This is a genomic window from Mesorhizobium sp. P160187, assembly GCF_057766425.1.
On the sequence record NZ_JBYMDX010000004.1, the window covers coordinates 1,235,760 to 1,350,253 of the forward strand.

At 63.5% G+C, this 114,494-nt stretch carries 103 protein-coding genes (2 of these 103 cut by a window edge); 44 read left to right on the plus strand and 59 right to left on the minus strand.

The window, feature by feature from the left end:
* The 3 genes in view from AC3CCE_RS23030 to AC3CCE_RS23040 are tightly spaced (at most 31 nt apart) and all read left to right on the plus strand, a layout consistent with a single transcriptional unit that may run on beyond the window.
* Positions 1-886: the 3' end of a hydantoinase B/oxoprolinase family protein gene (locus AC3CCE_RS23030; RefSeq protein ID WP_352626755.1), read on the plus strand. 3,071 nt of this gene lie to the left of the window's left edge; the window shows 886 of its 3,957 coding nt (coding positions 3,072-3,957); the start codon falls outside the window, past its left edge; it ends in the stop codon at positions 884-886.
* 31 nt (positions 887-917) lie between these two features.
* Positions 918-2,216 (plus strand): BtaA family protein, encoded by a 1,299-nt coding sequence (locus AC3CCE_RS23035; protein ID WP_352626757.1) that lies wholly within the window; start codon positions 918-920, stop codon positions 2,214-2,216.
* Positions 2,213-2,977, plus strand: coding sequence for a class I SAM-dependent methyltransferase (locus tag AC3CCE_RS23040; RefSeq protein WP_352626759.1), 765 nt, complete (start codon positions 2,213-2,215; stop codon positions 2,975-2,977). Before AC3CCE_RS23035 ends, AC3CCE_RS23040 begins: the two co-directional genes overlap by 4 nt.
* A gap of 6 nt (positions 2,978-2,983) precedes the next feature.
* On the opposite strand, the gene AC3CCE_RS23045 is transcribed toward AC3CCE_RS23040, so the two are convergent.
* Entirely contained in the window at positions 2,984-3,121 is a 138-nt protein-coding gene (locus AC3CCE_RS23045) for a hypothetical protein (protein ID WP_488377200.1), read from the minus strand.
* Complete coding sequence (locus AC3CCE_RS23050) at positions 3,108-4,364, minus strand: serine hydrolase domain-containing protein (protein WP_488377201.1); 1,257 nt, start codon at positions 4,362-4,364, stop codon at positions 3,108-3,110. Before AC3CCE_RS23050 ends, AC3CCE_RS23045 begins: the two co-directional genes overlap by 14 nt.
* Before the next feature lie 284 nt (positions 4,365-4,648).
* Between AC3CCE_RS23050 and AC3CCE_RS23055 the strand changes: the two genes are divergently transcribed.
* Together AC3CCE_RS23055 and AC3CCE_RS23060 are read left to right on the plus strand one after the other, a co-directional pair.
* Positions 4,649-5,446 (plus strand): glycoside hydrolase family 25 protein, encoded by a 798-nt coding sequence (locus tag AC3CCE_RS23055; RefSeq protein ID WP_023668254.1) that lies wholly within the window; start codon positions 4,649-4,651, stop codon positions 5,444-5,446.
* 32 nt (positions 5,447-5,478) lie between these two features.
* A complete protein-coding gene (locus tag AC3CCE_RS23060; protein WP_488377202.1) occupies positions 5,479-6,708 on the plus strand; it encodes a lytic murein transglycosylase in 1,230 nt (409 codons plus the stop codon).
* 25 nt (positions 6,709-6,733) lie between these two features.
* On the opposite strand, the gene AC3CCE_RS23065 is transcribed toward AC3CCE_RS23060, so the two are convergent.
* On the minus strand, positions 6,734-7,633 hold the full coding sequence (locus AC3CCE_RS23065) for a LysR family transcriptional regulator (protein WP_352626763.1): 900 nt from the start codon (positions 7,631-7,633) through the stop codon (positions 6,734-6,736).
* Between the two features lie 131 nt (positions 7,634-7,764).
* On the opposite strand from AC3CCE_RS23065, the gene AC3CCE_RS23070 reads away from it, so the two are divergent.
* Positions 7,765-8,496 (plus strand): SDR family oxidoreductase, encoded by a 732-nt coding sequence (locus tag AC3CCE_RS23070; RefSeq protein WP_352595297.1) that lies wholly within the window; start codon positions 7,765-7,767, stop codon positions 8,494-8,496.
* Here AC3CCE_RS23070 and AC3CCE_RS23075 read toward each other — a convergent pair.
* Positions 8,493-9,713 carry an alanine racemase gene (locus AC3CCE_RS23075; protein ID WP_023668250.1) on the minus strand — a complete coding sequence of 407 codons (1,221 nt, stop codon included), beginning with the start codon at positions 9,711-9,713 and terminating at the stop codon, positions 8,493-8,495. The genes AC3CCE_RS23070 and AC3CCE_RS23075 overlap by 4 nt on opposite strands.
* 211 nt (positions 9,714-9,924) lie before the next feature.
* Between AC3CCE_RS23075 and AC3CCE_RS23080 the strand changes: the two genes are divergently transcribed.
* On the plus strand, positions 9,925-10,842 hold the full coding sequence (locus AC3CCE_RS23080) for a DMT family transporter (RefSeq protein WP_352626765.1): 918 nt from the start codon (positions 9,925-9,927) through the stop codon (positions 10,840-10,842).
* 449 nt (positions 10,843-11,291) lie between these two features.
* Here AC3CCE_RS23080 and metF read toward each other — a convergent pair whose 3' ends face one another.
* Positions 11,292-12,209, minus strand: coding sequence for a methylenetetrahydrofolate reductase [NAD(P)H] (gene metF, locus AC3CCE_RS23085; protein WP_352626767.1), 918 nt, complete (start codon positions 12,207-12,209; stop codon positions 11,292-11,294).
* On the minus strand, positions 12,209-13,231 hold the full coding sequence (locus tag AC3CCE_RS23090; protein WP_352463550.1) for an ArsR/SmtB family transcription factor: 1,023 nt from the start codon (positions 13,229-13,231) through the stop codon (positions 12,209-12,211). The genes metF and AC3CCE_RS23090 overlap by 1 nt, the downstream gene beginning before the upstream one ends.
* A 167-nt stretch (positions 13,232-13,398) precedes the next feature.
* On the opposite strand from AC3CCE_RS23090, the gene tsaA reads away from it, so the two are divergent.
* Both tsaA and AC3CCE_RS23100 read left to right on the plus strand, forming a co-directional pair.
* On the plus strand, positions 13,399-13,905 hold the full coding sequence (tsaA, locus tag AC3CCE_RS23095) for a tRNA (N6-threonylcarbamoyladenosine(37)-N6)-methyltransferase TrmO (RefSeq protein WP_352626770.1): 507 nt from the start codon (positions 13,399-13,401) through the stop codon (positions 13,903-13,905).
* The gene (locus tag AC3CCE_RS23100; RefSeq protein ID WP_023668245.1) at positions 13,902-14,216 is read left to right on the plus strand and encodes a DUF2293 domain-containing protein; all 315 of its coding nucleotides are present in this window, start codon (positions 13,902-13,904) and stop codon (positions 14,214-14,216) included. The genes tsaA and AC3CCE_RS23100 overlap by 4 nt, the downstream gene beginning before the upstream one ends.
* Before the next feature lie 6 nt (positions 14,217-14,222).
* On the opposite strand, the gene AC3CCE_RS23105 is transcribed toward AC3CCE_RS23100, so the two are convergent.
* Positions 14,223-14,558, minus strand: a complete 336-nt coding sequence (locus AC3CCE_RS23105) for a hypothetical protein (protein ID WP_352626772.1) — start codon at positions 14,556-14,558, stop codon at positions 14,223-14,225.
* A gap of 322 nt (positions 14,559-14,880) precedes the next feature.
* Between AC3CCE_RS23105 and AC3CCE_RS23110 the strand changes: the two genes are divergently transcribed.
* Together AC3CCE_RS23110 and AC3CCE_RS23115 are read left to right on the plus strand one after the other, a co-directional pair.
* The gene (locus AC3CCE_RS23110) at positions 14,881-15,843 is read left to right on the plus strand and encodes a D-amino acid aminotransferase (protein ID WP_352626774.1); all 963 of its coding nucleotides are present in this window, start codon (positions 14,881-14,883) and stop codon (positions 15,841-15,843) included.
* A 145-nt stretch (positions 15,844-15,988) separates the two neighbouring features.
* Positions 15,989-16,831, plus strand: a complete 843-nt coding sequence (locus AC3CCE_RS23115) for an SDR family oxidoreductase (RefSeq protein ID WP_023690853.1) — start codon at positions 15,989-15,991, stop codon at positions 16,829-16,831.
* 59 nt (positions 16,832-16,890) lie between these two features.
* On the opposite strand, the gene AC3CCE_RS23120 is transcribed toward AC3CCE_RS23115, so the two are convergent.
* A complete protein-coding gene (locus AC3CCE_RS23120; RefSeq protein WP_352626776.1) occupies positions 16,891-17,502 on the minus strand; it encodes an MOSC domain-containing protein in 612 nt (203 codons plus the stop codon).
* Positions 17,503-17,698: 196 nt separating this feature from the next.
* Here AC3CCE_RS23120 and AC3CCE_RS23125 point away from each other — a divergent pair, with 196 nt between their 5' ends.
* On the plus strand, positions 17,699-18,265 hold the full coding sequence (locus AC3CCE_RS23125) for a methyltransferase family protein (RefSeq protein ID WP_023668240.1): 567 nt from the start codon (positions 17,699-17,701) through the stop codon (positions 18,263-18,265).
* Here AC3CCE_RS23125 and AC3CCE_RS23130 read toward each other — a convergent pair whose 3' ends face one another.
* The 3 genes from AC3CCE_RS23130 to ettA all read right to left on the minus strand — a co-directional run bounded on the left by AC3CCE_RS23130 (position 18,266) and on the right by ettA (position 21,987).
* On the minus strand, positions 18,266-19,387 hold the full coding sequence (locus AC3CCE_RS23130) for a beta-ketoacyl-ACP synthase III (RefSeq protein WP_023668239.1): 1,122 nt from the start codon (positions 19,385-19,387) through the stop codon (positions 18,266-18,268). It lies immediately after the preceding gene.
* Positions 19,388-19,517: 130 nt separating this feature from the next.
* Entirely contained in the window at positions 19,518-20,288 is a 771-nt protein-coding gene (tam, locus tag AC3CCE_RS23135) for a trans-aconitate 2-methyltransferase (RefSeq protein WP_352626778.1), read from the minus strand.
* A 49-nt stretch (positions 20,289-20,337) separates the two neighbouring features.
* Positions 20,338-21,987 (minus strand): energy-dependent translational throttle protein EttA, encoded by a 1,650-nt coding sequence (gene ettA / locus AC3CCE_RS23140; RefSeq protein WP_023688009.1) that lies wholly within the window; start codon positions 21,985-21,987, stop codon positions 20,338-20,340.
* 235 nt (positions 21,988-22,222) lie between these two features.
* On the opposite strand from ettA, the gene AC3CCE_RS23145 reads away from it, so the two are divergent.
* Positions 22,223-23,509: a GGDEF domain-containing protein gene (locus AC3CCE_RS23145; RefSeq protein WP_023821786.1), complete on the plus strand. Its 1,287-nt coding sequence runs from the start codon at positions 22,223-22,225 to the stop codon at positions 23,507-23,509.
* Between the two features lie 5 nt (positions 23,510-23,514).
* Here AC3CCE_RS23145 and AC3CCE_RS23150 read toward each other — a convergent pair whose 3' ends face one another.
* From AC3CCE_RS23150 to AC3CCE_RS23165, 4 genes are all read right to left on the minus strand, one after another.
* Complete coding sequence (locus tag AC3CCE_RS23150) at positions 23,515-24,129, minus strand: hypothetical protein (protein WP_156933926.1); 615 nt, start codon at positions 24,127-24,129, stop codon at positions 23,515-23,517.
* Positions 24,130-24,199: 70 nt separating this feature from the next.
* Complete coding sequence (locus AC3CCE_RS23155; RefSeq protein ID WP_352513460.1) at positions 24,200-25,207, minus strand: ribonuclease T2 family protein; 1,008 nt, start codon at positions 25,205-25,207, stop codon at positions 24,200-24,202.
* 98 nt (positions 25,208-25,305) lie between these two features.
* Positions 25,306-25,755, minus strand: a complete 450-nt coding sequence (locus tag AC3CCE_RS23160) for a MarR family winged helix-turn-helix transcriptional regulator (protein ID WP_023705574.1) — start codon at positions 25,753-25,755, stop codon at positions 25,306-25,308.
* Positions 25,752-26,648 (minus strand): alpha/beta fold hydrolase, encoded by an 897-nt coding sequence (locus AC3CCE_RS23165; protein ID WP_352626782.1) that lies wholly within the window; start codon positions 26,646-26,648, stop codon positions 25,752-25,754. The genes AC3CCE_RS23160 and AC3CCE_RS23165 overlap by 4 nt, the downstream gene beginning before the upstream one ends.
* Positions 26,649-26,761: 113 nt before the next feature.
* On the opposite strand from AC3CCE_RS23165, the gene AC3CCE_RS23170 reads away from it, so the two are divergent.
* The 4 genes from AC3CCE_RS23170 (at position 26,762) to AC3CCE_RS23185 (ending at position 32,026) form a co-directional block, all read left to right on the plus strand.
* The gene (locus tag AC3CCE_RS23170; RefSeq protein WP_352513458.1) at positions 26,762-27,694 is read left to right on the plus strand and encodes an alpha/beta fold hydrolase; all 933 of its coding nucleotides are present in this window, start codon (positions 26,762-26,764) and stop codon (positions 27,692-27,694) included.
* A gap of 82 nt (positions 27,695-27,776) precedes the next feature.
* A complete protein-coding gene (locus tag AC3CCE_RS23175; protein WP_352513457.1) occupies positions 27,777-28,952 on the plus strand; it encodes a CaiB/BaiF CoA transferase family protein in 1,176 nt (391 codons plus the stop codon).
* Complete coding sequence (locus AC3CCE_RS23180; RefSeq protein WP_352513456.1) at positions 28,949-30,598, plus strand: thiamine pyrophosphate-binding protein; 1,650 nt, start codon at positions 28,949-28,951, stop codon at positions 30,596-30,598. Before AC3CCE_RS23175 ends, AC3CCE_RS23180 begins: the two co-directional genes overlap by 4 nt.
* Positions 30,599-30,829: 231 nt before the next feature.
* On the plus strand, positions 30,830-32,026 hold the full coding sequence (locus tag AC3CCE_RS23185; RefSeq protein WP_488377203.1) for an IS256 family transposase: 1,197 nt from the start codon (positions 30,830-30,832) through the stop codon (positions 32,024-32,026).
* Positions 32,027-32,184: 158 nt separating this feature from the next.
* Here the strand turns inward: AC3CCE_RS23185 and AC3CCE_RS23190 are convergent, their stop codons facing one another.
* The gene (locus AC3CCE_RS23190) at positions 32,185-33,468 is read right to left on the minus strand and encodes a cystathionine gamma-synthase family protein (RefSeq protein WP_352513777.1); all 1,284 of its coding nucleotides are present in this window, start codon (positions 33,466-33,468) and stop codon (positions 32,185-32,187) included.
* 122 nt (positions 33,469-33,590) lie between these two features.
* On the opposite strand from AC3CCE_RS23190, the gene AC3CCE_RS23195 reads away from it, so the two are divergent.
* Positions 33,591-34,049, plus strand: coding sequence for an Lrp/AsnC family transcriptional regulator (locus AC3CCE_RS23195; protein WP_023690839.1), 459 nt, complete (start codon positions 33,591-33,593; stop codon positions 34,047-34,049).
* A 48-nt stretch (positions 34,050-34,097) separates the two neighbouring features.
* Here AC3CCE_RS23195 and AC3CCE_RS23200 read toward each other — a convergent pair whose 3' ends face one another.
* The 5 genes from AC3CCE_RS23200 to AC3CCE_RS23220 are packed head-to-tail and all read right to left on the minus strand — an operon-like array spanning position 34,098 to position 38,454.
* Complete coding sequence (locus AC3CCE_RS23200; RefSeq protein WP_023682178.1) at positions 34,098-35,069, minus strand: ABC transporter substrate-binding protein; 972 nt, start codon at positions 35,067-35,069, stop codon at positions 34,098-34,100.
* Positions 35,070-35,106: 37 nt separating this feature from the next.
* Positions 35,107-36,261 (minus strand): ABC transporter permease, encoded by a 1,155-nt coding sequence (locus AC3CCE_RS23205; RefSeq protein WP_352627472.1) that lies wholly within the window; start codon positions 36,259-36,261, stop codon positions 35,107-35,109.
* A complete protein-coding gene (locus AC3CCE_RS23210; protein WP_352627470.1) occupies positions 36,258-37,136 on the minus strand; it encodes an ABC transporter permease in 879 nt (292 codons plus the stop codon). The genes AC3CCE_RS23205 and AC3CCE_RS23210 overlap by 4 nt, the downstream gene beginning before the upstream one ends.
* Entirely contained in the window at positions 37,137-37,673 is a 537-nt protein-coding gene (locus AC3CCE_RS23215) for an endonuclease domain-containing protein (protein WP_488377204.1), read from the minus strand.
* Positions 37,663-38,454, minus strand: coding sequence for an ABC transporter ATP-binding protein (locus AC3CCE_RS23220; RefSeq protein ID WP_352499712.1), 792 nt, complete (start codon positions 38,452-38,454; stop codon positions 37,663-37,665). Before AC3CCE_RS23220 ends, AC3CCE_RS23215 begins: the two co-directional genes overlap by 11 nt.
* Positions 38,455-38,564: 110 nt before the next feature.
* Here AC3CCE_RS23220 and AC3CCE_RS23225 point away from each other — a divergent pair, with 110 nt between their 5' ends.
* The gene (locus tag AC3CCE_RS23225) at positions 38,565-38,969 is read left to right on the plus strand and encodes a cupin domain-containing protein (protein ID WP_031193071.1); all 405 of its coding nucleotides are present in this window, start codon (positions 38,565-38,567) and stop codon (positions 38,967-38,969) included.
* A gap of 17 nt (positions 38,970-38,986) precedes the next feature.
* Here AC3CCE_RS23225 and AC3CCE_RS23230 read toward each other — a convergent pair whose 3' ends face one another.
* The 6 genes from AC3CCE_RS23230 to aptA all read right to left on the minus strand — a co-directional run bounded on the left by AC3CCE_RS23230 (position 38,987) and on the right by aptA (position 44,416).
* Positions 38,987-39,337: a hypothetical protein gene (locus AC3CCE_RS23230; RefSeq protein WP_352499710.1), complete on the minus strand. Its 351-nt coding sequence runs from the start codon at positions 39,335-39,337 to the stop codon at positions 38,987-38,989.
* A 49-nt stretch (positions 39,338-39,386) separates the two neighbouring features.
* Positions 39,387-39,680 (minus strand): hypothetical protein, encoded by a 294-nt coding sequence (locus AC3CCE_RS23235; RefSeq protein WP_245260981.1) that lies wholly within the window; start codon positions 39,678-39,680, stop codon positions 39,387-39,389.
* A gap of 80 nt (positions 39,681-39,760) precedes the next feature.
* Positions 39,761-41,212, minus strand: coding sequence for a dihydropyrimidinase (hydA, locus tag AC3CCE_RS23240; RefSeq protein ID WP_352627481.1), 1,452 nt, complete (start codon positions 41,210-41,212; stop codon positions 39,761-39,763).
* A 62-nt stretch (positions 41,213-41,274) separates the two neighbouring features.
* On the minus strand, positions 41,275-42,525 hold the full coding sequence (locus AC3CCE_RS23245; protein WP_023690832.1) for a Zn-dependent hydrolase: 1,251 nt from the start codon (positions 42,523-42,525) through the stop codon (positions 41,275-41,277).
* Between the two features lie 3 nt (positions 42,526-42,528).
* Positions 42,529-42,975, minus strand: coding sequence for an endonuclease domain-containing protein (locus AC3CCE_RS23250; protein WP_352761936.1), 447 nt, complete (start codon positions 42,973-42,975; stop codon positions 42,529-42,531).
* Between the two features lie 112 nt (positions 42,976-43,087).
* A complete protein-coding gene (aptA, locus tag AC3CCE_RS23255; protein WP_023687994.1) occupies positions 43,088-44,416 on the minus strand; it encodes an omega-aminotransferase AptA in 1,329 nt (442 codons plus the stop codon).
* Between the two features lie 255 nt (positions 44,417-44,671).
* Here aptA and AC3CCE_RS23260 point away from each other — a divergent pair, with 255 nt between their 5' ends.
* Entirely contained in the window at positions 44,672-45,301 is a 630-nt protein-coding gene (locus AC3CCE_RS23260; protein WP_023697053.1) for a TetR family transcriptional regulator C-terminal domain-containing protein, read from the plus strand.
* Between the two features lie 9 nt (positions 45,302-45,310).
* Here the strand turns inward: AC3CCE_RS23260 and AC3CCE_RS23265 are convergent, their stop codons facing one another.
* On the minus strand, positions 45,311-46,183 hold the full coding sequence (locus AC3CCE_RS23265) for a helix-turn-helix transcriptional regulator (RefSeq protein ID WP_352627179.1): 873 nt from the start codon (positions 46,181-46,183) through the stop codon (positions 45,311-45,313).
* Between the two features lie 99 nt (positions 46,184-46,282).
* Here AC3CCE_RS23265 and AC3CCE_RS23270 point away from each other — a divergent pair, with 99 nt between their 5' ends.
* Complete coding sequence (locus tag AC3CCE_RS23270; protein ID WP_352627177.1) at positions 46,283-47,122, plus strand: SDR family oxidoreductase; 840 nt, start codon at positions 46,283-46,285, stop codon at positions 47,120-47,122.
* Entirely contained in the window at positions 47,119-47,841 is a 723-nt protein-coding gene (locus AC3CCE_RS23275; protein WP_352627175.1) for an SDR family oxidoreductase, read from the plus strand. The genes AC3CCE_RS23270 and AC3CCE_RS23275 overlap by 4 nt, the downstream gene beginning before the upstream one ends.
* A 2-nt stretch (positions 47,842-47,843) precedes the next feature.
* Here the strand turns inward: AC3CCE_RS23275 and AC3CCE_RS23280 are convergent, their stop codons facing one another.
* The 7 genes from AC3CCE_RS23280 to AC3CCE_RS23310 all read right to left on the minus strand — a co-directional run bounded on the left by AC3CCE_RS23280 (position 47,844) and on the right by AC3CCE_RS23310 (position 53,790).
* Positions 47,844-48,221, minus strand: coding sequence for a DoxX family protein (locus tag AC3CCE_RS23280; protein WP_352627173.1), 378 nt, complete (start codon positions 48,219-48,221; stop codon positions 47,844-47,846).
* 76 nt (positions 48,222-48,297) lie between these two features.
* On the minus strand, positions 48,298-48,756 hold the full coding sequence (locus AC3CCE_RS23285) for a carboxymuconolactone decarboxylase family protein (protein ID WP_352627171.1): 459 nt from the start codon (positions 48,754-48,756) through the stop codon (positions 48,298-48,300).
* A 25-nt stretch (positions 48,757-48,781) separates the two neighbouring features.
* A complete protein-coding gene (locus AC3CCE_RS23290) occupies positions 48,782-49,300 on the minus strand; it encodes an RrF2 family transcriptional regulator (RefSeq protein ID WP_352627169.1) in 519 nt (172 codons plus the stop codon).
* Positions 49,301-49,408: 108 nt separating this feature from the next.
* Complete coding sequence (gene preA, locus AC3CCE_RS23295; protein ID WP_352627167.1) at positions 49,409-50,722, minus strand: NAD-dependent dihydropyrimidine dehydrogenase subunit PreA; 1,314 nt, start codon at positions 50,720-50,722, stop codon at positions 49,409-49,411.
* A gap of 12 nt (positions 50,723-50,734) precedes the next feature.
* Entirely contained in the window at positions 50,735-51,577 is an 843-nt protein-coding gene (locus AC3CCE_RS23300) for a class I SAM-dependent methyltransferase (protein WP_352627165.1), read from the minus strand.
* Positions 51,578-51,582: 5 nt separating this feature from the next.
* Positions 51,583-52,938, minus strand: a complete 1,356-nt coding sequence (locus AC3CCE_RS23305; RefSeq protein ID WP_352627163.1) for an NAD(P)-dependent oxidoreductase — start codon at positions 52,936-52,938, stop codon at positions 51,583-51,585.
* 135 nt (positions 52,939-53,073) lie between these two features.
* Positions 53,074-53,790, minus strand: a complete 717-nt coding sequence (locus tag AC3CCE_RS23310; protein ID WP_352627161.1) for a gamma-glutamylcyclotransferase — start codon at positions 53,788-53,790, stop codon at positions 53,074-53,076.
* Between the two features lie 195 nt (positions 53,791-53,985).
* Between AC3CCE_RS23310 and AC3CCE_RS23315 the strand changes: the two genes are divergently transcribed.
* The gene (locus tag AC3CCE_RS23315; RefSeq protein WP_352627159.1) at positions 53,986-54,762 is read left to right on the plus strand and encodes a VOC family protein; all 777 of its coding nucleotides are present in this window, start codon (positions 53,986-53,988) and stop codon (positions 54,760-54,762) included.
* A 75-nt stretch (positions 54,763-54,837) separates the two neighbouring features.
* Here AC3CCE_RS23315 and AC3CCE_RS23320 read toward each other — a convergent pair whose 3' ends face one another.
* Positions 54,838-55,326, minus strand: a complete 489-nt coding sequence (locus tag AC3CCE_RS23320; protein ID WP_352627157.1) for a hypothetical protein — start codon at positions 55,324-55,326, stop codon at positions 54,838-54,840.
* A 208-nt stretch (positions 55,327-55,534) separates the two neighbouring features.
* On the opposite strand from AC3CCE_RS23320, the gene AC3CCE_RS23325 reads away from it, so the two are divergent.
* A complete protein-coding gene (locus AC3CCE_RS23325) occupies positions 55,535-55,927 on the plus strand; it encodes a DoxX family protein (RefSeq protein WP_023707718.1) in 393 nt (130 codons plus the stop codon).
* 97 nt (positions 55,928-56,024) lie between these two features.
* On the opposite strand, the gene AC3CCE_RS23330 is transcribed toward AC3CCE_RS23325, so the two are convergent.
* Both AC3CCE_RS23330 and AC3CCE_RS23335 read right to left on the minus strand, forming a co-directional pair.
* Positions 56,025-58,466: a GcvT family protein gene (locus AC3CCE_RS23330; protein ID WP_352627155.1), complete on the minus strand. Its 2,442-nt coding sequence runs from the start codon at positions 58,464-58,466 to the stop codon at positions 56,025-56,027.
* A 75-nt stretch (positions 58,467-58,541) separates the two neighbouring features.
* Positions 58,542-60,080 carry a trimethylamine methyltransferase family protein gene (locus AC3CCE_RS23335; RefSeq protein ID WP_352627153.1) on the minus strand — a complete coding sequence of 513 codons (1,539 nt, stop codon included), beginning with the start codon at positions 60,078-60,080 and terminating at the stop codon, positions 58,542-58,544.
* A gap of 218 nt (positions 60,081-60,298) precedes the next feature.
* Between AC3CCE_RS23335 and AC3CCE_RS23340 the strand changes: the two genes are divergently transcribed.
* Entirely contained in the window at positions 60,299-60,889 is a 591-nt protein-coding gene (locus AC3CCE_RS23340; protein WP_352513515.1) for a transglycosylase SLT domain-containing protein, read from the plus strand.
* 56 nt (positions 60,890-60,945) lie between these two features.
* Here AC3CCE_RS23340 and AC3CCE_RS23345 read toward each other — a convergent pair whose 3' ends face one another.
* The 8 genes from AC3CCE_RS23345 to AC3CCE_RS23380 all read right to left on the minus strand — a co-directional run bounded on the left by AC3CCE_RS23345 (position 60,946) and on the right by AC3CCE_RS23380 (position 76,314).
* A complete protein-coding gene (locus AC3CCE_RS23345; RefSeq protein ID WP_023682204.1) occupies positions 60,946-61,383 on the minus strand; it encodes a TA system VapC family ribonuclease toxin in 438 nt (145 codons plus the stop codon).
* Entirely contained in the window at positions 61,380-61,607 is a 228-nt protein-coding gene (locus AC3CCE_RS23350) for a CopG family transcriptional regulator (RefSeq protein ID WP_352513514.1), read from the minus strand. Before AC3CCE_RS23350 ends, AC3CCE_RS23345 begins: the two co-directional genes overlap by 4 nt.
* A gap of 142 nt (positions 61,608-61,749) precedes the next feature.
* The gene (locus tag AC3CCE_RS23355; RefSeq protein WP_352513513.1) at positions 61,750-63,954 is read right to left on the minus strand and encodes a dipeptide ABC transporter ATP-binding protein; all 2,205 of its coding nucleotides are present in this window, start codon (positions 63,952-63,954) and stop codon (positions 61,750-61,752) included.
* 47 nt (positions 63,955-64,001) lie between these two features.
* Positions 64,002-65,159, minus strand: coding sequence for an ABC transporter permease (locus AC3CCE_RS23360; protein ID WP_023690814.1), 1,158 nt, complete (start codon positions 65,157-65,159; stop codon positions 64,002-64,004).
* Positions 65,160-65,172: 13 nt separating this feature from the next.
* Complete coding sequence (locus AC3CCE_RS23365; RefSeq protein WP_023668188.1) at positions 65,173-66,207, minus strand: ABC transporter permease; 1,035 nt, start codon at positions 66,205-66,207, stop codon at positions 65,173-65,175.
* 223 nt (positions 66,208-66,430) lie between these two features.
* Positions 66,431-68,083 carry an ABC transporter substrate-binding protein gene (locus AC3CCE_RS23370; RefSeq protein WP_023668187.1) on the minus strand — a complete coding sequence of 551 codons (1,653 nt, stop codon included), beginning with the start codon at positions 68,081-68,083 and terminating at the stop codon, positions 66,431-66,433.
* Between the two features lie 252 nt (positions 68,084-68,335).
* Positions 68,336-74,383, minus strand: coding sequence for a translocation/assembly module TamB domain-containing protein (locus AC3CCE_RS23375; RefSeq protein WP_352627148.1), 6,048 nt, complete (start codon positions 74,381-74,383; stop codon positions 68,336-68,338).
* A 2-nt stretch (positions 74,384-74,385) separates the two neighbouring features.
* Positions 74,386-76,314: an autotransporter assembly complex protein TamA gene (locus tag AC3CCE_RS23380; protein ID WP_352627146.1), complete on the minus strand. Its 1,929-nt coding sequence runs from the start codon at positions 76,312-76,314 to the stop codon at positions 74,386-74,388.
* Between the two features lie 277 nt (positions 76,315-76,591).
* Between AC3CCE_RS23380 and AC3CCE_RS23385 the strand changes: the two genes are divergently transcribed.
* The 7 genes from AC3CCE_RS23385 to AC3CCE_RS23415 all read left to right on the plus strand — a co-directional run bounded on the left by AC3CCE_RS23385 (position 76,592) and on the right by AC3CCE_RS23415 (position 89,291).
* Complete coding sequence (locus AC3CCE_RS23385) at positions 76,592-82,078, plus strand: alpha-2-macroglobulin family protein (protein WP_352627144.1); 5,487 nt, start codon at positions 76,592-76,594, stop codon at positions 82,076-82,078.
* A 173-nt stretch (positions 82,079-82,251) separates the two neighbouring features.
* Complete coding sequence (pbpC, locus tag AC3CCE_RS23390) at positions 82,252-84,342, plus strand: penicillin-binding protein 1C (protein ID WP_352627142.1); 2,091 nt, start codon at positions 82,252-82,254, stop codon at positions 84,340-84,342.
* Positions 84,343-84,487: 145 nt separating this feature from the next.
* Complete coding sequence (locus AC3CCE_RS23395) at positions 84,488-85,171, plus strand: M15 family metallopeptidase (RefSeq protein WP_023833933.1); 684 nt, start codon at positions 84,488-84,490, stop codon at positions 85,169-85,171.
* A 230-nt stretch (positions 85,172-85,401) separates the two neighbouring features.
* Positions 85,402-86,430 (plus strand): sulfate ABC transporter substrate-binding protein, encoded by a 1,029-nt coding sequence (locus AC3CCE_RS23400; protein ID WP_023673082.1) that lies wholly within the window; start codon positions 85,402-85,404, stop codon positions 86,428-86,430.
* Positions 86,431-86,448: 18 nt separating this feature from the next.
* Entirely contained in the window at positions 86,449-87,300 is an 852-nt protein-coding gene (cysT, locus tag AC3CCE_RS23405) for a sulfate ABC transporter permease subunit CysT (RefSeq protein WP_023687973.1), read from the plus strand.
* Positions 87,293-88,177, plus strand: coding sequence for a sulfate ABC transporter permease subunit CysW (gene cysW / locus AC3CCE_RS23410; protein ID WP_023690809.1), 885 nt, complete (start codon positions 87,293-87,295; stop codon positions 88,175-88,177). The genes cysT and cysW overlap by 8 nt, the downstream gene beginning before the upstream one ends.
* Before the next feature lie 73 nt (positions 88,178-88,250).
* Positions 88,251-89,291 (plus strand): sulfate/molybdate ABC transporter ATP-binding protein, encoded by a 1,041-nt coding sequence (locus tag AC3CCE_RS23415; RefSeq protein WP_352627133.1) that lies wholly within the window; start codon positions 88,251-88,253, stop codon positions 89,289-89,291.
* A 14-nt stretch (positions 89,292-89,305) separates the two neighbouring features.
* Here AC3CCE_RS23415 and AC3CCE_RS23420 read toward each other — a convergent pair whose 3' ends face one another.
* Complete coding sequence (locus AC3CCE_RS23420; RefSeq protein ID WP_023673078.1) at positions 89,306-89,704, minus strand: type II toxin-antitoxin system VapC family toxin; 399 nt, start codon at positions 89,702-89,704, stop codon at positions 89,306-89,308.
* Positions 89,704-89,973, minus strand: coding sequence for an antitoxin (locus AC3CCE_RS23425; RefSeq protein ID WP_352627139.1), 270 nt, complete (start codon positions 89,971-89,973; stop codon positions 89,704-89,706). Before AC3CCE_RS23425 ends, AC3CCE_RS23420 begins: the two co-directional genes overlap by 1 nt.
* 228 nt (positions 89,974-90,201) lie before the next feature.
* On the opposite strand from AC3CCE_RS23425, the gene AC3CCE_RS23430 reads away from it, so the two are divergent.
* Positions 90,202-91,185 carry a sulfate ABC transporter substrate-binding protein gene (locus AC3CCE_RS23430; protein WP_027050666.1) on the plus strand — a complete coding sequence of 328 codons (984 nt, stop codon included), beginning with the start codon at positions 90,202-90,204 and terminating at the stop codon, positions 91,183-91,185.
* Positions 91,186-91,442: 257 nt separating this feature from the next.
* On the plus strand, positions 91,443-91,892 hold the full coding sequence (locus tag AC3CCE_RS23435; protein ID WP_023673075.1) for an RrF2 family transcriptional regulator: 450 nt from the start codon (positions 91,443-91,445) through the stop codon (positions 91,890-91,892).
* 65 nt (positions 91,893-91,957) lie between these two features.
* Here AC3CCE_RS23435 and AC3CCE_RS23440 read toward each other — a convergent pair whose 3' ends face one another.
* The gene (locus AC3CCE_RS23440; RefSeq protein ID WP_050587033.1) at positions 91,958-93,499 is read right to left on the minus strand and encodes an acyl--CoA ligase; all 1,542 of its coding nucleotides are present in this window, start codon (positions 93,497-93,499) and stop codon (positions 91,958-91,960) included.
* Between the two features lie 113 nt (positions 93,500-93,612).
* On the opposite strand from AC3CCE_RS23440, the gene AC3CCE_RS23445 reads away from it, so the two are divergent.
* The gene (locus tag AC3CCE_RS23445; protein WP_352513507.1) at positions 93,613-94,758 is read left to right on the plus strand and encodes a hypothetical protein; all 1,146 of its coding nucleotides are present in this window, start codon (positions 93,613-93,615) and stop codon (positions 94,756-94,758) included.
* Here the strand turns inward: AC3CCE_RS23445 and AC3CCE_RS23450 are convergent.
* From AC3CCE_RS23450 to AC3CCE_RS23480, 7 genes are all read right to left on the minus strand, one after another.
* A complete protein-coding gene (locus AC3CCE_RS23450) occupies positions 94,753-95,307 on the minus strand; it encodes a gluconokinase (RefSeq protein WP_352513506.1) in 555 nt (184 codons plus the stop codon). The two genes, AC3CCE_RS23445 and AC3CCE_RS23450, sit on opposite strands and share 6 nt — an antisense overlap.
* 2 nt (positions 95,308-95,309) lie before the next feature.
* Positions 95,310-96,296 carry an ABC transporter permease gene (locus tag AC3CCE_RS23455; protein ID WP_023673071.1) on the minus strand — a complete coding sequence of 329 codons (987 nt, stop codon included), beginning with the start codon at positions 96,294-96,296 and terminating at the stop codon, positions 95,310-95,312.
* Positions 96,293-97,273, minus strand: coding sequence for an ABC transporter permease (locus AC3CCE_RS23460; protein WP_352513505.1), 981 nt, complete (start codon positions 97,271-97,273; stop codon positions 96,293-96,295). Before AC3CCE_RS23460 ends, AC3CCE_RS23455 begins: the two co-directional genes overlap by 4 nt.
* Positions 97,270-98,835: a sugar ABC transporter ATP-binding protein gene (locus AC3CCE_RS23465; RefSeq protein ID WP_023753570.1), complete on the minus strand. Its 1,566-nt coding sequence runs from the start codon at positions 98,833-98,835 to the stop codon at positions 97,270-97,272. Before AC3CCE_RS23465 ends, AC3CCE_RS23460 begins: the two co-directional genes overlap by 4 nt.
* Positions 98,836-98,929: 94 nt before the next feature.
* Positions 98,930-100,054 (minus strand): sugar ABC transporter substrate-binding protein, encoded by a 1,125-nt coding sequence (locus AC3CCE_RS23470; RefSeq protein WP_023682221.1) that lies wholly within the window; start codon positions 100,052-100,054, stop codon positions 98,930-98,932.
* Between the two features lie 326 nt (positions 100,055-100,380).
* A complete protein-coding gene (gene gntR, locus AC3CCE_RS23475; protein WP_023746968.1) occupies positions 100,381-101,409 on the minus strand; it encodes an HTH-type transcriptional regulator GntR in 1,029 nt (342 codons plus the stop codon).
* A 155-nt stretch (positions 101,410-101,564) separates the two neighbouring features.
* Positions 101,565-102,737, minus strand: coding sequence for an MFS transporter (locus AC3CCE_RS23480; RefSeq protein ID WP_352513524.1), 1,173 nt, complete (start codon positions 102,735-102,737; stop codon positions 101,565-101,567).
* Between the two features lie 231 nt (positions 102,738-102,968).
* Between AC3CCE_RS23480 and AC3CCE_RS23485 the strand changes: the two genes are divergently transcribed.
* The 4 genes from AC3CCE_RS23485 to mocR all read left to right on the plus strand — a co-directional run bounded on the left by AC3CCE_RS23485 (position 102,969) and on the right by mocR (position 106,257).
* A complete protein-coding gene (locus AC3CCE_RS23485; protein ID WP_023673065.1) occupies positions 102,969-103,256 on the plus strand; it encodes a DUF3175 domain-containing protein in 288 nt (95 codons plus the stop codon).
* A gap of 214 nt (positions 103,257-103,470) precedes the next feature.
* Complete coding sequence (iolE, locus tag AC3CCE_RS23490) at positions 103,471-104,382, plus strand: myo-inosose-2 dehydratase (protein ID WP_352513504.1); 912 nt, start codon at positions 103,471-103,473, stop codon at positions 104,380-104,382.
* Between the two features lie 200 nt (positions 104,383-104,582).
* A complete protein-coding gene (locus tag AC3CCE_RS23495) occupies positions 104,583-104,789 on the plus strand; it encodes a LacI family DNA-binding transcriptional regulator (RefSeq protein ID WP_023705614.1) in 207 nt (68 codons plus the stop codon).
* Position 104,790: 1 nt separating this feature from the next.
* On the plus strand, positions 104,791-106,257 hold the full coding sequence (gene mocR / locus AC3CCE_RS23500) for a rhizopine catabolism transcriptional regulator MocR (RefSeq protein WP_352627127.1): 1,467 nt from the start codon (positions 104,791-104,793) through the stop codon (positions 106,255-106,257).
* A gap of 21 nt (positions 106,258-106,278) precedes the next feature.
* Here mocR and AC3CCE_RS23505 read toward each other — a convergent pair whose 3' ends face one another.
* Positions 106,279-107,523 carry a DegT/DnrJ/EryC1/StrS family aminotransferase gene (locus AC3CCE_RS23505; RefSeq protein WP_352627125.1) on the minus strand — a complete coding sequence of 415 codons (1,245 nt, stop codon included), beginning with the start codon at positions 107,521-107,523 and terminating at the stop codon, positions 106,279-106,281.
* A 358-nt stretch (positions 107,524-107,881) separates the two neighbouring features.
* Between AC3CCE_RS23505 and AC3CCE_RS23510 the strand changes: the two genes are divergently transcribed.
* The 5 genes from AC3CCE_RS23510 to AC3CCE_RS23530 all read left to right on the plus strand — a co-directional run bounded on the left by AC3CCE_RS23510 (position 107,882) and on the right by AC3CCE_RS23530 (position 113,070).
* The gene (locus AC3CCE_RS23510; protein ID WP_352627123.1) at positions 107,882-108,793 is read left to right on the plus strand and encodes a polysaccharide deacetylase family protein; all 912 of its coding nucleotides are present in this window, start codon (positions 107,882-107,884) and stop codon (positions 108,791-108,793) included.
* A 63-nt stretch (positions 108,794-108,856) separates the two neighbouring features.
* On the plus strand, positions 108,857-109,825 hold the full coding sequence (locus AC3CCE_RS23515) for a rhizopine catabolism ABC transporter substrate-binding protein (protein ID WP_352627121.1): 969 nt from the start codon (positions 108,857-108,859) through the stop codon (positions 109,823-109,825).
* A gap of 157 nt (positions 109,826-109,982) precedes the next feature.
* Positions 109,983-111,098 (plus strand): ABC transporter permease, encoded by a 1,116-nt coding sequence (locus AC3CCE_RS23520; protein WP_352627137.1) that lies wholly within the window; start codon positions 109,983-109,985, stop codon positions 111,096-111,098.
* Entirely contained in the window at positions 111,095-111,931 is an 837-nt protein-coding gene (locus tag AC3CCE_RS23525; protein WP_050588122.1) for an ATP-binding cassette domain-containing protein, read from the plus strand. Before AC3CCE_RS23520 ends, AC3CCE_RS23525 begins: the two co-directional genes overlap by 4 nt.
* A gap of 32 nt (positions 111,932-111,963) precedes the next feature.
* Positions 111,964-113,070, plus strand: coding sequence for a Gfo/Idh/MocA family protein (locus AC3CCE_RS23530; RefSeq protein WP_352513501.1), 1,107 nt, complete (start codon positions 111,964-111,966; stop codon positions 113,068-113,070).
* A 140-nt stretch (positions 113,071-113,210) separates the two neighbouring features.
* Here AC3CCE_RS23530 and AC3CCE_RS23535 read toward each other — a convergent pair whose 3' ends face one another.
* Positions 113,211-113,987, minus strand: a complete 777-nt coding sequence (locus AC3CCE_RS23535; RefSeq protein ID WP_352513500.1) for a FadR/GntR family transcriptional regulator — start codon at positions 113,985-113,987, stop codon at positions 113,211-113,213.
* A gap of 107 nt (positions 113,988-114,094) precedes the next feature.
* On the minus strand, positions 114,095-114,494 hold the 3' end of the coding sequence (locus tag AC3CCE_RS23540; RefSeq protein ID WP_023682234.1) for an NAD-dependent epimerase/dehydratase family protein. 491 nt of this gene lie beyond the right edge of the window; 400 of the gene's 891 nt are visible here — the last part of the coding sequence; the start codon falls outside the window, past its right edge; the stop codon is at positions 114,095-114,097.

Sequence of the window (114,494 nt, forward strand, 5' to 3'; positions counted from 1 at the left end):
CAACGCCGCCGAAAGCGTGCGCCGCGTGCTGGAGCGGCTGCCAGATAGTTCCGAGTACGAATACCCGACCGACACCGGCCAGGTGATCAAGGTGAAGATTACCGTCGATCGGCAAAAGCGCGAGGCGACCGTGGACTTCACCGGAACGTCGAAGGTCGAGAAGAACAATTTCAATGCGCCCGAGCCCGTCGCCCGCGCAGCCGTGCTCTATGCCTTCCGTGTCATGGTCGAGGACATGATCCCGATGAATGCCGGCTGCCTGCGGCCGATCAACATCATCATCCCCGACGGCTCGATGCTGAAGCCCGCCTACCCCGCCGCCGTCGTCGCCGGCAATGTCGAGACCTCGCAGCATGTCACAAACGCCCTGTTCGGCGCCATGGGTGCCATGGCCAACGCGCAAGGCACGATGAACAACCTGACCTTCGGCAACAAGCAGTACCAGTATTACGAGACCATCTGCTCCGGTTCGCCGGCAGGCCGGATGAACTCCGGCCGCGGCTTTGCCGGGACATCCGGCGTCCACACCCACATGACCAATTCGCGCCTGACCGACCCGGAGGTGCTGGAATTGCGCTTTCCCGTGCTGCTCGAGGATTTTCACATTCGCGAAGGCTCCGGCGGCAAAGGCAAATGGGATGCCGGTGACGGCACCAGGCGCACCATCCGTTTCCTCGAAAAGATGGAATGCGCCATCCTGTCCTCGCACCGCAACCGCCCGCCGCAAGGCCTCGACGGCGGCGGTGACGGCGAGGTCGGCTCGACCAAGGTCCGCCGCAAGGATGGCAGCGTCGAGACGCTGAAGGCCTGCGACCAGACCGTGCTCGACGCCGGCGACGCCGTCATCCTGACAACGCCGACACCGGGGGGATTTGGCAAGGCCTGAACTCGCGTCAACAGCCTGTCACCCGCCTGTCATGCCCCTGAGTTACCCGCTTGCGGCAAAGCAAATGGGGAATCACTTTGCCATGACGGACGTCTCCTCGGATCTCGTTTTTCGCCGCGGCAAGGAAGTTGGAAAAGCCGTCTTCCAGAACCGCCCGCTGTCGAAGGCCGGCATCTCGGAGCGGCTGTTCGCCCTCTTGTTCTCCGGTCTCGTCTATCCGCAGATCTGGGAAGACCCTGAAGTCGACATGGAGGCCATGCAGCTTGGCCAGGGCCACCGCGTCGTCACCATAGCGTCGGGCGGCTGCAACATCCTCGCCTACCTCACCCGCTCGCCTGAACGCGTCGATGCGGTCGACCTCAACGCCGCCCACATCGCCTTGAACCGGATGAAGCTGGAGGCGGTGCGGCATCTGCCCTCGCAGGGCGATCTGTTCCGTTTCTTCGGCGCCGCCGACACCAACCACAATTCGCAAGCCTATGACCGCTTCATCGCGCCGCATCTCGACCCGGTCAGCCGCCACTATTGGGAGCGTCGCAGCTGGCGCGGCCGCCAGCGCATCACCGTCTTCGACCGCAATTTCTACCAGACCGGCCTGCTCGGCCTGTTCATCGCCATGGGCCACCGCATCGCCAAATTCTTCGGCGTCGATCCCGCCGGTCTCATGGCGTCGAAGAGCCTCGCCGACCAGCGCCGCTTCTTCAACGAAGAGCTGGCGCCGGTCTTCGACAAGAAGCTGTTGCGCTGGGCTACCTCGCGCAAGGCTTCGCTGTTCGGCCTCGGCATTCCGCCGGCGCAGTACGATTCGCTGATCACCTCGGGCGATGGTTCGATGGCCAGCGTGCTGAAGGCCCGGCTGGAAAAGCTCGCTTGCGATTTTCCGCTGAAGAACAACTACTTCGCTTGGCAAGCCTTCGCCCGTCGCTATCCCAATCCGGGTGAGGCCGCCCTGCCCGCCTATCTAGAAGAGGCCAACTACAAGGCGATCCGCAACAATGTCGATCGCGTCGGCATCCACCACGCCAATCTGATCGAATTTCTGGCCGGCAAGGACGCAGGCACCGTCGACCGTTTCGTCCTGCTCGACGCGCAGGACTGGATGACGAACGACCAGCTCAATGCCCTTTGGTCGGAGATCACCCGCACCGCCTCGGTCGGCGCCCGAGTCATCTTCCGTACCGCCGCCGAGCCCAGCCTGCTGCCGGGCCGCGTCTCGATCTCGCTGCTCGACCAGTGGACCTACGAGGACGAGGCCTCGCGCGACTGTTCGGCCCGCGACCGCTCGGCCATCTATGGCGGCTTCCACCTCTATGTGAAGCGCGCGGCATGAGCGCGAGCGAGCTGCCGGCCGACCATGCCGAACTGATGGACGGCGTCTACCGCTGGCAGCGCCACATCTACGACCTGACCCGCAAATATTACCTGCTCGGCCGCGACCAGATGATATCCCGGCTGGATGTGCCGGCGAATGGCAGAGTGCTCGAACTTGGCTGCGGCACCGGCCGCAACATCGCGCTTGCCGCCCGCCGCTATCCCGACGCCCGCCTCTACGGCCTCGACATCTCGGCTGAGATGCTGGAGACCGCCGGCAAGGCGATCGGCCGCGACGGCCTGTCCGGCCGCGTCGTGCTGGCGCGCGGCGACGCCACCGATTTCGACGCCAAGACGCTGTTCGGCATCGAGCGCTTCGACCGCATCTTCGTGTCCTATTCGCTGTCGATGATCCCCGGCTGGGAAAAGACGGTTTCAGCAGCCCTTGCGGCACTCGCACCCGGCGGCTCGCTGCATGTCGTCGATTTCGGCCAGCAGGAAGGCTTGCCCAACTGGTTCCGGACATTGCTGCGCGGCTGGCTCAAGAAATTCCATGTCACGCCACGTGAATCATTGCGCGAAGTCTTGGAATCGGAATCTCGGCGAACCGGCGCAAGCTTCTGTTTCCGCGCGCTTTATCGCGGCTATGCCTGGCTGGCGGTCGTCAAGATCGCGCACTCTTACCTCCCCCTCGATGGGGGAGGCCGCGCCGAAGGCGCGGGTGGCCAGGCACCCCGCCCCGGCGCTACGCGCCGACCCTCCCCATCAAGGGGAGGGTAAAGGGAGCTAGCGCAGTGCCTTCATCAGCGCGCCGACCATCACCTGCGGCCGGTAGCCGAGCTTGGCCGGCGTCAACCCCAGCCGCACCACCACCAGTTGCTCCGACGGGATGATGGCGACCGTCTGGCCGTCATGGCCCTCCATCCAGTAGGTATCGTTGGGCAGGCCGGCGGCGACGCCGGCGCCGGGATTTCCTTCGTCCCCCGGGGCTTCGATCCAAAGTTGCCCCTTGCCGTAGACTTTCGAGGCCGGTGCCGGTTCGCGCATCCAGTCGACGAAACCGGCCGGCAGGATCTGGTTGCCGTTCCAGAACCCCGCCCTGCAGCAGGAATTGGCCGAACCGCGCCCAGTCATGCCCCGTGGCATAGAGGTAGGATGAGCCGACAAAGGTACCCTCCTCGTCGGTTTCGAGCACCGCGCTTTGCATGCCGAGCGGCCCGAACAGCGCTGCCCTTGGCCACATCAGCGCCTTGTCCTTGTCGCCGATAGCATCCTGCCACAGCCGCGACAGCATCACCGCCGTGCCGCTCGAATAGGAAAAGACCTTGCCGACGTCGCCGGTCAGCGGCTTGGCCTCGGCGAAGCCCGCCATATCCGGTTCGAGGTAGAGCATGCGCGTCACATCGGCAACGTCGCCATAATCCTCGTTGAACTCGAGTCCGCTCGACATCGCCATCATATCGGCAAGGCTGATGGCGGCGCGGCCGTCCGCCTTCCATGAGCCGAACAGGCCCTGATTGGTCACCGCCATCTTGCCGTCCTTGACCAGCGTGCCGACGAGCGCGGCGTTGACTGTCTTGGTCATCGACCAGCCGAGCAGCGGCGTTTTCGCCGAAAAGCCGTCGCCATAACGCTCGGCAACAATGCGGCCATTTTTGACCACCACCACGGCGCGCATGCCGATGCCGGTCATCGCCGCACCGTCGAGGATCTTGTTGATTTCGGGATTTTGCGAGGCGTCGACTCGATCTCCCCCGGGCCACAGATCGCCCTTGGTGGCCGCCGACGCCTCGGCAGGGATTGACGTGCGCCGTGCCTTGCCGACGTCGCCATCAGGAACCGAGGCGCAACCCAGGCCGGCGCGCGCAACGGCAACGCTCTTGCCGAGGAAGCCAAGCAGCCCGGCCGAGACGGTCCCCCTGTTCTTGTCGACCGACACCTTCATCAGCCTGAGCAGCGGATGGCCGGGCGCCTGCACGTCGATGGCAAGCACCTCATTGGGATCACGGCCGGCGATAAAAACATTCGAGCAGACAATCTTGGCGGAATAGCCGGAACCGACGCGGATCAGGTCGGGCGGCGCGACGTAGAGCCAGGCAAACAGGGCGGCTATGGCCAACACGACCAGGCCGAGCAGCCATTTGATGATCTTCACGGCGATCCGCATCTTTCCGTCCCTGCTTTTCCGCTGCCCGTGGCTTGCGGCCCGATTTTATGTCATCGATTTGCCGCCATTGCTTCCGCAAAATCGGTGTTCTTGTCGAGCGCCGTCAACCTGTTATCAACCATGATCGGCGATCACTGGTGCATGTCGCCCAAAAGTGCGCAGCGGTTTTGGAACAACGACATGCACGAAAATAGCGTATCAGGCGATGCTGTGGGGCGATCGCCTGAGGGGCACCTGCAACGACAACCCAACAGCGACCGGCTGATTCCGGCTCGGGAAATGCGATGCGCCGTTTCGCGGCCCTCATCACGTTGACGCTGCTGGCCGCCTGCTCGACCGCCGGCGATCTCGTGCCCTCGATGTCGCCATCCAGCAGCCCGACGGTTGCCGTGCGCGCACCGCGTTTCGAAGACTCCAAGCCGCATGAATGGGATAGCGGCGCGCCTTGGAACTATGCCGTTCACGGCACCGACGTCTCCAAATACCAGACCTCGGTCGACTGGCCGACGGCCAAGGCCAGCGGCATCTCCTTCGCCTTCATCAAGGCGACCGAGGGCGGCGACCGTTTCGACGAGTATTTCAACGAGCATTGGTCGCGCACCAAGGCCAATGGCATTCCGCGCGCGGCCTACCATTTCTTCTATTTCTGCACGCCTGCCGCCACCCAGGCGCGCTGGTTCATCCAGAACGTGCCCGTCGACCGCTCGGCCATGCCGCCGGTGCTCGACATGGAGTGGAACCCGCAATCGCCGACCTGCCGGCTGCGCCCGGATTCGGCGACGGTGCGGGCCGAAATGACCACCTTTCTCGAGATGATCGAGCGGCACTATGGCAAGAAGCCGATCATCTACACCTCGGTCGACTTCTTCGACGATAACGACCTTTCGACGTTCCGCGGCTATCCCTACTGGCTGCGCTCGGTGGCCGGCCACCCCCGCCAAAAGTACGGCAGCCACCCTTTCACCTTCTGGCAATACACCGGAACCGGTATCGTTCCCGGCATGACCGGCAAGTCCGATATCAACGTCTTCAACGGCACTGAGGCAGCCTGGAAAAAGTGGCTGCGGCAGAACACCCGTTGACACCGGCTCTGCCGCCTGCTTTTCGACGTCCCATGCGCACCTACCTGCAACCACTGGGATATCCACGCCGGAAACGATCGAGGAGCCGATTGCGCTCCGGGCTGCTCGCGGGCCTGCTGCTCGGCGCTACGGCGATGCCGGCGGGGGCGCAGGAATGCGGCGGCGACTTCGAAACCTGGAAGCAAGGCGTGGCGGCGGAAGCCAGGGCGGCCGGTGTCGGCGCTGTCGGCCTTGACGCGCTGGAAGCCGCCACCATCGACGACAAGGTGCTGGCGCGCGATCGCGCCCAGGGCGTCTTCGCCCAGACCTTCATCCAGTTCTCCAACCGCATGATCTCGGCCTACCGGCTGAAGCAGGGCGCGGCCAATCTGAAGAAATACGCCGAAGTCTTCGCGCGCGCCGACCAGCAGTTCGGTGTCCAGGCGCCGATCATCACCGCCTTCTGGGGGCTGGAGACCGATTTCGGCGCCGTCCAGGGCGATTTCCACACGCTGAGCGCCTTGGTGACGCTGTCGCATGACTGCCGCCGGCCGCAGCTGTTTCGGCCGCAACTGGTGCCGCTGTTGACGCTGATCGATCGCGGTGTCGTTCCGGCCGACGTCACCGGCGCCTGGGCCGGCGAGATCGGCCAGACGCAGATCCTGCCTTCCGATTATCTGGCGCGCGGCGTCGACGGCGACGGCGACGGCATCGTCGACCTCAGGCGCAGCGTACCCGACGTAATCATGACCACGGCCAACAAGGTGCTGTCGCGCGGCTGGAAACGCGACCAGCCCTGGATCGAGGAAGTGCGCGTGCCCGAGGACATGCCCTGGGAGCAGACCGGCCGCACCAACAAGCTGCCGCTGTCGCAATGGGCCGCCTGGGGCGTCACCAACCCCGATGGCACGCCGCTGATCGACAATGGCCTGAAGGCCGGCCTGGCGCTGCCGATGGGCCGCAAAGGTCCGGCCTTCCTAGCCTACGACAATTTCGACGTCTATCTCGAATGGAACCAGTCCTTCACCTACGCGCTGACCGCCGCCAACTTCGCCAGCCGGCTGGCCGGGGCAAAGCAGTTCGACCCGCGCAATCCCGAAACCGGTCTCAATGGCGATCAGATGAAGGAATTGCAGACCAAGCTCGAAGCCAGGGGCTATGACGTCGGCACCGTCGACGGCATTCTGGGCACCAACACCCGCGAAGCCATCCGCAAGGAACAGATGCGGCTCGGCATGCCGGTAGACGGCTGGCCGACGCCGGAGCTTTTGGGGAAACTGTGAGTAGAATCTGCCCAAGCTGGGTTCCTTATTCCCTACTCCTTGCCCGGACAAAGTCGATAAATGCCCGCAAAGCCGGGGGGACGTGCCTCGAACTCGGGTGATACAGGAAGAAGCCTGGAAAGCTGGGCGACCAGGGCTCTAGAAATCTCATCAGCCTGCCCGCATCGATCCACGACTGGACCTGATAGTCGATCATGTAGGCAACGCCTGCTCCACCCAGCGCCGCGTTCAGCATCAGCTCGGTGTCGTTAACAGTCAGGCTGCCCTCGACGGCGATTTCCAGAGACCGTTTGCCGCGCGCGAACTCCCATCGATAGAGGTTGCCGCCACCAGGCCACTGGAATGTTATGCATTGGTGCTGATGCAACTCCTGCGGATGGCGCGGTATGGCCCGATTTTCGAGATAGACGGGAGCGGCCACCGCCGCCATCTGCAAATCCCCGCTCAGTTTCACTGCCACCATGGCCTTCTCCAGCCGCTCGCCAAGCCTGATTCCGGCATCGAACCGTCCTCGAACAATGTCGGTCAGCGTATCGTCGACGATGACGGTCAGCGCGATATCAGGATAGGCGCGTTGGAAGTCGCCAAGGATCGGGCCGATGAACCGCACCGCGGCAACACGCGGCACGTTTATTCGTAGCGAACCCGCCGGCCGATCACGCGCGGCATGAATGTCCGCTACGGCGCCCTCCAGCTCTTCGAACGCAACGGCAAGGCGCGCAAACAGCGTCTCGCCAGCACCAGTGGGTGAAACACTACGCGTCGTCCGATTCAGCAACCTGACGCCGATGCGAGCCTCCAGTTGCCGGATCGACTGGCTGAGCGCCGGCGGGGAAACACGCAGCCGGGCGGCGGCGCGGACGAAACTACGCTCTTCCACGATTGCGGCGAATGCCTTGAACTCGGTGAATTCAGAACCGCGCATTGTGTATCCCTAGATTAACAAGCTAGTCAGATAATAGGCCATTATCTGATCAGTTGCAGGGCCCTATTTCTCGACTAGCGGACCCGTCAGATGAAACCGGCACGGGCCTGAATGATTGAAGGAAACGTATCATGCCCAAGTCCTTGCAAGGCAAAACCGCACTCGTCACCGGCAGTTCGCGCGGCATTGGGCGAGCCATCGCCGAAGGACTCGCCTCCAAGGGCGCTGCCGTCGTCGTCAACTATGTCGGCAACCACGAAGCCGCTGACGAGGTCGTGGCCGCCATCGCCGGCAAGGGAGGAAAGGCGATCGCCGTCCAGGCCGACATATCAAGCGTCTCGGATATTCATCGCCTGTTTGACGAGGCTGAGAGTGAGTTCGGCGCGGTCGACATCGTGGTTGCCAATGTCGGCGTCGCCGTCATCAAGCCTCTGACCGAGGCAACCGAAGCCGATTTCGACCATGTCTTCGGCACCAATGCCAAGGGCACGTTCTTCGTGCTTCAGGAAGCAGCGCGCCGTGTGCGAAACGGCGGCCGCATCATCGCGGTCTCCACCGGCGGCACCAAGATGTTCTTCACGCAAACGGCGCTGTATCTCGGCAGCAAGGGCGCCGTCGAACAATTCGTCCGTGTGCTCTCGCGTGAACTCGGACCGCGCGGCATCACGGTGAATGCGCTGTCGCCTGGCTTCACCGACACGGACCTGCTTCCCGAGCGCGATCGCGCCGTGGCGGCCGGCATGTCTCCATTTGGCAGGATCGGCGCGCCCCGCGACGTTGCCGATGTCGCGGTCTTCCTGGCCAGCGACGAGGCCCGCTGGCTGACCGGCGAGAATATCCAGGCCGGTGGCGGGGTCGCTTAGTCCGCCATCGTCTCCAGGCTGGCGAATCCCTGCGGCGCATCGCCTTCGTCAAACGGCGTCGTCACCTCGACAAATGTGTCGGGATAAAAACCGTTGAAGCGGGTTCTCAGCGACAGCGAATAGGCGCCGATATGGCCGATCTCGATCCAGTCGCCGGTGTCGACGGTTTCCGGCAGCCAGAACGGCCGCGACAGGATGTCGACGGAATCGCAGGTCGCGCCGCAGACCTTGAACGGCACGATGTTCTTCTCCTCGCCATTGCGCGAGCGGATCGCCGGATCGGGGATGAAGCGGGCCGGCAGTGTGATCTTGCCGGTCCAAGAATCCGACAGCGACGCCCAGATGCCGTCATTGATGTAGAGCCGCTTGCCCTTGCGCAGCAGCACCCGCACGATCAGCGACAGGCAGCGCGCCACGATCACCCGGCCGGGCTCGGCCACCAACGGGATCTGGTCGAACTGGTATTCCCTCAGGTCGCCCGACAGCCGCGACATGATCTGGCCGAGCGACGGCATCTCGATCTGCTTGCGATTGGGGTCATGGCCGTACTCGGCGGGAAAGCCGCCGCCGACATCGAGCCCCGCAATGTCGAAGGTCAGCCGGTTGCGCACCCAATCGGCGGAGGCCAGCGCCCGCTCATAGGTGTCGGGATCCTCGATCTGGCTGCCGACATGGAAGCACAGGCCGACCTTGTAGCCGGTGCGGTTGAGCCGCTCGGCGAGTTCCACAGCATAGGCCGGCCCGGCGCCGAATTTCTTTGACAGTTCATAGGCCGCCGAACCTTTGGTCTGGATGCGCACGAACACGCTGATGGAGCCCGGATCGATGTCAAGCGCCCGCACCACCCGCGTCAGCTTGGTGATCTCGTCCTCATGGTCGAGCGAAATGACGCGGATGGCGTATTTTTCCAGCGCAAGCTTGATGTCCGACTGCGCCTTGACCGGATGCATGTAGAGCATCTCGGCGTCGGGTGAGACGGCGCGCACTGCGGCGAACTCGCCGGGCGAGGCCACATCGAAGGCGGTGACGCCGGCTTCGACCAGCGCCTTCAGCACGATCTGCTCGCCATTGGTCTTGACTGCGTAGGCTGTCTTGCCGGGAAACATGCCCATGAACTGTTTGGCATCGGCCTTCAGCACCTGCGGGCGAAAGCAGTAGACCGGATCGTCCGGCCGAAGCGCCAGCGCCGCCTCGCGGGCATTCTCGAATCGCTGCATGGACGAATCCCCTGACTTCTCGGCTGCGCACAATTAATCCAAGCTAGCGGCCAAAGAAAACAATTCTGTGTCTGGCGGGCACTGACCCAGCGGCGCATCCTCCTGGCAGCACTGTTGCCAGCAATCAGGTTTCGGGTGGCTCTTGTCGCCGGACCCGATATGCCTTCTGCCTGAGTGGCTGGCATTGATGCCGCGGGGAAGGACGTTCACGATGGCAATAGCCACGACAGCCGTGCAGCGCGGACCGATGACGGCAAGCGACTGGGGACAGCTTCTGCTGCTCGGCGCCATCTGGGGCGGCTCGTTCTTCTTTGCCCGCATCGCCGTTGCCGAAATGCACCCGCTGGTGCTGGTGCTGTTTCGCGTTGCCATTGCGGCCATTGCACTGCAGCTCTATCTCGGCATTCGCGGTCCGTCCTTCCGCCTCGCCTTCCCGCATGCCGGCCTGTTTTTCCTTTTGGCGCTCGCCAACAATGTCGTCCCGTTCTCGCTGATCTTTGCCGGCCAGACCGCGCTTGGCGCCGGCGTCGCATCGGTGCTCAATGCGACGACGCCGTTCTGGACGCTGATCCTCGCCAACGCGCTGACAGCGGACGAAAAGCTCTCCTGGAACAAGCTTGCCGGCATCGGGCTCGGCATCGCCGGCACCGCTGTCATGATCGGCCCCGGCCTGCTGGCCGGGCTCGGCGGCCCGGTCTGGGCGAAATTCGCGCTGATCGGCGCCTCGCTGTCTTACGCCGTCGCGCTGATGATTGCCCGCCGCTTCAAGGGCGTGCCCTCGCCGGTCATCGCCACCGGACAATTGACGGCGTCGACCATCATCATGATCCCGGTGGTGCTGCTCACCTATGGCCCGGCCGGCCTGTTCTCGGCCTCGCCGCCGGTCTGGACGGCGGTGCTGGCGCTGGCGCTGCTCTCCACCGCCTTCGCCTACATCCTCTATTTCAACCTCGTCGCCTCGGCCGGCGCCACCAACGCCTCGCTGGTCACGCTCATCGTCCCGGCCAGCGCCATCCTGCTCGGCCTCCTGTTCCTCGGCGAGCGGCTCGCTCTGTTCGAGTTCTGCGGCATGGCACTGATCGCGCTTGGCCTGGTGACGATCGACGGGCGGTTGTTTGGTCGGCGCTAATGCCTGTCGACCAAAAGTGCGCAGCGGTTTTGGGACAACGACGCGCTTTAGGTCTGGTAGCGCTGCCATGCCTCGCTTTCGCCACGGCCGCGTCACAATTTATTCACAGGCTGCCAGCGGCTTTTGCCGAAGAGTTTCAACGCTTAACGACAGGTGGCAGGTCGCAAATTCCACAATAGCGTCGCATTGCAGCATATTTTCCGCTTGCCTGTGGCACAAATGCCCCTAGACTCCACCCATAGCTCTTGAAGAGGAGACTATGACATGGGACTTACGAGGCCAATCAACGCATTGATGATCTGTGCTGCATTTGCCTTCATTGGCGCCCTTATCATAGGTGTTCTTCCGTAACCGCCGGAGCGGAAGAACAGCAGCAATAGCCCACAAATTCGAAAGGCCGGGTGTTTCGCCCGGCCTTTTGCATTTCAGATTTCATACCACGATGAAGCTCAGGCGGCGGCGGATCCAGCTGCCTCTGTTTCGTGGGAGCGGATGCCGATCATATGGCAGATGGCAAACACCAGGTCGGCCCGGTTCATGGTGTAGAAATGGAAGTCGCTGACGCCGCGCTCGACGAGATCGAGCACCTGCTCGGCCGCCACGGCAGACGCCACGAGCGCATGCGTCTGCGGATCGTTGTGCAGCCCTTCGAAACGCTCGGCCAGCCATGCCGGCACCAGCGCGCCGCAGCGCGCCGAGAAATTGGCGACCTGGGTGAAATTGTGCACCGGCAGGATGCCAGGCACGATCGGGATGTAGATGCCGGCACGGCGCGCCTTCTCGACATAACGCTCGTAGAGATCGTTGTCGAAGAAGAACTGGGTGATCGCCCGCGTCGCGCCATTGTCGGCCTTGCGCTTCAGCATGTCGAAGTCGGTGGCGAAGTCGGGGCTTTCCGGATGCTTTTCGGGATAGGCAGAGACCGAGATGTCGAAATCGCCGGCGTCCTTCAGCGCTCCGACAAGTTCGGCGCCATTGGCATAGCCATCGGGATGCGGCCGGTAGGCCGTACCGGCACCCGCCGCCGGATCGCCGCGCAACGCAACGAAGCGCTTCACGCCCATATCGGCGAATTCGCGGACCACGGCATCGACCTCATGGCGGGCGGCGTCGACGCAGGTCATGTGCGCCGCCGGCGTCAGCGTCGTCTCGTTCAGGATGCGCTTGACCGTGCGGGCCGTGCGCTCACGCGTCGAACCGCCGGCGCCATAGGTCACCGAGACGAATCTCGGCCTCAGCGGCTCCAGCCTGGTGACGGTGTCCCAGAGCCTGGCTTCCATCTCATCGGTCTTCGGCGGGAAGAACTCGAAGGAGACGCGGACCTTGTCGCCAATGTCGGGACGGCGGGAAAAGCGGAACTGGTTCATCAGGCGATTTCCCCCATAGGGTACGCTTTGGTGGGTTGGGTATCATTGGAAGGCTCGGCCATCAGCATGCGGCGGTCCCGGCCGAGCCACAGCTTGACGGTCAGCCTGGCTTCGTTGCCGCCGCGCGGCTCGAATTCCTGGGCATCCTCGAGATCGAGCCCGGCCTCGGCAAACCATTCGGAGATCTGCCGGTCGGAAAAGCCCAGCCTGACATGCGCGTGCTGGTCGCGCAGGAACTCCAGCGCATGCGGCGCGAAGTCGACGATCACCAGCCGGCCCGCCGGGCGCAGCAGCCGCGCCGCCTCGCGAATGGCGCGTGCCGGATCGTCCAGATAGTGCAGCACCTGATGGATGGTGACGAGGTCGAAGGCGTCGCGCTCGACCGGCGGCGCGAAAATGTCGCCTTGGCGGACCTGCGCATTGGCGATGCCTGCCTTGTCGAGATTGGCCCGCGCCACCGTCAGCATTTCGCGCGACATGTCGATGCCGACGCCGCGCCGGTAGAGCGGCGAAAATATCTCCAGCAGCCGCCCGGTACCGGTGCCGAGGTCTAGCATCGACTGGAATGGCCGCTTGCCGACCAGCTTGAGGAGTGCGGCTTCCACGGCGCGGTCCGGCACATGCAGCGAGCGGATGTGATCCCAGCTGGCGGCGTTCTCGGAGAAATACTCGGCGGCACGGTCCTGCCGCTTGCGCTTGACCGATGCCAACCGCTCGAGATCGCGCTCGACCTGCGGATCGGCGCCATGAATGCCGGAGACCAGCCGCAGCACGAAGTCGCGCGCGGAATCCGTATCCGACAGCCGGAAGAAGGCCCAGGAGCCCTCCTGGTAGCGGCCGATCAACCCGGCCTCCAGCAGCAGCTTCAAATGCCGCGACACCCGCGGTTGCGATTGGCTGAGGATCTCGGTGAGGTCGGACACGGTGAGATCGCCGCGCGACAGCAGCGCCAGGATGCGGAGCCGGCTCGATTCGGCCGCAGCCTTCAACGTATCAACCATCGTATCGAGCGAAACATGCATCGGCGCGTTCTCGTTGAAAAAGATATAAACATATGTTTATGTCAGCTTTGACGACATGGCAAGGCCTATGTCGCTTCCTGACAAGAAAATGCCGCACACATGATCCCCGCCTGAGAGAACCGCTTTTCCCTGACGATCGGCTGGAAACTTGTGCTAGGGCGAAAGCCATGTTCGAGACGCGCGACGGCGAAAAGCTCCTGCAGACTGACCCGGCTGACATGCCGGCGGATGGCCATATCGTGTTCATCGGCCGCATCGCCTCGCCATGGACATCCAGGCAAACCTGCCCGAAGAACATGCGCGCGGCGCGCGAGACAGGACAGGCGGCCACCGTTCTCATCGACCCACCCTATCGCGACGGCCTGCTTGCGCTGGAGCGGGCCAGCCACATCGTCATCCTGTCCTGGCTGCATCACGCGCCGCGGGCACTGATTGTCCAGAGACCCCGCCATGCTGCGGAGCCGAAAGGCGTTTTCTCGCTGCGCTCCCCTGCCCGGCCGAACCCAGTCGGGCTGCATGTCGCCGGCCTGATCGCCGTCGACATCGACAACGGCCGCATCGCCATCGACGCCATCGATGTTCTCGACGGCACGCCAGTGATCGACATCAAGCCCTATTTCGCCTCGACCGACGCCTTTCCCGAGGCGACCATTGCCGGGCGTGACGAAAAATGAGCGCGCCCACTGGCCGCCGCCGCGCCATCGCCAAGGCGCTGACCGCACTGCTGCCCCTGGCGCCCTATGCCGATATGGAGAAAATCCGCACCGAGGCCGGCGCCGTGCACATGAAGACGCTGCCGCCGGGCATCGCGGTCTGGCTGGCGACGATCGCCCATATCAGGCACGGCCATACCGACTATGAAAAGCTGCTGGCCGAGGGCTATGACCGCGACTCGGCGCGGTTCTTCGTCATCGAGCAAACAAACATGGTGCTGACCCGTTGGCGCGCCACGCGCCTGCTCGATGCAGAGGACGAAGAGGAATAACTTCAGCTACCGTCGCTTCAATACGGCAACCGCATTGTAGGGCTGGCCGTCGGCCTGGCCAACCCAGGTCCAGGACAGGTTCCCTTTGAAAAATCGGACGGTGATGCCGCCACCGTCGATGCACTTGTCCTGGCCGTAGCTGATGTTTTCCCGGTATTCCGCCGAACTGTCGTCGCGAGAAATCTCGGTCAACGATCCGCCGCAGCCGAGCGACGGATAGTCGATCGACGCGGCGCCATCGCCGATTGTCATTGCGATCGCCCAATCGGCGCCGGCAGCCCCGGCCGGACTTTGATGACCGCTGCCGGTCCAGACGCCGTTGAGCCCCGCCGCGTTGACCACGCAAGGCACGTTCTGAAAGATCGGCGTCAGCTCGCTGCCCGTCTTCTCGCAACGATAGGTCTGGCCGTTCTGGCACGGCGCCTCGCCCTCGCGAGCGCATTGCGCGAAGGCATCGCCAGTGACGAAGACGAGAAAATTGCAAAGCTTATGGTCTGAAAAGATCTGCCCATTTTGCCCCTCCCGGCCGGATATTTTCAAGCCGGACCATAGGGCATATCGAATGTGCTACCTAGGACAAACAGCGATAGTTGGGTGGCCCTATGCCGCCTGCAGGGGACCACTAGCTTGACTCTGCCGCATCAAGCCGAAGGGACCAATCGCCATGAACCGAAGCGCAGCAGCCGGTAGCATTGTGCCATTGCCGGCTTTGTCGGATCGCCATATCGATCCGCATTCCTATCCCGACGGCATCGCCTTTCTCGATGGTCAGTATCTGCCGATGTCGCAAGCCAAGATCTCGGTGCTGGATTGGGGCTTTCTGCATTCCGACGCCACCTACGACACCGTGCATGTCTGGGACGGCAGCTTCTTCCGCCTCGACCTGCATCTCGACCGCTTCTTCGCCGGCTTGCAAAAACTGCGCATGACGATCCCGTCCGACCGCGATGGTGTGGCCGAGATTCTGCACAATTGCGTGGCGCTGTCAGGCCATCGCGCCGCCTATGTCGAAATGCTGTGCACACGCGGCGCCTCGCCGACCTTCAGCCGCGATCCGCGCCAGGCGGTCAACCGCTTCATGGCCTTCGCAGTTCCCTTCGGCTCGGTCGCCAATGCCGAGCAGTTGCGGCGCGGCCTGCATGTCGCGATCAGCGACAAGGTGCGCATTCCGCCGGTCTCGATCGATCCGGCGATCAAGAACTACCACTGGCTCGACCTCGTGCGCGGCCTCTACGACGCTTATGACCGTGGGGCCGAAACCGCATTGATTCTCGACTTCAACGGCAATGTCGCCGAAGGCCCCGGCTTCAACGTGTTCTGCGTCAAGGACGGCAGGCTGTCGACGCCCGCGGTCGGCGTGCTGCCCGGCATCACCAGGCGCACCGTCTTGGATCTCTGCGCCGAAGCAGGCCTTGCCGCCGACTCGGCCGATGTCAGCGTTGCCGCGCTGAAGGCTGCCGACGAAGTCTTCATCACTTCCACCGCCGGCGGCATCATGCCGGTGACAGTGATCGACGGCGCTGCTGTCGCCGACGGCAAGATAGGCGGGATCACAAAGCGCTTGATGGCGCTCTACTGGCAAAAGCATGACGACCCGGCCTGGTCGAGCCCGGTGCGCTATCCCTGACCGGCGAAGGTCCTGCTCCACACGATGACGTGACCAAAAAGATTCCCCCTCGCCTCTGGAAAATCGCTCGACGCACCGTATATCGCGGAAGCGGAGAAGCCTCCGCTTCCCAGTTCACGGCCCGCATGGGCAAGGATTCCACGTCATGACAAGCAAGGTTTGGTTCATCACCGGATCGTCGAAAGGCTTTGGCCGAGTCTGGGCCGAGGCCGCACTCGCTCGCGGCGACCGTGTCGCCGCAACCGCGCGCGATGCCGGCACGCTCGCCGATCTCGTCGCGAAATACGGCGATAATGTCGCCGCGATCAAGCTCGACGTCACCGACAAGAAGGCTGTCGATGCGGCCATCGCCGAGGCGCACAAGCGCTTTGGCCGGCTCGACGTCGTCATCAACAATGCCGGCTATGGCCATTTCGGCGCCATCGAGGAAGTCAGCGAACAGGAAGCCCGCGACCAGATCGAAACCAATGTGTTCGGCGCGCTCTGGGTCACCCAGGCGGCTTTGCCGATCATGCGGGCGCAGGGCTCCGGCCACATCATCCAGATCTCGTCGATCGGCGGCGTCAACGCCTTTGCGTCGCTCGGCCTTTACCATGCCTCAAAATGGGCGCTCGAAGCCTTCAGCCAGTCGCTCAGCATCGAGGTCGCCGAATTCGGCATCCATGTGACGCTTGTCGAACCGGGCGGCTTCTCCACCGATTGGTCCGGCGCCTCGGCCAAGGTCTCCAAAGCGATCGAGGCTTACGCGCCGGCCCGCGCCAAGATGGCGGAACGCCGCGCCAACTCGGTCGCCGGCGACCCCGAGGCCACCGGACCGGCGATGCTTGAAATCGTCGACGCGGCCGAGCCGCCGCTGCGCGTCTTCTTCGGCGATGGCGGCCTGCCGATGATCAAGCAGGAATACGCCAACCGCATCGCGCTGTGGGAAAAGTGGGACCACGTTTCCGTCGAGGCGCAGGGCGCCAAGAAGAACCGCAAGGCGGCCTGAGCGCGTCTTGAAATCCGGCTGCGTCGCCCCGGCGGCGCAGCCCGTGCCCTAGCCCGGTACTAGGATCGATAAATCCACTGCTCGGGCACGCGCACCGAGATCTCGTCCCCTGTTGTCATACGACCCGGTTTCTCGACCCAGGCAACGAGGCCGCGCAGCCGTTTCGCCGCCTTCGGGAAGGCCAGCGCGCCGGCCTCCCGATCGGCCATCCCGGCGTTTTCGGCGATCGAACGTCCAGCAAGCCGGCAAGGCCCGTTCTGCGCATCGACCTTGATCGTCACGCCACCTCTAAAGAACAGCAGCGTGCCTGACGGCAGCATCGAGAGATGCGGCACGCCTTCGATCAGCAGATTGGCGCCGATCCATTCCGGCTTGATCTCGGCCAGCCCCATCCGCTCGGCAACGACGGCGAGCTCATCCGCTGCTACGATTGATATCTGCCGCTCGTTGCGGATTTCGGTGCCGCGCGGATACCAGGGTTCGCGACCGCCGGAACGACGGGTGGCGCCGGCGTGGAAGTCGCCGTCGATGCCTTCGAAACCGAGTTGCAATGCTTCCACTGGGCGCGTCTGGAAGTGATTCGACGGTGCGGCGTAGAGCGCCGTCACCCCGGCTACGAGTTTTCGCGCTGAAATGATCTCGATCGGAGCCTCAGGGAAAAGATCCAGCATGGCTTACTCCTTGTGCAAGGTCGCATTAGCGATAGCCATGAGCCCGGTCCAGTCCAAAGCAATGATGATCCGATCAAGCGGGCTGATGGCAGCCGATCACGATCTTCTTACCGCGGATCGCATATCCTATCGTACTGCGCCGCATTGCCGCCGTGCTGCACCGGCCTCATGGTGAGACAAGTCTGCGGAGGTTTCCATGCGTCCCGGGACTGCAATCGCGCTGCTTTGGCTGATCTGGGTCGTGTCCTGGTTTCTAGCCGCCTTCTGGGCCGACCCGGCGAAAAAGCGTGCCGGCATCCAGGAGGAGCTTCGCTATCGCGCTTTGTGGTTGATCGGCGCGGTGCTGCTGTTCATTCCCGCGCATGGCTATGCCGGCCGGCTGCGATTCTGGTTTCCGACCCTTGCCGAAGCGTGGATCTGCGCAGGGCTTGTTGCCGTTGGCCTGTTGTTCGCCTGGTGGGCGCGATTGCATCTCGGCCGTCTCTGGTCGGCTTCGGTGACGGCCAAGGCCGAGCACCGTGTCGTCGACACCGGTCCCTACAGAATGGTCCGCCACCCGATCTATACCGGACTGCTTCTGGCGATGCTTGCCACAATGGCGGCCAAAGGCACGGTCTGGGGAATCGCCGGCGCGATTCTTCTCACCATCGGCATCGTCATGAAGGCAAGGCTGGAGGAACGCTTTCTGCGCGGAGAACTCGGCAACGCCTATGACGATTATGCCCGTAGCGTACCGATGCTGGTGCCGTTCATGCCGGCCTGATTACAGCATCCGCAAAAGCGCGCCGCCGATCGAATAGCCGGCGCCGAAGGCGCACAGCACGCCGAAATCGCCGGGCTTCATGTCGGCGTGGTTTTCCGACAGCGCGATGATGGCGCCGGCGCCGGCGGTGTTGCCGAGCCGCTCCAGCACCATCGGCGCGCGGTCGTGGTCGACCTCGTGGCCGAAGGCCAGTTTCAGGATCATGGCGTTCATGCGCGCATTGGCCTGATGCAGCCAGAAGCGCCTGATGGCTTGCGGCGTCAGCCCGTGTTCGGCGAGGAATTCGACAATGAATTTGTGGCCGGCGACGGTGACTTCCTTGAACACCTTGTTGCCGACCTGTTTGATCAGATTGCCTTCGAGGTTGATCATGTAAGGATCGTCCTGGGCGGTGCGGGTGTGATAGCCCAGATTGGTGCGGATATTGTTCGACATCTGCGTCCAGGTGCGCGTGTCCAGCACCTCGAAACGCCCCGGCCGCCTCTCGCCCTCGCCCAGCCCCTCGACCACCATCGCCACCGATGCATCGCCGAAGATGAAATGCGTCTGCCGGTCGCGGAAATTGAGATGGCCGGTGATGATCTCCGGCGTGACCACCAGCACGCGCTTGTGCGCACCCGCCCGCACGAGATTGGCCGCAATGTGCAAGGCGGCCGCGGCCGATGAACAACCAAGCCCCATATCGAAGCCGGCGCCCTTGGTGCCCAGCGCCTCCTGCATTTCGATAGCGATCGCCGGATAGGGCCGTTGCTGGTGCGAGGCCGAGCAGATCACCAAGTCGATGTCGGACGGCTTCAGGCCGGCATGGTCGAGCGCCTTCCGGGCCGCGGCCACTCCAAACTCGGCCTGCAGCGACAGCGCGTCATCGGGCCGCGCCGGAATGCGCGGCGCCATGCGGGTCGGATCGAGAATGCCTTCGCGCTCGATCACATGGCGGGTCTGGACGCCCGAGGCATGGACGATGAAGGCGCTGTCGGATTTCTGCAGCAGCGTCTCATCCGTGCCTTGCCGGCGCGCATTCTCGGTGTCGACCCAGGCATTGAAGCTGGCGACCAGTTCTTCATTGGTGATCTTAGCTTCAGGGATTTCAACGCCAATGCCGCTGATGATGACGCGATGCATATCCAGTCCGTCCATGCGCAGGCGTTGTCGTTCTCATGTGAACGACGAAGGGGCGCGACACAACACTTTTCTCACCCACCGGTTTACGCCGGCTTAAACCATAGGCTGTGGCCGGATGTCATCGGGAGTGCTAGCCGGCCCGCTTGGCGACGATGAAGATACGCGGAAAGCGCAGCAGCACCTTGCCGTTTGCGGTCTTCGGATAGGCCTTGGCAATTTTGGCCGTGTAGCTGTCGAGGAAGATCTTGCGCTCGTCGGCGTCCAGCGGATCGAGGAAAGGCTTCAGCCCCGTCGACTTCACCCATTCGACTATCGCCTCGGCGTCGGTCAGCGGATGATTGTAGGCCGTATGCCAGATATCCACCCGGGCGGAGAGCGGCGACAAGAGATCATAATAGAACGACACCGCCGGCAGCTGTCCGCGCGCAGCACCTGCCATCTTGGCGGCGAACGGCATTTCGGCGGCCGTCTCGTGCATCACCTGATGCGACGGCTCAAGCAGATTGTCGGGCATCTGGACGGCGAGCGCGCCACCGGGGGCGAGAAAGCCCATTAGCCGCTGGAACACTACCGGGTGGGTGGGCAGCCACTGGAATACCGCGTTGGCGAAGATGACGTTGACCGGCTCGGCCGGTCGCCATGTCGAGGCATCGGCGAGGTCGAAATTGACGCTGGGCAGGCGCGCCTTCGCCTTCTCGATCATGTCGGGAGAGGTGTCGAAGCCGCTGATATCAGCATCCGGCCAGCGCTCGACCAGCAGCTCGGTCGAATTACCCGGGCCGCAGCCGATGTCGACCACCCGGCGCGGGAAATCCACCGGCACCTGCGCAACAAGATCGCGCGCGGGCCGCGTGCGCTCATCCTCGAATTTCAGATATTGGGCGGCTGACCAGTCGGTCATTCAAGCTTTCCTCGTATCAGTTGAGAAATTCGCCGCCCCGGTTGCTCCCTTACCGCGTCAACCTCTTGTACGTCATCCTGTGCGGGTTGACGGCCTCGGGGCCGAGCCGGCGGATCTTGTCCTGCTCATAATCCTCGAAATTGCCCTCGAACCATTCGACATGACTGTCACCTTCAAAGGCCAGGATGTGCGTGGCCAGACGGTCGAGGAACATACGATCATGCGAGATGATGACGGCGCAGCCACCAAAATTTTCCAGCGCGTCTTCGAGCGCCGCCAGCGTTTCTGTGTCGAGATCGTTGGTCGGCTCGTCGAGCAGCAGCACATTGCCACCGGTCTTCAGCATTTTTGCCAGATGCACGCGGTTGCGCTGGCCGCCGGAGAGGTTGCCGACCTTCTGCTGCTGGTCGCCGCCACGGAAGTTGAACGACGCACAATAGGCGCGCGTGTTGGCCTCGAACTTGCCGAGCTTGACCACTTCTGCGCCGCCGGAAATCTCCTCCCACACCGTCTTTGACGGATCGAGCGCATCGCGGCTCTGGTCGACATAGCCGAGCTTCACCGTTTCGCCGATGCGGACAGAGCCGGCATCCGGCGTTTCCTGGCCGGTGATCATGCGGAACAGCGTCGTCTTGCCGGCGCCGTTCGGCCCGATAACGCCAACGATGCCGCCCGGCGGCAGTTTAAATTCCAGACCCTCGATCAACAGCGTGTCGCCAAAGCCCTTCGACAAGCCTTCCGCCTCGATCACCACATTGCCGAGCCGCTCGCCATGCGGAATGACGATCTGCGTATCGCTCGGACGCCGCTTGTCGGCTGCATCCAGCAGGTCCTGGAACGCCTGGATACGCGCCTTGGACTTGGTCTGGCGGGCTTTCGGGCTGGACTGGATCCACTCGCGCTCGCGGCCGATAGCGCGCTGGCGGGCGTCGTCCTCGCGACCTTCCTGCTTGAGGCGCTTGGCCTTGGCTTCGAGGTATTTGGTGTAGTTGCCCTCATAGGGAATGCCGCGGCCGCGATCGAGCTCGAGGATCCATCCCGTGACATTGTCGAGGAAGTAGCGATCGTGGGTGATGATCATCACGGCGCCCGGATAGGCGCGCAGATGCTTTTCGAGCCACGCCGTGGTTTCGGCGTCGAGATGGTTGGTCGGTTCGTCGAGCAGCAAGAGGTCGGGCTGACGCAGCAGCAGCTGGCAGAGCGCGACGCGGCGGCGCTCACCGCCCGAAAGCTTGGTGACCTCGGAATCCTTGGGCGGGCAGCCCAGCGCTTCCATCGCCATCTCGACCTGCTGTTCGAGATCCCACAAATTGAGCCGGTCCATCTCGTCCTGGAGCTTGGCGGACTCATCGGCCGTCTCGTCGGAGTAGTTCATCATCAATTCGTTGTAGCGCTCGATGATGGCGGTCTTGGCGGCGACACCTTCCATGATGTTCTCGAACACCGTCTTGTTGGCATCGAGCGCCGGCTCCTGCGCGAGATAGCCGACGGTGGCGCCTTCGGCGAGCCACGCTTCGCCGTTCCACTCCTTGTCGAGCCCGGCCATGATCTTGAGGATCGTCGACTTGCCCGAGCCGTTGGGGCCGAGGATGCCGATCTTGGCGTCGGGATAGAAGGAGAGATGGACATTCTCAAGCACCTTCTTGGTGCCATAGGCCTTGTTGAGGCCGGCCATGTGATAGATGAACTGGCGTGCCACGCGCGCTTTCCTTGATGATTGACCGAAAATGTCGGATTGAATGGAGGTTGGCCGCTATGTAGGCGATGCCGGGCCGAACGGCAATCGCTTTTGCCATTTCAAGCCGGGTGTACACCGCACGTTAAGTTTTCCGCCGGTTGTAGGGAGCGTTGAAATCCCCGGTTAACCCTTCAGCGTCAAAACAGGATCGATCGCTGGCCTGTCGCGATCGAAAGTAGAGATCGGACCGAAGGTAGTGCTGAACAGTTTCCTGCTCCTTGCCGAAGCGGTCGTCTACTTCAGCGTCATGGTCACGCTGTTCCGCTTCAGGGATCGCATCGGCCTCGGCGTCTTCGTCTGCGCGCTGGGCGCCATGCATTTCCTCGAAACCTATCTCGCCAGCGTCTTCTATGTCGCCCTGCCCTTCGGCATGGTCTCGCCAGGCTCGGCGGTGCTGTTTTCCGGCAAGCTGGTGATGCTGCTTCTGCTCTACATGAAGGAAGATGCGGCCACGGTGCGCCAGCCGATCTATGGCCTTTTGCTCGGCAACGCCTTGATGATCGGGCTGGTCCTGATCCTGCGCCTGCACGATATTTCAGCCCTTTCCGACGGCAAGCTTCCCGATATCGGTTTCATCGACCAGTTGGGCTGGCTGATGGTGTGGGGCACGACGCTGCTCTTCATCGACGCCATCCTGATCATCCTGCTTTACGAAAAGCTCGGGCGTTATCTGCGCAAGGCGCCGTTCTCCCGCATCCTGATTTGCGTCGCCTGCGTGCTCACCTTCGACCAGGCCGGATTTTTCACCGCCCTGCATTTCGTCGCAGGCGCACCGATCGCCGTCTTCTTCGGCGGCTGGTTCGCCAAGATGGGTGCCGCTTTTGCTTACAGCGCCATGCTTGTCGCCTACCTCAGATGGTTCGAAACGCGGCGGGTTACCGCACCGCGCGGATTGTCCGACGTCTTCGATACCTTGACCTACCGCGAGCGCTACGAAGCCCTGGTCGAACATGTCGGCCGCGACGGCCTCACCGGCCTGTTGCACAGGGGACGCTTTGACAGCGACGGCGAACGTCTGGTTGCTGTCAGCCTGCGCACGGCCCAGCCGCTCAGCCTGCTGATCGTCGACGTCGACCATTTCAAGTCGATCAACGATCGCTTCGGCCATGCCGAGGGCGACAGGGTGCTGAGATCGATCGCCCAGGTACTGACCCAGGCGGCCGGCGCGCACGATCAGGTTTTCAGGATCGGCGGCGAGGAGTTCGCCATCCTTTGCTCGCAGCCGCATGCGGTCGCCAGGTTGCTCGGAGAAAACCTCCGCCAGGCCGTCAAGGCGTGCGTAAACCGGTTCGACATCAGCGTCAGCGCCGGCATCGCCACTGTCGACGAGACCGTAGCCTCGCTTGCCGATCTCTTCGCCCTTGCCGACGAGCGTCTCTACAGGGCCAAATCCACCGGGCGTGACCGCGTCGTCGGCGAAGCGCATGACGATGCCGAAGACCTCAGTGCCTGGACATTGTCCACACGTGGCGTCAGCGGATAAGGTTGTCAGCTCCGCTTGCGCTGCTGCAACGCGCCGACCGCAACTGAAACGGCTATCAGCGCGATGGCCAGCCATTTCAGCGTGGTGATGATCGGACTGGCGTCGATGTCATAAGCGATGAACAACAGAATCCCGGGCACCAGCAGGCCGCACATGACCAGCATGATGCGGTTGATCTGCCAAGACACTTTTGCTGCCAGCGCTTCGTCACCGGCTTCGCCGACAAGACCGGCGCGCATCTCCCGGGAGATGGCCAACGCGCTCGACAGGCGCATGGAGATCGGCAAGCCGAGCCCGATTATGAGGAAGGCACACGCCGCCAGCAGAGCCGAGAATTTGAGCGCGCTGGTCTCGGCCGGCACCGGAAACAAAAGTGTCGCCAGCGGCAGGAAGACACAGACGATGCCGAGCGCGGCAATGGCGATGAAGATCGCGGCATTGACCCAAGTGAACAGCTGGTAGCGGCCTGCCCCGATCGGCGCGGCAAGCACGCGCATGCGCGCCCACTCGGCATCGGTATAGGAAAAGCCCGGCCATTCCATGCGGCCGTCTTTTATGGCTGTCATTCCCCTGGCCCAGAAAGCCAGCCGCGCCAGCCCGCCTGATGTCATGCCACTCATCGCCACCCCCGCCGAATGAATCACAGCCAAACCATATCACCGCGTCACTGCCAAGCGACAGACGGATATCCTACTGGAACCCGGCCGCATCGACCGAACCCTTCGGACAGCCCGCCTTGGTCGTCGGCGCCGAGGCGAGCATGAGAGTGCCCAGCGAACTGTCCGGACCGATCGGGCCGGTCAGGCCGAGCGTCAGCTCGCCGATCAGCCGCCTGCCGCTCGACGGATCGACCAGGCAGGAGACACGCACCCGCGCGCCCGCCCCGGCGCCGAAGGCGCTGTCGAAGGTGCTGCGGATCTGGTCCGAAGTCAGCTGCTTGCCGACGTTCCTGGTGAAGAGCTCGCGCACCGGCGAGGCATTCACCGCCCGCATCAGGTTCAGCGCCTCGGCAAAATACTCCTGCTGGCTCTTGCCGTAGCAGGTGCCGTGCTTGATCCATTCATGCCGTTCGAGCTTGGAGGCGGTGCCAGGCATCACCTGGTCGAGTTCGGCGCGCGTATTGGCATCGAGGTTGACCGGCGGCAGGTCGGCCCAATGGGCCGGATTATCATTGGCCTTGTCGCTCGCCGGCACCTGGCAATAGAAATTGCCGTTCGGTTGCGGCCACAGACCATGCAAAGTGAAATGCGACGCGTCGAAACCGCCCGCCGTCTGCGCCTGGCATTCGGGCTTGCTTGCCTTGGTTTCGCAGAAGGCCGGCTGCCAGCTCAGCGCAAAGACATATTCGGGTTTTCCCGAAGCCGCAGGCTTGCCCTGATCGGCGGGCGCGGCCGGCAGGGCGGCTGCGCTGCCGCCGGTGACATGACCGCAGCTGATCTTGACCCAGCGACGCTCAGGATCGGCGCCCGGCACGCGGATGAGGTAATGCGTCGGCGCATCCTTGTTGCCGGCCAGGAGGTCGTAGCTCTGTCCAGCCGTTGTCGCGATATTGCCGGGGTTCTTGCCGCTCTTGATTGCCTGCGTTGCTGGACAGGCAGCATCGGCCACGAAGGAGCCGCTCATCTTCACATCGGCGCGCGCTAGGCCGACACCGGCCAGCGCCACCAACACCGCACCCCATATCGCCGATATCCGCATTCCAGCACTCCTAGCGTTTCATAGCGCAAGCTAGAAACGTGTGACATGTCAGAATTACGATTTCTTTCGTCCGCCGCAAAAAACAATCGCTCGGTCGATCAGACCCCGCCCTCCTCGACCCGCTTCGTCAACATACGCAGCAGATCAAGCGCGGTCTCAAGCACGCGAGGCTCGATGCCCTCGCTGATGCGGTTGGCCCAGACATGCTGGCGCGTGCCGATATCCCTGATCGCGGCCCGGCCGGCATCGGTCATCGCCAGGAGCTTGGCGCGGCGGTGCGCCGGGTTGTCCGCATAGGCGGCGAGCCCTTCGGCGGCCAGAATGTCGGCAAGGCGCTGCACGCTCTGGCGGGCAAGCCCCATGTCGCGGGCAATGTCGGCCACCGATTTCGGCTCCTTCAGCACCGCGCCCAGAACCTGCCAGCGCGCCGCCGTCAACCCGGCAGGCTCCGCCAGCCGGTCGGCCGCGTCGAGAAACCCGCCATTCAGCCGGAACACGGCAAGCACCAGTTCGGTGAGCACATCTCCGGCTTCGGTCCTGCTTGTCATTTCTGGCCGGCCTCGATGGTGGAAACGAAAGTGTTGACGGCTTCAGCCACCGCCTCCGGCTTGTCAAGCATCACCCAATGGCCGGAACCGGCGACGGTTCTGTGGCCAATTCCGCTGCGCAGCCGAAACAGGGCCGCCGCATTGTCATTGGCCTCCGTGGCCAGCACGAAGATCGGCCCATGATAGACGTCGAGCGTCGGCTCGGGATTCCATTCCGCCAGCGCCTTGCCGACGCCTGCCCGAGCCGCCGGATCGACCACCGCCGCATCGGCGATGACCTGTTTGCGGACATCTTCATTGGAGCCGGCGATCGAGGTGTAATAAGCGCTTAGCACATCGCCGCCGTTTGGCCCTGCCAGATCGCGCACGAACCCGTCGCGGATCTCTTTGGGCAGGGCGCGCGGATCGGTCGCCGGATCGACCAGCAGGATGCCGGCAACACGGTCGGCATTGCCGGCGGCATAGGCGAGCGCGGCCCCACTGCCGCCGCTATGTGCAACGAGGACAAACCGCTTCAGGCCGAACGCATCGGCCACCGCACCAATATCGTCGGCACGGCCGTCATAGCCGTAGTCGGCATCAGTTGCAGGCGCCGATGCGCCGTGGCCGCGAAAATCGAAGGCGACCGCCTCACGGCCACCTGCGGTGAGCTGCATCACCCGGTTCCACTGTGTGGCGCGGCTGCAATCGCCATGCGCGAACAGGATCGGCAGGCCGCCGCCGGATTTGATGTCGTAGCCGGCAAGCTGGCCCTGCGGGCCGGCAATGGTTGAGGTCTTCATGGTCATCTCCCTGGTTTTGCTGGATGCAATGCCGGGCAGGAGCATTGCGGATGACAGGCTCGCCAGCAGAAACGCGCGGCGCGAAACGGTCGAAAAGGTTTTCATGCTCATGCTCGCTATCTTGACAGTATGCTGTCATGTAATCAAATTGACAGCATACTGTCAATAGCCCTCCCCTTGACGCCGGTCACGCCGTCGCCCAACAGTCGCGACGGGAGCGAGAGATGGCATTTGACGAGCAGACGACGCTGGCCTCACCGACCGGAGCCACGCTCAACCTCTATGTGAAGCACGCGGGGGGCTCTCCACGCGCGGTAGTCCAGGTCAATCACGGCCTGGCCGAACATGCGGCGCGCTATGCCCGCTTCGCCGATTACCTCAGCACCGGCGGCTTTCATGTCTACGTCCACGACCATCGCGGCCATGGCGCGACCAAGGCGCCCGATGCCCCGCTCGGCAGGTTCGCCGGCACAAGCGGCCCGGCCAAGGTGATCTCCGATGTCGACGCAGTCCACGATTTGATTGCGAAGGAGCAGCCCGGCCTGCCGGTCATCCTGTTCGGCCATTCGATGGGTGCGTCGGTGGCGCTCAACTACCTGCTGGCGCACTCGCCGCGCGTCCACGCCGCGGCGATCTGGAACGGCAATTTCTCACAAGGCCTGCTTGGTCAGCTTGCACTCGCCATCCTCGCTTATGAGCGCTTCAGGCTCGGCTCCGATGTTCCCTCACGCGTCTTGCCCAAACTGACCTTCCAGGCCTGGGGCAAGGCGGTGCCCAACCACAAGACGCCGTTCGACTGGCTGTCGCGCGACGAGGCTGAAGTGGCCAAGTACATTGCCGACCCGCTGTGCGGCTGGGATGCCTCGATCTCGATGTGGCGCGATGTCGTGGAGATGGCGCAGAAAGGCGGCAAGGATGCGGGCTTTGCCGGCATCAGGCGCGACCTGCCCGTCAGCATCGTCGGCGGCGAGAAGGATCCGGCCTCCGACTATGGCAAAGGCATCGATCATCTCACCAAGCGGATGCGCGCGATGGGCTTTTCGAATCTGGTTTCAAAGGTTTACGCCGACACCCGCCACGAAAGCCTGAACGAGGTGAACCGCGACACCGTTATGGACGATTTCGCTGCCTGGGCCGATAGCGTGCTCAAACAGTGACATCGCTGGCCCACTGCAAGCCTCGTGACAGCGGCATCCCGGATTGATAGAGGCTGCGGTTCCCACCCGTTTTTGGTGATTTATGGCTGAACCTCCGCTGAAAGGCGTCCGCGTCGTCGAACTCGCCCGCATCCTGGCCGGCCCGTGGGCAGGACAATTGCTGGCCGATCTCGGCGCCGATGTCATCAAGGTCGAGAGCCCCGATGGCGGCGACGATACCCGCAAATGGGGTCCGCCCTTCGTCATGAGCCATGATGGCGAGAACCTGTCGGCCGCCTATTACCACTCCTGCAATCGCGGCAAGCGCTCCATCGCGGTCGATTTCTCGACGCCCGAAGGGGCCGAGACGGTGCGCCGGCTGGTTGCCACGGCCGACGTTCTGATCGAGAACTTCAAGCTCGGCGGCCTGAAGAAATACGGGCTCGATTACGAGAGCCTGAAGGCGATCAATCCAAAGCTCGTCTACTGCTCGATCACCGGCTTCGGCCAGGACGGGCCTTACGCCCCACGCGCCGGCTATGATTTCATCATCCAGGCCATGGCCGGCATGATGTCGATCACCGGCGAGGTCGGGCGCGAGCCGCAAAAAGCTGGCGTCGCCATATCGGACATCTTCACCGGCCTCTATTCGGTGATCGCCATCCAGGCAGCGCTTCGCCATGCCGAAAAGACCGGCGAAGGCCAGCATATCGACATGGCCCTGTTCGACACCCAGATCTCGGCGCTCGGCAACCAGAACCTCAACTATCTCGTCTCCGGCAAGGCGCCGGTACAGATGGGCAATGCGCATATGAACATTGCGCCCTATGAGGTTGTCCCGGTCAGGGACGGCCATATCATCCTGGCGGTCGGCAATGACGGCCAGTTCGCCAAATTCTGCGCCGCCGTCGGTCTCGACCATCTCTCAGCGAATCCCGATTTCGCCACCAATCCGGCCCGCGTCGCCAACCGGGTGAAATTGCGCGAGCACATGATCGAGACGCTGAAGAACTGGGACCGAGACCCGTTGCTGGCCAAGCTCGAAGCGGCAAGCGTGCCGGCGAGCCCGATCAACAATATCGGCCAGATGTTTGCCGACCCGCAGACGATCGCACGCGGCATGCGCCTCGACCTGGACGATGGCCATGGCAATCGTCTGCCCTCGGTGCGCGCGCCGATGGTGATGTCGGGCACGCCGCTCGTCTATGAGCGTCCCTCGCCGCGCCTTGGCGAACACACGCAAGAAATCCTTGCCGAACTGGAGAAGTCTGGACGATGAAGACCGGTGGACAACTGATTGTCGACGCACTCGAGGCGAACGGCACCGACCGCATCTTCTGCGTGCCCGGCGAATCCTATCTCGCGGTGCTCGACGCATTGCATGACTCGCCCATCCGCACCATTGTCTGCCGACAGGAAGGCGGCGCCGCCATGATGGCCGACTGCCAGGGGCGGCTGACCGGCAAGCCCGGCATCTGCTTCGTCACCCGCGGCCCCGGCGCCACCAATGCGTCGGCCGGCATTCACATTGCCATGCAGGATTCGATACCCGTCATCCTGTTCATCGGCCAGGTCGCCAGCCACGCCAAGGAGCGGGAGGCTTTCCAGGAGGTCGACTACAAGCGCTTCTTCGGCGACATCGCCAAATGGGTGGTGGAGATCGACGATGCCGCGCGCATCCCCGAACTCGTCACCCGCGCCTTTGCTCTCGCGACATCGGGCCGCCCCGGCCCCGTCGTCGTCTCGCTGCCGGAGGACATGCTGACCAGTCTTGTCGACGCGCCCGCGGCCTTGCCGCACACGCCGGTCGAAACCCGGCCCGGCGAAGCCGAACTCGATGCTTTGGAAAAGCTTCTGGCCAAGGCCAAGCGTCCCTTCGTCATCCTCGGCGGCACACGCTGGGACGAGGAAGCGGTGGCTCGCATGCGCACCATTGCCGAGGCCTGGTCGCTGCCGGTCGGCTGCTCCTTCCGCCGCCAGATGCTGTTCGACCATCTGCACCCGAACTATGCCGGTGATGTCGGCATCGGCATCAACCCGAAGCTGGCCACCGCCATCAAGCAGGCCGACCTGGTGCTGCTGATCGGCGGCCGCATGGGCGAGATGCCGTCCTCCGACTACACGTTGCTGAAAAGCCCCTATCCCGACCAGACGCTGGTCCATGTCCATGCCGACGCCGGTGAACTCGGCCGCGTCTACCGGCCGACGCTGGCGATCAACGCCTCGCCATCGGCCTTCGTCGAAGCCTTCGCCAAGCGCAAGCCAGCCTCCGCGCCAGCCTGGGCGGATGAGACGCCAAAGCACCATGCCGCCTACCTCGACTGGTCGACGCCGCCTGAGACCGGCCCCGGCCCGGTCCAGATGGGACCGATCATGAATTACCTGGAAAAGGTTCTGCCCGAGGACGCCATTTTCACCAACGGCGCCGGCAATTACGCCACCTGGGTGCACCGCTTCCACCGCTTTCGCCGCTTCGCCACGCAGGGCGCGCCGACCTCCGGTTCGATGGGTTATGGCACGCCGGCCGCGGTCGCCGCCAAGGCGCTCCATCCCGACCGCACCGTGATCGCCTTTGCCGGCGACGGCTGCTTCCTGATGAACGGACAGGAATTCGCCACCGCCGTGCAATACGACCTGCCGATCATCGTCATCGTCGTCAACAACGGCATCTACGGCACCATCCGCATGCACCAGGAGCGCGACTATCCCGGCCGCGTCGTCGCCACCGATCTGAAGAACCCTGACTTTGCCGCTCTTGCCCGCGCCTATGGCGGCCACGGCGAGACGGTCGAGAACACGGCAGATTTTGCCCCTGCCTTCGAGCGTGCCCGCGCCAGCGGCAAGCCGGCGATCGTCGAAATCAGGCTCGACCCCGAGGCGATCACGCCGACGCGGACGATGACGCAGATCCGCGACAAGGCCTAAGAACTTCGTAGCGAAAGCCGAGTTCGTCACACCCCTCTGTCCTGCCGGACATCTCCCCCGCAAGGGGGGAGATCAGAAGTCACATCGGCCTTTGCCAATCACCACGTTGAAGATGAGGGCCGGCGGTCAAGCTGTGTAGTGTGCTGAGAGTTCTGCAAATTCGCTGAGAGAGGGCGGTCATGGCAGGCTGGTGATGTTCAACGTCACCGATTCCCTGGAAGGAACGCCACCATGACCAAGACAGAAGGTAAATCGACCAGCGCTGCCGTCAAAGACATTCTGCTTTCGAACCCGGAGGGGCTGCACGAAGTGATCCGTGCGGTAATGCAGGAGGTTCTCGAGGCCGAGATGGAGGAGGCGCTGGGTGCTTCGAAGGGCGAACGCACGCCTGAGCGCCTTGGGTATCGCTCGGGTTACTACGGCCGCACCCTGGTCACCCGGGTGGGCAAGCTTGAGCTGCGGGTTCCACAGGACCGGGCGGGTCACTTCTCCACCGAGCTGTTCGAGCGCTACCAGCGTTCGGAGCGGGCCTTGGTTGCGACGGTTGCGGAGATGTATGTCCAGGGCGTGTCGACCCGCAAGGTGAAGGCGATCACGGAAGAACTGTGCGGCCATGCCTTCTCGGCCTCGTCGATCTCGGCCATCAACAAGCGCTTGGACGAGAGCCTGAAGGCGTTTGCCGAACGACCGCTTCAGGAGCCATTCCCCTACCTCATTCTCGATGCCCGCTACGAGAAAGTGCGCGAAGCCGGCATCGTGATGAGCCAGGCGGTGCTGATCGCGGTCGGCATCGACTGGGACGGGCGTCGGCAGATCCTGGCCGTGGAGATGGCCAATCGCGAGAGCCGCTCGGCCTGGAAGGACTTCCTCGTCGGCTTGAAACGACGCGGTCTCAAGGGCGTCGAACTGGCCGTGTCCGACGACCATGCCGGCCTGGTCGCGGCGATCGGCGAGGTGATCCCGGAAGCAGCATGGCAGCGCTGCTACGTCCACTTCCTCAGGAACGCGCTCGATCACCTGCCCAGGAAGCACGGCGACGATTGTCTGCAGGAACTGCGCTGGCTCTACGACCGGCGCGATCTCGCCGAGGCCAAGGCCGATCTCGCCGCGTGGCTGTCCAAATGGTCCGCCCGCTACCCGCGGCTGACCACCTGGGCGGAAGAAGCCATAGAACAGACGCTGACTTTCTTCCGGCTACCGCGTCAGCATCACAAGCACCTCAAGTCCACCAACATGCTTGAACGGCTCAACGAGGAAATCCGCCGGCGCACCTATGTCGTGCGCATCTTCCCGAACGCCGAAAGCTGCCTGCGCCTGGTCAGGGCGCTGGCCGTCGAAACCAACGAAAACTGGATGGAGGCCAACCGCTATATCAACATGGATGATCTGCGCGAGCACAAGAAGCTCGCTCTACGCCAAGCCGCATGACCAGTTTCATGATCGCCCATTTTGCAGAACTTGACGCACACAACCTCAAGCTGCCAATCTCCCTCCTTGCGGGGGATGGCCGGCAGGCCAGAGGGGGGTGCTGTCCCGCCGACGCTGCCAAGGCGATCGCCCCTTTCCTGATAGCTACAAGCGAGCTATCAGACCGCTGCCAGCGCCTGCGTCAGGTCGGCGGTAAGATCGTCCGGATGCTCGACGCCGATCGACAGCCTGACCGTCGTCTCCAGCACGCCGATGCGCTGGCGCACGTCGAAGGGAATGCCGGAGTGCGTCATCGCCGCCGGGTGGCTGGCGAGTGACTCCGTGCCGCCAAGGCTCACCGCCAGCTTGAATATTTGCAGCCCGTTGAGAAAGGCGAAGGCCGCCTTCTCTCCGCCCTTGATATCGAAAGAAAATGTCGACCCGGCGCCGCTGCATTGCGCCTTGTAGGCCCGTCCCGCTGCCGTATCCTCGCCCAGGAACGGCAGGTAATGCACCTTCTCGACCTTGGCGTGATCGCGCAGGAATTCGGCCACGAGCCGCGCATTGTCGTTGGCGCGCTCCATGCGGATGGACAGCGTCTCCAGCGAGCGGCCGAGCATCCAGCAGGAATGCGGGTCGAGCTGCGTGCCGATGGCGCCGCGCAGCGCCTTGATCGGCTTGGTCACCGCCTTGCTGCCCATCGCCGCACCGGCGATCAGGTCGGAATGGCCGCCGACATATTTGGTCAGCGAATAGACGGAGACATCGGCGCCATGTTCGATCGGCCGCTGGAACACCGGGCCGAGCAGCGTGTTGTCGCAGACGATGATCGGCGTTGATCCTTGGCTTGCGCCGATCTCGTCGGCAATCTTCCTGATCAGCGCGATATCGACCAGGCTGTTGGTCGGATTTGACGGCGTCTCGATGAGGATGACCGACACACGCCCCTTTGCCACCGCAGCATCCGCAGCCGAGCGCACCGCCTTCTCGTCGACGCCGTCGGCAAAGCCGACAGCGCCGATGCCGAAGCCGGACAGCGTGCGCGTCAAGAGCGTCTCGGTGCCGCCGTAAAGCGGCTGCGAATGCAGGATGACATCGCCCGGGCGGGCATAGGCGAGCAGCGTCGTGGCGATCGCCGACATGCCCGACGAGAACAGGATGCAGGCGTCCGTTCCCTCATAGACCGCCAGCCGGTCCTCGACGATCTCCGAGTTGGGGTGATTGAAGCGCGAATAGACCAGGCCGGACGCCGTGCCGCTCGGCGGCTCCTTGCGGCCGGATGTGTAGTCGAAGAAGTCGCGCCCCTCCTCCGCCGATTTGAACACGAAGGTCGAGGTCAGGAACACCGGCGGCTTGACGGCGCCCTCCGACAGCTGCGGATCGAAGCCATAGCTCAACATCAACGTTTCCGGATGGAGCTTGTGGTTGCCGATGTGGGTTTTCGACGGGCGCGGCGCGGTCATGGCTTTTCCTGCATCTGGAGGAGTCTCGTGCAGCAATTTATGCGATCCCGGTCCACCAGTCCTTGCTATTTTGGGCCTCGCATGGCTGCATCCCGGCAACAAATTGCCGAGCGAGAGCAAAAGTGCAGCAGAAGATAGCCGACGATTTCGACCGCAAGATCCTGCGCGAGCTGCAGGCCGACGCCCGCATCACCAACAATGAGCTTGCGGAGCGCATCGGCCTGTCGCCGTCGCCATGTTTGAGGAGGGTACGCCGGCTGGAGGAGGCCGGCATCATCAGGGGCTATACCACGCTGGTTGATCCCTCAGCCTTCGGCTGGAACATGGTCGCCATCGCCACCGTTCGGCTCAGCCGCCAGAACGAGGACGAGATCGTCATGTTCGAGGACGCCATCCGCGGGTGGGAGGAGGTGCTGGAATGCCACCTCGTCACCGGGTCGCGCGACTATGTGCTGAAGGTGGTGACCGGCAGCCTCGAACAGTACGAGCGCTTCATCAAGGAAAAGATCGCGCGGCTGAAATGCGTCGCCTCGATTGAGACCAGCTTCGTCATGAACACCATAAAGGAACGGCGCCTCTGACATTGGGTCAAAGGCGCCGCTCTCGAGGTCGAAATTGCCTGGCCAGGCTTATTTGATCGCCTTGTCGGTGATGGCCGTGGTGTAGGCGCCGGTCGGCGCCTTGGTGATGATCTTCTGGTCGAGCAGCGCCTTGGCGGTGCGCTCGTAGGTCGCCGGGTCGAGCTTGCCGTCGGCATTGTCGATCAGCTTGGCGACTTCGCTCATCATCCGCTTCTGGTGGTTTTCGTCCTGGCCACCGCCGTCCATGACAATGCCCGCGGCCTCGTCATTGTTGTCGATGGCATATTTCCAGCCCTTCATCGAAGCGCGCACGAAACGCACCATCTTGTCTTCGAAAGCCGGATCCTTGAGCTTGTCTTCCGAGGCATAGAGCCCGTCCTCAAGCAGGTCGTTGCCCATCGCTGAGTAGTTGAACACGGTGAGCTGGTCCGGCTTGTAGCCGGCATCGATCAGCTGCCAGTACTCGTTGTAGGTCATGACCGAAATGCAATCCGCCTGCTTCTGGATCAGCGGCTGCACGTCGAAGCTCTGCTTCAAAACCGTGACGCCGTCCGGGCCGCCTTCGGTCTTCAGGCCGAGCTTGTTCATCCAGGCGTAGAAAGGATATTCGTTGCCGAAGAACCAGACGCCGAGCGTGTGACCCTTGAAATCGGCTTCGGTCTTGATCGGGCCGTCCTTCGGGCAGACCAGCTCCATACCGGCCTTCTTGAACGGCTGGGCGATGTTGACCAGCGGCACGCCCTTTTCGCGCGCGGCGAGCGCCCCGCCCATCCAGTCGACGATGACGTCGGCGCCACCGCCAGCGATCACCTGCTCGGGTGCGATATCGGGACCGCCCGGCTTGATGTCGACGTCGAGGCCTTCGGCTTCATAAAAACCCTTGGCCTTGGCGACATAGTAGCCGGCAAACTGCGCCTGCGTGACCCATTTCAGCTGCAAGGTCACCTTGTCGGCGGCCATTGCCTGGAACGCGGCCAGCGACATCGCGCCGGCCAGCATCGGAATGATCAGTCTTTTCATGTTTTACCCTCTGAAGTTAACACCCGAACCCACCGCCCTATCCACCACGGACAGAGGGATGCCAAAACGTGACGGCTCTCTCGACGAGAGCGACCACGCCATAAAAGACCGAACCCGCTAGTGCTGCAACTGCGATTTCGGCCCAGACCATATCGATGTTCATCCGCCCGACCTCGGTCGAGATGCGAAAGCCCATGCCGACCACAGGCGTGCCGAAGAACTCGGCGACGATGGCGCCGATCAGCGCCAGCGTCGAGTTGATCTTCAGCGCGTTGAAGATGAAGGGCGCTGCCGCCGGCAGCCGGAGCTTCAAGAGTGTTGGCCAGTAGCCCGACGCATAGGTGCGCATCAGGTCGCGCTCCATATGGCCGGAGGCGGCAAGACCGGCAACCGTGTTCACCAGCATTGGGAAGAAGGTCATGATGATGACGACCGCGGCCTTGGACGGCCAGTCGAAGCCGAACCACATCACCATGATTGGCGCCACACCGATGATCGGCAGCGCCGAGACCATATTGCCGATCGGCAGCAGACCGCGGCGCAGGAACGGCACGCGGTCGGCCGCAATCGCCACCAGGAAGCCGGCGCCGCTGCCGATGACATAACCGAAGATCACCGCCTTGAAGATGGTCTGCCTGATATCGGCGCCGAGCACCGGCAGGGAACTGGCGATGCGCACACCGATGGCGCTCGGCGGCGGCAAAAGGATGAAGGGAATGCCGGCGCCACGAGTCACCGCTTCCCATATGATCAGGATCCAGGCGCCGAAGATCGCCGGGATGATGAGGCGCAGCGCCATCCGCGCCCCTTTTGCCATCGGGCGAAGCCCCGACAGCACCGCCACACAGCGCCAGGCCAGCAGCCAGGCAGCGGCGAGCAGCAGGAAATACGGCGCCAATGCCGTGCCTTCGAAACCTGTAATGCCCGAGATCAGCATCCAGGCGACGAGATGAGCGCCGATGAACAGCACCGCAGACTCGGCCAGCGGCGAAATTCTGATCATCGAGATCAGCCCTGCCAGCACGGCCAGGCCGATCATCGGGGTCTTTATCCCGAAATAGGGGTAGTCGAAGCTTGCCGTCGGGTCTGCAAGGGCGGCCCCTTCCGGCTTCGACATCGCACCGAGCGCGACGGCGAGGAGGCACAGCGCAACCGCCAGCACGGCTTGCCAGGAGGGCTTCAGCCAGTTCATGCCGGCCTCCCGCCCATGGCGCGGTCAACGAGGCGCCCGGCTATGCCGACCACCATGACCAGAAGGGCCGCCACCACCGAGCCCGCCACAAGGGCGGACCAGATGTCGATGGACTGGCTGTAATAGGCACCTGCCAAAAGCTTGGCGCCGATGCCGGCGACAGCACCGGTCGGCAGTTCGCCGACAATGGCGCCGACCAGGCTCGCCGCCACCGCCACCTTCATCGAGGTGAACAGGAACGGCACCGAGGCCGGCACCCGCAGCTTCCAGAAGATCTGCGAGACACTGGCATTGTAGGTGTGCATCAGGTCGAGATGCATGAGTTCGGGCGAGCGCAGGCCCTTCACCATGCCCACCGTCACCGGGAAGAACGACAGGTAGGTCGAGATCATCGCCTTTGGGATCAGACCGCTGATGCCGATCGCCCCCAGCACGACGATGATCATCGGCGCCACCGCCAGAATGGGAATCGTCTGGGAGGCGATGATCCACGGCATCAGGCTGCGGTCGAGCGTCGCCACATGCACGATGCCGACCGCGATGACGATGCCGAGCGCCGTGCCGAAGGCAAAGCCGAGCAACGTCGACGACAGGGTCACCCAGGCATTGTAGACGAGGCTTCGGCTCGATGTGATGGGCCGCAGGAAGGTGTTCTCGAAGAAGTTCACCGCCACCTGATGCGGCGCCGGCAGCGTCGGCTTGGGCTGCGACAGCGTCTTGCCGATGAATTCGCTCAAGGTATGGGTTTCGCCGGCGCGCCGGTCGAGGTCGCGCTGGAACGGCGCGTTTAGGATGACGGCGAAGACATACCAGAGCACCACCATGCCGAGGAGGATGGAGGTCACGGGGATGAGTTTTTCGCGGAAGGTGTCCATCTAGCGCGCCTCGCCAGCGGGGCGCCCTCCTCTCCCCAACGGGGAGAGGGTGGCCGGAGCGAAGCGGAGGTCGGGTGAGGGGGTAGAAATCTTTCCGTCGAGACAAGCCAAGATCGTATCCAGGACCGCTCGGCGCTCAGCCAAAACTTCGTGATTCCAGAAGCGCAGAACCGAATAACCTTGTCCGTTCAGCCAGGCTGTCCTGGCGGGATCGGTCAGTGAATCCGCGTGTTGGCTGCCATCAAATTCGACAATCAGCCCCTGCTCGCGGCAGACGAAGTCCGCGATGAAAGGTGCGAGCGGCACTTGCCGCACAAATTTGTAGCCGTTGAGATGACGTCCTCTCAATTCCCCCCAAAGCCGGTATTCAGCTTCGGTCTCGTCAAACCGCAGCTTTCGGGCGCGAGCGGTTGCCCCGACATTTCTCTTGGTCGGATCCGTCGGCGCCGCCCCCTCACCCGACCTCCGCTTCGCTCCGGCCACCCTCTCCCCGTTGGGGAGAGGAGCCAGCCGGTCGTTCGCCCCCTCAATCATCATAGCTGTGCCCTGCCCGCAACCCATCGCGCACCCTGGCCGCGATCGCCAAAAATTTCGGCGTCTCGCGGATATCCAGCGGCCGCTCCTTTGGCAGCGTCGATTCGATAATGTCGGTAACCCGACCTGGGCGCGGCGACATGACGACGATGCGCGTCGACAGATACACCGCCTCGGGGATGGAATGGGTGACGAAGCAGATCGTCTTGTTGGTGCGTGCCCACAATTCCAGAAGCTGTTCATTGAGATGGTCGCGCACGATCTCGTCCAGCGCGCCGAAGGGCTCGTCCATCAGCAACAGGTCGGCGTCGAAGGCGAGCGCGCGGGCGATCGAAGCGCGCTGCTGCATGCCGCCGGAAAGCTGCCAGGGGTATTTCTTCTCGAAGCCGGAGAGGTTGACGAGCTCCATAGTGCGCTTGATGCGCTCGGCCTGCTCCGCTCTCGAAAGGCCGATGATCTCCAGCGGCAGCGCCACGTTACGCTCGATCGTGCGCCACGGGAAAAGGGCTGCCGCCTGGAAGACGTAGCCATAAGCGCGTTTCTCGCGCGCCTGTTCCGGCGTCATGCCGTTGACCGAGATCGTGCCCGATGTCGGTTTTTCCAGATCGGCGATGACGCGCAGCAAGGTGGTCTTGCCGCAGCCCGATGGGCCGATGAAGGAGACGAACTCGCCCTTGCCGATGGTCAGGTCGACATTGGAGAGCGCCTCTACCGGACCGTCATTGGTCTGAAAGGTAAGGCCAAGTCTGCTTGCCGAGACGACGGCTGGCGATTGTCCCGTCATCGCTTGCTGCCTGCCTCTCGCAGCCGCCCAGGATGAAATGCCGTTGCATTCGCGTTGATGTTGCTTTCCACTCGTCCAATCCCACCCACTCGACGCCCGGAGCCTTGCCGATGTCGCCCAAACCCACTTGTCACCTTATCCGTCCTGAAAGCACTTATGAAGGCAAGCAGGGATTGACCTATTTTGCCGGCATTGCAGCCGAGACGGTCGGCTCGTCCGGCATCTGCATGCATCTGCTCACCCTGCCGCCTGGCGCCCGCGCCAAGGCGCATCTGCATGAAAGCCATGAGACGGCGATCTATGTGCTCTCGGGCGAGGTCCACACATGGTATGGCGACAGGCTCGAGAACCACATCGTCGTCAAGGCCGGCGACCTCTTCTACATCCCGGCCGGCGTACCGCATCTGCCGGCCAATCTGAGCAACGCCCCGTCCTCGGCCGTCATCGCCCGCACCGATCCCAATGAACAGGAAAGCGTCGTCCTGTTGCCGGAACTGGATGCGCTGGTGGCCTGACGCTGACGGGACTGCCGTCATTTGCACCGCGCCACTTCGCCCATGACATTGCCGTCGTCATCGGCGACGGTCAGCTTCTTGGCGTTCCTGGCGCTGCGCTTGATGGTGAATTTCGTCGGCTCCTGCCCCTTTTCCCCTTCCGCCTCGCATGTCGCTGTCACCACCAGCGAACCATCAGCCTGCGCTTGCTTCTCCAGGAAGGTGCAGGCGCTGGCGGCGGTGACCAATGCCTCGTCGGTCAAAAGCAGCATCCGATCGGCGGCGACTTCCTGGCCGTTGCGGTTGATGCAGCCATATTTGTCGCCATAGGGCTTGGACAGGTCGATGCCTGCCGCAAGAGCCTGACCCGCAGCCAGAACGACTACCATCGCAACAGACGGCCCCAATCCGCGCACGCTCATTCCCCCAAATTCAACGTCACGAACACGGCAGCAGCGGCCCCATTTCTTCGAGGCCGGGGATGGTCACGAAGAACCCACCCTCGCCCTTGTTGGTGACCACAACGGTTTCAGCCGTCGTCCCCGCCTCGCCTTCGGCGGAACAGGTCGCATCAAGTGATTGCGTGCCCGGCGCCCACGTCAATTGCTGCGCGAACCGGCAGCCGCTGCCATAGGTCTCGATGCCTTCGGCGGTCAGCACGATATAATCGTCGCGGCCCTGAAAGCCGGCCTTTGCAAAGACACAACCGGCATCGTTGCCCCAGAAGCCCACCAGCCTCTCGGCCCCTGTTGCCGGACCAGCGACCACCATCGCCACGACCAGTGAAATGAGCGCCCCCGGGCTCCGCAACGTCAAACGCCTGTCGCCGGAATGCCGGTGCGTTCGACCTTGCGCGGCGCGGTGATGTCCTTCCAGGTCGATAGAGCCCGGTTGACCGCCGCGTTCGGCTCGCGGGCGACGAATTCGCCATGGCCGGGCTTGGCCTTGACCTCCGCTTCCTCGACCGACAATTCGCCGCGCGAAAAGACGAAGCGCGGCAGGCCGGTCACCTCAAAACCTTCGAAGACGTTGTAGTCGATCACCGATTGCTGCTTCTTCGAGGTGATGGTCTTCTTGGCGCTGGGGTCCCACACCACGATGTCGGCGTCCGCGCCTTCGACGATGGCGCCTTTCCTAGGATATATGTTGAGGATCTTGGCGATGTTGGTCGAAGTCACCGCGACGAACTCGTTCATCGTCAGCCGCCCGGTGTTGACGCCCGTCGTCCACAGCACGGGCAAGCGGTCTTCAAGCCCGCCGGTGCCGTTCGGGATCTTGGTGAAATCGCCGACGCCATTGCGCTTCTGCTTGGTGGTGAAGGCGCAGTGGTCGGTCGCCACCACCTGCAGCGATCCCGCCTGCAGGCCGGCCCACAGCGAATCCTGGTGCAGCTTGTTGCGGAAGGGCGGGCTCATGACGCGGCGCGCCGCATGGTCCCAATCCTTATCGAAATACTCGCTTTCATCCAGCGTCAGATGCTGGATCAGCGGCTCGCCGAAAACCCGCATGCCCTTCTGGCGGGCGCGGCGGATGGCTTCGTGGCTCTGCTCGCAGGACACATGCACGACATAGAGCGGCACGCCGGCCATGTCGGCGATCATGATGGCGCGGTTGGTCGCCTCGCCTTCCACTTCCGGCGGCCGCGAATAGGCGTGTCCCTCGGGGCCATTATTGCCGGCGGCGAGCAGCTTTTGCGACAGCGCCGCAACCACGTCGCCATTCTCGGCATGCACCAACGGCAGCGCGCCGAGATCGGCGCAGCGCTGGAACGACGCGTACATCTCGTCGTCGTCCACCATCAGCGCGCCCTTGTAGGCCATGAAATGCTTGAACGAGGTAATGCCTCTGTCGACGACGGTGGCCATCTCGTCGAACACCTGCTTGCCCCACCAGGTGATCGCCATGTGGAAGGAGTAGTCGCAGGCAGCCTTCGAGGTCTTGTTGTCCCACATCTGCAACGCTTCCAGCAGCGATTGCTGCGGCGCCGGCAGGCAGAAATCGACCACCATCGTGGTGCCACCGGAAAGGGCCGCACGCGTCCCGGACTCGAAATCGTCGGCCGAATAGGTGCCCATGAACGGCATTTCGAGATGGGTGTGCGGATCGATGCCGCCCGGCATGACGTAACAGCCGCTGGCGTCGAACTCATGGTCGCCATGCAGGTTCGAGCCAATGGCGACGATCTTGCCGTGCTGCATCAGCACATCGGCCTTCCAGGTGCGGTCGGCGGTGACGATGGTGCCGTTTCGGATGACTTTGGTCATTGTCGTGTTCCCTTGTTCTCTTCGCGCTTCTTGTGAGCGTCGTTTTGAATACAGATCTTAGTTCACGCCACGATCCCCGCTGTCTCTACCACCGCATGGAACAGCACGTCGGCGCCGGCGCCGGCCCATTCCTTGGTGATTTCCTCAGCCTCGTTGTGTGACAACCCGTCAACGCAGGGGCACATCACCATGGCGGTCGGCGCAACGCGGTTGATCCAGCAGGCGTCGTGGCCGGCGCCGGAGACGATGTTGCGGTGGGAATAGCCGAGCCGATCGGCGGCGTCGCGGATCGCCTTGACGCAGCCGGCATCGAAGGTGACCGGATCGAAAGCGCCGACCTGCTCGACCTTGTACTGGATGTCGAGCGCCTCACAGATTGTGTCGATGCCTTCGCGTATGCGCCCATCCATCGCGTCCAGCACTTCCTTCTCGGGCGAGCGGATGTCGATGGTGAAGACGGTGCGCCCGGCGATGATGTTGCGCGAGTTCGGAAACACCTCCATGTGGCCGACCGCGCCGACGGCGTCGGGCTGGTAGTCCATGGCGATCTCGTGCACCAGTTCGATGACCCGAGCCATGCCGAGCCCGGCATTACGGCGCTTGGGCATCGGGGTCGAGCCGGTATGCGCCTCCTTGCCGGTCAGCGTTACCTGCAGCCATTTCAGGCCCTGGCCGTGGGTGACGACGCCAATGTCGATGCCTTCGTCCTCGAGGATCGGCCCCTGCTCGATATGCAGTTCGAAGAAGGCGTGGATCTTGCGATCACCGACTTTCTCGGTGCCTTTCCAGCCGATGCGCTCCAGCTCCTCGCCAAATTTCCTGCCCTGTTTATCAGTGTGCTGATACACGTCCGCCTGATCGAGCACACCGGCGAACACGCCGGACGCCATCATAGCCGGGGCAAAGCGCGAGCCTTCCTCATTGGTCCAGTTGGTAACGACGATCGGATGCCTGGTCTGGATGCCGAGATCGTTAAGCGAGCGAATAATCTCCAGCCCGCCGAGCACGCCGAGCACGCCGTCATATTTGCCGCCGGTCGGCTGCGTGTCTAGATGGCTGCCGACATAAACCGGCGGCAGGCTGGGATCAGCGCCTTCCCGGCGGGCAAACATGGTGCCCATTTCGTCGAGCCCCATTTCGAGCCCGGCCGCCTCGCACCAGCGCTTGAACAGATGCCGTCCCTCGCCGTCCTCGTCGGTCACGGTCTGGCGATTGTTGCCGCCGGCAATACCGGGGCCGATCTTCGCCATCTCCATGATGGAATCCCACAAACGGTCTGAATTGATTCGCAGATTCTCGCCCGGGGCGGCCATGCTCTAAAACCTCATCGGTTGCGGGGCGGCGGCGTCCCCCTCCCCCTCGAGGGGAGGGTGGCCGCGAAGCGGTCGGGTGGGGTCGCCCGCGACGCGCGCGACCTTCTCTTTGACCACCTGCGCGACGTGCCAAGCGCTGTTTATGACATCGGGCTCGTCAACACGGAAGACTTCAAATCCGAGCGATCGCAGATAAGCATCGCGAACGGCATCGTGCCGCCTACCCCTGTCGTGTTCGTGCATGTCGCCATCGACCTCAACGATCAGCTTCACCGTCAAGCAGGCAAAATCCACGATGTACGGGCCAATCGGGCACTGACGGCGAAACTTGATGCCGGCTGATTTCAGGTCCCGCAGTTCATACCACAGCAGCGATTCTCCCTTGGTCGCGTGAATTCGAAGCGCTCGCGCCTTTTGGCGCATTTCGAAGCTCACGCGGGTACGGGGCATCAGGAGCGGCCTCGGAACAAAAGAGCGGGTCGGCGTCCGGTCGCACCGACCCCACCCGACCGCTTCGCGGCCACCCTCCCCTCGAGGGGGAGGGATATCCGAGCCCGGTTTGTCAATCGATCGCCCTCAGCACTTCTCTGACATGGTCGATCAATTCGTTGATCTGGCCCTTGGTGATGATCAGTGGCGGCGACAGCGCGATGATGTCGCCGGTGGTGCGGATCAGCGCGCCGCGCTCGAACGCCTTGACGAAGGCCGAGAAGGCCCGCTTGGTCGGGCTGCCGGCGATCGGCGCCAGTTCGATCGCGCCGATCAGGCCGATATTCCGGATGTCGATGACATGCGGCTCGCCCTTCAGCGAATGCAGCGCATCTTCCCAGTACGGCGCCAGTTCCTCGCCACGGGTGAGCAGGCCCTCTTCCTTGTAGGTGTCGAGCGTGCCGAGTGCGGCGGCACAGGCGATCGGATTGCCCGAATAGGTGTAGCCGTGGAAGAACTCGATCATGTGCTCGGGGCCGGTCATGAAGGCGTCGTGGATTTCCTTCTTCACGAACACCGCGCCCATCGGGATGACGCCGTTGGAGACGCCCTTGGCGGTGGTCATGATGTCGGGCGTGACGCCGAAATAATCCGCTGCGAACGGCGCGCCGAGACGGCCGAAACCGGTGATGACCTCGTCGAAGATCAGCAAAATGCCGTGCTTGGTGCAGATCTCGCGCAGTTTCTGCAGATAGCCCTTCGGCGGCAGGATGACGCCGGTGGAGCCGGCGACCGGTTCGACGATGACGGCGGCGATGGTCGAGGCGTCATGCAGGGCAACGATGCGCTCCAGCTCGTTGGCGAGTTCCGCGCCATATTCCGGCACGCCCTTGGAGAAGGCGTTCTTTTCCGGCAGATGCGTGTGCGGCATGTGGTCGACGCCGCCGAGCAGCGTGCCGAACATCTTGCGGTTGGTGACGATGCCGCCGACCGAGATGCCGCCGAAATTGACGCCGTGATAGCCGCGTTCGCGGCCGATCAGGCGGGTGCGCGCGCCCTCGCCCTTCACACGGTGATAGGCGATCGCCATCTTCAGCGCCGTTTCGACCGATTCCGAACCGGAATTGGTGAAGAAGACATGGTCCATGCCCTTGGGCGCGAGATCGACCAGGCGGTTTGCCAGTTCGAACACGATCGGGTGTCCCATCTGGAAGGCCGGCGCATAGTCGAGTTCGGCCGCCTGGTGCTGGATCGCTTCCGTGATCTTGGGACGGCAATGGCCAGCATTGACGCACCAGAGGCCGGCGGTGCCGTCGAGCACCTTGCGGCCGTCGCTGGTGGTGTAGTGCATGTCCTTGGCGGACACGAACATGCGTGGCGCCTGTTTGAACTGCCGGTTCGCGGTGAACGGCATCCAGAATGCGCTGAGATCGTTCGGCGTGACTTTCAGCCGGTTGGACATGACCAAGACTTCCCCTTGTAACCTGTTTCGGTGCGGCTAACGCTTGGTCTTTCCAAAGCTTGGTCTTTGCTGCGTTTTCATGCTACGCAAATTTTTGACCGATTGGACAAACGTTAGCACCGCCCTGTCGGCGGTCAAGGGATTACTAGCGGAAATGCGGCCTGCGAAGTGCGCTCCACGGGTAAGAGAAAAACTGGTCCAGAGAATTGGTCCAGATGAACCCTGCGGCCAAGGCTTGCAGGGGTGAGCGGCGCCATGGAAGGCTCAGCCCCTCGCCGCACCCGCATCCAGCAGGAAAAGCGCGAACTGATCCTGGAGGCAGCCCTCGAAGTCTTCTCCGCCAACGGCTTTCGCGGTTCGACCATCGACCAGATCGCCGAGGCCGCCGGGATGTCGAAGCCGAACCTGCTCTACTATTTCCGCCGCAAGGAAGACATCCACGAAACGCTGATGGAGCGGCTGCTGGCGACGTGGCTGGCGCCGCTACGTGAACTCGACGACATCGGCGACCCCCTGACCGAGCTCAGGAGCTACATCCGGCGCAAGCTCGAAATGGCGCGTGATTTTCCCAGGGAAAGCCGGCTGTTCGCCAACGAGATCCTGCAAGGCGCGCCGCGCATCATGCCGCTGCTGGCGGGTGAGCTGAAAACGCTGGTCGACGAGAAGGCCAACGTCATCAAGGGCTGGATGCGCGCGGGAAAAATCGCCCGCACCGATCCCTGGCACCTGATCTTTTCGATCTGGGCGACGACGCAGCACTATGCCGATTTCGATGTCCAGGTCCGTGCCGTGCTCGGCGCCGATCGCGGCGGCGACGGCCGCTTCGAGGATGCGGCGCGGTTTCTGGAGCAGTTGTTCATTGATGGGCTGAAGCCGAAGGGCTGACCTTGGGCGTCAGGCGCTGCGGCGCTCCGCCGGCATCGCCTCAAGCAAATTCTGCAGCTTCTCGATCGAATTCTGTTCGGCCAGCGGCGTGTAGACGATCAGCTTCATGTCCGAGCCGTCGTCGATCGACAGGCTCATATGCTCGAACGTCATGGCGCCGGCTCTCGGATGTCGGACATGTTTCACCCCCGACAATCGGCGTGCCACGTCGCGATGCGGCCACCAGTCGCGAAACTCCGGACTTGAGCGCGTCATAAGCACGATCAGCCGCTCGAAATCCGCATCGCCCACATAGCGGGCGCTTTCCGCCCGGAACGAGGCCAGCACGGTGCGCGCCAATTGCTCCCAGTCAACCAGCAGGCGCCGGTGATGCGGATTGGTGAACACCATGTGGACGATGTTGCGGGCGTCGCCCTCTAGCAGGCCATAATCACCGAACACCGCTACCGCCGCCGGATTCCAGGCCAGCACGTCCCAGCGCCGCCCGACGACATAGGCCGGCTGCAGCACCAGGCTCTCCAGCATATGCATCAGCGGGCCATCGACCTTTTCCGGCGCAGCCACGCGGTTCTCCGGTTGCTGGCGGCCTGCCAGGATGAACAGATGCTGCCTTTCAACGGCGTCGAGGCGCAGCGCTTCGCTGAGCGCCGCTAGCACCTCCACCGAGGGTCTGACCTCGCGCCCCTGCTCTAGCCATGTGTACCAGGTGGTGCCGACGCCGGCGATCATCGCCACTTCCTCGCGACGCAAGCCTGGCGTGCGTCTCCGCAGGCCGGTCGCGATGCCGGTGGCGGACGGCGTCAATCTTTCGCGGCGCGAGCGCAGGAAGGCGCCAAGCTCGCGCCGGCGGCTGTCTTCAGCGGAGTGCGTGGGAGCATCCATGAGAGCTATTATAGCAGTATTGATACCAGGATAAAGTTTGAACTGTTTGGGCTGCGTCAGGCGCCCCATCTTCCATCCAGAGAGATGGAGGCTCTGAATATGGATCTGAAAGACAAGACAATCCTCATCACCGGTTCGACCGATGGCGTCGGCCGTGTCGTCGCGCAAAGGCTGGGCGCCGGCGGCGCGCGCGTGCTGGTGCATGGCCGTGACGCGGCTCGCGGCAAGGCAACCGTCGCAGATATCGAATCCGCCGGCGGCAAAGCCGAGTTCCTCGCCGCGGACCTCTCCTGGCTAGCCGAGGTCCGCCGCCTCGCCGAGGCCGTACGCGCAAAAACCGACCGGCTCGACATCCTCATCAACAATGCCGGCATCGGCACGGCCGGCGCCAAGCGACAGCTCAGCGCCGACGGCTTCGAACTGCGCTTTGCGGTCAACTATCTCGCCGGTTTCCTGCTGACCTCGGAACTGCTGCCGCTGCTCAAGGCGAGTTCGCCGGCGCGCATCATCAACGTCGCTTCGGCCGGCCAGCAGGCGATCGATTTCGGCGATGTCATGCTGACACGTTCTTATGACGGCGTGCGCGCCTATTGCCAGAGCAAGCTGGCGCAGATCCTGTTCACCATCGACCTGGCCGGAGAGTTGAAAGGCAGCGGCGTCACCGTCAACGCTCTGCATCCAGCGAGCTACATGAACACCACCATGGTCCGCCAAGCCGGCGTGACGCCATGGAGCTCGGTCGAGACCGGCGCCGACGCCATTCTCAACCTCGCGACATCGCCCGCCCTGGAGGGCCGCAGTGGCCTCTATTTCGACGGCCAAAAGGAATCCCGCGCCGAAGCACAAGCCTATGACGCCAAGGCCAGACAGCAATTGCGAACCCTGAGCCTCGACTTCGTCGGCCAGGCTTCCCCACAATCGAAGGAACAGCATTCATGACCGGCAAGATCGAACACACGGTCGTCATCGGCGGCTCATCCGGCATCGGCCTGGCAACGGCGCGAAAACTGCTAGGCCCAGGCATGAAGGTGACCATCACCGGACGAAACCAGGACAAGCTCACCAGCGCTTGGAAGAGCCTCGGCGGCGCCGCCGAAAAAGCTGCCTTCGATGCTTCGAAGCCGGGCGAAGTTCGCCAGTTCTTTGGGGAACTCGGACCGTTCGATCACCTCGTGCTGGCTGCCAGCGGCGGCAAGGGACTTGGGCCGTTCGAAACCCTCGACCTCTCAGACATCGCCGGCGGCGTCGACGAGAAAGTCAGGCCGCAGCTGTCCTGTTTGCAGGCTGCCTTGCCGACGCTCAACAGATCGGGATCGGTCACTTTCATCTCGGCGGTATCGGCACAATTGTCGGCGCCCGGCGTGGCTGGCATTGCCGCCGTCAACGGCATGCTGCTGACGGTGGTGCCGATCCTGGCGGTCGAACTGAAGCCTCTGCGCGTCAACGTCGTGGCGCCCGGCGTCATCGACACGCCATGGTGGGATTTTCTGGCCGAAGACCAGCGGCAGGCGGTGTTCAGCGAATATGCCGGCAAAACCCCGGTGGGCAGGATCGGCCAGGCCGAAGACGTCGCCGGCGCAATCGCGTTCCTCGTCTCCAACGGCTTCATGACCGGCCAGGTGCTGACCTGCGACGGCGGCCTGCGCTACGCGGCGTGACCTTACAGCGACTGCGCGATCAGCGTGAGAAGGCCTCCGGCCAGTGCGACGTTGCCTACGAAACCGTTGATGCGCGACGCCCGGTCCGGGCCCTGATGGTCCCAGAAATTGTGGAACATCGGCGTGGCGACGATGAGAAACAGCAGCAGCACGGCGCAGGCGGTCGCAGTCCACAGGCCGGCCATCACCAGCGCCCCGGCAACGGTTTGCAGGACGATGCCGGCCCACAGCGCCAGCTTGGCTTGCGGCACGCCGCGCGCGGTCATCAGCCCTGTCAGGAAGGTCTCGTTTTGAACATTGCGCAGGCCGGCGAAAACGAAGGCGCCGCCGAGCAACAGGCGGCCGAGAAACAAAAAGGTCGAAGGCAAATCGACAGGCATGAAATCTTCCCCGTACTTAAGCATGAAACAGGTGGAGCGCCGCCCTTTCCACGGCGCTCCATGACTAACCGGACGGTCAGGCTGCTTTGGCAGCCGGCATCGGGTGAATGGCTTGGAACGGGATGCAGAGCCGGTTCCAGGTGTTGATCATGCCGATCGCGACCGACAGCTTGACCAGTTCCTCTTCCGAGAAGTGCTCGAGCGTGCGGGCATAGAGTTCGTCCGAAACGCCATTGTTGGCGATCAGGGTCGTTGCCTCGGTCCAGGCAAGGGCCGCGCGTTCACGTTCGGAAAATAGCGGCGATTCCTTCCAGGCCGAAACCAGATAGAGCCGTGTCTCGGTTTCGCCGTCGCGCCTTGCCTCGCGGCTGTGCATCTCGACGCAGTAGGAGCAGCCATTGATCTGCGAGGCGCGGAGCTTGATCAAATGCAGCAGGCTCACTTCAAGCCCGCATTCGTCGACCGCCTTGTTGAGCGCTGACACCGCCTTCATGATTTCCGGCGCCTTGGCAAAGAATTGCAGTCTCTGTTTCATCGTCTTTCCTTTCTGTCTGGCGGGGTTAACTTTGCTTGGCTGCAGCGGGTTTCTGCGGCCGCTGATGGCGCGCGACAAAGGCACAGCTGGCGGCAAACGATCGCGGATCGCCTTCGGCCTTGTAGTCAGCCACGATGTCGGACAACCGGGTTTCCGCGAGGGCCGCGCGATAGGCGCGCTCGGCCTTCAGCATCGCGGCATTGATGCCGCACGGCTTCACATAGGCCGAAGCATCGATCTTGACCGGGCCGCGCTGGCGGATCTCGCCGCAGCGGAAGGCCGGCTCGCGACCCTCGACCGCAAGCACGATATCGAGCAGCGTGATGCGCTCGGCCGGACGCGCCAGCCGGTAGCCGCCCGCCGGTCCCGGCACCGATTCCAGGATGCGCGCAGCCGTCAGCTGGTTCAGATGTTTCAGCAGATAGCTCGGCGACAGGCCGAAGGACTCTGCCAAGGCAGCACCCGGCATCGTGCTGTTGCCCTCCACGCTGGCCAGTGTGGCTGCGCAATGGATGGCCGCTTCTACACCCTCGCCCAGCTTCACGATGTTGCGCTCCTATTCATGGATATCTTTTATCCTAGATAAATTTTATCTGCAATAGGAAAATGAAAACGGCGCTCGAAAGCGCCGCTTTTTTCTTCGACCCGTTCCCTACTCTGCAGCCACGTTGGCCACCGGGTTGTTCGGGTGTGTCGTCCAATTGGCATAGACCGGCGACACCGGCTTGCCGGTGCGCTGGTCCATCACGCCGGCGGCCAGCGGCTCCATGGTGATGCAGTTCTCGACCGGGCAGACATTGACGCACAGATTGCAGCCGACGCATTCGGCCTCGATCACCTCGAAATGCCTGACGCCGTCGACCATGTTGGTGATCGCCTGGTGCGAAGTGTCCTCGCAGGCGATGTGGCAGCGGCCGCATTTGATGCAGGCGTCCTGGTCGATATGCGCCTTGGCGATGTAATTGAGGTTGAGATACTGCCAGTCGGTGACGTTGGGCGTGGCGCGGCCGACAATGTCGTTGAGCGAGGCGTGGCCTTTCTCGTCCATCCAGTTTTCGAGACCGGCGATCATCTCCTGCACGATCTTGAAGCCGTATGTCATCGCTGCCGTGCACACCTGCACATTGCCGGCGCCGAGCGCCATGAATTCAGCCGCATCGCGCCAGGTGGTGATGCCGCCAATGCCGGAGATCGGCAGGCCGCGCGTTTCCGGATCGCGGGCGATCTCGGCCACCATGTTCATGGCAATCGGCTTCACCGCCGGGCCGCAATAGCCGCCATGCGAGCCCTTGCCGTCGATGGTCGGCTGCGGCGCGAAGCTATCGAGGTCGACGCCGGTGATCGAGTTGATGGTGTTGATCAGCGACACCGCGTCGGTGCCGCCGGAGAGTGCGGCGCGCGCCGGCTTGCGCACATCGGTGATATTCGGCGTCAGCTTGGTGATGACAGGCATGCGGGTGTTGGCCTTGCACCAGCGCACCACCATTTCGATGTATTCCGGCACCTGGCCGACGGCCGCGCCCATGCCGCGTTCCGACATGCCGTGCGGGCAGCCGAAATTGAGCTCGATGCCGTCGGCTTCGGTCTCCTCGACCACCGGCAGGATCGCCTTCCAGCTTTCCTCGACGCATGGCACCATCAGTGAGACGACGATGGCGCGGTCGGGCCAGTCCTTCTTGACCTGCTTGATCTCGCGCAGATTGACCTGCAAATCGCGGTCGGTGATCAGCTCGATATTGTTGAGGCCGAGCAGGCGCCGGTCCGCCCCCCAGATCGCGCCATAACGCGGGCCGTTGACGTTGACCACCGGCGGACCTTCTTCGCCCAGCGTCTTCCACACGACGCCGCCCCAGCCCGCCTTGAAGGCGCGGATGACATTGTAGGCCTTGTCGGTCGGCGGCGCCGAAGCCAGCCAGAACGGATTGGGCGATTTGATGCCGACGAAATTGTTGCGGATGTCTGCCATGACAGGTCCCTTTCAACCGAGACGAAGGAGCATTTCCACGGGTGCGAGAATGCCGCCTTCAAGCGCGGGGGTGAGATTGGCGATCTTGGTGCCGGCGTTCTCGCCCATGATAAGATTAACGCCAGGCGGCGGCTTTTTTCCTTCCGCCTGCGCCGCAGCCATGCGCGCCCGTATCGTGTCGAAAAATTCGATGGCGAAGGCGCCACGAGGGCGCTCGGCGGTTACAGAGAACCCCGCGGCGGCGGCAGCCGAACGATAGTCGTCGGGCGTGGCAACGAAGGACATGCTCTCGTCGGATGCCCATGGCAGCGGATAGGTCAGCGCACCTGCCTTGAGCCGCATCACATCGTAGACGGCAAAGACGCCGCCCGGCTTGAGCACACGCGCCGCCTCGCTCATCAGCTTTTTCTTGTCGGGAAGATTCATGCCGACATGCAGGATCATGGCCGTATCAAAGCTTTTGTTGCTGAATGGCATGTCCAGCGCGCTGCCCTGCACGAACCGGACTTTGTCGGCCATTCCCACCCGCTTCGAAAGGCTGGTCGCAATGTCGACATAGCTTTGCGTCAGATCGATGCCGGTGACATCGGCGCCGGCATTGTTGGCGGCGAAGCGGGCTGGACCACCCACGCCGGAACCAATGTCGAGCAGCCTGGCCCCCGGCTTCAAACCCATCTGGCCGATGAGTTCCCTGGTGGCGGCGATACCGCCAATGTGGAACTCGTCGACCGCTTCGAGATCGCCAGCGCGTAGATGGGCAATTTCCACGCCGGTATCGGCGAGCACGGCAAGAATGTGCTGCTCAAGATCCGAGACGTCGTAGTGACGGGCGATGCCCGATTCCACTGAGGCCATGATCTCTATCCCTGTGCCAGACTCCGGTTGATGCTCTCCGCCGCATCGCGGCCTTGCGCCACGGCCGAAACCGTCAAATCGTCACCGCCAAAAATGCAGTCGCCGCCCGCCCAGACATTGGCGAGCGAGGTGCGCCCTTCCGCATCGACCTTGATGCGGCCGGCTTCGAGTTCGATCGCAGCACCGCTGCCGTTGAGTGCCGCCGGCACAAAGCTCTGGCCGATCGCCTTGAACACCTGGTCGGCGGCCAGCGTCAGCCGCTCGCCGGTGCCGGCAAGCCTGTCGCCGTTCATCGCGGTGTATTCGAGCTCGATGCCCGACACTTTGCCGGCCTCAGTGATGACCCGCTTCGGCTGCAGCCAGTGGCGGATGGTGACGCCGTTGGCGGCAGCCAGATCCTGCTCGAACTCGGAAGCGTTCATGTGTTCCTGGCCGCGCCGGTAGCAGATCGTCACCTCCTCGGCGCCGAGCAGCTTCGATTGCACCGCGGCGTCGATCGCCGTCATGCCGCCGCCAATGACGACGACGCGCCGGCCGACCGGCAGGCTCGCGAGATCGCCGGCCTGCCGCAGTTCCGCGATGAACTCCACTGCATTGACGACGCCACCGGCGTCCTCGCCATCGGCGCGCAGCGCGTTGACGCCGCCAAGCCCCATACCGAGGAAGACGGCATCGTAATTCCGGATCAGGTCCGACAGCTGGTAGTCGCGGCCGAGCGCCTTGCCGTTCTGGATGTCGATGCCGCCGACAGCGGTGACATAGTCGACCTCGGCCTGGGCGAAGTTATCGATGCTTTTGTAGGCGGCGATGCCGTACTCGTTGAGGCCGCCGGCCTTTGGGCGGGCTTCCAGAATGGTGACGTCATGGCCATACCGAGCGAGCCGGTGCGCGGCGGCGAGGCCGGCCGGACCGGCGCCGACCACGGCGACCGACTTGCCGGTCGATTCAGCGCGCGAATAAAACTGCTTGTGCTCGGCCATGGCGACATCGGTGGCGTAGCGCTGCAGGCGGCCGATCTGCACCGGCTTGCCTTCCGCCACCTCGCGCACGCAGACCTCTTCGCAAAGCGTCTCGGTCGGGCAGACGCGGGCGCACATGCCACCCAATATGTTCTGGTCGAAAATCGTCTTGGCCGAACCGATCGGGTTGCCGGTCGATATCTGGCGGATGAACAGCGGAATGTCGATCGAGGTCGGGCACGCGTTCATGCACGGCGCATCGTAGCAGAAATAGCAGCGGTCGGATTCGACCAGCGCTTCGTGGTGATCGAGCGGCGGATGCAGGTCGGAAAAATTCTCGGCGTACTGGTCGGCGGCAAGCCGGCCGCCGGCAATGCCGTCCTTGAACTGGCCTTCTGGCATCGTCAGTTCCCCATGTTTTCGTTTTGCGGAAGGCTAGCACGTTTTATTTTTTTATCAATTGGTCAATTTTCGCCGCAAGCCGTTGAAAAGACTGGCTCATAATATGATTTAGCTACTCATGTTATGGCTTTCAGCCTAAGGCACGGGCGAAAGGCCGGAGCTCGTAGCGGCGCCATGGATCGACCGGATCTCGTCGGCAACCAGTTGCTGCAGCCGCCACAGATTGCGGTCGCGGATGCCGAATTCCTCGAGATGGCTGACGGTATTGTAGAGATATTCCGCGCCTGAGCCGACATGGCCGCAGGCTCTGGCAAGCACCCCCGCCACGGTGTCCAGCGGCTGCCCGAGCGACGTTCCCCTGCCGGTCACCCCGACCCAGAAGCCGAGCGCCCGTATCCGGCCCTGCTCCGTGCGCACGGGAACCCACCGGACCGAGCTGACACTCTCATGATCGTCGATCTCGCGCCGCAGCAGTCTTTCGATCTGCTCCGGCTTGTCGGCGTCGGGCAGGCGGTAGATGACGCCGTCGCATCGGCCGCCGCGTTCGAGCGCCATCATCAGCCCCGGCTGCGCGACGCTGCCGCGCCAGCGCACCATGTCGAGGCAGAAGGAGCGATGCCAGCCAAACGCAGTGGCGCGCTGGCGTTCGACGGACTCGAAAGCCGGCTTCCAGATCAGCGAGCCATAGGCGAACACCCATAACGGCCCCGCATCGGCTTCGTCGGAGAGCTGTAAGGCAAGCGTGCGAAAATCCTCGTCGTTCAGCTGCGTCCAGCTGCAGTCGGGTCCGGGATCGACCTCTTCGCGATGACACAGTGACACAAGCTCAGGCGTGAGCGACATAAGGCGCATGAAACGACTACCCCTCGTTTGCCCCAAGGAAAGTCGAAAACCGCCGCATGCGCAAGCCGCGGGTGGGGCGAAGTGCGGAACGATGTGTCAACGCAGCCGTTGAACTTTCTCCGCCTCGCTGTCGGATTCGCTTCGCTGAAAACGTCCTTTGATGGATCGGACGACGATCGATGCATGAAGGTGAGGAGACCGAAAATGCCGAAATCCGCAATGCCCTTCTTCTGGTACGAGTTGATGACCAGCGACCTCGATGCGGCGCAAGCGTTCTACACCACCGTGGTCGGCTGGCGGGCCGAGCCCTTCGACAAGGCGCCCGGCATGCCGCGCTATATCGTGGTGAACTCCGCCGAGCGTGGCGTCGGCGGGCTGATGACCCTGCCCGAGGAAGCAGCCAGGACGGGTCTGAAGCCGGCCTGGTTCGGCTATATCCACACCAGCGATACCGATGCCTCGACCGAGGCACTGAAAGCCGCCGGCGGGGCTGTTCACCGCGAACCCGACGACATTCCCGGCGTCGGCCGCTTCTCCGTCGTCGCCGACCCGCAAGGCGCCGCCTTCATGTTCCTGCAGCCCAATGGTCCCGACCAGCCCGTCCTTCCGGCAACGACGCCGGGCCATGTCGGCTGGCACGAGCTTTATGCGGCCGACCGCCAGAAGGCCTTCGATTTCTACTCAAGCCAGTTCGGCTGGACTGATGCCGGTAGCATGGACGTCGGCGAGATGGGCATCTATCAGACCTTCTCAGCCGGCCCTGAATCCGGCGGCGGCATCATGAACAAGCCGCAACAGCTGCCGGTGCCGGTCTGGCTGTTCTACTTCAATGTCGACGCCATCGACGCAGCCGCCAAACGCGTCACCGACAATGGCGGCAAGATTGTCATGGGTCCGATGCCGGTGCCGACCGGCCAATGGATTGCCCAGTTCACCGATCCGCAAGGCGCCTATTTCGCGCTGATCGCGCCGGGCCGCTGATCCCCTCCGGTACTCGCCTGCACGGAAACTGCTCTCATCGCACGCCGGTGCGATGAGAGGCGCGTCCGGGCGCGGTCACTCCGGCGCCAGCACCGCGACCTTGAGGTTCTCTTTCCTGGCGCCGCTGAGCTGGATCGTGGCTGCGCCAGGCGTCAGCTTGAAGCGCACGCTCTTGCGGATGCCGGGGCAGGTCTTCACGCCGGTGAAACCCGCTGATTTCACCGCTTGGCCATCCTGAATGACGTCGACCCAGGCCTCGTCGGATAGGCTGATCTGGAGCTCTCCTTCCGGTGGCACCGCCACGTTTGCCGTCGCGCCGAATGTGCCGGCTGCCGGCGCGCGTTGCGGTGAGACCGTGAAGCTGACCGCATCGACCGGCTCCAGCGCCATATCCGCGGCTTCGCCGAAAGCAAGAGAGGCACCTGACTGCGCGGCGGGCGCAGCCGGAAACAGTTCCTGCTCGCGTGTCACCGGCCATTTGAAGGCATCGCAGCCAGCATCAGCGGCCATGGCGAAACTGGTGCTTGCGAGAATTGCGAACAGGCTGACGGCGACTTTTTTCATGGCTAGGAACCCGTTTGGTTTGGAGTGTCTACACGCAGGCATACAACTTAAACGAGCTGTATGCAACCATAACGAGAACAAATTTTGAAGTCCAGACTGGAAGTGATTTCCAATCACCGATTGTTGATGACAGGCCACGCGAAGTGAATGGTCCAGCGCCGGGTGATAATTTATGGCCGGGCCGCAGGGTTGGAAAAATGGAGTTTAGATGAAGCTTTTTGACGGTCTCGCCAGATTTCAGCCGCAGGCACTCGGCGTCCTGCGCATCATGACGGCCCTGCAGTTCCTCGAGCATGGCTCGCAGAAACTGTTCAATTTTCCGGTCAGCGCCGAGCCTCACGCTCTTAGCGGCCTGACGGCGACGGCAGGCATCCTGGAGTTCGCCGGTGGCATCCTGCTGGCGCTCGGTCTGTTCACCCGCCCGGTCGCGTTCCTTCTGGCCGGCGAGATGGCCATCGCCTATTTCATGGCGCACTACCCGCGCGACTTCTTCCCGGTCAACAACAGCGGCGACGCGGCAATCTCCTTCTGCTTCATCTTCCTCTATCTGGTGTTTGCCGGCGCCGGCGCCTTCGCGCTCGACAACCGCCGCAGCACCTGACGCGGCTGATGCATGTCGCCCAAAAGTGCGCAGCGGTTTTGGGATAACGACTTGCACAAAACAAGACTCTGAAGCGCCTCGGCGAAGCCGAAGCGCTTCAGGCGCGCATTCGCTCGAAGTTCGCGTCAAAGAGCGGCGCTGCCTGAACGCGCGCCGCGTGGCGCTTGCCCAAAAGTTCGATCTCGAAGCCGTCGCTCTCATCGGCGATCTCCTTCGGCACATAGCCGATGGCGACGGATTTTTTCGAGTGATGCGCATAGCCGCCTGAGGTCACCCAACCGCGCACCGCGCCACCGTACCAGATCGGCTCGTCGCCGATGACATCGGCATCATCGGCATCGAGGATAAATGTGCGCAGCCTGAGCTTGCCGCCCTGCTTGCGCTCGGCAAGAGCGCCGGTTTTACCGATGAAATCGGCATCCTTGCCATAGGCGACGAAACGGTCGAGCCCGGCCTCCAGCGGCCCGTAGATCGGCCGGTATTCGCGCGCCCATGAGCCGTAGTTTTTCTCCAGCCGCAGCGCATTGAGCGCGCGCGAGCCGAACAGGCCGAGGCCGAATTCCTCGCCTGCCGCCATCAACGCCTGGAAGGCAGCGCGCTGATATTCCGGCGCCACCCAGATCTCGTAGCCGAGATCGCCGGTGTAGCTGACGCGGCCGACCAGGCACGGCGCCGTGCCGATGTCCATTTTCGCGACCGCCATGAACGGGAATGCGGTGTTGGCGACATCCGCGCGGCTGGCCTTTGCCAGCACCTCCCTCGCCTTGGGTCCGGCGATCGCCAGACCGGTCAGTTTCTGCCCCAGCGCCTCTATGCGCACTGAGCTATCCGCAGGTAAATGCGCCTCGAACCAGCGCATATGATACTGCTCGGCGATACCGGAGCCGGCGATGAACCACTCGGTCCCGTTGGAATTGGGGGCACCGATATTGGCCAGCGTGAAATCGCCGATGAGCTTGCCGTCGTCCTTCAGCATCGGCGCCAACGTCATGCGGCCTGGCTTGGGCAACTTGCAGGCAAAGATCCGGTCGAGCCAAGCGGCCGCCCCCTCGCCGGTCACCTTGTATTTGGCGAAGTTCGAAATCTCCGCCAGGCCGACGCTCTCACGAACCGTCGCAACCTCATTGGCGACCTGGGAAAAATCGCTGGACCGACGCCACGAGAATTCGTCCTTGACGCCCTCCGGCGCATACCACAGCGGCACTTCCAGCCCATAGGACACACCCCATTGCGCGCGCCTGGCCGACAGCAAATCGTAGATCGGCGTCGTCTTCAGCTGCCGCCCGGCGGGCAGTTCCTCATTGGGGAAGCGGATCGAGAAGCGGCGCGAATAATTCTCGCGCACCTTTGCATTGGTGAAGGCCATCGTCGCCCAGTCGCCGTAGCGCGCCACATCCATGGCCCAGATGTCGGCGCCGGGATCGCCCTCGATCATCCAGTTGGACAGCGCCAGGCCGACGCCGCCGCCTTGTGAAAAGCCCGCCATGACCCCGCAGGCGACCCAGAAGCCCGGGAGGCCGCGCACCGGCCCGACCAGCGGATTGCCGTCCGGCGCGAAGGTGAAGGGCCCGTTGATGATCTGCTTGATGCCTGTCCTCTCGAAGGCCGGGAAATGCCTGAAGCCGACTTCGAGCGACGGCGCGATGCGGTCGATATCCGGCTCCAGCAGTTCATGGCCGAAATTCCACGGTGTCTGGAATTCGGACCACACCTTGTTGGCCTTCTCATACGTGCCCATCAGCATGCCGCCGCGCTCCTGGCGCAGATAAAGCTCGCCATCGAAATCGACGGCGTGGATGATCTCGGTGCCGGTCTTGGCGTTCCACGCCGCAACCTCGGGCATATCCTCGGTGATCAGGTACATGTGCTCCATGGCCAGCACCGGCAGTTCCAGCCCGACCATGCGGCCGACCTCGCGCGCCCATAACCCGCCGGCATTGACGACATGCTCGGCCACCACTTCGCCCTTGTTGGTGATGACGCGCCACATGCCGTCGGGCCGGCGCACAATGTCCTCGACCTTGGTGAAGCGCTCGACCTCGGCGCCCAGTTTCCGCGCGGCCTTGGCATAGGCATGCGTAACGCCGGAGGGATCGAGATGGCCGTCCTCCTTGTTGCGGACGGCGCCGACGAATTGTTTCGGGTCGAGCAGCGGCATCAGCTCGGCCGCTTCATTGGCCGATATTTCTTCGAGCTCGATGCCGAGGTAACGCCCTTTGGCGACGACGCCGCGCAGCCAGTCGAGCCGCGCCTCGGTCGCCGCCAGAAGCACGCCGCCCGTCAGATGCACGCCGGTCGCCTGTCCCGACAGCTCCTCGATCTCCTTGTAGAGCGAGATCGTGTATTTCTGCAGCTTGGCGACGTTGGGGTCGCCATTGATCGTGTGCATGCCGCCGGCCGCATGCCAGGTCGAGCCGGAGGTCAGCTCGTCGCGCTCCAAAAGCACGACATCGGTCCAGCCATGACGCGCCAGATGGAACAGCACGGAGCACCCGACGACGCCACCGCCAATGACCACGACCTTTGCATGCGATTTCATGAGTTTTGCTCTGTTATCAATGAGTTGAGGAGATAAGGTGAATCAGAAAGGCAGCGCCGCGCGCCGACGCTAAAGTCACGGGTCGCCCTGCCCGATCGCTTCCTTGCGCCTGGCCACATACGCCTCCAGCGCCTCGCGCACGGCGATGTCCATCACCGGCTCGACATAATCTTCCAGCGCCTTCTTCCACAGCCGCGTCGCGCGCGCCGTGGTGTCGAGGCCGCCGGCTTCCTGCCAGGCCTCGTAATTCTGCCAGTTGGACAGCATCGGCTGGTAGAAGGCGGTGGCATAGCGTTCCAGCGTGTGCGGTTCGCCGAAGAAATGGCCGCCGGTCGGCACCGCGCCCAGCGCCTCGACAGCAAGCTCCGCCTCGTCGACGACGATCGGGCGCAGGAATTCCATCATGTGCTGGATCATCTCGACATCGATGATGAGCTTTTCGAACGATGCCGTCAGCCCGCCCTCCTGCCAGCCGGCGGCGTGGTAGACGAGGTTGCCGTGGCCGAGCACAGCGCCCCACAGCGCCATCAGCGTCTCGTAGGCGCCTTGCGCGTCCGCCGCATTCGATGCCGACCCCGGCGTCGTGCGGTAGGGCAGAGAATAGCGCCGCGCCAATTGCCCCGAGGCGATGTTGGCCTTGGTGTTCTCCGGCGTTCCGAAGGCCGGCGCGCCCGACTTCATGTCGACGTTGGAGGTGAAGGCGCCGTACATCACCGGCGCGCCGGGGCGCACCAGTTGCGTCAGCACCACGCCGAACAGCGCCTCGGCATTCTGCTGCGCCAGGGCGCCGGCGAGCGTCACCGGGCTCATCGCGCCCATCAGCGTGAACGGCGTCACCGCCACCGACTGGCCGAATTCGGCCATGGTCATCAGCCCCTCGGCCATCATCTCGTCAAAGCGGCGCGGCGAGTTGACCGAGATGATGGTGGCAATGCCGGGATCATCGCGCATCTCGTCCAGCGTCAGCCCGCGCGCGATTGCCATCATCTCGATGCCGTCCAGCGCCCGGCCTCGTCCGATCGCCGAGACATGGAACGATTTGTCGGTCAGCGTCAGATTGGTGAAATAGGTATCCATGTGCCTGGTGTTGGCCGGCAGTTCCACCGGCGCGCAGACCTGGTTGCCGAGCATGTGGATGCAGTTGAAATGCTGCGCCAGCCGGGTCAGATCGGCATAGTCGTGCAAGTTTCCGGCGCGCCGGCCGCGCTCCATGTCGTGCACATTGGGCGGCCCGGCGACGAGGGTGAAATTGATCGTGTTGCCGCCGAGATGAATGGTGTTGGCGGGGTTGCGCGGCGTCAGCCGATAGCTGGACTGCGTGGTCTTCAGCGCCTCGGCGACAAGGCCCCGGTCGATGCGGACATTGGCCGTTGCATGGTCGACCTTTGCGCCCGCCTTCTCGAACAGCGCCAGCGCCCGCTGAGACATCACCTCGATGCCGAAATTTTCCAGAATGTGCATCGACGCCTGGTGGATCGCTTCGACCTGATCGACTGAGAGCATCGCCATCGGCGGATAGGGATTGGTCACCCGCCGCAGTGGAAGTTGCGGGATGGCGGCGGGCCCCCGGTTGCTGGTTCGCTCCGCGCCGCGCTTTCGTCTTGGTTCATTCATGCCTGGCATCAGAGCGCCGGCATCCGGATATCGCTGTCAGAAATACGCCCTTCGCGGGCGTGATTTTAGCCAAGGCGGCATTTTTGAATTCGTATGGAGACAGAGGCGACGCAAAAGGTCGGAATAATGATACAGGTCCCACTCAGCGGAGCCGGGCCGGCAAGCCGTTAAGAAACGCCGCAAGATTCCCTTTATGATTTCGGCCTATTCGTCTGCGGATGCGTAGTTCGAGTTTGAGTAAAATTGTAGCGGTTGGCGTGCTGCTGGCTTTGCCGGCCTGCGCGACGCCGCCCAACCATATCAACAATGTCTGCGCCGTCTTCGACCAGAACGACGGCTGGTTCGACAACTGGCAGTCGGCCGCCGAGCGCGCCTCGCAGAAATACGGCGTCCCCGTCCCCGTGCTGATGGCGACGGTGCGCAAGGAATCCGGTTTCAAGAGCAATGCCAGGCCGCCGCGTACCAAACTGCTCGGCTTCATTCCGTGGAAACATGTCTCGTCGGCCACCGGTTTCTCGCAGGCGCTCGACGGCACCTGGTCGCAATATCAGAGCGAGACCGGCAGCTGGGCGGCGCGGCGGACCAAATTTGCCGATGCCATCGATTTCGTCGGCTGGTATCATTCCAAGACATCAGACACGTTCGGCGTCGCCCGCAACGACACCTACAATCTCTATCTCGCCTACTATCTCGGCTGGACCGCCTACGGCCGCGGTAACCGTGGCGATGCCGGCGTGCAGGGCTATGCCAGGGCGACCGAAAAGATGGCCCGCGACTATGCCGAACAGCTGCAGCAATGCGGCAGCTGACGTTGCCAAGCGGTCTTGCAGCCACGCAGTTTGCGATCGAAGCGGAACTCAGCCATTCATTCGCTTGGGATCAGGTGGAGGATCGACCTCCCTCCCTTTACCGCTGCCGTCGACAGCTTTCGGTCAAACGTCGCCAATTGGCCGTCACGCGCCTTGGCGAGTCCCAACAGATAGCTATCCGTTACCTGTGCCGGGGTGAGGATCCTGGCTGCATCGATGTCGTTGGAACCGACAAGGCTGATCTCGTCAGGCCAGAACTGATGTCCTGAAAGGGCATGCAGCTTGCCGACAATCTGCGCCACCACGGCGGGAGAACCCGGAGAATTGGGGTATTTCGGGTTGCTTACAATCCTGATGACGCCATTCTCGGTAATGGGACATGTTGCCCATGATAAATGCCCGGTGGATTGGAACCACCGATGGGCATCTTCATGCGCAACGTGAGCTGGATCGATCAACGCAATCAACACATTGACGTCGAGCAGGAAGGTCACGGCAATTCGTCGCGAAGCGCATTGACCATTTCGAGATCGACCATCGGGCCGTCGGGCCGCGATGCAAGCAAGGGGATGCCGTTGCGTTCACCGCCGGTCGGTGGCCTGCGCAGTGAGCGGCGAGCCAGATCGGAAATGACATCGCCAACGCTGCGATCCTGCTGTCGCGCCATGGCCTTGGCCACAAGTAGGACATCGTCATCGATTGCAAGTGTGGTTCTCACAATATGCTCCCTACGGCGCATCAAACATCACGCATCACATAAAGCAATGGACAGCAATATTCAAGCGAACGTAGCTGTCGTTCCTTGAGCTATGGCGACGCTGCGGCAATGCGCCAACGAGCGGCATTGCCTCTATGGCTGGTCAGCTCGGCTTCTTGCCATGCGGGCGCTTCGGCGGTTCGCCGGCGAAACCGGGGCCGATCCCATCCGGTGCGTCTTCCGGCACGCCCTCATGCGCTGCGTGTTCCCTGTCGAACTTGATCACCGGCTCCATCGTCGCCAGCACATCGTCCGACAGCCAGCACAGGCTCATATGGCCATCGCCGAGATGCTTCACCGGCGGCACCTTGGTCTCGCACAGATTGTCCGGCACCAGCCTCTTGTAGCCGCAGCGCGTCTGGAACGGGCACCCGCTCGGCGGGTTCATCGCCGACGGGATATCGCCTTCGAGCACGATGTGCCGTTTGACCACGCTGGTGTCGGCGATCGGGATAGCCGACAGCAGCGCCTCTGTGTAGGGGTGATAGGGTGGCGCGAAGATCTGGTCGGTCGTACCCTGCTCGACGATGTAGCCGAGATACATGACGACGACCCGGTCGGCGATGTAGCGCACGACGGACAGATCGTGACTGATGAACAGCATCGTCGTCTTGTTCTTGCGCTGGATGTCCATCAGCAGCTCGGTCACCGCCGCCTGCACCGAGACGTCGAGTGCCGACACCGGCTCGTCGGCCACCACCACCTTGGCATCGCCGGCAAAGGCACGCGCCACGCCGATGCGCTGCTTCTGGCCGCCTGAGAGCTGACGCGGCTTGCGCGTCTCGAAGGCCCGCGGCAGCTTCACCAGGTCAAGCAGCTCCAGCATGCGCTTGCGCCGCTCCGCGACATTGTTGCCGACTTTGAATTTTTCCAGCGTGCGGATGATCTGCGAACCGACGGAGTGGCTGGGATTGAGCGTATCGAACGGGTTCTGGAACACCATCTGGATCGATGACACCGTTTCGACGCTGCGCTTCTCGATGCCGGTCGACTGGATCTCCTTGTTGCCCAGCGTCACTGTGCCGGCACTTGCCGTCTCCAGCCCGAGCAGGACCTTGGCCAGCGTCGACTTTCCGCAGCCGGACTCGCCGACGATGGCGACGGTCTCGGATTCGCGGGCCATAAACGAGATCGTCTCATTGGCCTTGACGACGCGGCCTTCGCTGGAGCCGAACACTTCGCTGCCGCCGACCTTGTAGTATTTTCTCAAATCCTCGATCTTGAGCACCGGCGCGCCGGGCACAACCTTCTCATTGACCTTCTTGGCGCCGGGAGGCAGCGCTTCCCAGTCGATCTCGTTGAAGCGCACGCAGCGCGAGAAATGCCCTTCGTGACCGGCGACCTCGATCATCGGGATTTCGGCGGCATTGCAGAGGCCCTCAACGAAATGGTGGCAGCGCGGGCCGAAATTGCAGCCCTTGGGCCGCTCATGCGGCAGCGGCAACTGGCCGGGGATAGAGATCAGGGGCCGCGAATTCTTGTCGGCGCCCGGCAGCGGAATCGAGCGGAACAGCCCTTGCGTATAGGGGTGACGCATCCGGTCGAACACGTCCTTGATCTTGCCGGTCTCGACCGCTTCGCCCGAATACATCACCGTGATGCGGTCGCAGGTCTCGAGGATGAGGCCCAGATTGTGCGACACGAAGATCATCGACGTGCCGAACTTCTCGCCCAGCCCCTTGACCAGTTCGACGATGCCGGCCTCCACCGTCACGTCGAGCGCCGTCGTCGGTTCATCGAGCAGAAGCAGCGCCGGCTTCGACAGCAGCGCCATGGCAATGACGATGCGCTGCTGCTGGCCGCCGGACAGCTGGTGCGGATAGGAACGCATCATGCGTTCGGGATCGGGCAATCTCACCGAGCGCACCATTTCGAGCGCCCTTTTGTAAGCCTCTTCCTTCGACACCTTGTCGTGGATCAGCGGCACTTCCATCAATTGCTGGCCGACCTTCATCGCCGGATTGAGGCTCGCCATCGGCTCCTGGTAGATCATGGCGATCTTGTTGCCGCGGATGGAGCGCAACTCCTCGTCGGACAGCTCGCCCATGTCCTTGCCCTGGAACTTGATCTTGCCGCCGACAATCTTTCCGATGTTGGAGAGGTCGCGCATGATGCCGAGCGACACGGTCGACTTGCCGCAGCCGGACTCGCCGACGATGCCCATGGCTTCGCCCGGCATCACCGTGCAGGAAAAGTCCATGACGGCGGGGATCTCGCCCTTGCGGGTGAAGAAGGAGATCGACAGGTTCTCGATCTCGATGATCGGCCCATTGGTCGACTTTGGGGGATTTCGAACTGCCTCATTCATGGGTCGCTCCAATCCTATTTTCATGCTCGCGGGCCGAAACCCGCAGATCAGTCTTTCATCGATTGTTCGCGCAGCGAGTCGGCAAGCAGGTTCAAGCCCAGCACGAACGACATCAGCGCGATCGTCGGCGGCAGCGCCGGGTGGATGAAGGAGCGCAGCAGGCGGCTGGCGTCCTTGATTGCGGTGCCCCAGTCCGGGCTCTCCGGCGCCAGACCCAGCCCGAAATAGCCGAGCGTGCCGAGCAGGATCGTGGTGTAGCCGATGCGCAGGCAGGCATCGACGATCAGCGGCCCGCGCGCATTGGGCAGGATCTCCCACAGCATGATGTACCAGGGCGATTCACCGCGCGTCTGCGCCGCCGCCACATAGTCGCGCGTCTTGATGTCCATCACCAGGCCGCGCACGATGCGGAATACGCCGGGGCTGGAGGCGAACACCACCGCCACGAAGATGTTGAGCTGGTTGGGATCGATGTGGATAATCTTGAACGGATCGGCATCGAAGACCAGGCCGGCATAGACCCAGCCGCCGATGATCAGCGTCAGCCCGAGCAATATATAGAGCCGGTCCGGCCGGTTCTTGTAGCGGGTCCAGAACAGCACCGAAAAGAAGATGATCGGGAACAGGAAGAACAGCCCGGCCATGGCGTATGGGATCGGCGTATCCATGATGCCCGGCGTCACCAGCAGGTAAAACAGCAGGATCACCGGGAAGGCCAGCACCAGATTGGCCAGGAAGGACAGTACAGTGTCGATCCGGCCGCCATAGTAGCCGGCGGGCAGACCGAGCGTAATGCCGACCATCAGCGCGAAACCCGTCGCCGCCGGTGCGATGATCAGCACGATCTGGCTGCCATAAACCATGCGCGAAAAGACATCGCGGGCGAGCTTGTCGCCGCCGAAATAGTAGATGAGTTTCGATACCGGCTCGAGCGCGCCCGGCAGCGCATCCTTCATGATCGGGACCTGGGCGAGCGGATCGAAGGGCGCGACGGTCGACGCGAAGATTGCCGTGAACAGCCAGAACAGGCAGATGCCGACACCGACTATGCCGACGCCGCTATCGAACAACTGGCCGTAGAGGCCGAGCCTTTTCTTGTAGGTGAAGCTCACCCCCATCACCAGGGCAAGCCCTAACCAGACTGGCCAGAAACGCCCAATCACGCCGAGCACGACATTGAAGGCACCGATATATTCGACCTGCATCTGCCCCAGCCCCCTATTGAACTCTGATACGCGGATTGAGGAACGCGTAGCCGACATCCGAAATGAGCTGCGTGATCAGCACGATGAACACCGAGACCAGTGAACAGCCAAGCAGCAGATCGATGTCGTTGTTGCCGGCGGCCTCGACCAGCGTGTAGCCAAAGCCCTGGTAGCGGAACATCACCTCGACGATGACGACGCCGGTAAGCAGCCAGGGAAATTGCAGCATGATGACGGTGAAGGGCGCAATCAGCGCATTGCGCAGCGCGTGCTTGACGACGACGCTGCCGAAGGAAAGCCCTTTCAGCCGGGCGGTGCGGATATATTGCTGCGTCATCACCTCGACCATCGAGGCGCGTGTCATGCGGGCGATGTAGCCGATGCCGTAGATCGCCAGCGTCATCACCGGCAGGGTGAAATTGTAGAAGGTGATGCCCTGGCTTGCCGAGGCGGCCGAACCGTTCAGCCAGCCGAGCCAGGAGGCGAAGATGACGGTGAAGATGACGCCGGACACATATTCGGGCGTCGCCGTCGACGCGATCGATGCGACGGACAGCGTTCGGTCCGTTCGCGAGCCCTCGCGCATGCCGGCCAGGATGCCAATCAGCAGCGAAATTGGCACCATCACCAACAGCACGCAGAGCATCAGGATACCGGTGGCGGCGAGTGCGGGGAAGAGCTTTGACGCAACGGAGGTTTTGAACTTGGTCGAGCAGCCGAAATCACCTTCCAGGATGCCGGAGAATTTCGGCTCCAGCGGATCGTTGCAGAAGGAGAAACGCTGCGTCGGCTTGCCGGTCGCCGGATCGGTCACCGGTTGCTTCGGGACGACGCCCAGCCATTGCCCGTAGCGCACGAAGAAGTTCTGCCGGTAGCCATGGTTGACCAGCCAGCTTTCGAGCTGTTCGGCCGATGTGTGCATTTCGGTCTGGCTGATCGCCAGCTTCTTCAAATTAGGCTCGAGGTTGATCAGGAAGAAGACGATCATCGTCAGGCACAGCATCGTCAATGCCATGGTGCCGAGACGCCGGATTACGAAAGAAAGCATGGCGGTCCCCTGCCGGTCTGGTTGGGGTTGGAGCCAGTTCGAAAAACCAGCTTTGCCGTTGCCGGCAGAGTTGGCCGTCAAATCGGCACTCGGATGCAATCAACCCAGTTTTATTGAACGGTCTTTCAGGAGAGTCCGCAACTTTTTGCTGCGGCGGCTTCCGGTTCTGGGCCATGCGAGGCGTGACGGGAAGGAGCGAAGCGCCCCTTCCCTGACGTTCCAATCACGCCTGGTCGAGCCAGACCTTGCCGTAGTCGCGCTCGAAGGTCGGATGCATCTTGTAATTCTGCACCGCCTTGACCGAGTGGCTGTAGAGCTTGCGCCAGTATGGCTGGATCATGATGCCGGAATCCTGCAGGATCTGCTCGATGTCCTTCATCATTTCCTTGCGCTTGGCCGCATCGGCGACAGCCAATGCTGCATTGAGCTTGGCATCCCATTCGGGGTTGGAATAGGCCGACTCGTTCCACGCCTCGCCAGTGCGATAGCCGATCGCCAGAACCTGAACGCCGAGCGGGCGCATGTTCCAGTTGGTCATCGACAGCGGGTACTTGGTCCAGTCGTTCCAGAACGTCGAGCCCGGCAGCACCGTGCGCTTTACCTTGAGGCCGGCGTCGCGCATCTGCGCGGCGATGGCGTCGCCGGTATTCTTGTGCCAGTCTTCGTCGACCGTGATCAGCTCATGCTCGAAGTCGGCCTGGCCGGCTTCCGCCATCAGCGCCTTGGCCTTGGCCGGATCGCGAGCGACTTTGGGCAGCTCGTAATATTCCGGGTGGATTTGGCAGACATGGTGGTTTTCAGCCACCGTGCCGGCATTTCCGTAGCCAAGCTGCAGAACGACATTGTTGTCGACCGCCAACTGCAGCGCGTTGCGCACCTTCTGATCGCCGTAAGGCTTGTTGTTGATGTTGGTGCGGCACACGATGGTCGAGGCGGTGACGATTTCGGACTTGACCAGGTCCAGTCCGTCGAGGATCGACACATAGTCGGCCGAGGTCTCGAAATTGGTATGGACTTCGCCCGCCTCGAAGGCACTGACCATGGCTGCCGGATCGGTGCCGTAGTCGACGAATTCGATGCCGTCGAGGAACACCTCGCCGTCCCACCACTTGTTGTCCTCGCGGCGCTTGTAGACCACCTTCTGGCCGACATCGTAGGAGACGAGCTCGAACGGACCGGTACCGATCGGGCAGGCTTTGAAGTCGCCGCCCTTCTCGTCGAAGCTCTTGTGGACGATGAGACCGGGATAATCGCACATGTTCGGAATGAGCGCGATGTCGGCCTTGCCGAGCTTCAGCTTGACGGTGTGGTCGTCAACCTTGGTCACGGCGCTTTCGTCGAGTTTGTCGTCCTTGACCAGCGTGCCGAGACGGCCAGGCATGGAATTGCCCTCGGCCTTCTTGTCGGCCCAGCGCTTGAGATTGAAGATGACGTCATCGGCGGTGAAGGCATCGCCATTCGACCAGGTCACACCCTTGCGCACATGCAGCGTGTACTCGGTGGCGTCGTCGTTGACCTCCCAGCTCTCCAGAAGGTACGGGCGGAACGTGTATTCGCTGGTGTACTTGACCAGCGGCTCAAGCGCCTGACGCTCGGCATTGGCGATTTCCGACCAGTCGGCCTTGCGCGGATCCTTGGGATCCTTGACCCATTGCGCGACTTTAAGGATGCCGCCCTTCTTGCCCTGCACCTCTTCGGCCCTGGCTTGGGTCGGCACGGCTACGCCGAGCATGCCGTAGGCCATCGCAGTCGACGCGCCGAACACGCTGGCCATGGCGAGGAACTCGCGGCGATCGACTTTGCCTGCCTTGGCTTCTTCGGCCATGGCCAGGATGTGATCGGGAACGCGATCGCCATTACTCTTGTAATTTGTCATACCTTAACTCCCATTGTTGGCTTTCCGCCTTTTAACATTCCGCATCCCTGCCGTGATGTCAAAGACGGCATGGCTACGGAACCTGTTAGGGAATGTGCAACTTTGAAAAGGGAGCGGTTCGCGTGATAACGACAGACTTGGCGCAAAAGTGCTAGCGCGCCCAGATTCCGCCGGAATCTGCTTAGGCGAGTAACTGATACATTTGGGCGGGTTGAGACAGCGCCAGTTCCGGCGGCGGTAAGGGCCAGGAACTCAATATTCCTTTTCGTAGAAGATGCCGCCCTTGGCCTCGCCGCCATCGTTGGCCTCGCCGCGCAGCTTGACGCCGCGTCCCACATTGAGGTCGATCGTCGCCTTGCCCGATCCTGGCCTGTCGCCTTTCTGGATCGTCACATAGGTGCGGTCATTGAGGTACTTGCCCGCCGACACGGCGGTGCCGCCCTGGTCATCGGTGGTCACATCCAGGTCATCGACGCCGATTGCACTGCGCAGGTTTTCGAGCAGCGAGGTCGAGCCGCCGACGCCGGCCAGTTGGCCGGCGGCCTCGGCCAGCTGCGCGATCTGAAGCGGCGACAGGTTCGACATAGAGCGGCCGAAAATCAGCTGCGCCAGCACCTCGTCCTCGGGCAGCGCCGGCACCGAGGAGAAGTCGAATTTCGGATTGGTGGCTTCGCCCGAGACGACGATGGTGACGGTGGCGCTGGTCGTGGTCGATGTCGCGGTCAAGTTGAGGTAGGGCACCAGCGAGCCCGAAAAGCCGACCGTGCCTTCGGTAAAGGTCAGCCGCTTGCCGAGGATCGACAGCCGCCCACGCTGCAAGGTGAAGGTGCCGACCGCCTGCGGCGAAGCCGCCGGGCCGGTCAACCTCAGCGAACCGCCGAACTCGGCATCGACGCCCCTGCCCTGGATGAAGATCTGGTTCGGCGCATTGACCGTGACGTCGAGGACAAGCCCACTGCCGCCACCACCGCTGGCCGCCGCCGGTCGCAAGGCCTTGTCCTGCGCCCGCACGGAGGCGGGCGCGTTCTTGTGCTTGACACCGAGCGCTGCCAGCGAGCCCGGCAGCTTATCGGGAACGGTGATGACGGTCTTGGCCAGATTGACGGTGCCCGAAATCACCGGCGCCGAGGTGAGCGGCCCCTTGATGGTCAGGTCGCCGCCGAGATTGGCTGTCACCACCCTGCCGTCGGTATAGCGGCCGTCAACCAGCTTGATAGACAAATCGGCTGGGAAACCTTGCGCCGGATTGATGCCGAGGGTGCCGGAGGCCGACAGGCTGCCGCGTGTCGACAGCGTGCCGGTCAGCCGGTTGATCCGGGCAACGCCGTTGCCGATCGAAATGTCGGCGGCAATGTCGTTGACGGCAAGGCCGGAGCGCGCGTCGACCAGGCGGGCGCCCGACGTGCTGACCGTGCCGCCGATCACCGGCGACGCCGCCGGGCCGCGCATCTGGATATTGACGTTGGCGGTGCCGCTGAGCGACAGGCCTTGCGCCGCAAGCTTGGCGGCCAGGAAGGAAAATGGCACCTTGCCGTTGAAGTCGAGCACCAGCGCTGGTGTGCCGGCCGTCGTCACCGTACCGCCGCCCTTGAGGCCAAGCCCGGCGCCGTCGCTGATGTCGGCGTTGAAGGTGAGCTTCTTGCCGGCAAATGTTCCCGACGAAGAGATATTCATGCCGCCAAGACCGGCGCTGCGCGTCTGCGAGGTCTGCACCCCGCCGGCATCGATATCGAAGGCGACAGCCGGATTGCCCAACGCGCCCGTCACCTTCACAGTCCCTGAAATCGAACCGGCGGCCTGGAGGCCCGGCGAAAAACTGTTGGCCAGCGAAGCCGGCACCTTCGACAGCGCGGCACTGATGTCGAGTGCCTGCCCGACCTTGCCGGTCACCGTCGCCGTGCCGCCACCGAGATTGAGCACCAGCTTGTCCAGCGTCGTTGTGCCGTTGGCGATGCTGACGGTCGAGGCCTGGGCGATGGCCGCCTTGATGCCCTGCACCGTGGCCTGGCCGGAAGCGAGTTCGATGGTGGTGGTGCCGCCAGCCACCTTTATCCTGCCCGCAGCCTTCGCCGGAATGCCCTTGACGGTGGCGCCGCCGGAAAACCCGGTCCAGTCGCCGTCGCGCTTCAAATCGACATCGATGCCGCTGATGGCGGTGCCGCCGGAAATGACGCTGTCGGCGCGAATTTTGCCCGAGATGACCGGCGCGGCGAGATAGTTGGCGACCAGCGCATCGATCGACACCGTCTTCGCCTGCAGGTCGCCGCGCGTAATCGAAGCGGTCGCAGCCTTGACGGCGACGTTCGGGCCATCCGCGGTCTTTGAGAAGGCGATGGTGCCGCGCACGTCGCCTTCGGCCTTTTCCAGCGCCAGCGCCGCCAGGGGCCCGATATCCGGCAGGTCGAGCGCGATGGTGCCGACCGGCACGAAAGCCTCGTCGAGCGCAAGGTCGCCGGAAATCTTGTTCTTGCCGAGCGACAGCAGCAGGCCGTTGATGGCGCTCTTGCCGTCCGCCGTCGCCAGCACCGCGCTGCCTTGCAGCGCCTGCCCAGCAACATTGCCGGTCAGTTGCACATTGGCCGCCGGATCGGCGGCATCGGCCTTGCCGGTGGCGGTCAGCTTCAACCCGGTGATTTCGCGTTCCGCCACGAGAAGCCGGTCGCTGCTGACCGTCAGCGACAGATCCGGGGCCAGGCTGGGCCCCTGCGCGTTGAGTGCAAAGCTGATCGCGCCTTTGGCATCTTTCGACAACAGCGAGATGTCGGCCAGTGCACCCTTGATATTTGCGCTAAGCTTGTTGTCGGCGAGGCTGGCCTGACCGTCCGCGGTCAGTGCGCCCGACGCCAGTCTGACCGGATTGGCGCTGACATTGCCATTGGCATCCCGCTTCAGCGTGGCGCTGAGCTGCGTGCGCTCTGCCAGCACGCTGCGCGCCGCCGCCGGCAACGCCGCCGACAGCACGTCGGCGTTGAGGTTGAGGTCGATTGCTCCATCGGCAAAGCCGACACGGCCATTGAAGGCGCTGCCCAGCGCATCGCCCTGCACCGAGCCGCTGTCGATGGTGATCGCATCGGCCGCCAGGCTGCCCGCGACCTTGGCGGTGACTTTGCCGGCGATCAGCGGTGCGATGGTCGGATTGTCCAGACCTATCTTGTCCGCCGTCACCGTGCCCGAGATCGGACCGGTGCGGCTTCTCACATCGAACGCGTCGGAATGCAGCGCCAGCGCGATGCCTTCGACCTTGGTGAAATTCGTCGCCAGCGACGGCAACACCGCCGAGATATCGAGCTTGGCTTGCGCAGCCTGCCCCGCCGCCTTCACGGACAGCGCCTGCAGTTCGAGCTTGATCGGGCCTTCCACGCCGCCGAGCGTCACCGGCAGGCTTGGCCCCGACGAGGTCAGGTCGAGCGCGAAGTCGCTGGCGCCGTTCGGGTTGAGGGTGCCGGCCGCCTTGCCGGAGATTTTCTCACCCGACAGCGTCGCCTGATCCAGCACGACGCCGCCGGCCGTCGAATAGCTGCCGGCCGCATCGACATCGAGCGGTCCGAGCCCGGCCTGACGGGTCTGGCTGGTCTCGGCGCCGGCCAGTTTTGCATTAAAGCGAATGTCGGGATTTGCCGACGGCCCGGTGATTTGCGCCGTGCCGTCGAGCGTGCCCGCGGCATCGAGGCCGGGCGAAAAGCCATTGGCAAGCGCAGCCGGCAGCGCCGAGAAGGTCGCCGCCAGATCGAGCGTCTGGCCCGCCGTGCCCGACAGCGTCACCGAGCCGCCGCCGAGATCGACTACCAGCCTTTGAATGTTGGTTATGCCATCGGCAATGGTCAGGCTCGACGGCTCGGCGATCGCCACCTTGATGCCGCGCACCGTCGCCTCGCCGGACGCGATCTCGACGCTGGTCGCGCCGCCGGCAATCTTCGCCCGCCCGGCAGCTGTCGCCGGAATGCCTGATATGGTTGCGCCGCCGGTGAAATTCGTCCAGTCGCCGTCACGCTTGAGGTCGACGCCGATGCCACTGACGACGGTCGTTCCCGAGGTCACGCTCTCGGCCTTGATCGTGCCGGAGATCGCAGGGCTGTTGAGATAGTTGGCGATCAGTGCGCTGACGGTGACTGCCTTGGCTGCCACATCACCGCGCGCGATCGACACGCTGGCTGCATTGATGGTGACGGTGGGAGCCTCGCCGTCTTTGGCGAACACCACGGTGCCGCCGATATCGCCGGCCGCCGTCTGCCCGGCCAGCGACGCCAGCGGCGCGATATCGGGCGCGGAGATCGTCAGCGTCCCCAGCGGCAGGAATTTTTCATCGAGCGTGAGGTCGCCCGACACCTTGTTGTCGCCCAGCGCTACGCTGAGCCCCTTGATGGAGCGCTTGCCATCGCTCGTCACCAGCGCCGCCTTGATGGCGAGCGGCTGTTCGTCGACCGCGCCGGTCAGCGAGATATCTGCGGCCGGGCTCACAATGTCGGCCTTGCCCGATGCGGTCAGCTTGATCTCCTTGACCGTGCGGCCGGAGGCCGTCAGGCTGGCACTGTCGGCCGAAACCGAGAAATCCGGTGCGTTGCGCGCGCCGCTTGCCGTCAGCGCGAAATCGACCCCGCCGGCGACCGGCACGCCGACCAGCGAAGACAGCACCGAGACGTCGCCGAGCTTGCCCTTGATGTCGGCCTGGATATCGCTGCCTTGCGCGCTGGCGGTGCCGCTGGCGCTCAGCGAACCGGAAGTGAGTTCGATCGAGTTGGCGGCGAAAGAGCCCTGCGGATCGCGCGTCGCGGCCGCCGAGAATTTGACCCGTTCGCCAAGCAGCGAACTGATCTGCGGCGGCAGCGCCGTCGACACAGCATCGGCATTCATCTTGAGCGTCATGGCGAGGTCGGCCAGCGCCACCTTGGCCGTCAGCCCGGCATTGAGCGCATCGCTGCGCAGCATACCCTCATCGAGCGATATCTCATCCTTGCTGATCGAGCCGGAAAGAGAGGCCGTCAGCTTGCCGGTGACCAGCGGGGCCAGTGTCGCGACGTCGGTCTTCAGCCCGGCCGCCGCCAGCGACACGCTGACCGGGCCGCTGCGGTTCTCGATGTCGAAACCGTCGGAATGGATCCGCGCATCGAGATTGTTCACCTGAGAACCGCCCGCAACCACCGAGACCAGTGAAGCGCTGGCGTAAATCATCGGCGCCTTGCCGTCACCGAAGGCGCGCGCGGTCACTTTGTTGATGGCCACCATGATCGGCTGCGCCTGGGTACCGACATTGACCGTGACCGGCTTGGCTTTGGCCACGAGTTCGACCGAAAGGTCGCTGGCGCCCTTGGGGTCGACCATGCCGGCAGCGGTCCCATGAACTGCGTCGCTCTCGATCGCAGCGCGCTCGATGTCGACGCCGCCGGCTGCGGTCGCGGTGCCGGCGAGGTCGAAACTGGTCTTGCCGGCAAACAGCGACTTGAACTGTTGCGGCAGGAACCCTTCGAACGAACCGTCGCCCTTGGCCTCGATCCGGTTGCCCTTGTCGGTCAGCTGGTGCCGGCCGGTGAGCTGGGTAACGATCTGCCCATCGACCATGAAGGTGCCGACGCCGCTCCAGTTGGCCAGCGGCCCGGTGCCCGAGACAACGATGTTGACCGGCGCCGCGCCGGGTAGCTTGAGCAGGTTGGCGATGATGCCGCCGGCCGGCTCGGAAGCCTTGAGATCGAGGTCGAGCCTGTTCTCATCCGGCGCGAAGTGGATGTTGGCGTCGACATTGCCTTGCTTGCCGTCATGGCGGGTAACGTTGAGCACCGTCTGGATCGCCAGCGGCGACGCATCGACCTTGGCCGATCCCTTGGCCGCAAGTTCGGCAATACCGCTGCCGGCAAGTTGCTGGCCAAGCGCGATCTCCGGCAAATCGATCGCTCTGATATCAAGCGAAACCGGCAGGCCGCCCGACCCGCTCTGGCTCGGCTCGGTGCTCGCCACAGGCAGCCGTGCCAGTTCTATCCGTTCGGCCGCTATGCGGTCGGCGCTGAAAATCTTCGACAGCAGCGCCAGCGGCGACCAGTCGACGGCCACCTTGCGGGCCACCAGCCACGCGCCCTCGCGGTCTTCCAGCACGACATGGTCGACCGTCAGCGCTCCGGACCAGATACCGTTAATGCCGCTGACCGTGACTTTGCTGTCCCCTGACGAGGCCATGTCAGAGATGATGCCGGCGAGATTTTCGCGGCCGCGCTCGGTCTTGGTCAGCACGACCAGCGCGCCGATGCCCGCCGCCGCCACGATCAGCAGCGTGTAGAAAAACAGGCGAAGGATGCGTTTCAAAATCTTCATCGTCAGAACGCCTGTCCGATCCCGGCATAGATGCCGAAACGCGGGTCGCCACGGTCGCGGTTGAGCGGCACGGCGGCGTCGATGCGCAGCGGCCCGAACGGCGTGATGTAGCGCAGGCCAACGCCCGCGCCGACCTTCACGTCGGAAAAGTCCGGCGTCGCTGTGGTCGAGACAGTGCCGGCGTCGACGAACGGCACGATGCCGATCGTGTCGGTCAGCGCAATGCGCATTTCGACCGATGTTTCGAAGAAGGAAAGCCCGCCGATCGGCTGATTGTCGATGTCCTTCGGTCCGATGCCCTGATAGGCATAGCCCCGCACCGAGCCGCCACCGCCGGAATAGAAGCGCCTGTCGGCTGGAACGTTCTGAAGGCCGGTGCCGACGATCGAACCCAGCGCGACGCGTTCGGCAAGCACGAATTTCGAGGCCGTGTCGAGCGACTGATAGGCCGACCCCTCGCCCCTGAGCTTGAGGAAGGCGGCGCCGCTCAGAATGTCATAGCTCGGTTCGGCATAGGCCAGAACCCTGAAGCCGCTGGTCGGATTGAGCCGGTTGTCCCTGTTGTCATAGACATATTGCAGCGGAATGCTGGCGATCAGGTATTTGTGCTTGCCGAAGGCGTCGGTGATCCTGGAATAGTCGAGCGCGATTTCAGCCGAAACCGTCTGCTTCTTGTCGATCTCATAGGACAGGCCGGTGCTGCCCTTGACCGAGAAATGGTCGTAGGCATCGGGATGTTCGAGGACGGTCTTGACGCTGGCGATGAATTTCGAAGCCGGCCCGATCACGCCCGGCTTCTCGAACATGATGCCGGCATTGTAGTTGAGCTCGCTGAGATCGTTGCTGCCGATGCCGCTGATCTTGCCCTCGATGCGCAGCTTTTCGGCCCGGCCGAACAGATTTCGGTGGCCCCAATAGCCTTCCAGGCCTAGCCCTTCGGTGTTGGAGAAAGTGCCGCCGACGCCGAAATAGCGCGGTTTGCGCTCGCTGACCTGAACGCCGATCGGAATGTTGCCGTCGGCGTCGAGACTGTCGGCTTCCTTCAGCGTCACGCTGTTGAACACTTCGAGCCTCAGCAGCCGGTCGCGGGCATCGTCGATCTCGTCAGGCGAATATTGCCGGCCGCGTTTCAGCCCGGTCATATATTCGGTGAACTCGCGATCGACCTGCTCGGTGCCGTCGACGGTGGTGTCGCCATAGCCGGCAACCGGCCCGGCGGCCACCGTCAGCGTCACGTCTAGCGTCGAGGTGGTGTGCTCGGCCACGACCTGCCTGTCGGTGATCCGGGCCAGCGGCCGGCCCTCCTGCTTCAGCGCCCGCACGATCAGCGCCTCGGCCTTGAGCACGGCGCCCGAGCCGGCATCGCCGCCGGCTATCAGGCCGAAATCGGCGCTCGCCAGCCCGGCGGCATCGCCCTCCAGCCGAATATTGCCGAGCGTGAATTTGGGCCCGCTCGAGATGCTGATCACCACCGGGATCGGCTGCGGACCCGTAAATTCGGCATCGGGCGGCAAATCGTCGAGCACCTTGCCCTGGATGGTGATGGTGACGACGCCTTCATAACGGGCGTCGGCATAAAGCGCGGCGACCAGCTGTTCGCGGTCGCTACGCGCCTTTGCCAAAAGGCCGAGCGAGCCGGAAACCGGGCGGTCCTCGTCGGATTTCAGCGACGAGGCGTTTTCGAGCTTCTTGACCAGGTCCTTGTCGGCATCGGGCGCTTCGATGGTCACCGCATAGCGCAGCGGGTCGACGATATCGGCGTCCTCGTCATTCGAAGAGCCCCACAATTTGATGCCGAAGAGCTCGAAGGCGGCCGCCGACCCCGATTCGGCAACGAGCACGCTCGAGCACGCCAACGCCACAATCAGCGCACGCGAAAGCGTGCGCCGTGGCGCACTTACCTTCGACATCTGCGCTTCATACGCCGGCATCAGGACAACCTAGGTTACAAAACTAAAATTGGAATGAAGTTTTGAAGCGCTCGTAAAGGGGCCACAATCCAATTGTCTGAAATAGGCAGGGCTTGGAATTCACACCTTCTGCGTTTTCGCAAGAAAGCGTGATCCCTTTCCCGTGGATGAACTATCGGCATACCGGTCATTGGCCGGTTTGGGAACCGTTGGTGGGCGGAAACCTGCCCGTCCTCGTGTTGACAAGCTTGACTGAAGCTTGAACATGCCGCGGACGTAGCAGTGTCTGGAGGGTGTTATGGCGATGCGCGCGGCGGCTCGTGGTCTGTCGATCTTGATTCTTCTCATTTTCGCCTGGGGGTCTGTAGCGCAAGCGGCCGAAGCCCGCCGGGTGGTGACCTCAAATAATTCCGACTATTTCGGCTTCGATCTCAGATCGGACCAGAATGTCAGCCTCGATCAGTGCAAGACGACATGCCTCGGCGACCCCGCCTGCCGCGCCTTTACTTACAACAACAAGGCCAAATGGTGCTTCCTAAAGTCCGACTATAACCAGTTGAAACCCTTCAGCGGCGCGGTCGCGGGCAAGGTCGTCAATGTCGATGGCGACCCCGATATCGGCGCCCCGCCGGAACTCGCCTTCTTCCCCAACTGGATGGCCGACCAGGCCCAGCAATACCGCAACAAGCTGACCGATCCGGCCTATGACAAGCCGACCGACGGGCTGGAATCACTCCGCGCCGCCGCCGAACAGGCTGCACTGACCGGCGACCATGGGCAGGCCATGAACAAATACGAGGCCGCGGTCTCGGTCCTGCCTGACGACGGTCAGCTTTGGCTCGGTCTGGCGCGTGAAACGCTTGCCATACAGCCGGCCAGCGGCACCTCCGAATCCTACAATCTGCCGGTCAAAGGCACCTCCGCCGCCATCAACGCCTACAAGTTGCTGCGCACCACCAAGACCCGCGCCGAAGTGCTGGCGCTGCTCGGCAACGGCCTCGACCGCCGCGATCTCTACCGTCCGGCCCTGCAGGCTTATGAAGCCAGCCTCGCGCTGGTCAGTTCGCCGGCGGTCAAGGCCGAATATGAGGATCTCAAGGCCCGCAAGGGCTTCCGCGTCATCGATCACTCGATCGACGCCGACACCAGCGCGCCGCGCATTTGCGCGCAGTTTTCCGAGGAGCTGGTCAAGACCGGCGTCGACTACGCCCAGTTCGTCACCGTCGACAACCAGCCGCCCAAGGGCGTCGAGGCCAAGGACAAGCAGATCTGCGTCGAAGGCCTGGAGCACGGCCAACATTACGAAGTGACCTTCCGCGCCGGTTTGCCGGCCGCCATTGGCGAGGTCACCGCCGCTCCGGTCGTGCTGTCGATCTATGTGCAGGACCGCGCGCCGTCCGCCCGCTTCACCGGCGACAGCTTCGTGCTGCCCGCCGGCGCCCGCCGTGGCATCCCCATCGTCACCGTCAACATGAACACCGCGCAGATGAAGCTCTACCGTATCGGCGATCGTTCGCTGGCGCAGCTTCTGTCCGGCTATCAGTTCCTGAAGCAGCTCGACGGCTATGATATCTCCAGCATTTCCGACCAGATGGGTGAGCCGGTCTGGCAGGGGCAGCTGGATATCGCCAACGATCTCAACAAGGACGTCACGACTTCGTTCCCGGTCGACGAAGCCTTGCCGCAGCGCAAGCCCGGCGTCTACGTGCTGACCGCGCAAGCGGTAAATGAAAATGACGAGGACAATTACAATTCGCTTGCCACGCAGTGGTTCGTCGTCTCCGACATCGGCCTGTCGACCTATACCGGCCAGGATGGCCTCAATGTCTTCGCCCGCTCGCTCGGAACCGCCAAGCCGATCGCCGGCGCCGAACTGACGCTGCTGGCCAGGAACAATGAAATCCTCGGCACAGCCACGTCGGACGCCGAAGGCCATGCTGTCTTCAACCCCGGCCTGACGCGCGGCGACGGCGGCATGGTGCCGGCCGTTCTGATGGCCAAGCAGGGCGACAACGATTTCGTCTTCCTCGACATGGGCCGCGCCGGCTTCGATCTGTCCGATCGCGGCGTCGCCGGACGCGCCGCACCGGGCGCGCTCGATGTCTATGCCTGGACCGAACGCGGCATCTACCGCGCCGGCGAGGATGTGCATGTCGCAGCCCTTGCCCGCGACGGCGCCTCCAAAGCGGTGGAAAACCTGCCGCTGACCTTCATCTTCACCCGTCCCGACGGCGTCGAGAACCGCCGCATCGTCGCCGATGGCGTCTCGGCCGGCGGCTATGCCGTCGACCTGCCGCTGGAAGCCAACGCCATGCGCGGCACCTGGACGGTGTCGATCTATACCGATCCCAAGCAGGCGGCCGTTTCCAGCCAGATGTTCCTGGTCGAAGACTTCGTGCCGGATCGCATCGAGTTCGACATGAAGTCCGACAAGCAGGAGATCGCACAGGGCGAAACCGCCAACATCGACATTGACGGCCGCTTCCTCTATGGCGCGCCGGCCGCCGGCCTCGCGCTCGAAGGCGAGCTGACGCTGTCGACGGCGCGCGACTGGGACCGTTTCGCCGGCTATTCGTTCGGCCTTGCCGACGAGCAGTCGGCCGAGCCTTCGGTCACCCCGTTCACCGGTCTGCCGGTGGTCGGCGACGACGGCAAGGCGACCTTCCCGGTCACGGTCGACCAATTGCCCGCGACCACCAAGCTGGTCGACGCCAAGGTCACGGTTCGCATGCGCGAAACCGGCGGCCGCGCCATCGAGCGCTCGCTCAACATCGGCATCCGCCCGCAAGGCCACATGATCGGCATTCGTCCGGATTTCGCCGACAATGAGGTGCCGCAGGGCGGCACCGCCAAATTCAGCCTCATCGCGGTCGACCCCGACGGCAAGCGCGAGACGCTGAAGGGCGCGCAGTGGTCGCTGGTCAAGGTCGAACGCAATTACCAGTGGTATCGCAACAACAACTCGTGGAACTACGAACCGGTCACCTTCACCAAGTCGATCGCCAACGGCCAGGTCGATCTCAGCGCCGATGCCGAGGCGACCGTGACGATGCCGGTCGACTGGGGCCAGTACCGGCTCGAGATCGAGACTACCGACCCCGAGGGACCGGCGACCAGCTATGAGTTCGACGCCGGCTGGTATGTCTCCTCGACCTCCACCGAAACGCCTGACGGGCTCGAGATCGCTCTCGACAAGGACAGCTATGCCGTCGGCGACGTGGCCAAGCTGAAAGTGTCGCCGCATTTTGCCGGCGAACTGCTGGTCACCATCGGCGCCGACAAGCTGCTCAAGACCGTCACGGCAACCGTGCCGGCCGGCGGCAGCACTGTCGAGATCCCGGTCGGTGACGACTGGGGCGCCGGCGCCTACATCACCGCAACCCTGTTCCGGCCCGGCGATGCGCAGGAAACCCGCATGCCGGCGCGCGCCATCGGCGTAAAATGGCTGACGGTCGACCCAGGCTCGAAAAAGCTCGCCGTCACCCTGACGCCGCCGGACAAGACGATGCCGCGCCAGCAGCTGTCGATCCCGGTTTCGGTCGCCGGCGTAGCACCGGGCAGCAATGCCTATGTCACGGTCGCTGCCGTCGATGTCGGCATTTTGAACCTCACCAACTACAAGGCGCCGGATCCGGAGGGCTGGTATTTCGGCCAGCGCATGCTCGGGCTTGAAGTCCGCGACATCTATGGCCGTCTCATCGACGGCTCGCTCGGCACCACCGGCAAGCTCAGGACCGGCGGCGACGGCGCCTCGATGCAGCCGCAAGGCAGTCCGCCGACCGAAAAGCTGGTCGCCTTCTTCTCCGGCCCGGTCCAGCTCGACGCCGACGGCAAGGCAAGGATCGACTTCGACATCCCGCAGTTCAACGGCACCGTGCGCGTCATGGCCGTCGCCTGGACCAAGGAGGCCGTCGGCCATGCCACGACCGATGTCATCGTGCGCGATCCGGTGGTGATCACCGCCGGCCTGCCCCGCTTCCTGGCGCCTGGAGATGCAGCTATCATGCGGCTCGACGTCGCCGACACCGACGGTCCGGAGGGCGACTATGCCCTGTCGATCGCCACGACCGGCGACCTCTCGACCGGCGACAAGCCCTTGCCCGAAAAGCTGACGCTGGCCAAGGGCAAGCGCCAGACGCTGACCGTGCCGCTGATTGCACAGACGGCGGGCAATGCCTCGATCACCATCAAGCTCGCCCATGGCGACGGCACCGCCGTCGAGCAGACGCTGTATGTTCCGGTGCGTCCGGCGCAATTGCCGGTCACCACCCGTCTGGTCGTCGACCTCAAGGGCAATGGCGGCTCGCTGCGCGTCGACAAGGAGCTGCTCGCGGCAAGCCTGCTCGACGGCGCCTCGATCAGCGTCGGCGTTTCGCAGGCTGCGGCCTTCGACGTGCCGTCACTGCTGATGACGCTCGACCGCTACCCCTATGGTTGCGCCGAGCAGACCACCAGCCGCGCCATGCCGCTTCTCTACGTCAACGATCTGGCGTCCGGCGTTGGCATGCAAAGCGATCCCGAACTGCACGGCCGCGTGCAGGCCGCCATCTACAAGGTGCTGAGCTACCAGGCTTCGGCCGGCAGCTTCGGCCTGTGGGGTCCGGGCTCCGGCGATCTGTGGCTCGACTCTTACGTCACCGACTTCCTGACCCGGGCGCGCGAGCAGAACTACGACGTGCCGGCCCTGGCGATGAGCCAGGCGCTGAGCAATCTGCAAAACTCGGTCGGTTACGACCAGGACGTCCAGGATCGCGGCAGCGAAATCGCCTACGCGCTCTATGTTCTGGCCCGCAACAAGAAGGCCTCGGTCGGCGATCTGCGCTACTACGCCGACACCAAGCTCGAAGCCTTCTCGAGCCCGATGGCCGTCGCCCAGTTGGCGGCGAGCCTGGCGCTCTACGGCGACGCGCAGCGTTCGGAAGCAACCTTCCAGACGGCGCTGCAGCTGGCCAAGTCGACCACCGAATACGACTACTACCGGTCCGACTATGGCTCGCGGCTGCGTGATGGCGCCGCGATCCTGGCGCTCGCCGCCGAATCGAAGCCGGTGCCGACCATCGTGCCGGAGCTGATCCGGCTGGTGGCAAGGGAACGCGCCGATGCCCGCTGGACCAGCACGCAGGACGAGTCCTGGATGCTTCTGGCGGCCCGCGCGTTGAAGTCGGGCAACGACTCGATCACGCTCTCGGTCAACGGCGCGCCGCATGCCGGTGGGTATTCCAACCACCTCAGCGGCACCGACATTGCCGACAGCCCGCTGACCATCGCCAACACCGGCGCCACGCCGCTGCAGGCGGTCGTCACCACGGTCGCCTCGCCGGTAGAACCCTTGCCGGCCGGCGGCGACGGCTTCACCATCGACCGCACCTACTACAAGCTCGATGGCACCGAAGCCAACGTCACCGAGGCGACGCAGAACGAACGCTACGTGGTCGTGCTCAAGGTTTACGAGCAGAACCGCTGGCCTTCGCGCCTGCTGATCACCGACCTGTTGCCGGCCGGCTTCGAGATCGACAATCCGGGCCTTGTTTCCAGCGCCCAGCTGTCGAACTTCACCTGGCTGGCGCAAACCGACGCCGCCCATCTCGAATTCCGCGACGACCGTTTCGTCGCGGCATTCAATCCCAATGACGGCGATGGCGACCGCAACATCATGCTGGCCTATGTCGTGCGTGCGGTGACGCCGGGCACCTACGCCCATCCGGCGGCCACGGTGGAGGACATGTACCGGCCGCAATATTCGGCCCGCACCGCCACCGGTATGATGGAGATCAAGGCGCCGTAAGGCGCCTTGATTGACGTAGCGATGGCGCTGCCCCTCATCCGCCTGCCGGCACCTTGTCCCCGTATAGTGACGGGGAGAAGGGCGCTGTGGCGTTCGCCGGCACCCCTTCTGCGACGTTGGAAATTGCCGAAAACCTCTGCGCAGGCCCCGGCAGGGCAATGAGGGGCGGCGCCATGCTTTCCAGGAAATTACTTCGCCTCACTGCCATAACCGCGGCCACCTGTGCCGGAGTTCTGGCGGCAGGAGCCGTTACCCTGTGGGAACTCGACCGCGCTTTTCCGCCGCCGCTGCCCGGAAGGCTCACCGTCTCCACCGAGGTCCAGGACCGCGACGGCCAGCTGTTGCGCGCCTTCGCCACGCCGGACGGTTACTGGCGGCTCGACACTCATCTCGACCAGGTCGACAAGCAGTTCGTCGACATGCTGGTCACCTATGAAGACAAGCGCTTCTGGGACCATGATGGCGTCGATGTGCTGGCGCTGGCGCGCGCCGCCGGCCAGTTCGCCACCAGCGGCCATATCGTCTCCGGCGGCTCGACCCTGTCGATGCAGCTTGCCCGGCTGATCGAGCCACGCGAAAACCGCAGCCTCGGCTCGAAGATCAAGCAGATGCTGCGTGCCATCCAGATCGAGCGGCGGCTGTCTAAGCAGGAGATCCTCGAACGCTATTTGACGCTGGCGCCTTATGGCGGCAATCTCGAAGGCGTGCGCGCCGCGTCACTCGCCTATTTCGGCAAGGAGCCGAAGCGGCTGACGGTCTCGGAAGCCGCCCTGCTGGTTGCGCTGCCGCAATTGCCGGAAAAGCGCCGGCCCGACCGCAATCTCACCATCGCTCATGCAGCCCGCGACCGCGTGCTGACCCGCATGGTATCAGCTGACCTGCTTGGCGAGCGCGAGGCCGCGCGCGCAGCGCTCGATGATGTCTCGGGCTTGCGCCGCAAACTGCCGGCACTGGCGCCACATGCCGCCTATGCCATGCTGCCCAAGGCCGTACCCGGCAAGCCATTGCAGCTGACGATCCGCAAAAGCGTCCAGCAAGGGCTGGAACAGGTGGCGCGCGATGCCGCGATCAAGCTTGGCCCGCGCCTGTCGGTCGCCATGGTGATGGCGGACGCGCGCACCGGCGACATTCTTGGCGAAGTCGGCTCGGCCGATTTCTTCGACGCCAGCCGCTCCGGCTGGATCGACATGACCAAGATCGTGCGTTCGCCCGGTTCGACGCTGAAGCCGTTCATCTATGGCCTCGCCTTCGAGCAAGGGCTGGTGGCGCAGGAAATGCTGATCGAGGACAGTCCGGTCGATTTCGGCGGCTACCGGCCAAAGAATTTCGACATGGGCTATCAGGGGGATGTCTCGATCCGCCAGGCGCTGCAGCTGTCGCTCAACGTTCCGGCGATCCGCGTGCTCGACTCGGTCGGCCCGGCACGGCTGATGGCGCGCTTCCGCCAGGCCGGCGTCAGCCCGGTGCTACCGGTCAACGAGGCGCCGGGCCTCGCCATCGGCCTCGGAGGCGTCGGCGTAACGCTGCGCGATCTCGTCCAGCTCTATACCGGCCTCGCCAATGGCGGCAAGGCAAACACGCTGCATGACGGCACCGAGCCGGCCAACCACGAGCGCGCCACCGCCACCATCCTCGACGCCCAGGCGAACTGGCAGATCACCGACATATTGTCGGGCGTAAAGCCGCCTGAGGGCGCCTTGCAGCGCGGCATCGCCTACAAGACCGGCACGTCCTACGGCTATCGCGATGCCTGGTCGGTCGGCTTCGACGGCCGCTACGTGCTGGGTGTGTGGGTCGGCCGCGCCGATGCCGGTGCGGTGCCCGGCCTGTCCGGCTATGTCTCGGCCGCCCCCATCCTGTTCGAGGGCTTCGTCCGTTCAGGCCTCACCGCCGTCCCGTTGCCCAGCCAGCCGGCCGGCGTCGTCAAGGCCAGGCGCGAAGACCTGCCGGTGACATTGGCGCGCTTCGGCGCCGGCGCCGACGGACTGGTGCAGGCAGGCCCGACGGAACCGGCGCCAACGATCATTTTCCCGCCCAACGGCGCCCGCGTCGATCTCGCCACCAATTCCGCCGAGGCCTCGCCGCTGGTGCTGAAACTGCAAGGCGGCCGCGCGCCGTTCCGCTGGCTGGCCAATGGCAAGCCGCTCGTCGGCATCGACCGCCGCCGCACCGCGACCTGGCTGCCCGACGGCGCCGGCTATTCGACGCTCACCGTCATCGACGCCGTGGGACGCGCGGCAAGCGTGAAGGTGTTCGTTGAATAGATGGCGCCAAGCGATTCAGGGGATTGGGCTTCTTCGCCCGAGACCCGGCGCGAGGCACCCCCCTCTGGCCTGCCGGCCAATGGCCGGCAGGCCAGAGGGGGGTGTGCCGAAGCGCTTGCATCGAGGATTGGCCTTAGCCCTATCCATGTTCGTTTCGACTTGCTCCCCCGCCTCCGCCGATCCCCTGCCCGCCGGCTTTGTCCGCCTGGCCGATGTCGATCCCTCGATCCGCCAGGACATCCGCTATGCCGGCCTGGAAAATTTCCTGCATCGCAAGGCCGATGGCTACGACGCCCCAGTCTGCATCCTCACGAAGCAAGCTGCGCAAACGCTGTCCGGCGTGCAGAAAGCGCTCGCCGCCGACGGCCTGACGCTGGTCGTCTTCGACTGCTACCGCCCGGCCCGCGCCGTTGCCGACATGGGCAAATGGACCAGAGAGGGCGGCCCGCCCGATCCGCAATGGTACCCTCAGGTGCAGCGCGGCGACCTCATCGCCAAGGGCTATATCGGCGAATTGTCCACCCATTCGCGCGGCTCGACCGTCGATGTCGCCATCGCCCGCAGCGACGGCAAGAACAAGTCATCCGCCGCTTGCGGCGCGGCCGGCGCCGGCACGCTCGACTTCGGCACCAGCTTCGACTGTTTCGACCCGGCGAGCGAAACCGCCCATCGCCCATTGGCGGCAGAAGCAGCGGCAAACCGCAAAAAGCTGCTCGACGCCATGCGCGCCGGCGGCTTCAAGAATTATGCGCGCGAGTGGTGGCACTACACGCTTCGGGATGAGCCGTTTCCAAAACTGCGCTTCGATTTTCCCATCACTGCGGGCTGAACCGCCCGGTGCTACAGCGAGCCTTCCCTCGCTCGGCCTTGCTTCTGCGCTGTCAGCTCCTAGATAGCGTCAAACCGGCCGGATTCGGGTTAGACCAATATGAGGAAAATATTTCCTTCCGAAACCCAATATCGGCGAAAATTTCCTTCGAGCGGACAAAAAATGCAACGTTGAATGCATCTAATTTCTATCAATTCGATAGAGTTCAGCCGTCATCAACGGAGGCGGGAATGACCAAACCTCATTTCAAGAAACTGCTCGGCGCACTGGTCGCCACATCGATCCAGTTCGGCACGCTCGGTTTCGCGTTTGCCGATACGACCATTCTGAACGTGTCCTACGACCCGACACGCGAACTCTACAAGGCCTATGACGAAGCCTTCGTCGCACACTGGAAGGCCGAGACCGGCGAGACGGTCACCATCCAGCAATCGCATGGCGGCTCCGGCGCCCAGGCCCGCGCCGTGATCGACGGCCTCGATGCCGATGTGGTGACGCTGGCGCTCGAAGGCGACATCAACGCCATCGTCACCAAGTCGAAGAAGATCAATCCGGACTGGCGCAAGAAATTCGAAAACAATTCGGCGCCTTACACCTCGACCATCATCTTCCTGGTCCGCAAGGGCAACCCGAAGGGCATCCACGACTGGAGCGATCTGGTCAAGGACGGCGTCCAGGTGATCACGCCGAACCCCAAGACCTCCGGCGGTGCGCGCTGGAACTACCTTGCCGCCTGGGCCTATGCCAACGCCAATGATGGCGGCGACGAAGCCAAGAACAAGGAATTCGTCGGCAAGCTCTACGCCAATGCTCCGGTGCTCGACACCGGTGCACGCGGCTCGACGGTCACCTTCGCGCAAAAGGGCATCGGCGACGTGCTGATCGGCTGGGAAAACGACGCCTATCTGGCGCTCAATGAATTCGGAGCCGACAATTTCGAGATCGTCTATCCCCCGACCTCGATCCTGGCCGAGCCGCCGGTGGCGATCGTCGACGCCAATGTCGATGCCAAGGGCACCCGCAAGGTCGCCGAAGCCTATCTCGGCTGGCTCTATTCCAAGGAAGCCCAGACGATCATCGCCAAGAACCACTATCGTCCGGCCAAGCCCGAGCTGGTGGATGCGGCTGACATTCCGAAGACGCCCGAAATCAAGCTGATCTCCATCGACGATCCGCTTTTTGGCGGCTGGAAGAAGGCACAGCCTTATCATTTCGGCGATGGTGGTATATTCGACCAGATCTACAAGCCGGCCCAGTAGGATTTAGATCAGGACGACATGACCATAGCACCCGCCAAGGCGGGGTGGCGATTCAGACAGCCGAGTGTCATTCCGGGTTTCGGATTGACGCTCGGCTTCTCGCTTGCCTACCTCACGCTCATCATCCTCATCCCCCTGTCGGGCCTGATCTGGCGCTCGGCAGCCCTCGGCTGGACCGATTTCTGGGCGATCGCCACCGACCGCCGGACCATCAACGCACTCGAAATCAGCTTCGGCACAGCCTTCATCGCAGCCGCCGTCAACGTCGTCTTCGGCACGCTCGTCGCCTGGGTGCTGGTGCGCTACCGCTTCCCCGGCCGCCGCGTCGTCGACGCCATGGTCGACCTGCCCTTCGCGCTGCCGACGGCAGTGGCCGGTATCGCGCTGACCACTCTTTATGCGCCCAATGGCTGGATCGGCCATCTCCTGGCGCCGCTCGGCATCAAGGTCGCCTACACGCCGCTCGGCATTGTCGTGGCGCTTGTCTTCATCGGCCTGCCGTTTGTCGTGCGCACGGTGCAGCCGATCATGGAGGAGATCGACAAGGAAGTGGAGGAAGCCGCCGCGACGCTCGGCGCCAACCGCTTCCAGATCATCACCCGCATCCTGTTTCCCGGCCTGGCGCCGGCCATCATCACCGGCTTCTCACTCGCCTTCGCGCGCGGCGTCGGCGAATACGGCTCGGTCATCTTCATCGCCGGCAACCTTCCCTACAAGTCGGAGATCGCACCGCTTCTGATCGTCATCCGGCTCGAGGAGTACAATTATCCGGCGGCCACCGCGATCGCGGCTATCATGCTTTTGCTGTCGTTCGTGATGCTGCTGGTCATCAACCTGGCGCAGTCATGGAGTCGCAAGCGCTATGGCTGACCCCGAGATCAAATCCTACGAACCGCATCACGAGAGCCGGTCGGCGGCGGTGACCGAAAGCCGGCCGGTGCGGCTGCTGCTGATGGCGGTGGCCTTCGCCTTCCTCGCCATCTTCCTGCTGCTGCCGCTGATCATCGTCTTCCACGAGGCGCTGGCGAAAGGCATTGGCGCCTACACGGAATCGCTCTCCAATCCCGATACGCGCTCGGCGATCCGGCTGACGCTGCTGGTGGCGGTGATCGCCGTGCCGCTCAACGTCGTCTTCGGCATTTCGGCTGCCTGGGCGATCGCCAAGTTCGAGTTCAAGGGCAAGGCTTTTCTAACCACGCTGATCGACCTGCCCTTCTCGGTCTCGCCGGTCATTTCCGGCCTGGTCTATGTGCTTTTGTTTGGCGCTCAGGGACTGTTCGGTGAATGGCTGAAGGCGCACGGCATCCAGATCCTGTTCGCCGTGCCCGGCATCGTGCTCGCGACCATCTTCGTCACCTTCCCCTTCGTTGCCCGCGAACTGATCCCGCTGATGCAGGAACAGGGCAACGGCGACGAGGAAGCCGCGCTCTCTCTGGGCGCCAATGGCTGGCAGACCTTCTGGTACGTGACGCTGCCCAACGTCAAATGGGGATTGCTCTACGGCGTGCTTCTGTGCAACGCCCGCTCGATGGGCGAATTCGGCGCGGTCTCGGTCGTGTCGGGCCACATACGCGGGCTGACCAACACCATGCCGTTGCATGTCGAAATCCTCTACAACGAGTACAACGCCGTCGGCGCTTTTGCCGTCGCTTCGCTGCTTGCCGGCCTGGCGCTGGTCACGCTGGTCTTGAAAACACTTCTCGAGATGCGCTACGGCGCCGAGATCGCCGCGACGCGCGGGCACTGACTAAATGCATATCGCCCAAGACTGGGAACCGGTTTTGGGACAACGACATGCACCAAATTACTGAGGGATCTACATGGAAGTTCGCGTTGCCAACGTACGCAAGGAGTTTGACCGGTTTCCGGCCCTCCATGACGTATCGCTTGACATCAAGTCGGGTGAGCTGATCGCGCTGCTTGGGCCATCCGGCTCCGGCAAGACGACGCTGCTGAGGCTTATCGCCGGCCTGGAGCGGCCGACGCGCGGAAAGATCTTCTTCGGCGACGAGGACGCCTCGCACCGCTCGATCCAGGAGCGCAATGTCGGCTTCGTCTTCCAGCACTATGCGCTCTTCCGGCACATGACGGTCGCCGACAATATCGGCTTCGGCCTCAAGGTGCGGCATGGACCGTCGCGACCACCGGCGGCCGAAATCCGCCGACGCGCCTCCGAACTGCTCGATCTCGTTCAGCTTTCCGGCCTGGAAAAGCGCTATCCGGCGCAACTTTCCGGTGGCCAGCGCCAGCGCGTGGCGCTGGCGCGCGCCATGGCCATCGAGCCCAAGGTGCTGTTGCTCGACGAGCCGTTCGGCGCGCTCGATGCGCAGGTGCGCCGGGAACTCCGCCGCTGGCTGCGCGAGATCCATGACCGTACCGGCCACACCACCGTCTTCGTCACCCACGACCAGGAAGAGGCGCTCGAGCTTGCCGACCGCGTCGTGGTGATGAGCCAGGGCCGCATCGAGCAGGTCGGCTCCGCCGACGAGATCTACGACACGCCGAACTCGCCCTTCGTCTACTCCTTCATCGGCGAATCGAGCATGCTGCCGGTCAAGGTTGAGAATGGCGAGATCTGGCTCGCCGACCGTCCGATCGGCGTGTCGGCGCCGCACGCACCCGAGGGCGATGGGACGCTGTATTTCCGCCCGCACGATATCGAACTGCTCGACGGCTGCAGCGGCTGCATCGCCGGCACGGTCGCCGCCAGCCGCCGCGTCGCCGGCACAAGACGCGTCGAACTGGAAATCGGCGGCGAGCGCCAGCGCGTCGAGATCGAACTGCCTGTGGACCATCCTGCGGCGCAGAAGAGCCGGGTGGCGTTCAGGCCAAGGCGCTGGAAGCTTTTCCCGGCGGCATAGACATCGATCCGGCGCTACTCCAGCCAGTTCTCGACCGTCAGGCCCTTGATCCGACGGAACTCAGCGGTGTTGGCCGTCACCAGTGTCGTCCCCAACACACAGGCATGGGCAGCAATGAAAAGATCATTGTGGCCGATTGGCTGGCCTCTGGCCTCCAGCTCGGCACGAAGTGCTCCGTATTCGTTATCCATCGGCACATCGAGCGGCAACACAGGAACCTCGGCGAGCAATTCCTCCACCTTGGCGAGCAGCTTGGCCGATCTCTTGCGGGCGCAGCCATAACGCAGCTCCGAGGCGACAACGATGCTGGTGCACAGGGCACCGTCTCCCGCGCGAACCGCCGCACTGGCAGCCTTGCCGGCAGGGTTTCGGATCATGTCGCTGAGAATGTTGGTGTCCAGCATGAACCGCATCAAAAGATATCCTCAGGCCCCACGGGCGCATCATGGATCTCGGGAAAGTCGTCTTCAGGACCAAGCGGCGGCTCTTTCGCCCATTGGGTGAGCAAGGCGGTGAGGCCTGGTTGACGGACCGGCTCGATGATCAGCCGGTCGCCATCGCGGCTGATCAGGACTTTTTCGCCGGGAAGCTCGAACTCGACGGGAATGCGCACCGCCTGGCTGCGGTTGTTGCGGAAGAGCTTCGCCTCTCTCGGCGGCGTTGAATGGCGGTGTTGCGGCATCACGATGCATTCTTGTATATGCCAAATGTATATGCCCCAACGACAAGATGCAATCATTCTGCATGGCGTTGGAAGGAAATCCTACCAATCGGCTGTTTCGGCAACGCTTTTTCTCATCGTCGAATGGCGAACCCGGCGCGCATGTCTGGCCGCGCTGGACATGGTCCTATTATGCTGGCGCATTATATCGATGCATAGACAAACGGCCTTCTCAAGGAGCTCCTTTTCATGAAGCGATTTTTCCTCAGCGTAGCCGCCGCCGGCCTGATCCTCGCCTCTTCGCCGGCCTGGTCGGCCGACAAATTGCTCAACGCTTCCTATGATGTCGGCCGCGAATTGTTCGCCCAGGTGAACAAGGCTTTCGTCGCCGGCCATCCGGGCGTCACCGTCGACCAGTCGCACGCCGGCACCTCGGCGCAGGCGCGCGCCATTGCCGAAGGCCTCGGCGCCGATGTCGTCACCTTTAACCAGGTCACCGACATCGACTTTCTGGTCAAGAAAGGCCTCGTCGCCGCCGACTGGCAGAAGGATTTCCCCGACAACGCCTCGCCCTTCTATTCGCTCCCATCCTTTCTCGTCCGCGCGGGCAACCCCAAGCACATCAAGGACTGGAACGACCTCGTGCGCGACGACGTGCAGGTGATCTTCCCCAACCCCAAGACCTCGGGCAATGCGCGCTACACCTATCTGGCCGCAACCGCCTACGCCAAGGAAGCCTTCAAGGGCGACGACGCCAAGGTGAAGGAGTTCGTCACCAAGCTGTTCAACAACGTGCCGATCTTCGACACCGGCGGGCGCGCCGCCACCACCACCTTCGTGCAGCGCGAGATCGGCGACGTGCTGATCACCTTCGAGTCGGAAACGCGCGGCATTCGCAAGGAGTATGGCAACGACAAGTTCGAACAGGTCACGCCAACGGTCAGCTTGCTCGCCGAATTCCCGGTGGCGATCGTCGACAAGGTCGCCGACGAGCACGGCAGCCGTGACCTCGCCAAGACCTATCTCGACTTCCTCTACACGCCCGAGGGCCAGACCATCGCGGCTGAAAATGGCCTGCGCGCCCGCAACGCTGAAGTCGCGGCAAAATACAAGGCCGACTTCCCCGATGTCCGCCTGCTGACGGTGGAAGACGTCTTCGGCGGCTGGGACAAGGTACAGAAGGAGCACTTCGCCGCCGGCGGTCTGCTCGACCAGACCTATGGCAGCCGCTGATATCAGCAGCGTTCGACCTCACCTCACAAGAAAGCCGGCGCTTTGCCGGCTTTTTCGTTTTCGCGCGCCGACAAACGGCTTTCATGCGGAATCTGTCGCGGTGAAAAACGTTACAAAGAATCAACGCCTTTGTGCCTAACGTCTCAACCGGGCGGCTTGTTCTACGCGAAACCGGGTTGTTCAGGCGAAACGTCATGATTTGCACACAAACAACCGCCAGATGCGGGTGGTTGGGGTTTTCATGAACTGAAGCGGGCATGCTTACCAAAAAAGGCAAATACGGCCTCAAGGCCCTCGTGCATCTTTCCGGCCTGCCGGTCGGCCAGCTTGCATTCGTCAACGACATCGCGATCGCCAACAACATCCCGAAGAAATTCCTGGATGCCATTCTGGGCGAGCTGCGCAATGCCGGTTTCGTCCTCAGTCGCAAGGGCAAGGAAGGCGGTTATCGCCTCGCCCGGCCGGCTTCCGAAATCAAGATCGGCCACGTCGTGCGCGTGCTGGACGGCCCGCTCGCTCCCATACCCTGCGCCAGCCGCACGCAATACCAGCGCTGCGAGGATTGCGACGAGGCGACCTGCCAAGTCCGGCACATGATGCTGGAAGTGCGCCAGGCGATCGCCGAAGTGCTGGACAATCGCAGCCTCGCCGCCATGCGCGACGCCGACAATGATGATTTTCCGGTCGAGCTGACATCGCAGATCTAAATTAGAGCATGGTCCCGAAAAGTGCGAACCGGTTTTCGGACAAGATCATGCTGAAATGAGAGTCCTCAGACCAGGCCGAGCTTGCCGGCCAGGCCGACGCGCTGGATTTTGCCGGTGGGACCCTTGGGTATCTCCTGGAGAAACAGGATGTGGCGCGGCACCTTGAACTCGACGATCCGGCTGCGCGCGAAATCACGAATCTGCTCGGCATCGGCGGTGGCGCCCTCGGCCAGCACGATGGCCGCACCCACCTCTTCGCCGAGCATGGCGTGCGGCACGGCGAAGGTCACCGCCTGCGCCACCAGCGGATGATCGAGCAGCACATTGTCGACCTCGAGCGGCGAGATCTTTTCGCCGCCGCGATTGATGATCTCCTTCAGCCGCCCGGTGATCTTCAGATCGCCATCCTCGTCGATGAGGCCCTGGTCGCCGGTGCGGAACCAGCCATCGCTGAAGGCAGCTTCATTGGCCACCGGATTGTCGAGATAGCCATCATGGATGTTGGCGCCGCGCACCGCGATCTCGCCCTTTTCACCCGCCGGCAGGATCGTCCCCTTGTCGTCCAGGATCGTCACCTGCGGACCCGCAGGCAGGCCGACCGAGCCTGGCTTGCGGCGTGCCGGCGGCAGGCCGTTGGATGTCATCTGGTGCGCCGCCTCGGTCATGCCATAGGCCTCGACCACCGGACAGCCGAAGACGCGCTCGAGGTCGCGGAACACGGTGTCGGGAAGCGCTGCCGAAGACGAGCGGATGAAGCGCAGCCGCGCAGCCGCGATGGTTTCGCCATTGCGGGCGGCGCGCGCCAGGATCGCCTGATGCATGGTCGGCACCGCGCTGTACCAGCTCGGCCGGAAATCGCCCAGCCAGCCGTAGAATTTGAGCGGGTTGAAGCCCGGCGTGCAGACAACAGCGCCGCCGACTGCCAGCTGTGCGCTGAGCGCCGCCATCAGCCCGTGAATGTGGAACAGCGGCATCACGTTGAGACACATATCGTTTGCCGACAGCGCCAGGGTGCTGGCGATGTTGGCCATCGATGCCTGCAGATTGCGCTGCCGCAAGCCGACGATCTTCGGTCGCGCCGTGGTTCCCGATGTGTGCAGGACAAGCGCGAAATCGTCGGGTCCGTTGAACTGCATATCGTCGAGGCGAGCCTCGCTGGCAGCCTCCACCTCGGCGTCGCCCGCCAGCAGAAACTCGCCGGCCTTGGCGCCGTCAGTCACGACGACGTCGAGCACCGCAATGCCGAGCCCCTTTGCGGCGTTGCGCGCGGCATCGCCCATGCCTTGTCCGCACAGCAGCAGCTTCACATCGAGATCGCCGAGATAGAAGCGGAATTCGTCTTCGCCGTAAGCCGGATTGAGCGGCGCCGCCGTCGCCAACGCCGAGACCGCCAGGAAACAGGCCGCCATTTCCGGGCCGTTGGGCAAGACGATGCCGACGGCCGTGCCGCGGGCAACGCCACGCCTGGCGAGATCGCCGCAGAGCTTGTCGACAAGATTGGCGAGGCCGGCAAAGCTCAGGGACGGCCGGTCCGGCGCCATCAGCGCCACCGCAGCCGGCCGCCAGGGCGCCAGTTGGGGAAGTGCTACCGATAGGGCCTGTTTCAAGTTCGAACCCTGAATGGCGTTCACCATGGCCTTGCCGGCGCCGATTGCGCGCCCGTGGCAGACGCAGTAAAGCGATTTCCGGACGCACGCAAGAACAGGTGGACACCGATCGGATGAGGCTGCCGTGGTTGGGAAAATCCCGGAAAGCCGACCGGACACCATCTTCCGCCGTCATTTATCATACGGAAATCATCGCCGACATCCTGGTGCCCGAACGCGCCGAGCATGTCCGCTTCTTCAGCCGCAAGCAGGTCCGCGCCGGCAAGTTGCGCACCTTCAACAACAGGGATTTCCGCGAGCTGCTGCTGGCCGCCTTCTATCTCGGGGTCGCGGCATTGCTGCCGGTCAATTGGTGGGCCGCGATCTGCAGCCGCGTATCGGGGCTGCGCCTCAAGCGCCATATCCGCAAGGATTTCGTGCGCTACGCCGCCGCGACGCGCGCCGTGCTCGGCAATGGCATCGATGCGCAAAGGCAGTTCAGGGCCTTGCTCTGCGCCAACCACCGCCGGCGTTTGCTGCTTGCCGCGCATCTCATCGGCCGCCGCTGGTCACCTGATATCCGGCTGGAGGGCCTGGAAGGCCTGCAAGCGGCGCTGAAGCGCGGCCACGGCGCTATCATCTGGTGCGATCAGTTCACGGCACAGACCATCATCGGCAAACGCGCTCTCCATGAGGCCGGTATCGAGACACACCAGCTCAGCGTCAGGGCTCACGGCATATCCGATTCGACCTTCGGCTTGCGCTTCCTGAACCCGCCGATGGTTCGGGTCGAGAACCGTTTCCTGAAAAGCCGGATCGTGTTCGACCGTAGCGACGCCTACCAGGTCACCGGCCGGATCCAGAAGATCCTTGGCAACAACGGCGTCGTATTGGTGACCAACACCGTGCATGCCGGCTCGACATTCACCGAAGTCGGCCTTGGCGAGAGCGGCTGGACTCACCTCGCCTCGGCGCCGACGAATTTCGCTGCCAGAGGCAAGGCGGCGCTGTTTTCCATGTCGACCTTCGAGACCGATCCGTTCCGCCAATACCGCGCCGTCCTAAGTCCCGAACTGGTGCCGGCCCCGGCAGAGGCCGGCGAGCGCGCGGCCAGAGCCGGCGCCAAGAACATGGCGCTGCAGGCCGAGTACATATTGCTCAAGCGCGACCGCTTGCTGGAGGCGCTGAAACTCTGTCCCGAGCAAATGATGGTCTGGTCCGGCGCCGACCGGTTCACCGAACGGCCGGAAACCGCCTTGCCCGACGAGGGTGGTTCATGATTTTGCGCCGGCCAGCAGGCTGGCAACGGCGGTGACGATCTCAGCCACTGGAAGTGTGGCGTCGGCCGTCAGCGCCCGCTCGTCGGCGCCAGGCGGTTCAAGGATGGCGAACTGGCTTTCGACCAGGCTTGCCGGCATGAAATGCCCCTTGCGGCTGGCGACACGCTGCTTGGCGGTAGCGGGATCGATCTCCAGATAGATGAAAACGATATCCCGGCGGAAGCTGCGCAGACGATCGCGGTAGCTGCGCTTCAGCGCCGAGCAGGCGGCAACCACGATTTGGCCGCCGCCGGTCAGGTCGGCGATCCGCTCGCCGATGGCATCGAGCCAGCCCTCACGCAGTTGATCGGTGAGCGGCTCACCGCTCGCCATGCGGGCGACGTTTTCGGGCGGGTGCAGCCTGTCGCCTTCGACAAAGACGGCCCCTTCCTCTGCTGCCAATGCCTTGCCGACAGCCGACTTTCCGCAGCCGGCGACGCCCATCACCACAATGGCCCGAGGCACTGAGCCGGTAGCGCCCATTGGCGGCTGTGCCGTCTCTTCGTCCACGGTCAGCGGCTTGCCGGCGCGCGGCCGTAGAGCAGGAGCATGGCGACGATGACCAGGCCATAGACGATCTGCCGCCCCGCCTCCGGCATCTGCATGACCGAAAGGATGGACTGCAGGAGGGTGATCAGGATGACACCGGCGACGGTGCCGAGATAGGAGCCGCGGCCACCCAGGATGGAGGTGCCGCCCAGAACCACCGCGGCGATCGACGGCAGGAGATAGGCATCGCCCATCGATTGCGCCGCCTTGGAGGCATAGCCGGCGAGAAGCACTCCGCCAAAGGCGGACAGCCCGCCTGAGATAGCGAAGGCGATCATCACCACGCGCCTTGTATCGATGCCGGAGAGATAGGCGGCACGCTCGCGGTTGCCGATGCCGTAGACGGTGCGGCCGAAGCTGGTGCGGGACAGCACGAACACCATCGCGGCACCAATCAGCGCCCAGATGATGACGGCGTTAGGCACGCCAGGAATGGTAAAACCTGTCGCAAGATAGCGCATGGCGCCGGTGGCCGAATCCTGTGGCGAGTAGCCGCCGGTATAAACGACCATGAGCCCTTGCGCGACAGCGTTGGTGGCGAGCGTGATGATCATCGAGGGTATGCGCAGATAAGCGACGCCAAAGCCGTTGACGATGCCGATCAGCACCCCGCAAAAGATGCCGAACGGGATGGCCAGCGCCACACCGATCGGGCCATAGGCCGCAGCCGCACACGCCATCATCGCGCCCGCCGCCACCGCCCACGGCACCGACAGGTCGATCTGGCCTAGCAGGATGACCAGCATCATGCCTGTGGCGATGACGCCGAGGAACGAGGCCACCTTGAGCTGCTGCAAGAGATATTCAGGCGACAGAAAGCTCCTGGAATAGAGGCTGCCTAGGAACAGCAACAGCACGATGCAGGCGAAGGCCGTCAGCACCGCCGGATCGGCGCGGCGGATGAATTTCGGCATGCGGCCGGCGATGCCGCCCAATGTCGTTTCGCTCACAGGAACCACTCCAGCCGGTTGCGGACCCGAAATAGTGCGAAGGCGCCGAGGCTGACCGCAACCAGCAGGATAACGCCCTGGAACAGTGGCTGCCATAGCGGGTCGAAATCGAACACGAACAACAGGTCGCCGATGGTGCGGAAGGCCAGCGCGCCGAAGATGGCGCCGATGGCGCTGCCTTTGCCGCCGAACAGCGAGACGCCGCCCAGCACCACCGCGGCGATTGAAAACAGCGTATAGGCGTTGCCGCTGGCATAGGCTGCATCGCCGGTATAGGTGAAGAAGGTCAGGAACAGTCCGCCGATCGCGGCCAACAGGCCTGCGAGCGCGTAGGCAGCGAACTTGCCGCGCCTTATCGGCACACCGGACATGTAGGCCGCCGTCTCCGACGAGCCGGCCGCATAAGCCGCGCGCCCGAGCACCGAGCGGCTGAACGGCACCCAGACGATTAGCACGACGGCGAGCAGCGCGATAAGACTGGCCGGCACTACGCCGAACAGGCGCCCGGTCAGCGCGTCGGCGAGACCTTCGTTGACCGAACCGCCGGGAAACGGCCTCAGCAGAAGCGCGATGCCGAAATAGACCGCACCCGTGGCGATCGTGGCGACGATCGGCTGCAGGCGGCCGTAGATGACGATGGCGCCGTTGATCGCTCCGCAAAGGAGCCCGGTGCCGAGCACGGCGATGACGCCGAAAGCGGTCTCGAGGCCGGTGCCGATGACCAGCCAGGAGGCGAGGCAATTGGTCAGCGTGAAGATCATGCCGACGGAGAGGTCGATGCCGGCGGTGATCACGACCAGTGTCTGCGCCATGGCGACGAAGGCGAGCAGCACGCCCTTGTTGGACGCCGTCTGCACGACATTGGCGGTGAAGCCCGCCGGATGGTTCGAGGTGTAGATGACGAACATGACAATGAATATGCCGAGTGCCATCAGTGTTCCGCGCTGCTCGGCCAGCCAGTAGCGCCACTCTTTCACGCGTCCGCTCCCTGTCTTGCGCCGGCATCGTCTCTCGCGCCGCCGTCATCGCCGTGGATGTTGAGCGCGCTTGCAATGAGCGCCCGCTCGGTGATCTCGGCCCCGACCAGCTCGCGCTTGACCGCGCCGTCATAGAGCACCAGCACGCGGTCGCAGCAGCCGATCAGTTCGTCATAGTCGGTCGAATAGAACAGGATCGCCGCCCCCGCATCCGCCAGCTTGCGCATCAGTTGATAGAGTTCCTGCTTGGTGCCGACATCGATGCCGCGCGTCGGATCGTTGAGCAGGATGATGCGCGGCTGGCGCATCAGCCATTTGGCGATGACCACCTTCTGCTGGTTGCCCCCCGACAGCGCACCGACCGGAATGTCGAGGCCGGCCGTCTTGATCGCCAGCAGCCCGACCATGTCGTCGATCAGCCGCTGTTCGGCGGCGCGGTCGATGATGCCGGCCTTGGACAGCCGGTCTAGGGCGGCAAAGGACAGGTTCTCGCGCACCGTCATCGGCAGCATCAGGCCTTCGGTCTTGCGGTCCTCCGGGATCAGCGCCATGCCGATGCGGTCGTCGCGCGCCGCTTGGGGGCTGGCGATCGAAACAGGCTTGCCGTCGATAAGGATCTGGCCGCCGAGGCCGCGCAGCACACCGAAAAAGGCAAGCAGCAATTCGCGCTGGCCCTGGCCGTCCAGGCCGCCAAGGCCGACGACCTCGCCTGCCCCGACCGTCAGCGAGACATTGTCCAGCCGGTCCGTCCAGGACAGCTTGCGCGCCTCCAGCACGGGAACGGCGGCGGCTGCGGTGCGCGCGGGTTTCGGCGGGAAAATATGGCTGTATTCGCGCCCGATCATCAGTTCGACGACTTCGTTGTCGCTCTTTGTGCCTGCCTTGTAGCTGGCGACATTGCGGCCGTTGCGAAACACCGTGCAGTGGTCGGCAAGCTCGGCGATCTCGTTCATGCGGTGCGAAATGTAAAGCAGCGCCAACCCTTCCGAGCGCAACCGCTTGAGCACGCTGAAAATCCTGGCGACGTCCGTCGCGGTCAGCGCCGAGGTCGCCTCGTCGAGGATCAGGATGCGCGGCTTCCTGGCCAATGCCTTGGCGATCTCGACCATCTGTCTTCTTGAAAGCGGAAGATCCTTGACCAGCGCCAATGGATGGATATCGGCCGCACCTGCGCGTGCCAGCGCATCCTCGGCAATGCGGCGCTGCGCCTTGCGGTCGATCATGCCGAAACGCTTCGGCGGATCGGAGATGACGATGTTGTCGGCAACGCTGAGTTCGGGAACCAGCGACAGCTCCTGGAAGATGCAGACGATGCCGGACTTGTTTGCAGCAGCAGGCGAAGCGAACGTCACCTCGCTGCCGTTCAGCATCATGCGGCCTTCGTCGGGCGCGACGACGCCCGCCATGACCTTGATCAGCGTCGATTTGCCGGCGCCGTTTTCGCCGAGAATGGCGTGGATGCTACCGGACGAGACCGAAAGCTCGGCCTTTTCCAGCGCCCGCACACCACCATAGCGCTTGGATATGCCTTCCATCCGGAAGAGCGGAACCGCACCGTCCATCGGCCCTCCCGAGGCAGTTTGACTTCAAGGGATATCGAGTGGCCGGCGCCGCGGAGATCCCGCGGCGCCGGATATGCCGCCTATTGGTCAGCCCCTATTGGTCAGCTTTGGTCTGGCCCATAATTTCCTGCGCTGTGAAATTGATGCCGCAGGTCGGGAAGGAATTGCCGACGAAGAAATTGTCGGACTGGTCGGGGAAGAAATCCTGACCGGCCTTGAAGTTCGGATCCTCGACGATCGCCAGTGGCAGTTTCACTGCTTGCGGAACGACGTTGCCTTCGAGCGCGGCAATCGCCGTCTTGATGGCGACCGCGACCTGCGCCGGACCGGTGCCGGCCGATGAGCATTTCAGCCCGTCGCCGGCATGTGCCGCGCAGAACTTGCGGAAACCGTTCTCGGTCTCCCCGCCGAACGGCACGAAAGCATGCTTGGCATCGATCATCGCCTGCACGATGCCGGTGTCGCCGCCTTGCCCGGTGATTCCGTCGAACGGACCGTTGGTGGCAATGGCGTCGGCCGTGGCCTTCTGTGCCACGCCGTCGTCCCATTTGCCGACCACCTCGGTGACGTCCCATTTCTTGCCGGAGGCATCGAGCGCTTCATGGATTCCGTTGTGACGGTCGGTGTCGACGGAAGTCCCGGCAACGCCGCGCACTTCGAGCACCTTGCCGCCATTCGGCACATGGCCGACCAGCCATTTGCCCCACAATTCGCCAAGGCCCTTCTGGTCGACATTGACGTTGATGGCGTCCTTGGTATCGAGAATATTGTCGAAGGCGACGAGGATGACGCCAGCTTCCTTGGCGCGCTTGATGACCGGCCCGAAAGCGGTCGGGTTCTGGGCGTTGACGACGATCGCGTCATAGCCGGAATCGATGAAGTTGTTGATCGCCGAAATCTGAGCCGGCACGTCCTCGCCGGTCGAGACGACCTTGAATTCCTTCAGTTTCGCGGCGACCTCCGGCTGGGCCGCATAGGCCTTGGCGGTCTGCACCATCTGGATGCGCCAAGTGTTGGCGATATAGCCATTGGCGAGCGCGATGCGGTATGGGCCGTCTTTCTTGGGGAACTTGAAGAACTGCGTATCGGCGGCCCAGGGCGCAAAGCAATCCGGCTCAGCCGACGGTCCCTTGACGACTTCTGGGTCGGCCATGGCCGACGAACTCAGCATGACGAATGCAGTGGCGGCAACGATGCCACCAACAAGTGACTTGATCATCGATATTCCTCCCAGTTGTAGTTTTGTTTGCTGCTGCTTGTTTATTTGATGCTGTTTGTCGTGGTGTGGTTTCCACGCCTGCCGAAGGCCCTCCAGCCTGGCCGGCGCCACGTCTCAAGGGCCCGAAGCCGGCCCGATCCCCTCCCCCTCGCCGCTTCACAGGCGAGAAACGAAACTAGCATATTATACATAATAAACAAGCATGAGCTGTTGCTTATGTATAATAAACAGGCAGGGCCTCTCATCAAAACGTCTGCCCGACGAAAATGGTAGCGCTACCATGACGTTGTGTAAAGCACCATTTGCTGAGGCCGGCCAAAGCGTGTTCAGCGTGCGGTGCTCTCGCGGGGCTTGAGTTCGAAACCAAGATCGACGACCCGCTGCTCAGGCCTTCGTCCTGCGATGGCCGCCAGCGCCATGGCGACAGACCGACGGCCGATTTCATAGCGAGGGGTGCGGATACTGGTGAGCGGCGGGAACGCCGCCTGCATCATTTCGAGGTCGTTGAAGCCGACAATGCCGATTGTTTTCGGCACGTTGAGCGCGGCGCTATGGCATTCGAACAAAACGCCGAGCGCGATGTCGTCATTGTTGCAGAAGACGCCGTCGAGCGCCGGCATCTTGGCCAGCGCATCGCGAAGCAGCTCGCGGCCGAGCGTCACGCTGGACAGCAGCGGCGTGGTGGTGACCAGCCGCGGGTCGAACAGGCCGGCCTTCTCCATTGCCGCGCGATAGCCGGCAAGCCGCCGCTGCGAGCGCGGGTCCATGCGTGCGCCGATGAAGCCGATCCGCCGGTAGCCGGCCTCGATCAGATGCTCGGTCGCGGTGCGGCCGCCGTCAAAATGCGAGAAGCCGACCAGCATGTCGACCGGATCGGACCCGGTCTCCATCACCTGCACCACCGGGCAGCCCGCGCTCTCCAGCAGCTTTCGCGAGGTCGGCGTCTGGTCGATGCCGGCCACGATCAGCGCCGCCGGGCGCTGCGGTGCGAACACCTGCAGCAGGCGCTCCTCCTCGAGGCCGGAATAATGGGTGTTGCCGAGCTGGACGCGGAACGGGCCGTCCGACAGGCTGTCATAGATGCCGCGCACCACTTCGGCGAAGACGTTGTTGGTCAGCGACGGCACCAGCACGCCGAACACATCGGCGCGCGCCGAGGCCAGCGCCCGTGCATTGGGATCCGGGACATAACCGAGTTCGTCGACGGCGGCCTGGATCTGGCGCCGCAGATCCTGGCTGACGCGTTCCGGTTCGCGCAGCGCCCGCGACACGGTGATGGCGCCGACGCCGGCCTTGCGCGCCACATCTGATAGGGTCGGGCGGCCGCCCCCACGACGCGAGCGCGGCTTGGTCATGGACATCCTCCACGTGCCAGGCCCCGGCCGCTGCGCCCTTGCGAAACCATGTTCAGCTTTTCCACTGCCACCATGCCGGCTGCTGCCGCACCCACTCGCCTGCTGGCGTCGCGCAGCCAATCGCTCTTGTCAAGCAACAGGGCAATCCTGCCTTCCTAAGCCATCAGGGCAGCACTGCGTTTTGCTTTCCACAGCAGCAGCCCGATGGCCACTATGTTCAGCAAGTTCCACGCGATCCCGTTGAGGAACGCGGCGGCGTAAGAGCCGGTCAGGTCGTAGATCCAGCCCGACATCCAGCCACCGATCGCCATGCCGAAGATGGTCGCCATCATGACGATGCCGATACGCTGGCCGGCCTCCCTGGCGGGCAGGTATTCGCGCACGATGATGGCATAGCAAGGCACGATGCCGCCTTGCGACAGGCCGAACACCAGCGACACGACATAGAGCGAGGCAAGCCCGTCGAACGGGATGTAAAACAAAAGCGACAGGCATTGCAGCACGGAACCTATAAGCAGGGTTTTCACGCCGCCGATGCGGTCCGCGACAAAGCCGGAGGCGAGCCGGCTGACGACGCCCGCCGCCATCATGATCGACAGCATGTCGGCGCCATGCGCAATGCCGTAGCCAAGATCCATGCAATAGGCCACGATGTGCACCTGCGGCATCGACATCGCCACGCAGCAGCCGAGACCGGCAACGATCAGCAGCACCTGTAACGCCGCCGGAGACAGCGAAATCGACTGCACTGTCCGGCTTCCGGGTGAACCGGCGGCAGCCGCCGCGGGAGCAGCGCGCCGCAACAACAGCACCAGCGGCACCATGGTGGCCAGGCAGAAGACACCGATGCCGGCATAGGTGAAGCGCCAGCCTTCCGCCTTGATCAGCGTCGGCATGATGGTTGGCCAGAGCGCTCCGGCGAGATAGTTGCCAGCCGCCGCAGCTGTGACGGCGACGCCGCGCCGACGGTTGAACCAGTGCGAGATGTCGGCGATCAGCGGCCCGAAGATCACCGATGTGCCGACACCAATCAGCACGCCCTGGGCAAGGGTGAATTGCAGGATAGAGGTCGACAGCGCGGCGAGCAGCAGGCCGGCGGCGAGAGCCACCGAGGATAGCAGTGCCGGGATCCAATACCCCATGCGATCGACCGCGCGGCCAACCAGCACATTGCCGGCGGCGAAGCCGACCATGGTTGCGGTGTAGGGCATCGATGCCGCGGCGCGGTCAACGCCGAACTCGGCCTGCACGGCCGGCAGCACGACGACGACGGCCCACATGCCGACCGCACCGATCGTCGCCAGCAGCATGGAGATGGCAAGCCGCATCCAGGCGTAGCTGCTGTCGATGCCGGGGCTATCCGCCTGATTGGCGACGATCGGGGTCAAGGCGTTTCCTGTCTACGGTCCTGGGAAGTCGACCGTTGTGTCGCCACTATCGGCGCATTCACCGCGACGGGCAGCGCCACAGGGCCATGATCCGTGGCTCCAGCGGCCCGGCGACTTTCTCGGGAACCGGCGGCGGCCTGCCCGAGTTTTTGCGACAGGAAGGAGTTTGTCATGACCGCGAAAAAGAAATGGTCGGCCGAGGTGACCGAGCACAGCGATGCGATGGACCTTGAGGACCACATCTTCGAAGCCGACGACGCTAGGAAGATCGCGGCCTCGCTCAAGCGCTCGGCCGAGCACAGCGACCGCCGCAAGGCCGAGCCGTTTCAGTCGGCCATGTCGATGCTGAATTTCTACATCAACCGCGCCGGCAAGAACCTGCCGCAGGCGCGCCGGAAAGTGCTCGAGGACGCCAAGGACGAACTGCGCGCGGCCTTCGGAAGGCCGCAGCAGGATTAATGCATGTCGCTCAAAAGTGGCGCCGGTTTTGAGACAACGACATGCATAAACAAAGACCTAAGCGCGTCGACTTAGTCCGTTCAAACGGGACGGGCTTTAGCGCTCCCGATTGGCTCTGCCAAATTCACCTCAACTGGACCTAGTGACAGGTCCTCTTTCCCCTCAGTTTGCCGGCCTCGGCTTTGTGTTTCCCCGAGCCCTTTGAAGTAGCGGCATGACGGTCAAGATCGGCATCAATCCCATCACCTGGAGCAATGACGATGTTCCCGCACTCGGCGGCGATACGCCGCTCGCCACATGCCTGTCGGAAACCAGGCAGGCCGGCTATCGCGGCACCGAACTCGGCGGCAAATTCCCCAGGCGAAGCGACGAGCTTGGACCGATCCTGTCTTCTTACGGACTGGAGCTCGTCTCCGGCTGGTATGACGGCCGCATTCTGGACCGCACGGTCGACGAGGAATTCGCCGCCATCACCTCGCATCTGACCCTGCTGCGCGACCTCGGCGCCAAGGTCGTCGTCTATGCCGACACCTCGCGCGGCCGTCATGACGGCATTTTCGCGCCGATCTCACAGCGTCCGCGCCTCGCTGACGGCGAATGGGCCGCCTATGGCGAGAAAATCACCGAGCTCGCCGACCGCATGGCTGCCTTCGGTGTCGGCATGGCTTTCCATCACCACATGGGCACCATCGTCGAGAACGATGACGAGGTCGACAGACTGATGGCCGCAACCGGCAAGAGCGTCGGCCTGCTTTTCGATACCGGCCATTGCCTGTTTTCGGGCGGCGACCCGGCCTCGCTCCTGAACCGGCATCTCGACCGCATCGTGCATTTTCATTGCAAGGACGTCCGCGCGGCCGTGCTGGAGAAGGCACGGCGCGAGGACATGAGTTTCATGGCGGCAGTGATGGAAGGAATCTTCACTGTGCCCGGCGACGGCTCCGTCGATTTCCTGTCGCTGTTGAAGCCGCTGGCCAAGCGCGGCTTCGAAGGCTGGATCGTCGTCGAGGCCGAGCAGGACCCGGCCAAGGCACATCCCTTGACCTATGCCACGAAGGGCTACGCCTCGCTTCTCGCCACGGCCCGCACGGCCGGGTTCGACGTCGCGATACGAGACATGGCCTGACCACCGCCGGGGGGCTGGTGGTTGGCCGGTTGGGCGCGCGCCTCGGTAGGGGTAGCGACGCGAATGCGCCCGGCGATCCGCGCCGCCGCCCTCCCTTGGCGGCGCGGATCGCACAGTTCTCGGCAAAGGATTTTCAAGCTCCGGCGTTTCCGCCTTGAGGCTGGCGACGAGGCATGCCTTGATGCGGATGGAGGAGCGACATGGCATTCGAGGCGGCACTCGGCATGGAACGGCTTTGCACCATCCGTGAGATCGCCGAGAAGGCGGAACTCGGCGCGGCAACCGTTCACCGCGCGCTGAAGAACAGCCGTGAGGTCCGTCCCGCAACCAGACGGCTGGTGCTCGAGACCGTTTGCCTGCTTAACGAAGAAAAGATCGCGCGCGCAGCCAGGCTCGTCGGAGACTAGCTTGGCCGACCACATGCGCCTTTCCCTCGACATCATGTCGGTCGACCGCGGCTCGGACGAACCGATGCACCGACAGATCTATGGCGCCCTGCGGCGCTTCATCCTCGACGGCCAGATCCAGCAGAACACGCTGCTGCCATCGACCCGCTCGCTGGCCGAGGATCTCAAGGTCGGCCGAAACACGGTGATCGCCGCCTACGACCAGCTGCTCGCCGAAGGTTTTATCGAGGCGCGCGCCGGGTCCGGCACCTGGGTGGCGCCGATCCAGCAGAAACGCCCGCCGGCCGCGCTGCGCGCCGGCCTCGCCGCCCCGCAAAAGCTGTCGCGGCGCGGTCAGACCATCGTCAACGGCCCGCAGCCGCCGCGCAATGCCGGCGTCATCAACTTCCATCCCGGCGTGCCGGAAACCGCGTCCTTCCCCTTCACCATCTGGTCGAGCCTTCTGGTGCGCAATGCCCGCAGCCGCGACGAGAACTTGCTCGGCTATATCTCCTTTGCCGGCCATCCCGGCCTGCGCCAGGCCATCGCCTCGACCATCAGCCTGTCGCGCGGCATCAACTGCACCGCCGACCAGGTCATCATCGTCACCGGCGCGCAGGCGGCACTCGACCTCGCCTCGCGCGTGCTGATGGACGAAGGCGACCATGTCTGGATGGAGGAGCCCGGCTATCTCGGCGCCAAGAGCGCCTTCCTCGCCAGCGGCGCAAAGCTCGCGCCCTTGAAGGTCGATCGCCACGGCTGGCACCTGTCCGACCCCAACCTGCCTCCGCCACGCCTGATCTATGTGACGCCATCCTGCCAATGGCCGTTCGGCACCATCATGCGCATCGAAGAACGGCTGCAACTGCTTGACATCGCGGAACGCCACGGCGCCTGGATCGTCGAGGACGATTATGACGGCGAATACCGTTATCGCGGCCGGCCGGTGCCGGCGCTGCGCGGCCTCGATCACGCCGACCGGGTCGTCTATATCGGCTCCTTCGGCAAGACGCTGATCCCGGCGCTGCGCATCGGGTATCTCATCGTACCGCGCGAACTGTCCGTGCCCTTCGACCGTGCCGTGTCGATCACCGGCCAGTTCGCGCCGCTGATCCTGCAGGCGACGGTCAACGACTTCATCACGCAAGGCTATTTCGCCACACATCTGAAACGCATGCGCCGCCTTTATGCGCGCCGGCAAGCCAATTTCGTCAAGCTGTGCCAGGAGCATCTGGCCGAATGGCTGACAGTGACCGAGAACGATTCCGGCATGCAACTGCTGGCCAGTTTTGTCCGACCCTACAAGGACAGTGACGTCGTCGCCGCTGCCGTCAAGGAGGGCCTCGACGTGCAGGGCATCTCGATCAACTACCATTCGAGCGAGCCGGAACACGGCCTGCTGCTCGGCTATGCCGCGATGGACGAACGCCAGATCCTGCGCGCGGTGCTGGCGTTGCGCGCTGCCTTCATGCGGCTGGACCGGCAATAGGCCGATCCAGCGCTGAGCGCTTCAATTCACACTATCGAATTTCTGCAGATCGACGGGCGCTGCCTTGCGCACCTCGACATCTTCCAGCGAGGCATTCTCCAGCGCCACACGGGCCGCCGCATCGATGTTATGGATCATGTCGGCGATGTCGGCGTCGCCATGCGCCGGATTCATCGCGATCATCACCGTGCGGTTGAGGATGTCGAGAGAACCCTTGCCGAGGTCGTCGGCATAGGTCAGCCGCAGGCCCTTGTTTTCCGGCAGCGTGTACGGATTGAGCGCCGGATGGTGCGCGCCCTCATGCATCAGCACCTGGTCCCACTGGGTGAAATTGTGGCGGCCGGTCTTGCCGGCAATGACGCTCGGAATGGTCTTCGAAAAAGTCTGCGCCGCCTGTTCGCTGGGCAGGAGATACATCACCTGCGCCGCGCAATCGTCGTCGGGGCTGTTCATCGGCGACGGCGTCAGGCCGAGATTGCCGAGATGGCGCGTGCCGGCCAGCACCTTCTTCTTCTCCGACCGCATCGCCTCGATGATGCCGTCCAGACGGTCGAGCTGGACATTGAGCATCGCGCCCATCAATTCCGAGGCCCGCGCGCCGATGCCGGCGAACGGCTTGATGCTGTCGCTGCGGCCCTGCCAGTAGAAATGGCAAGGGTCGATGGCGCAGCGCCCGCGCTCGGCCACTTTCGGATCGCTGGTGGCGATGCCGCCGCCCTCGCCCGACGTCATGTTCTTGAAGTAGTTGAAGGAGTAGGCCCCGGCATGGCCGATGGAGCCGAGCTTCTTGCCCTCATAGCCGCCGCCAATGCCCTGGCAGACATCTTCCAGCACGAGCAGACCGCGTTTTTTAGCGATGTCCATGATGGCGTTCATGTTGCAGGCCGCACCCCACATATGTACCGGGATGACCGCCTTGGTGCGCGGGCCGATGGCGTCGCGCAGAGCGGTCGGGTCGATGGTCAGGCTCTCGTCGATATCGACAATGACCGGAATGGCGCCGACCGACAGCACTGCCGTTGCGGTCGCCATATAGGTGTGCGCCGGCACCAGCACCTCATCGCCCGGGCCGATGCCGAGGCCGATCAGGCCGGCGGCGAGCCCATAGGTGCCGCTGGCGGCCAGCGCAAAATGCTCGACGCCGAGATGCCTGGCATAGCGGGCCTCGAAGCGGTTGCACTCGCTGTTCTCGCCATAGCGAAACAGCGCACCCGAGCGGATCACCCTGGCAATGGCTTCGATCTCTTCTTCGCCGGCAGTGTACATGGCAAGTCTCCACATCGCTGATGGTATGAAAGCAGTACGCCTGCGGCCGCTGTTTGAAAGAACCACTCCGCTGCGATCGGACCAAGCCATCCTGCTCACGTCGGAGCGGCGTTTAGCGCAGAGTGTGGGCATATCGAATGAAATCGACATTCCAGAATGCAGGCCCGCGGAAAATCGTACCCATCCGAATTCGTTGAAGTGGCCCTGTCGGAAAGCCGGCATAGGGCGTTCCATCGCGTCCAGTTGGGCAAACGGTCGGTTCCATGCAGCACGGGACACACTTTGGAAGACCCTCGAAACCGGCATGCCGGCAAGATGGTGGCCGGCAGGACGGTGGCCGGCAAGACGGTGGCCGACCATGACGCGACAGCTCGTCCTGCATGAAGACGATGTCGGCATGTGCCATGGCGCCAACAGCGCCTTCCTCGAACTGACCGCACTGGGCGCCTGCAGCTCCGGCGCCGTGATGGTGCCGTGCCCATGGTTCCCTGAGATGGCCGAAGCGGCAGCCGCCGACCCCCGGCTCGATCTCGGCGTCCACCTGACGCTGAACAGCGAAAAGCAGCACTACAAATGGCGGCCGCTGACGTCGCCGTCGCGCGCGGCCGGCCTGACGGACGAGTTCGGCTATTTCTGGCCCGATGTCGCGACCACCCGCCGCAAGGCAGCACCGCAAGCGGTGGAAACCGAGCTTCGCGCCCAGATCGACACCGCCTACCGCGCCGGCATCGACGTCACTCATCTTGACGCCCATATGGGGGCAGCGCTGTCGCCCGAGTTTTGCGACGTCTACATCAAGCTCGGCCTGGAATATCGGCTGCCGGTGCTGTTGACCAAAACGCTGTCGGCCTATTCGCCCAACGACAATCTGGTCGGCGTCACCGAAGCGGCCTTCCAGCGCGGCGTCACTGAAGCCCGCGCCAAAGGCTTTGTCATCTTCGATGCCGCCATTCAGACGACCTGGGGCCGTCCACGCTCAAAGCCGATAGAGCCAGCCTACAAGGCATTGGTCGAAGGGGTCCGCAAAGGCTTGACCTTCTTTTGCCTGCATTTCAATGCGCCGGGCGAGTTGGAACTCATCGAGCCGCGCTCCGCCTATATCCGCACCGAGGAATATGAACTCTTCCGCGACCAGGCTTTTCGCGACTGGCTCGGCGCGCAGGACATCGACATCATCGGCATGAAGCCGCTGCGCGAGGAGCTTCGTGCACGGCTCGGGGCATCGACACCGGCAAAGGCCCGCAAAGCGGCCACCCGGGCAGCACCGTAAGCCGATCCATCGGCCAATGGCGCAAAGAGGGAATTGGAACTGCAACGACAATGGGAGAATGACATGAAGACTGTTCTGAAACTGGCGCTCGGCGCGCTTGTCTCGATGAGTATTCTGGCGGGCGTCGTGCAAGCGGCCGGCCTGAAGGATCCCAAGGATGTCCGCATCACCTTCGTGGTGCATGGCTCGGCCTCCGATCCCTACTGGTCGGTGGTCAAGCGCGGCGTCGACGATGCGGCGGCGCTCACCGGCGCCAAGGTCGAATATTATGCGCCGCAAGTGTTCGACGTGGTCGAGCAGGCCCGCCTGCTCGACGCGGCCATCGCCACCAATCCAGACGGCATCGCCGTCTCCATTGCCGACGCCAATGCACTTGGTAAATCGGTCAAGGCCGGCCTTGCCGCCAACATTCCGATGGTCGTCCTGGATTCCGGCGAGAAGGAAGGCGCCGAACTCGGCACCTCTCTCTACGTCGGCACAGTCTCCGAATATGATTCCGGCAAGAAGGCCGGCGAGCGGCTGGCCAAGGAAGGCACGCTCAAAGTCGTCTGCATCAACCACGAGGTCGGCAATGTCAGCCTCGACCAGCGCTGCCAGGGGTTGAATGATGGGCTGAAGCCGTCAGGCGGCGGCACCGAAGTGCTTACCGTGTCGCCCGATCCGGCCGACATCCAGCGCCGCACCGAGGCCTATCTGTCGGCGCATCCCGACACCCAGGCCGTCTTCGCGCTCGGCGCCACCGCCGCCAATCCGCTGATCCCGTTCTTCCGGCAGAAGGAATTGTTCGGGAAGATCAAGCTCTACACCTTCGACATCAGCCCCGAAGTCCTGGATTCCGTCGTCGCCGGCGAAATGGGCTTCGGCATGGACGCCCAGCAATATCTGATGGGATACCTGCCGGTGATCTATCTGGTCGAGCATGCCACACATGGCTTCTGGCCGCAGAACAACGCCTACACCGGCCCGCTCTTCATCGACTCGCCCGACAAGGCCAAGGCGATCCTGGCGCTCGCCAAGGACGGCATCCGCTAAGGCAAGACCAAAACGGATCGGGGAGCCGCCATGCGCTCCCCGTCTCTGGTCGAGATTGCGAAGTGAGCGATTGGGGAGCCTAATGGCTGTTGTGGAAGACAAGGCGATACCTCCAGAAGCGCCGGCCCCCGGGGTACTGGGCAAGGACCGTTTCGGCATGATGTCGAAACGGGCGGCCGGTGCTGACGAGCGGCTGGCCAGCACCGGCCGGCTGACTCAATGGCTGCGCCGGCCCGAAGCCGGTGCCGCCGGCGGCCTCATCGCCACCATCATCATCTTCGCCCTGCTGCCGGGTGCGTCGAACCTCTATTCGCTGCAGGGGTCGATGACCTTCCTGACGCTGGCAGCCGAACTCGGCATCATCGCCACGGCCGCAGCCCTTCTCATCATCGCCGGCGAGTTCGATCTCTCCGTCGGCTCGATGGTCGGCTTCGCCGGCGTCGTCATCGGACTGACGGTGAAATACTGGGGCCTGCCGCTGTGGGGCGGCATCGCCTGCGCCTTCGCTGTCGCCATCCTCACCGGCTACGTCAACGGCCTGATCGTTGTGAAGACCCGCCTGCCCTCCTTCATCGTGACGCTGGCGTCGCTCTACATCCTGCGCGGCCTGTCGATCGGCATCACCCGCGCCGTCACCGGCCGCACGCAGATCCCCTACATCCTCGACGGCGCGCCGGACCCGGCAACCGCGAGCCTGTTCAACGGCCATCTCCTGACCAGCTTCTTCCAATGGATGGGCACGCAAGGCTGGATCGCCACCCGCACCGACGGCATTCCCTTCGTCGTCGGCATTCCGATGTCGATCGTCTGGTGGCTCGGCCTGACAGCGCTTGCCGGCTATGTCTTGACCCAGACCAAATACGGCAACTGGATATTCGCCACCGGCGGCGACCTCAATGCCGCCCGCAATGTCGGCGTGCCGGTCGACCGGGTTAAGATCGCACTCTTCATCTACACCGCCTGTGCCGCGACCTTGCTTGCCACCATCCAGGTGATGGAGGCCGGCTCCGCCGACACCACGCGCGGCCTGCTCAAGGAATTCGAGGCAATTATCGCCGCGGTCATCGGCGGCGTGCTGCTCACCGGCGGCTATGGCACCGTCTATGGCGTGCTGTTCGGCGCGCTGATCTTCGGCCTGGTGCAGATGGGCATCTTCTACACCGGCATCGACACCGACTGGTTCAAGGTCTTCCTCGGCATCGTCATTTTGATGGCCGTGCTGGTCAACAACTACATCCGCCTCAAGGCGCTCGGACGCGGAGGTGGCAAATGACCTACCCAAACCCGTCCCCGGTCATCCAGCCAGCCATGGAATTGCGTGGTGTGTCGGTCAATTTCGGCTCGGTGCGCGCGCTCCAAGATATCGACATCAAGGTCTATCCCGGCGAGGTGCACTGCTTGCTGGGCGACAACGGCGCCGGCAAGTCGACGCTGATCAAGGTTCTGTCGGGCGTGCACCGGCCGACCAAGGGCGAGATTTTCGTCGACGGCAAGCCCGTCACGTTCCGCAGCCCGCGCGACGCGCAGGACCTCGGCGTCGCGACGGTCTTCCAGGACCTCGGCATGATCTCGCTGATGTCGATCACGCGCAACTTCTTCCTCGGCCGCGAGCCGACCAGAAGCCGCCTGCCCTTCTCGCGCTTCGACAAGGAGCGCGCCAACACAATTGCCCGCCAGGCGATGGCCGATATCGGCATCGACGTGCGCGACCCGACACAGGCAGTCGGCACGCTGTCGGGCGGCGAGCGCCAGTCGGTGGCCATCGCGCGCGCAGTCCACTTCGGCGCCAAGGTGCTGATCCTCGACGAGCCGACCTCGGCGCTCGGCGTGCATCAGGCGGCCATGGTGCTGAAATTCATCATCGAGGCGCGCATGCGCGGGCTGGCGGTGATCTTCATCAGCCACAACATCCACCACGCCTACCCTGTCGGTGACACTTTCACGCTGCTCAACCGCGGCCGCAATCGCGGCACATACGCAAAGTCCGAGATCTCGCGCGACGAGGTGATTTCCATCATGTCGGGCGGCGAGGATCTGAAGGCGGTGGAAGCTGAGATTGCCGGGCTGTTGGCGCAGATCGGCAATCGGCCGGCCGCCGCACCCTGAGCCTGGAACACTTTGCAGAGAGTTTTAGCAGCATGAGCAGGATACGGGTTGGCGTTATCGGCGCCGGCATGATCTCGCAGATCATGCATATTCCGAATCTGTTGCGGCTCGGCGACCTGTTCGAACTGGTCGGCGTCGCCGATCCGTCGAAAACCTCGCGTGAGTTCGTCACAGATATCCACGGCATCGCCAATTTCGAAACGCCGGAGCAACTGTTCGGCCAGAAGCTCGACGCCGTCGTCATCGGCTCGCCCGACCCGCTTCATTACGAGCAGGTACTAGCCGCCCTTGGGTGCGGCCTGCATGTCTTCTGCGAAAAGCCGCTCTGCTATTCCCCGGCGGAAATCGCCGAGATCATCGCCGCGCGCGACAAGGCCGGCAAGGTTATGCAGGTCGGCTATATGAAACGCTTCGATCCGAGCTACCGGCTGGCGCTGGCCTCGCTGCCCGGCACGGCAAAGACGTTGCGGTCCGTCTCGGTCGAGGTCAACGATCCCGATGCCTGGCCGTTCATCGCCCACCAGCGCTACAAGCGCGGCAACGACATTCCCGAGGAGCTGATTGCCGCCGCGCAAGCCAGGCAGAAACAACAGGTCGAGCGCGCCATCGGCCAGCCCATGACCGATCTGGCTTTCCGTGGATTTACCGGCGCTTACAGCTCCGCCTTGATTCACGATGTGAATGCCGTGCACGGACTGCTCGACGCACTCGGCGTGCCGGAGGGCGAGGTTGTCGGCGCGCAGATCTTCGCCAATGGCGATGGCGGCCAGGGCGCGGTAAAACTGCTCGACAGCCAGGCGCTGTGGACGATGACGCATCTCACCGTGCCGAAGCTCGCCGACTACAAGGAACGCATCACGCTCTTCTTCGACGATGCCAGCCTTGAGCTCGAATTCCCCTCGCCCTGGCTCAACCATCATCCGACCCGGCTGACTGTGAAGACCTCGGACGGCCACACACTGTCGACCAGGGATCTACGCGCCGGCTACGGTCAAGCCTTCGTCGAGGAACTGCGCGGCTTCTGGGGTGCGATCGTCAATCGCGACGAGGTGGTCAACCGCCCCGAGCACGCCGCCCGCGACCAGGCGCTGCTGGTCGCGCTGACCAGGCAGCATTTGGCCACTTCGCAGGCCGGCTGAGCGCTCGCAGGATGTGTTGAGATTCAGGTCAGGCCGCGCCGAAAACATTGGGTTTCGAGAACCGGAGCGGAGCGTACTTAAGTACGTGAAGCGCGAAAGCCGGCGTTTGCAGGCCGGCCTCACCTGAATATCAGCACATCCTACCGGGTGTTGATGACGCCGTCTGTATTGGCGAGCAGCTTGCGCACCGCGTTGCGGGCCGCATCCGGCCGCTGCAGGCGGATGGCCTTCTCGATCGCCTCGTGCAGTTGCTGTGCATGCTGCAGATCGTCGAGTTCGCGCGTCGTATAGGTGAACAGATGATCGAAGGCGGATTCGATCAGCACGCCGAGCGGCACCAGCAGATCGTTGCCGGAGGCGCGCAGGATGGCGAGATGAAAGCGTGTGTCGGCGCGCGTGCGCTCCTGCAGGCTCGACGCCTCGCCCATCTCGCGGCAGGCCTGGCTGATCTCGGCCATCTGCTCCTCGGTGCGTCGCATGGCGGCGAAGGCAGTCGCTTCCGGCTCGATGATGTGGCGGAATTCCTGCACCGTCTTCAGGAACACCTCACGGTCGGGCGCGGTCGCGTACCAGGCGAGCACATCGCGATCGAGCAGGTTCCAGCGCTCCCTGGGCTCCACCCAGCTGCCGATTTTAGGGCGTGATGCCAGAAGGCTTTTGGCCATCAGCATCTTGATCGCCTCACGCACCGCCGAGCGGCTGACGTTGAAGGTTTCAGACCATTTGGCTTCATTGGGCAGGATGGTGCCCGGCGGATAGTCGCCGCGCACAATCCGAAGCCCGATTTCGCTGGCCAGTGACGCATGCACGCTGGTGCCGGGCATCCGGGCCGCGTCAGCCCGGCGAAGGGTCGCCGGGCGCTCTGCGGATGCCGCCTTTTCAGACATCTTTCCCTTGTTCGGCTTTCCGTCCCTCATGCCTCCACAAAGTCCGGATTTCGGAAGCTGTCAAGCAAAGGGCGGGACGTTGACGGCAAAGGCTGCGGCTGTGCACAGATCAGGTCGCAACCTTGCCCCCAGCCGGCCTATTTGACGTATTTGCGCCAGCTGTGCTCGGGACGGAAGCCAAGCATGTCCCTGGCTTTGCGGTTGGAAAGCAGCGTCTCGTATTCGTCGAGCTCCGCCTTGACCGGCACGTCGGGGTAAAACCGCTTCAAAAGTTCCGCTGTCGGCAGGTCGGACGAGGTATCGTCATTGGCCGCGTTGAACACCTGGAAGCCGAGCCCGTCCGTTTCAACGGCGCGCAGCGTGATCTGGCCGAGATCGCGCGCGTCGACATAGCTCCAGGCGATGCGCTTGCGAAAGCCCGGATCGGCAAACCACTTCGGAAACAGCGAATATTCGTGCGGCTCGATGACGTTGCCGATGCGCAAGGCATAGATATCGGTGCCGTTGCGCTGCGCAAAGGCGCGCGCCGTGTGCTCG

Bases quoted from the DNA above. Each gene is read 5' to 3' on its own strand.
- AC3CCE_RS23035 (WP_352626757.1), top strand. From the start codon at position 918: ATGCCCCTGAGTTACCCGCTTGCGGCAAAGCAAATGGGGAATCACTTT.
- AC3CCE_RS23040 (WP_352626759.1), top strand. From the start codon at position 2,213: ATGAGCGCGAGCGAGCTGCCGGCCGACCATGCCGAACTGATGGACGGC.
- AC3CCE_RS23045 (WP_488377200.1), bottom strand. From the start codon at position 3,121: ATGGAGGGCCATGACGGCCAGACGGTCGCCATCATCCCGTCGGAGCAA.
- AC3CCE_RS23050 (WP_488377201.1), bottom strand. From the start codon at position 4,364: ATGCGGATCGCCGTGAAGATCATCAAATGGCTGCTCGGCCTGGTCGTG.
- AC3CCE_RS23055 (WP_023668254.1), top strand. From the start codon at position 4,649: ATGCGCCGTTTCGCGGCCCTCATCACGTTGACGCTGCTGGCCGCCTGC.
- AC3CCE_RS23060 (WP_488377202.1), top strand. From the start codon at position 5,479: ATGCGCACCTACCTGCAACCACTGGGATATCCACGCCGGAAACGATCG.
- AC3CCE_RS23065 (WP_352626763.1), bottom strand. From the start codon at position 7,633: ATGCGCGGTTCTGAATTCACCGAGTTCAAGGCATTCGCCGCAATCGTG.
- AC3CCE_RS23070 (WP_352595297.1), top strand. From the start codon at position 7,765: ATGCCCAAGTCCTTGCAAGGCAAAACCGCACTCGTCACCGGCAGTTCG.
- AC3CCE_RS23075 (WP_023668250.1), bottom strand. From the start codon at position 9,713: ATGCAGCGATTCGAGAATGCCCGCGAGGCGGCGCTGGCGCTTCGGCCG.
- AC3CCE_RS23080 (WP_352626765.1), top strand. From the start codon at position 9,925: ATGGCAATAGCCACGACAGCCGTGCAGCGCGGACCGATGACGGCAAGC.
- metF (WP_352626767.1), bottom strand. From the start codon at position 12,209: ATGAACCAGTTCCGCTTTTCCCGCCGTCCCGACATTGGCGACAAGGTC.
- AC3CCE_RS23090 (WP_352463550.1), bottom strand. From the start codon at position 13,231: ATGCATGTTTCGCTCGATACGATGGTTGATACGTTGAAGGCTGCGGCC.
- tsaA (WP_352626770.1), top strand. From the start codon at position 13,399: ATGTTCGAGACGCGCGACGGCGAAAAGCTCCTGCAGACTGACCCGGCT.
- AC3CCE_RS23100 (WP_023668245.1), top strand. From the start codon at position 13,902: ATGAGCGCGCCCACTGGCCGCCGCCGCGCCATCGCCAAGGCGCTGACC.
- AC3CCE_RS23110 (WP_352626774.1), top strand. From the start codon at position 14,881: ATGAACCGAAGCGCAGCAGCCGGTAGCATTGTGCCATTGCCGGCTTTG.
- AC3CCE_RS23115 (WP_023690853.1), top strand. From the start codon at position 15,989: ATGACAAGCAAGGTTTGGTTCATCACCGGATCGTCGAAAGGCTTTGGC.
- AC3CCE_RS23120 (WP_352626776.1), bottom strand. From the start codon at position 17,502: ATGCTGGATCTTTTCCCTGAGGCTCCGATCGAGATCATTTCAGCGCGA.
- AC3CCE_RS23125 (WP_023668240.1), top strand. From the start codon at position 17,699: ATGCGTCCCGGGACTGCAATCGCGCTGCTTTGGCTGATCTGGGTCGTG.
- AC3CCE_RS23130 (WP_023668239.1), bottom strand. From the start codon at position 19,387: ATGCATCGCGTCATCATCAGCGGCATTGGCGTTGAAATCCCTGAAGCT.
- tam (WP_352626778.1), bottom strand. From the start codon at position 20,288: ATGACCGACTGGTCAGCCGCCCAATATCTGAAATTCGAGGATGAGCGC.
- AC3CCE_RS23150 (WP_156933926.1), bottom strand. From the start codon at position 24,129: ATGAGTGGCATGACATCAGGCGGGCTGGCGCGGCTGGCTTTCTGGGCC.
- AC3CCE_RS23155 (WP_352513460.1), bottom strand. From the start codon at position 25,207: ATGCGGATATCGGCGATATGGGGTGCGGTGTTGGTGGCGCTGGCCGGT.
- AC3CCE_RS23160 (WP_023705574.1), bottom strand. From the start codon at position 25,755: ATGACAAGCAGGACCGAAGCCGGAGATGTGCTCACCGAACTGGTGCTT.
- AC3CCE_RS23165 (WP_352626782.1), bottom strand. From the start codon at position 26,648: ATGAGCATGAAAACCTTTTCGACCGTTTCGCGCCGCGCGTTTCTGCTG.
- AC3CCE_RS23170 (WP_352513458.1), top strand. From the start codon at position 26,762: ATGGCATTTGACGAGCAGACGACGCTGGCCTCACCGACCGGAGCCACG.
- AC3CCE_RS23175 (WP_352513457.1), top strand. From the start codon at position 27,777: ATGGCTGAACCTCCGCTGAAAGGCGTCCGCGTCGTCGAACTCGCCCGC.
- AC3CCE_RS23180 (WP_352513456.1), top strand. From the start codon at position 28,949: ATGAAGACCGGTGGACAACTGATTGTCGACGCACTCGAGGCGAACGGC.
- AC3CCE_RS23185 (WP_488377203.1), top strand. From the start codon at position 30,830: ATGACCAAGACAGAAGGTAAATCGACCAGCGCTGCCGTCAAAGACATT.
- AC3CCE_RS23190 (WP_352513777.1), bottom strand. From the start codon at position 33,468: ATGACCGCGCCGCGCCCGTCGAAAACCCACATCGGCAACCACAAGCTC.
- AC3CCE_RS23200 (WP_023682178.1), bottom strand. From the start codon at position 35,069: ATGAAAAGACTGATCATTCCGATGCTGGCCGGCGCGATGTCGCTGGCC.
- AC3CCE_RS23205 (WP_352627472.1), bottom strand. From the start codon at position 36,261: ATGAACTGGCTGAAGCCCTCCTGGCAAGCCGTGCTGGCGGTTGCGCTG.
- AC3CCE_RS23210 (WP_352627470.1), bottom strand. From the start codon at position 37,136: ATGGACACCTTCCGCGAAAAACTCATCCCCGTGACCTCCATCCTCCTC.
- AC3CCE_RS23215 (WP_488377204.1), bottom strand. From the start codon at position 37,673: ATGATGATTGAGGGGGCGAACGACCGGCTGGCTCCTCTCCCCAACGGG.
- AC3CCE_RS23220 (WP_352499712.1), bottom strand. From the start codon at position 38,454: ATGACGGGACAATCGCCAGCCGTCGTCTCGGCAAGCAGACTTGGCCTT.
- AC3CCE_RS23225 (WP_031193071.1), top strand. From the start codon at position 38,565: ATGTCGCCCAAACCCACTTGTCACCTTATCCGTCCTGAAAGCACTTAT.
- AC3CCE_RS23230 (WP_352499710.1), bottom strand. From the start codon at position 39,337: ATGGTAGTCGTTCTGGCTGCGGGTCAGGCTCTTGCGGCAGGCATCGAC.
- hydA (WP_352627481.1), bottom strand. From the start codon at position 41,212: ATGACCAAAGTCATCCGAAACGGCACCATCGTCACCGCCGACCGCACC.
- AC3CCE_RS23245 (WP_023690832.1), bottom strand. From the start codon at position 42,525: ATGGCCGCCCCGGGCGAGAATCTGCGAATCAATTCAGACCGTTTGTGG.
- AC3CCE_RS23250 (WP_352761936.1), bottom strand. From the start codon at position 42,975: ATGCCCCGTACCCGCGTGAGCTTCGAAATGCGCCAAAAGGCGCGAGCG.
- aptA (WP_023687994.1), bottom strand. From the start codon at position 44,416: ATGTCCAACCGGCTGAAAGTCACGCCGAACGATCTCAGCGCATTCTGG.
- AC3CCE_RS23260 (WP_023697053.1), top strand. From the start codon at position 44,672: ATGGAAGGCTCAGCCCCTCGCCGCACCCGCATCCAGCAGGAAAAGCGC.
- AC3CCE_RS23265 (WP_352627179.1), bottom strand. From the start codon at position 46,183: ATGGATGCTCCCACGCACTCCGCTGAAGACAGCCGCCGGCGCGAGCTT.
- AC3CCE_RS23270 (WP_352627177.1), top strand. From the start codon at position 46,283: ATGGATCTGAAAGACAAGACAATCCTCATCACCGGTTCGACCGATGGC.
- AC3CCE_RS23275 (WP_352627175.1), top strand. From the start codon at position 47,119: ATGACCGGCAAGATCGAACACACGGTCGTCATCGGCGGCTCATCCGGC.
- AC3CCE_RS23280 (WP_352627173.1), bottom strand. From the start codon at position 48,221: ATGCCTGTCGATTTGCCTTCGACCTTTTTGTTTCTCGGCCGCCTGTTG.
- AC3CCE_RS23285 (WP_352627171.1), bottom strand. From the start codon at position 48,756: ATGAAACAGAGACTGCAATTCTTTGCCAAGGCGCCGGAAATCATGAAG.
- preA (WP_352627167.1), bottom strand. From the start codon at position 50,722: ATGGCAGACATCCGCAACAATTTCGTCGGCATCAAATCGCCCAATCCG.
- AC3CCE_RS23300 (WP_352627165.1), bottom strand. From the start codon at position 51,577: ATGGCCTCAGTGGAATCGGGCATCGCCCGTCACTACGACGTCTCGGAT.
- AC3CCE_RS23305 (WP_352627163.1), bottom strand. From the start codon at position 52,938: ATGCCAGAAGGCCAGTTCAAGGACGGCATTGCCGGCGGCCGGCTTGCC.
- AC3CCE_RS23310 (WP_352627161.1), bottom strand. From the start codon at position 53,790: ATGCGCCTTATGTCGCTCACGCCTGAGCTTGTGTCACTGTGTCATCGC.
- AC3CCE_RS23315 (WP_352627159.1), top strand. From the start codon at position 53,986: ATGCCGAAATCCGCAATGCCCTTCTTCTGGTACGAGTTGATGACCAGC.
- AC3CCE_RS23320 (WP_352627157.1), bottom strand. From the start codon at position 55,326: ATGAAAAAAGTCGCCGTCAGCCTGTTCGCAATTCTCGCAAGCACCAGT.
- AC3CCE_RS23325 (WP_023707718.1), top strand. From the start codon at position 55,535: ATGAAGCTTTTTGACGGTCTCGCCAGATTTCAGCCGCAGGCACTCGGC.
- AC3CCE_RS23330 (WP_352627155.1), bottom strand. From the start codon at position 58,466: ATGAAATCGCATGCAAAGGTCGTGGTCATTGGCGGTGGCGTCGTCGGG.
- AC3CCE_RS23335 (WP_352627153.1), bottom strand. From the start codon at position 60,080: ATGAATGAACCAAGACGAAAGCGCGGCGCGGAGCGAACCAGCAACCGG.
- AC3CCE_RS23340 (WP_352513515.1), top strand. From the start codon at position 60,299: ATGCGTAGTTCGAGTTTGAGTAAAATTGTAGCGGTTGGCGTGCTGCTG.
- AC3CCE_RS23355 (WP_352513513.1), bottom strand. From the start codon at position 63,954: ATGAATGAGGCAGTTCGAAATCCCCCAAAGTCGACCAATGGGCCGATC.
- AC3CCE_RS23360 (WP_023690814.1), bottom strand. From the start codon at position 65,159: ATGCAGGTCGAATATATCGGTGCCTTCAATGTCGTGCTCGGCGTGATT.
- AC3CCE_RS23365 (WP_023668188.1), bottom strand. From the start codon at position 66,207: ATGCTTTCTTTCGTAATCCGGCGTCTCGGCACCATGGCATTGACGATG.
- AC3CCE_RS23370 (WP_023668187.1), bottom strand. From the start codon at position 68,083: ATGACAAATTACAAGAGTAATGGCGATCGCGTTCCCGATCACATCCTG.
- AC3CCE_RS23375 (WP_352627148.1), bottom strand. From the start codon at position 74,383: ATGAAGATTTTGAAACGCATCCTTCGCCTGTTTTTCTACACGCTGCTG.
- AC3CCE_RS23380 (WP_352627146.1), bottom strand. From the start codon at position 76,314: ATGCCGGCGTATGAAGCGCAGATGTCGAAGGTAAGTGCGCCACGGCGC.
- AC3CCE_RS23385 (WP_352627144.1), top strand. From the start codon at position 76,592: ATGGCGATGCGCGCGGCGGCTCGTGGTCTGTCGATCTTGATTCTTCTC.
- pbpC (WP_352627142.1), top strand. From the start codon at position 82,252: ATGCTTTCCAGGAAATTACTTCGCCTCACTGCCATAACCGCGGCCACC.
- AC3CCE_RS23395 (WP_023833933.1), top strand. From the start codon at position 84,488: ATGTTCGTTTCGACTTGCTCCCCCGCCTCCGCCGATCCCCTGCCCGCC.
- AC3CCE_RS23400 (WP_023673082.1), top strand. From the start codon at position 85,402: ATGACCAAACCTCATTTCAAGAAACTGCTCGGCGCACTGGTCGCCACA.
- cysT (WP_023687973.1), top strand. From the start codon at position 86,449: ATGACCATAGCACCCGCCAAGGCGGGGTGGCGATTCAGACAGCCGAGT.
- cysW (WP_023690809.1), top strand. From the start codon at position 87,293: ATGGCTGACCCCGAGATCAAATCCTACGAACCGCATCACGAGAGCCGG.
- AC3CCE_RS23415 (WP_352627133.1), top strand. From the start codon at position 88,251: ATGGAAGTTCGCGTTGCCAACGTACGCAAGGAGTTTGACCGGTTTCCG.
- AC3CCE_RS23420 (WP_023673078.1), bottom strand. From the start codon at position 89,704: ATGCGGTTCATGCTGGACACCAACATTCTCAGCGACATGATCCGAAAC.
- AC3CCE_RS23425 (WP_352627139.1), bottom strand. From the start codon at position 89,973: ATGCCGCAACACCGCCATTCAACGCCGCCGAGAGAGGCGAAGCTCTTC.
- AC3CCE_RS23430 (WP_027050666.1), top strand. From the start codon at position 90,202: ATGAAGCGATTTTTCCTCAGCGTAGCCGCCGCCGGCCTGATCCTCGCC.
- AC3CCE_RS23435 (WP_023673075.1), top strand. From the start codon at position 91,443: ATGCTTACCAAAAAAGGCAAATACGGCCTCAAGGCCCTCGTGCATCTT.
- AC3CCE_RS23445 (WP_352513507.1), top strand. From the start codon at position 93,613: ATGAGGCTGCCGTGGTTGGGAAAATCCCGGAAAGCCGACCGGACACCA.
- AC3CCE_RS23465 (WP_023753570.1), bottom strand. From the start codon at position 98,835: ATGGACGGTGCGGTTCCGCTCTTCCGGATGGAAGGCATATCCAAGCGC.
- AC3CCE_RS23470 (WP_023682221.1), bottom strand. From the start codon at position 100,054: ATGATCAAGTCACTTGTTGGTGGCATCGTTGCCGCCACTGCATTCGTC.
- gntR (WP_023746968.1), bottom strand. From the start codon at position 101,409: ATGACCAAGCCGCGCTCGCGTCGTGGGGGCGGCCGCCCGACCCTATCA.
- AC3CCE_RS23480 (WP_352513524.1), bottom strand. From the start codon at position 102,737: ATGCGGCTTGCCATCTCCATGCTGCTGGCGACGATCGGTGCGGTCGGC.
- AC3CCE_RS23485 (WP_023673065.1), top strand. From the start codon at position 102,969: ATGACCGCGAAAAAGAAATGGTCGGCCGAGGTGACCGAGCACAGCGAT.
- iolE (WP_352513504.1), top strand. From the start codon at position 103,471: ATGACGGTCAAGATCGGCATCAATCCCATCACCTGGAGCAATGACGAT.
- AC3CCE_RS23495 (WP_023705614.1), top strand. From the start codon at position 104,583: ATGGCATTCGAGGCGGCACTCGGCATGGAACGGCTTTGCACCATCCGT.
- AC3CCE_RS23505 (WP_352627125.1), bottom strand. From the start codon at position 107,523: ATGTACACTGCCGGCGAAGAAGAGATCGAAGCCATTGCCAGGGTGATC.
- AC3CCE_RS23510 (WP_352627123.1), top strand. From the start codon at position 107,882: ATGACGCGACAGCTCGTCCTGCATGAAGACGATGTCGGCATGTGCCAT.
- AC3CCE_RS23515 (WP_352627121.1), top strand. From the start codon at position 108,857: ATGAAGACTGTTCTGAAACTGGCGCTCGGCGCGCTTGTCTCGATGAGT.
- AC3CCE_RS23520 (WP_352627137.1), top strand. From the start codon at position 109,983: ATGATGTCGAAACGGGCGGCCGGTGCTGACGAGCGGCTGGCCAGCACC.
- AC3CCE_RS23525 (WP_050588122.1), top strand. From the start codon at position 111,095: ATGACCTACCCAAACCCGTCCCCGGTCATCCAGCCAGCCATGGAATTG.
- AC3CCE_RS23530 (WP_352513501.1), top strand. From the start codon at position 111,964: ATGAGCAGGATACGGGTTGGCGTTATCGGCGCCGGCATGATCTCGCAG.
- AC3CCE_RS23535 (WP_352513500.1), bottom strand. From the start codon at position 113,987: ATGAGGGACGGAAAGCCGAACAAGGGAAAGATGTCTGAAAAGGCGGCA.